Origin of the sequence: Vibrio vulnificus NBRC 15645 = ATCC 27562, from assembly GCF_002224265.1 — a bacterium.
GTDB lineage: Bacteria > Pseudomonadota > Gammaproteobacteria > Enterobacterales > Vibrionaceae > Vibrio > Vibrio vulnificus.
Genome location: NZ_CP012881.1, coordinates 1,555,370 through 1,670,712, shown reverse-complemented (window position 1 = coordinate 1,670,712; position 115,343 = coordinate 1,555,370). Strand labels below are relative to the sequence as shown.

The window sequence follows — 115,343 nt, the reverse complement described above, 5'->3', positions numbered from 1 at the left end:
CTCAATAGAAGCAAAAAGGCGCGAAATTATAGTCATAATTCGCGCCTAGTACAAGCCCAATTAAGGTGCTTTTTTAATCAAGTTTTTCAACCTGACCAAATTCAAGCTCTACCGGTGTCGCTCGACCAAAGATCGATACAGACACTTTCAGGCGGCTCTTCTCATAATCCACTTCTTCAACCGTGCCGTTAAAGTCCGCAAATGGACCTTCGTTGACACGAACCACTTCACCCACTTCGTACATAGTACGTGGACGAGGTGCTTCACTTGCTTTCTCTAGGCGATTAAGAATCGCATCCGCTTCTTTATCAGAAATCGGAGCTGGACGGTCAGAAGTACCACCAATGAAGCCCATGACACGCGGCACACTGCGAACGAGGTGCCATGATTCATCATTCATAATCATTTGAACAAGGACGTAACCAGGGAAGAACTTACGCTCAGACTTACGGCGTTGACCTGCACGCATTTCTACGACTTCTTCAGTCGGCACTAGAACTTCACCAAAATACTCTTCCATACCGTGCATTTTGATATGCTCACGAAGAGACTGAGCGACACGGCCTTCAAATCCAGAGAAGGCTTGAACCACATACCAGCGTTTTTTAGGAGCTTCACTCATGAATTAAAACCCTCTATACCCCAGTTGCGAAAGCAATTAGACGAACCATGATGCCGTCAATGCCCCACAGAACCAGAGCCATTACAATACTTACAGCCAAAACGATCAACGTTGTTTGCATAGTTTCTTGGCGAGTAGGCCAAACGACTTTGCGCACTTCCATACGTGATTCTTTGGCAAACACAATCGCTTCTTTACCTTTTGTTGTTGTTGCAGCCACACCAAGCGCAGCAGCAATAAGTACAACAACACCTGCAGCGCGAATCACCACAGAAAGTTCACCATACAGGTAATTACCCACAACAGCGGCAGCAAGCAGAACAAAAGTGGTTACCCACTTAAAGGTATCTGCTGCATTAGAGCTATCAGGAGTTTCAGCATTATTTGCTTTCATAAAACCAACCTGTCACAAGTCTTAATATAGACGACAATAACCCCGCTGTTGCAGGGCAAACTCCATATCGCTGCACACAGTTAGCGACAGCGTATTTATTCTGATTAAGCATCACTTCTCAATCAATTCTTCTTCACTCAAGATAACCCTGCACAATAAAGCAGCAAAAATTATATTGAGCGTAGAAAAAGGGCATCAAATGATGCCCTTTTTACTAGCTGTTCGTCAAATCTTATTCAAAGATTTTAGCAACAACACCAGCACCAACAGTACGGCCACCTTCACGGATCGCGAAACGTAGACCTTCGTCCATCGCGATTGGAGAGATTAGCTCAACAACCATTTGGATGTTGTCACCAGGCATTACCATTTCTACGCCTTCTGGTAGAGAGATATCACCAGTTACGTCAGTTGTACGGAAGTAGAACTGTGGACGGTAGCCTTTGAAGAATGGAGTGTGACGACCACCTTCATCTTTAGAAAGTACGTATACTTCTGATTCGAACTTAGTGTGTGGAGTGATTGAACCTGGCTTAGCAAGTACTTGGCCACGTTCTACTTCATCACGCTTAGTACCACGTAGTAGCGCACCAACGTTCTCACCCGCACGACCTTCGTCTAGAAGCTTACGGAACATCTCAACACCAGTACATGTAGTAGTTGTAGTATCTTTGATACCTACGATTGCTACTTCATCACCAACTTTCAGAATACCACGCTCGATACGGCCAGTTACTACTGTACCACGACCTTGGATTGAGAATACGTCTTCGATTGGCATTAGGAATGGTAGATCGATTGCACGCTCTGGCTCTGGGATGTAAGTATCTAGAGCTTCAGCTAGTTCGATGATTTTCGCTTCCCACTGCTCTTCGCCGTTTAGTGCGCCTAGTGCAGAACCTTGGATAACTGGTAGGTCATCACCTGGGAAATCGTATTCAGATAGAAGTTCACGAACTTCCATTTCTACTAGCTCTAGAAGCTCTTCATCATCAACCATGTCACATTTGTTCATGAATACGATGATGTAAGGGATACCAACCTGACGGCCTAGTAGGATGTGCTCACGAGTTTGTGGCATTGGGCCATCTGTCGCAGCAACAACTAGGATACCACCGTCCATCTGTGCAGCACCAGTGATCATGTTTTTAACATAGTCAGCGTGTCCAGGACAGTCTACGTGTGCGTAGTGGCGAGCTGGAGTGTCGTACTCTACGTGAGAAGTAGAGATTGTGATACCACGCTCACGCTCTTCTGGAGCGTTGTCGATTGATGCGAAGTCACGAGCAGCACCGCCGTAAACTTTTGCAAGAGTAGTACAGATAGCTGCAGTTAGAGTTGTTTTACCGTGGTCAACGTGGCCGATAGTACCAACGTTTACGTGCGGTTTTACACGTTCAAATTTTTCTTTAGACATGAATAGTCCCTCTAGGTACGGATTTAGGTGGCCCGAATTGACCACGCAACCAAAAAAGATAATTGGTAAATCTTATATCAAAAGGAAATAACTTTGAGAGCTGGTGCTGATAGGCAGACTCGAACTGCCGACCTCATCCTTACCAAGGATGCGCTCTACCACCTGAGCTATATCAGCACTCAAATTGTGAGTGGAGCGGGCAGCGGGAATCGAACCCGCATCATCAGCTTGGAAGGCTGAGGTAATAGCCATTATACGATGCCCGCAACACGTAACTCTGAGAGCTATTTCCTAAAGAATATGGTGGAGGGGGACGGATTCGAACCATCGAAGGCGGAGCCGGCAGATTTACAGTCTGCTCCCTTTGGCCACTCGGGAACCCCTCCAAATTTTTCAACCATTCTCACTACAATCACTATTAAGTGGGAGAGAATGGTGCCGACTACCGGAATCGAACTGGTGACCTACTGATTACAAGTCAGTTGCTCTACCTACTGAGCTAAGTCGGCATAAGTGGAGCGCATTCTAGTGAATCATTTCTTTGCTTGCAATAGCTTTTTTACAAAAAAATCTGATTTTTTGATAAAACAGAATCACCTGACGCAAAATCACACAATTCTCTCTTTTTTCAATGAGGATTCACTATTGTCATTTGCTTTCTGTTACTCATGATGTATTTTGCATTCTCTTTCACGATTCACATGGAAAGGAAGCGTTCATATGAGCCCATTTTTGTCATTTAGTCGCGCAACTTGGTCTGAATTACGTAATTCAGTGCCAATGACGTTGTCTGAAGAAGACTTAAAGGCATTGCAAGGGATCAATGAAAATCTCACCATGCAAGAAGCGGTGGAAGTGTATCTCCCTCTTTCTCGCTTATTGAATCTTTATGTGCAGGCGAGGCAGAGCCGCAATTCGGTGCTTCATCAGTTTTTGGATAATGATGAACACGCTCCTCCTTTCGTCATCGGTATCGCAGGCAGTGTGGCTGTAGGTAAGAGCACCACTGCTCGGGTCTTATGTGCTCTACTTTCTCGCTGGGAAAACCATCCCAAAGTCGAACTGGTCACCACTGATGGTTTTCTCTATCCAAAAAAGGAGCTGGATCAACGCGGCATCATGCATAAGAAAGGCTTTCCAGAATCTTATGATATGAAGAAGCTGGTGCAGTTTGTCTCCGATGTCAAAGCAGGTAAACCGGAGCTTGAGGTTCCTGTTTACTCGCATATTACTTACGACATTACGGAGGAAGTAAAGAAAGTGGATCGCCCCGATGTTTTGATCATCGAAGGGCTGAATGTACTGCAAAGTGGTATGGACTACCCACATGATCCTCATCGTGTTTTTGTTTCTGATTTCCTCGATTTCTCAATTTACGTTGATGCTGAAAGCAATACGATAGAACAATGGTATGTGGAGCGCTTTCTCAAGTTCCGTAAAGGCGCGTTTACTCAACCTGGCTCGTACTTTAGTCACTATACTCAACTTAGCGAGCAACAAGCCATCGAGAAAGCACAACAGATTTGGCGAGACATTAATGGCATTAATCTAACGGAAAACATTTTGCCAACCAAAGAGCGCGCTCATCTGATTCTGCGTAAGGGCCAAAATCACTTGGTCGAAGAGATTCTGCTACGTAAATAGAAACAACGACTCAGCATACCATTCAATTTCGTCTACTGATCGTTAGCTCGCAAAGAGATTTCACCACCAACAAATGTTTGAATCCCTTCCACGGTTTTTAGAATAACGCCGCCTTGGCTGTCAATGCCTTGAACTTCGCCATGAATTTCTCTGGGACCTATCAATAACTTAACTTGGCGACCTTTAAAGTTATCCAATCGATTCCAACGCTCGATGAAACCGTTTAAGCCGCATAGTTCATACTCAGAAAGGGCTTCTCGCCATTTCGCCATTAACGCTAAAGCCAGTTCTGTTCGATCTAGTCTCGCTCCAGATTCAATCTGGCTGAGCGCTGTCCACGGTTGATCAATAGAATGGCAATCTGCCTGCATTTGCATGTTTAGACCCATTCCAATCACCAAGTGAGCAGCGCCTCCTGCTTGACCAGTCATCTCGACCAAAATTCCCGCCAATTTCTTATCTTGGTAGTAAACATCATTAGGCCACTTCAATTTCACACCTTGAACGCCTAATGATTCCAACGCTTCAACCGCAGCAATCCCCACAACAAGGCTCAACCCCATCGCTGCTGCCATTCCAGCGTCCAGACGCCAGTACATCGACATATACAGGTTGGAGCCAAAAGGAGAAAACCACTGCCGCCCTCGTCGGCCTCGCCCTTGTGATTGATACTCAGCCAAACAAACATGGCCTGTTTGAAGGTTTTCAATACGTTCCAGTAGATACTGATTGGTTGAGTCAATCACGGGGATCAGTTCAACACTATTTGCATTTTGCTCAACCAGCTGATGCTCATCAAGCAGCGTCATAGGCTGAGCCAGTTGATAGCCTCGCCCTTGAATTCGATAAACATCAACTCCCCAATCCTGCAATGCGTTAATGTGCTTTGAGATCGCCGCTCGAGAAATACCAAGTTCATGACCCAACGTCTCTCCAGAATGAAACTGTCCATCGGCTAAGCGTTTTAATAAATGCAGTTTAACAACGTGCTCTTTTCTCATGACTCTACTCTTAGCTCACTTAAACAGGTCTCACCGACAGCACCGATAAAGCGAACTTCATGTTCAAGTGCAATCTGATATTTATCCCAAACCGCATCGCAAATAAGGCTGGCCAACTGGATGATATCTTGCGCGGTACATGACTGCGCATTAGTCAACACTAACGCTTGCTTCGGGTGAACTTGAGCACCACCAACTTGCACACCTTTAAAATCGCACTGGTCAATCAACCATCCAGCAGCTACTTTCATCTGTTCACCAGCAGGATACGCAACGATGTGAGGAAACTGAGCTTTTAGCTGCTGCCAATGGGCTTTATCGATAATGGGGTTTTTAAAAAAGCTGCCAGCGTTGCCGACCTGCTTTGGATCTGGCAATTTCTCTCTACGAACTTCACACACTTTGTGAAAGATACTGATTGGTGAAAGTTCATGCTCTGCAATGTCCTGCAACGGGCCGTAACTGTTATTCGCTTGCCACGTTTTAGGCAATTTTAACCCCACCGCAATCACTACGCATTGATTATAAAGGGCGTGCTTAAATACTGAGTCACGATAGCCAAATTGACACTCTTCAGCACTGAGGCGACGTTGAGAAAAATCGTCCAGCATCAAAATATCCACGTACTGGCACACATCTTTAAATTCAACCCCATAAGCACCAATATTCTGAATCGGTGCCGAGCCTGCACAACCAGGAATCAAGGCAAGGTTCTCTAAACCACCAATCCCTTGTTGAACAGACCATTCCACCAAGTTGGGCCAATCCTCTCCCCCCTGAGCATGGATATAGTAAAACGATTCGTCCTCACTTAACGTTTTACCAGAAAGACGATTCACCACCACGACACCGGAAAAAGGCTGGGTAAAGAGCACATTGCTACCACTACCAATAATGAGCTTGGGCAACTCAAAGAAATCTGGGTTGTCGTAAATTTCGATGAGCTCATCCACACTACCCGCTTCAACCAGATAATGGCTACATTGCTCAATGGCGAAAGTATGGTACGGCTTTAAAGAGATATTTTGCTTAATTTGCATAGCATCAACGTATTAACTTAAACTTTGCCCATTCTACAACACTTATCCTGCAGGCACAGTGCCATGACACATGCAATTCACTTTGAACTACTGGATCCCATCAAAGTTCCTATCATCAAAAAACTCTATAAGGTCCATTATCCGGGCACGAAGGTAAAAAAAGATGAGAACATTGTCGTCGCAATGCAAGATAAGCAGACCATTGGCGTTGTACGCTTTCGTCGGGTTGAAGAACATCAACTGATGACTGGTATGCTGGTCATACCCAGCCAACGAGAAAAAGGGATCGCACATTGCTTGCTCAAATACTGTGCGGAAAGACTCCTTGACGAAAAGGTCTTTTGCTTTGCTTATCGACACCTCGAACCTTTTTATGCGCAACATTCGTTCGTGACGATTTCGTCCGAGCAGTTGCCTAACTCTCTGAAACAAAAGTTTATACGCTATTCAGAAAGTGGCAAAGATCTCGTTCCTATGCAATATCAGGCACAAATCCGCTAAGAATTCGCGCTTTTCTGGTATTGGATTTAATAAATTTGGTAGAATCGGCAGCTTGCAATACTGCACATAACGAAGGTAATACACCCCATATGATGGCTAGCAGGAATCCTTTTGCACAGCTACCCAGCATTGCTGTGGATGCTGATGCTCTGGAAGTTCTTCATACAGCGAAAGACTTCAGGACTCGCTTGATAGATGCGATCGCAAAAGCGACCTCTCGTATCTGCCTAGTGGCTTTGTATCTCGAAGATGATGAGGCCGGGCGAGAAATACTGACAGCGCTATACGAAGCTAAGCAACGCAATCCGGGTTTAGATATCAGCGTATGCGTTGATTGGCACCGAGCACAACGTGGCTTGATTGGTGCAGAAAAATCTGAAGGTAATGCTGCGCTTTACAAAGCGTTTGCGAACAAATATCAACACAAAATTCCTGTTTACGGCATTCCAGTTCGCGGTAGGGAAGTCTTTGGTGTACTCCATCTAAAAGGCTTCATTGTCGACGACACGGTGATTTACAGCGGAGCGAGCCTCAACAACGTCTACCTTCAGTACAGTGAGCGTTATCGCTTTGATCGATACCACGTGATTCATAATGAATCCCTTGCCGACACTATGTTCAGTTTCGTCCAGAACGAAATGATCGCGCACCCTGCCGTGAATGATTTGGCAAAAGAAGAACGCCCTGAAACCAAAGAAATTAAGACCGCAATTCGTCAATTTCGCTCAGCGTTAGCTCGCGCCAAGTATCGCTTTGAATCTCACGAGGCTGCCGAACATCAATTTTCCATCACCCCGATGGTCGGTTTAGGAAAGAGTCGGAACTTCCTCAATCAAAACATCGCTAAGCTGATTGATGCGGCTCAAAGTGAAATATTCATTTGTACGCCTTACTTCAACTTTCCTAAAGATATCGCAAAGGGCGTGAAACGTGCGTTAAAACGTGGCGTAAAGGTGACGATTGTTGTAGGCGATAAGACCGCTAACGACTTTTACATCGCACCAGACAAAGAATTCAAAACGATTGGTGGTTTACCCTATTTATATGAGCTGAACCTACGCAAGTTTGCTAAAGCTTATGAAGCTCAAATAGCAGCAAGAAACCTTTCTATTCGGCTCTGGAAAGATGGCGATAACAGCTTCCACCTTAAAGGCATTTGGGTTGATAAACGCTACATGCTGCTGACAGGAAACAATCTCAATCCTAGAGCTTGGGCGTTAGATCTCGAAAACGGTTTGTTGATTAGAGATGACTTTGCGCAACTAACAGAACAGTTTGATTCTGAGGTCGACAACATTCTCCAGCACACTCAGTTAATTTGTACATACAAACAACTTGAGAAAGTCGAAGAATATCCGGCAGTGGTTCAGAAGTTAGTCCGCAAAATCACTCGCATTAAAGCCGATGGCGTACTAAAGAGAATTCTCTAGTATTGACGGCACATTAAAACATCACTTAAGCCCAACGACGTGTTGGGCTTTTTTATATGTGTAACTCTCCCGAATGACGGCAAGCTCCTGTGGTGTTTAATAGCCATCTAGCGAGGATAATACCAACCTAACTCTAATTGAGGCTGTTACTTCTTTGTAATAAATGACGCTATGGACAGTCTCAATAACCTTGATTTAAAAAAACTTGCTAGCCAACAAAAATCTATTCAAATGAAGATGCGATTGCTCGCATTGGCCCATTTTAAAGATGGTCACTCTCGAACCCAAATGGCTAAGTTCCTTAAGGTAAGCAGAGCCAGTGTGAATCAATGGGTACAAACATTCCTTGAAGAAGGGCTTGAAGGGCTACAAGAGAAACCAAGAACGGGTTGGCCAGCAAAACACGACAACTCGACTTTGGACTGAGCGTAGCTCAAGACCAAGAGTGGTAAAAAAGCAGCAGTTTGAATATGCGTATTTGTTTGGCTCAGTATGTCCCGCTAGAGGTATTGACGAGGCAATGGTCGTTCCTTAGGTTAACAAGAACATTATGGTTGAGCATCTGAAACAGCTCTCCGCGGTGACCGAAAAAGGTCGTCACGCAGTGGTCATTATGGATGGCGCAGGTTGGCATACCAATGACATTGCTGAGCCATTTGATAATGTCAGTATCATCAAGCTCCCACCCTATTCACCAGAGCTAAACCCGATAGAACAAGTGTAGAGTGGGTTAAGACAACACTATCTCGCCAATCCATCTTTTGCGGATTACGAAGACATTGTCTCCAAAGCATGTAGGGCTTGGAAGAGTTTTTTGGAATGTTCGGCCAGAGTCAGACAGATGTGCTCGAGAAGATGGATAGACCTGACAGTTAATTTTCCAGATTGGTATGACATGAGCAAGATGCATTCCCTTGAAAGAAAAATTCATCACGCTGAAAACGACAAAACCCAGTCCGAAGACTGGGTTTCTAAATAAGTGGCGGAGCGGACGGGACTCGAACCCGCGACCCCCGGCGTGACAGGCCGGTATTCTAACCAACTGAACTACCGCTCCGCACTGGTTAGACCTAAGTCTAAATTAAAAGCCTGGCGATGTTCTACTCTCACATGGGGAAACCCCACACTACCATCGACGCTATTTCGTTTCACTTCTGAGTTCGGAATGGGTTCAGGTGGGTCCAAAACGCTATGGTCGCCAAGCAAATTCTTAAAATTCGGAAAGCTGTCTGCGTTCTCTACACATTCAATTCGTTCTTGCTTTGAGTCCATCAAAACCCTTTGGGTGTTGTATGGTTAAGCCTCACGGGCAATTAGTACAGGTTAGCTCAACGCCTCACAGCGCTTACACACCCTGCCTATCAACGTTCTAGTCTCGAACAACCCTTTAGGATACTTAAAGTATCAGGGAAGACTCATCTCAGGGCTCGCTTCCCGCTTAGATGCTTTCAGCGGTTATCGATTCCGAACTTAGCTACCGGGCAATGCGTCTGGCGACACAACCCGAACACCAGAGGTTCGTCCACTCCGGTCCTCTCGTACTAGGAGCAGCCCCCTTCAATCTTCCAACGCCCACGGCAGATAGGGACCGAACTGTCTCACGACGTTCTAAACCCAGCTCGCGTACCACTTTAAATGGCGAACAGCCATACCCTTGGGACCGACTTCAGCCCCAGGATGTGATGAGCCGACATCGAGGTGCCAAACACCGCCGTCGATATGAACTCTTGGGCGGTATCAGCCTGTTATCCCCGGAGTACCTTTTATCCGTTGAGCGATGGCCCTTCCATTCAGAACCACCGGATCACTATGACCTGCTTTCGCACCTGCTCGAACCGTCATTCTCGCAGTTAAGCGGGCTTATGCCATTGCACTAACCTCACGATGTCCAACCGTGATTAGCCCACCTTCGTGCTCCTCCGTTACTCTTTGGGAGGAGACCGCCCCAGTCAAACTACCCACCAGGCACTGTCCGCAACCCCGATTAGGGGCCAACGTTAGAACATCAAACATACAAGGGTGGTATTTCAAGGACGGCTCCAACGCAACTGGCGTCACGTCTTCAAAGCCTCCCACCTATCCTACACATGTAGGTTCAATGTTCAGTGCCAAGCTGTAGTAAAGGTTCACGGGGTCTTTCCGTCTAGCCGCGGGTACACTGCATCTTCACAGCGATTTCAATTTCACTGAGTCTCGGGTGGAGACAGCGTGGCCATCATTACGCCATTCGTGCAGGTCGGAACTTACCCGACAAGGAATTTCGCTACCTTAGGACCGTTATAGTTACGGCCGCCGTTTACCGGGGCTTCGATCAAGAGCTTCGCTTACGCTAACCCCATCAATTAACCTTCCGGCACCGGGCAGGCGTCACACCGTATACGTCATCTTACGATTTTGCACAGTGCTGTGTTTTTAATAAACAGTTGCAGCCACCTGGTATCTGCGACTCTCGTCAGCTCCATCCGCAAGGGACTTCACCATCAAGAGCGTACCTTCTCCCGAAGTTACGGTACCATTTTGCCTAGTTCCTTCACCCGAGTTCTCTCAAGCGCCTTGGTATTCTCTACCCGACCACCTGTGTCGGTTTGGGTACGATTCCTTACAATCTGAAGCTTAGAGGCTTTTCCTGGAAGCATGGCATCAATGACTTCACTACCGTAGTAGCTCGACGTCGTGTCTCAGCCTTAAGAGTGTCCGGATTTACCTAAACACTCAGCCTACGCACTTGAACCTGGACAACCGTCGCCAGGCCCACCTAGCCTTCTCCGTCCCCCCATCGCAATTGTAAGAAGTACGGGAATATTAACCCGTTTCCCATCGACTACGCTTTTCAGCCTCGCCTTAGGGGTCGACTTACCCTGCCCCGATTAACGTTGGACAGGAACCCTTGGTCTTCCGGCGGGGAGGTTTTTCACCCCCCTTGTCGTTACTCATGTCAGCATTCGCACTTCTGATACCTCCAGCATGCTTTACAACACACCTTCAACGGCTTACAGAACGCTCCCCTACCCAATGTTCATAGAACATTGCCGCAGCTTCGGTTTACAACTTAGCCCCGTTACATCTTCCGCGCAGGCCGACTCGACTAGTGAGCTATTACGCTTTCTTTAAATGATGGCTGCTTCTAAGCCAACATCCTAGCTGTCTAAGCCTTCCCACATCGTTTCCCACTTAGCTGTAATTTGGGACCTTAGCTGGCGGTCTGGGTTGTTTCCCTCTCCACGACGGACGTTAGCACCCGCCGTGTGTCTCCCGGATAGTACTTACTGGTATTCGGAGTTTGCAAAGGGTTGGTAAGTCGGGATGACCCCCTAGCCTTAACAGTGCTCTACCCCCAGTAGTATTCGTCCGAGGCGCTACCTAAATAGCTTTCGGGGAGAACCAGCTATCTCCGAGTTTGATTGGCCTTTCACCCCTAGCCACAAGTCATCCGCTAATTTTTCAACATTAGTCGGTTCGGTCCTCCAGTTGATGTTACTCAACCTTCAACCTGCCCATGGCTAGATCACTCGGTTTCGGGTCTATATCCAGAGACTATGGCGCCCAGTTAAGACTCGGTTTCCCTACGGCTCCCCTAGATGGTTAACCTTGCCACTGAATATAAGTCGCTGACCCATTATACAAAAGGTACGCAGTCACACCACGAAGGTGCTCCTACTGCTTGTACGTACACGGTTTCAGGTTCTATTTCACTCCCCTCACAGGGTTCTTTTCGCCTTTCCCTCACGGTACTGGTTCACTATCGGTCAGTCAGGAGTATTTAGCCTTGGAGGATGGTCCCCCCATATTCAGACAGGATAACACGTGTCCCGCCCTACTCGATTTCACTGAACATGCATCGTCAACTACGGGACTATCACCCTGTATCGTCGGACTTTCCAGACCGTTCGTCTAACACATGTAAAGCTTAAGGGCTAATCCAATTTCGCTCGCCGCTACTTTCGGAATCTCGGTTGATTTCTTTTCCTCGGGGTACTTAGATGTTTCAGTTCTCCCGGTTCGCTTCATTGAGCTATGTATTCACTCAATGATACTGGCTTATGCCAGTGGGTTTCCCCATTCGGAAATCGTAGACTCAAGTGGCTGTTACTGCCTCATCTACGCTTATCGCAAGTTACTACGTCCTTCATCGCCTCTGACTGCCAAGGCATCCACCGTGTACGCTTAGTCACTTAACCATACAACCCCAAAGGGTCTTTGTTAAACAACCAAAGTTGCTATCTCATTATTTGAATGAGCGAGATAGCGTTGATTTTGCCGGACTCAATTTCGAATAGTCACTAAAAGTGACATTCCCAAGAACACTTGAATGTGTTTGTTGGTGTTTGTCTTAAAGACAAACATTGAGAACTTTACAAACAACAATAAATTGTTGTTTTGTCAGCTTTCCAAATTGTTAAAGAGCAGATTTTCTAATGAAAACCATTTTTAAAGATTCTTAAGGAAAAACCCTTAAAGATGGTGGAGCTATGCGGGATCGAACCGCAGACCTCCTGCGTGCAAGGCAGGCGCTCTCCCAGCTGAGCTATAACCCATCGTTGAGTGGTGGGTCTGAGTGGACTCGAACCACCGACCTTACGCTTATCAGGCGTACGCTCTAACCACCTGAGCTACAGACCCACTAGATGCTCTAATCTAAACCGTATCAATCTGTGTGAACACTCATCGCAATAATCATCGTATAAGGAGGTGATCCAGCGCCAGGTTCCCCTAGCGCTACCTTGTTACGACTTCACCCCAGTCATGAACCACAAAGTGGTGAGCGTCCTCCCGAAGGTTAAACTACCCACTTCTTTTGCAGCCCACTCCCATGGTGTGACGGGCGGTGTGTACAAGGCCCGGGAACGTATTCACCGTGGCATTCTGATCCACGATTACTAGCGATTCCGACTTCATGGAGTCGAGTTGCAGACTCCAATCCGGACTACGACGCACTTTTTGGGATTCGCTCACTTTCGCAAGTTGGCCGCCCTCTGTATGCGCCATTGTAGCACGTGTGTAGCCCTACTCGTAAGGGCCATGATGACTTGACGTCGTCCCCACCTTCCTCCGGTTTATCACCGGCAGTCTCCCTGGAGTTCCCGACATTACTCGCTGGCAAACAAGGATAAGGGTTGCGCTCGTTGCGGGACTTAACCCAACATTTCACAACACGAGCTGACGACAGCCATGCAGCACCTGTCTCAGAGTTCCCGAAGGCACTCCAGCGTCTCCGCTAGATTCTCTGGATGTCAAGAGTAGGTAAGGTTCTTCGCGTTGCATCGAATTAAACCACATGCTCCACCGCTTGTGCGGGCCCCCGTCAATTCATTTGAGTTTTAATCTTGCGACCGTACTCCCCAGGCGGTCTACTTAACGCGTTAGCTCCGAAAGCCACGGCTCAAGGCCACAACCTCCAAGTAGACATCGTTTACAGCGTGGACTACCAGGGTATCTAATCCTGTTTGCTCCCCACGCTTTCGCATCTGAGTGTCAGTATCTGTCCAGGGGCCGCCTTCGCCACCGGTATTCCTTCAGATCTCTACGCATTTCACCGCTACACCTGAAATTCTACCCCCCTCTACAGTACTCTAGTCTGCCAGTTTCAAATGCAGTTCCGAGGTTGAGCCCCGGGCTTTCACATCTGACTTAACAAACCACCTGCATGCGCTTTACGCCCAGTAATTCCGATTAACGCTCGCACCCTCCGTATTACCGCGGCTGCTGGCACGGAGTTAGCCGGTGCTTCTTCTGTCGCTAACGTCAAATGATAGTGCTATTAACACTACCACCTTCCTCACGACTGAAAGTGCTTTACAACCCGAAGGCCTTCTTCACACACGCGGCATGGCTGCATCAGGCTTGCGCCCATTGTGCAATATTCCCCACTGCTGCCTCCCGTAGGAGTCTGGACCGTGTCTCAGTTCCAGTGTGGCTGATCATCCTCTCAGACCAGCTAGGGATCGTCGCCTTGGTGAGCCCTTACCTCACCAACTAGCTAATCCCACCTGGGCATATCCTGACGCGAGAGGCCCGAAGGTCCCCCTCTTTGAGCCGAAGCTATCATGCGGTATTAGCCATCGTTTCCAATGGTTATCCCCCACATCAGGGCAATTTCCCAGGCATTACTCACCCGTCCGCCGCTCGCCACCCGAGAAACAAGTTTCTCTGTGCTGCCGCTCGACTTGCATGTGTTAGGCCTGCCGCCAGCGTTCAATCTGAGCCATGATCAAACTCTTCAATTAAAAGTTTTTTGAAGCTTTCGCTTCGGCTCAATGAATACTGAATAAATTGACTGTGCCGATACTTAGTATCGTTTTGGTCACTCAGTTCATTGATAAATCTTTTGGATTATCATCAACGAGTGCCCACACAGATTGATAGGTTTATATTGTTAAAGAGCTTTGCTTTCAGCGCCTTAGCACTTAAGCGAGGTGCGTATAATACGCGATTGACTCTGTAAGTCAACATAAAACTCTAAGCTTTTTGCTTAAAACTTTATGGTGACTCGTCTAATTAAAGACAAGTCGAATTAAAAGCCTGGCGATGTTCTACTCTCACATGGGGAAACCCCACACTACCATCGACGCTATTTCGTTTCACTTCTGAGTTCGGAATGGGTTCAGGTGGGTCCAAAACGCTATGGTCGCCAAGCAAATTCTTCAATTCTAAAATCTGCGAAATTCGGAAAGCTGTTTGCGTTCTCTACACATTCAATTCGTTCTTGCTTTGAGTCCATCAAAACCCTTTGGGTGTTGTATGGTTAAGCCTCACGGGCAATTAGTACAGGTTAGCTCAACGCCTCACAGCGCTTACACACCCTGCCTATCAACGTTCTAGTCTCGAACAACCCTTCAGGATACTTAAAGTATCAGGGAAGACTCATCTCAGGGCTCGCTTCCCGCTTAGATGCTTTCAGCGGTTATCGATTCCGAACTTAGCTACCGGGCAATGCGTCTGGCGACACAACCCGAACACCAGAGGTTCGTCCACTCCGGTCCTCTCGTACTAGGAGCAGCCCCCTTCAATCTTCCAACGCCCACGGCAGATAGGGACCGAACTGTCTCACGACGTTCTAAACCCAGCTCGCGTACCACTTTAAATGGCGAACAGCCATACCCTTGGGACCGACTTCAGCCCCAGGATGTGATGAGCCGACATCGAGGTGCCAAACACCGCCGTCGATATGAACTCTTGGGCGGTATCAGCCTGTTATCCCCGGAGTACCTTTTATCCGTTGAGCGATGGCCCTTCCATTCAGAACCACCGGATCACTATGACCTGCTTTCGCACCTGCTCGAACCGTCATTCTCGCAGTTAAGCGGGCTTATGCCATTGCACTAACCTCACGATGTCCAACCGTGATTAGCCCACCTTCGTGCTCCTCCGTTACTCTTTGGGAGGAGACCGCCCCAGTCAAACTACCCACCAGGCACTGTCCGCAACCCCGATTAGGGGCCAACGTTAGAACATCAAACATACAAGGGTGGTATTTCAAGGACGGCTCCAACGCAACTGGCGTCACGTCTTCAAAGCCTCCCACCTATCCTACACATGTAGGTTCAATGTTCAGTGCCAAGCTGTAGTAAAGGTTCACGGGGTCTTTCCGTCTAGCCGCGGGTACACTGCATCTTCACAGCGATTTCAATTTCACTGAGTCTCGGGTGGAGACAGCGTGGCCATCATTACGCCATTCGTGCAGGTCGGAACTTACCCGACAAGGAATTTCGCTACCTTAGGACCGTTATAGTTACGGCCGCCGTTTACCGGGGCTTCGATCAAGAGCTTCGCTTCGCTAACCCCATCAATTAACCTTCCGGCACCGGGCAGGCGTCACACCGTATACGTCATCTTACGATTTTGCACAGTGCTGTGTTTTTAATAAACAGTTGCAGCCACCTGGTATCTGCGACTCTCGTCAGCTCCATCCGCAAGGGACTTCACCATCAAGAGCGTACCTTCTCCCGAAGTTACGGTACCATTTTGCCTAGTTCCTTCACCCGAGTTCTCTCAAGCGCCTTGGTATTCTCTACCCGACCACCTGTGTCGGTTTGGGGTACGATTCCTTACAATCTGAAGCTTAGAGGCTTTTCCTGGAAGCATGGCATCAATGACTTCACTACCGTAGTAGCTCGACGTCGTGTCTCAGCCTTAAGAGTATCCGGATTTACCTAAACACTCAGCCTACGCACTTGAACCTGGACAACCGTCGCCAGGCCCACCTAGCCTTCTCCGTCCCCCCATCGCAATTGTAAGAAGTACGGGAATATTAACCCGTTTCCCATCGACTACGCTTTTCAGCCTCGCCTTAGGGGTCGACTTACCCTGCCCCGATTAACGTTGGACAGGAACCCTTGGTCTTCCGGCGGGGAGGTTTTTCACCCCCCTTGTCGTTACTCATGTCAGCATTCGCACTTCTGATACCTCCAGCATGCTTTACAACACACCTTCAACGGCTTACAGAACGCTCCCCTACCCAATGTTCAAAGAACATTGCCGCAGCTTCGGTTTACAACTTAGCCCCGTTACATCTTCCGCGCAGGCCGACTCGACTAGTGAGCTATTACGCTTTCTTTAAATGATGGCTGCTTCTAAGCCAACATCCTAGCTGTCTAAGCCTTCCCACATCGTTTCCCACTTAGCTGTAATTTGGGACCTTAGCTGGCGGTCTGGGTTGTTTCCCTCTCCACGACGGACGTTAGCACCCGCCGTGTGTCTCCCGGATAGTACTTACTGGTATTCGGAGTTTGCAAAGGGTTGGTAAGTCGGGATGACCCCCTAGCCTTAACAGTGCTCTACCCCCAGTAGTATTCGTCCGAGGCGCTACCTAAATAGCTTTCGGGGAGAACCAGCTATCTCCGAGTTTGATTGGCCTTTCACCCCTAGCCACAAGTCATCCGCTAATTTTTCAACATTAGTCGGTTCGGTCCTCCAGTTGATGTTACTCAACCTTCAACCTGCCCATGGCTAGATCACTCGGTTTCGGGTCTATATCCAGAGACTATGGCGCCCAGTTAAGACTCGGTTTCCCTACGGCTCCCCTAGATGGTTAACCTTGCCACTGAATATAAGTCGCTGACCCATTATACAAAAGGTACGCAGTCACACCACGAAGGTGCTCCTACTGCTTGTACGTACACGGTTTCAGGTTCTATTTCACTCCCCTCACAGGGGTTCTTTTCGCCTTTCCCTCACGGTACTGGTTCACTATCGGTCAGTCAGGAGTATTTAGCCTTGGAGGATGGTCCCCCCATATTCAGACAGGATAACACGTGTCCCGCCCTACTCGATTTCACTGAACATGCATCGTCAACTACGGGACTATCACCCTGTATCGTCGGACTTTCCAGACCGTTCGTCTAACACATGTAAAGCTTAAGGGCTAATCCAATTTCGCTCGCCGCTACTTTCGGAATCTCGGTTGATTTCTTTTCCTCGGGGTACTTAGATGTTTCAGTTCTCCCGGTTCGCTTCATTGAGCTATGTATTCACTCAATGATACTGGCTTATGCCAGTGGGTTTCCCCATTCGGAAATCGTAGACTCAAGTGGCTGTTACTGCCTCATCTACGCTTATCGCAAGTTACTACGTCCTTCATCGCCTCTGACTGCCAAGGCATCCACCGTGTACGCTTAGTCACTTAACCATACAACCCCAAAGGGTCTTTGTTAAACAACCAAAGTTGCTATCTCATTATTTGAATGAGCGAGATAGCGTTGATTTTGCCGGACTCAATTTCGAATAGTCACTTAACAGTGACATTCCCAAGAACACTTGAATGTGTTTGTTGGTGTTTGTCATAAAGACAAACATTGAGAACTTTACAAACAACAATAAATTGTTGTTTTGTCAGCTTTCCAAATTGTTAAAGAGCAAGATTTTCTAATGAAAACCATTTTTAAAGATTCTTAAGGAAAAACCCTTAAAGATGGTGGGCGATACCGGGTTCGAACCAGTGACCCCCTGCTTGTAAGGCAGGTGCTCTCCCAACTGAGCTAATCGCCCACATTATTTGTTTTCCCGTGGAAGGAAATGGTGGGTCGTGCAGGATTCGAACCTGCGACCAATTGATTAAAAGTCAACTGCTCTACCAACTGAGCTAACGACCCATGGTATCCCGTAGGGGAGTCGAACCCCTGTTACCGCCGTGAAAGGGCGGTGTCCTAGGCCTCTAGACGAACGGGACACTAAGATACTCTAAACTTTCTAAACCATATCAATCTGTGTGAACACTCATCGCAATAATCATCGTATAAGGAGGTGATCCAGCGCCAGGTTCCCCTAGCGCTACCTTGTTACGACTTCACCCCAGTCATGAACCACAAAGTGGTGAGCGTCCTCCGAAGGTTAAACTACCCACTTCTTTTGCAGCCCACTCCCATGGTGTGACGGGCGGTGTGTACAAGGCCCGGGAACGTATTCACCGTGGCATTCTGATCCACGATTACTAGCGATTCCGACTTCATGGAGTCGAGTTGCAGACTCCAATCCGGACTACGACGCACTTTTTGGGATTCGCTCACTTTCGCAAGTTGGCCGCCCTCTGTATGCGCCATTGTAGCACGTGTGTAGCCCTACTCGTAAGGGCCATGATGACTTGACGTCGTCCCCACCTTCCTCCGGTTTATCACCGGCAGTCTCCCTGGAGTTCCCGACATTACTCGCTGGCAAACAAGGATAAGGGTTGCGCTCGTTGCGGGACTTAACCCAACATTTCACAACACGAGCTGACGACAGCCATGCAGCACCTGTCTCAGAGTTCCCGAAGGCACTCCAGCGTCTCCGCTAGATTCTCTGGATGTCAAGAGTAGGTAAGGTTCTTCGCGTTGCATCGAATTAAACCACATGCTCCACCGCTTGTGCGGGCCCCCGTCAATTCATTTGAGTTTTAATCTTGCGACCGTACTCCCCAGGCGGTCTACTTAACGCGTTAGCTCCGAAAGCCACGGCTCAAGGCCACAACCTCCAAGTAGACATCGTTTACAGCGTGGACTACCAGGGTATCTAATCCTGTTTGCTCCCCACGCTTTCGCATCTGAGTGTCAGTATCTGTCCAGGGGGCCGCCTTCGCCACCGGTATTCCTTCAGATCTCTACGCATTTCACCGCTACACCTGAAATTCTACCCCCCTCTACAGTACTCTAGTCTGCCAGTTTCAAATGCAGTTCCGAGGTTGAGCCCCGGGCTTTCACATCTGACTTAACAAACCACCTGCATGCGCTTTACGCCCAGTAATTCCGATTAACGCTCGCACCCTCCGTATTACCGCGGCTGCTGGCACGGAGTTAGCCGGTGCTTCTTCTGTCGCTAACGTCAAATGATAGTGCTATTAACACTACCACCTTCCTCACGACTGAAAGTGCTTTACAACCCGAAGGCCTTCTTCACACACGCGGCATGGCTGCATCAGGCTTGCGCCCATTGTGCAATATTCCCCACTGCTGCCTCCCGTAGGAGTCTGGACCGTGTCTCAGTTCCAGTGTGGCTGATCATCCTCTCAGACCAGCTAGGGATCGTCGCCTTGGTGAGCCCTTACCTCACCAACTAGCTAATCCCACCTGGGCATATCCTGACGCGAGAGGCCCGAAGGTCCCCCTCTTTGAGCCGAAGCTATCATGCGGTATTAGCCATCGTTTCCAATGGTTATCCCCCACATCAGGGCAATTTCCCAGGCATTACTCACCCGTCCGCCGCTCGCCACCCGAGAAACAAGTTTCTCTGTGCTGCCGCTCGACTTGCATGTGTTAGGCCTGCCGCCAGCGTTCAATCTGAGCCATGATCAAACTCTTCAATTAAAAGTTTTTTGAAGCTTTCGCTTCAGCTCAATGAATACTGAATAAATTGACTGTGCCGATACTTAGTATCGTTTTGGTCACTCAGTTCATTGATAAATCTTTTGGATTATCATCAACGAGTGCCCACACAGATTGATAGGTTTAAATTTTTAAAGAGCTTCTAACTTTCTTAGTAGCTTTGCCACCGTCTCGTTAGGGGTGCGTATATTACAACGCTTTATTTGAGAGTCAAGCGTTTTTTCAAACTTTCTTTTATCTCCTTCCTGACTTACTTTGTGATGTTTGTCTCACTCCGTGTCAGTGAGGCGGCATTATAAGGAGTTCTTTCCAGTGCGCAATACTTTTTTTTGAATTTAATTTCGTTCGGTCAACAAAGCATCAAATTGGTCTTTTTTGCATATATTTTCAGCACATTTGACCCTCATCACACCATTACGTTGGAAAAAGACTAAGCATAAACTTAAGATTTGTGTGTCTATTTTGTTAATAGGCATTCATTTTTGTCTGTACCCTAATGTAGTAATCCAATATGACGTTTAAAAAAATTATTGCGAGTGCCGCTCTGGCCATTTTGGGTGGTTTCATTTTCTCGCAGCTCGATATTTCTCCAGCCATCAGTTTTGTTATTGGTGTTGTACTTACAACTTTGCTTATCTCTTTTTTTCCACACACGCCAACGCTTACTGTTACTAATAGTGATAGTGACTCTTCGCTTCCAACCAAAACACTTTATGTGGGCAACCTTCCCTATAAAGCGAACGAAACTCATGTTCGCGAACTGTTTGCACAACACGGCCAAGTTTATGGTGTACGTTTGATGAAAGATAAGCGTACGGGTAAAAGAAGAGGCTTTGGGTTTGTGGTGATGGCCAGTGGGGATGCTGAAAATGCTATCAATGCACTTAATGAAAAGGAGTATGCGCAACGTACGTTGAAAGTTCGCATTGCAAATGAAATGAAACACTCTATAGAGGATAAAGTTCTATAGCGTTAAAACCCATCGTTTGTAGTGACCCATTCAGCGCAGCTTCATCCCAAGGCTGCGCTGTGCTAAAGATGCGCCACGGTGTCTTGGTACTTTGTGGTGATAATTGATGGAGGAGGCTCTGCACGCGACGAGCAATCGCTTCTCCAGAATCAACCAAAATGATCTCATCACCCAGTACTTGCTGTATTTCTTCTTTTAGCAGTGGAAAATGGGTACATCCTAGTACCGCCACGTCCACTTTGTGTTTCATCGGTTTGAGTATCATTGCCAGCTCTTGCTGATCTACTTGACGCCCTCTTAGTTTCTCTTCGGCGATGTCCACCAAGCGAGTCGAACCAAGTAACTCGACTTCTTTCTCATGCGCGAAATCACGAATGAGATCGTGTGTGTATTGACGAGTCACCGTTGCTGGCGTTGCAATTAAACCCACCGCTCTATTCGCCAAAAGAGAAGCTGGTTTGATCGCAGGCACAACACCAACAACGGGAATAGGCAACTTCGCTCTTAAGGTGGGGAGCACAATGGTACTGGCGGTGTTGCAGGCAATAACAACAAGGTCTATCGCAAATTGCTGTGTCATTTTGACCACCAGCGCTTCCACTCTAGCCAGTAAGGTTTCTTGCGATAGTTCCCCATAGGGATAGGCTTGGTTATCAAACAAATAGTAGTAGTTCACTTCAGGCAGTCGTTTGTTGATTTCCTGAAAAACCGACAACCCGCCAACACCGGAATCAAAAATCAATACATTCGGCTGATTTGAACTTTCCACTCTGATAAACCTACTTAGAATAAAACGACCAAATCATACTCTCTCATGCTGATTTAGCAACGTTGCGTTATACCTTTGATAGGTAAATCGTCCATCGGTTTCTTGTACCGTCAACTGCAAACGTATTTCTCCCGCAAAACCCGGCGCTTTAACCACAAGGGTATGGAACTCCCCATCCTCGCCACAAGGGTCAACATCAGCCGGAAGCGACGCCAACAGCTCATGATTATACCAGCGCCCACACCAATCAGGCTTGAGTGTATTTCCATCCGTCGTAACGAGTATGGTTTTAATCCCTCGAGCAATAATTTCGTGGGCCAGATCGAGACTCGACTCCCCTAACAGCGGAAAAACACACTCCCATCCAGCAGGCTCAATATAGCTACGTCGGTAATCGGCAATACCGTTGCAAAACATATCACCAAAGGCGACGGCATCAAGCTCGATTGAAGAGGCTTGCAGTGCACGAACTATTGTTTGTTGATACACCTCGTTTGACGGAAAAACTTGGGGCAAAGCAATTTTAATCAGCGGCAAGTTGAGCAGTCGAGCCTGCATCTCAACCACTGCTAATGGGGTTGCCTGAAAAGGGACCTCATTATCTACGTATGTCGTATAAAGACCGACGACTTGATAGTCAGGGTTTTCCATTAACCTTAGTAAGGTCAACGTGGAATCTTTGCCACTTGACCAACTGATAACAACCTTCTTTTTCATCACGCCCTCTGAAAAATAAAACCGCCCGAAGGCGGCTTTGAACATTAGAAACGGTAATTGACCGTTGCAAACCAATTTCGGCCTTCACCTACGTAGTATTTGCCACCCGAGCTATGTGCGGTTTGATACTCTTTGTCGAACAGGTTGCCGACTCTGGCACCTAGCGTTAATGCTTCTGTGATCTTGTAGTTAGCACTTATATCCAACAGGGTATACGCATCCATCGTTTTGCCCGTGCTGTCTTTGCGATCACCCACGTAATTCGCAACGGCAGAAAGCCCAAAGCGATCCGCCGAATAGGTCGACACCCAACTGAAGTTTTCGCGCGCTCTGCGGATCAAAAGGCTATCGTCTGACTTATCTCGAGGATCTTTCCATTCTGCAGAAACACGATGTTCAATCACACCTGTCTCGAACAATGCTTCAATTTCAATGCCTTCAATTTTCGCATTATCAATATTCGAAGGGGTCCAAGCCCCTCCAGGCCCAGTAGGAGCCCAATCGATCATATCTTCAATTTCGTTTCTGTATGCTGAAACATCAATTTGCACAAAAGGCAAATAGCTGCGAATTCCTACTTCTGACGACTTTGAGGTTTCTGGCTTCAAATTTGGATTACCTGAACCTGGCCAATATAGATCGTTAAATGTTGGAGCTTTAAAACCTGTGCCCGTTGAAGCTATAAACTCAACATAATCAGATGGAGCAATGCCTAAGCCTAGATTCCAAGTGTTGTGTTTACCAAATGCGCTATCATCGTCAGAGCGAATACTTGCTTCAGCAGTAACGATGTTCTTAGAGAAATGAGCCGTAACATATGCGGCTTTATTGTCTTTTTCCGTTTTGCTGTAATTTGTGGCATTCGCGCCGCCTTGGCGTGCATTCTCTTGATCATAATCCACGCCAGCCGCTAACGTGAGTGCAGGCACAACAACCCAATGGTTCAGCCACGAGACTGAATTTCGGCTGGAGAAAAGCGCGGTTTTAGCAACCATACCGCTGGCGACACCATCCCACGATTCATTATCACTACGTGACACCATCAACTGAGAAGAATAGTTGTCTTTATGGAAATTTAATGAACCAGCAATGCTATAAAAATCAGTATTACTCTCATTCTTCACACCTGAAAACTGGTTTGAGTATTCAACATCTGAACTCAGCTGATAACCATTAAACTGAACAGACCAAGCGTCGTTGATCTCATGACGAAGTGAGCCAAACAAAGTTTGAGATTGATAACCGTGACTGTCATCACTTGGTGCAACTTCATTGACTCGATAGCCATCACTTTTCTCATCTGAAAAGACAAAAGAAGCCTGAGTTGAATCATTTAACTCTCCTGAAGATCGCCATGCCAATGATGAATGGTCATCATTGCCATAACCCAAGTTCGCGTCATGCTTAGTTTGGCGGTTTGCTGGGATAGTCTTGATATGAATGACACCACCAATAGCATCTGAACCATAAATTGCCGCTCGAGGCCCACGCACCACTTCAATCTGTTCAATAGCGAAAGCTGGGATTAAGCCTAACTCAGCACCACCGGCTGTTGCTGAGTTAATTTTGACGCCATCAACGAGCACTAAAGTGTGTTTTGATGAAGTACCACGTAAAAAGAGGCTGCTGATTTGCCCTTTACCACCTTGACTATTTACCTCCACACCGGGAAGTGTTTTCAAGATATCAAGAGCAGTGGTCACGTTCAGTTGCTCGATTTCAGCCTTCGTCACCACGCTAATCGACGCTAAAACGGAAGATTCAACTTGCTCAAAGCGGTTGGCTGTCACGACAACAGTGTCATCGGTTTGCACTTCTTGAGCGTGTAAATAAGAGATAGGGGTAAACAGCGATGCCATGGCGATCGCTAAAAGAGACTTTTGCATTTTGTAATCCTAAATCGCGTAAATCCTACCGAGCATGAAGATAAGGCTTCCAGTGTTTGCTCAGTTGCTGGCAGGTATTCGGACTCAAGAGCTGTTAACCTACTTGCCTGACTTCCCACACGATTCCATCGTGCAGTGTCTGATTAAGCTTTCGTTCTCTATTACCGCTGCGCGTCAGTTCCGGATTCACACCGGATTCCCTATTCAGCCATCTATACTTCTAGATAGCACCAGCTTGAAGCGCATACTATTAAGCGATTGATTATTTGTCCAGTTAGAATTCGCATAAGCTATATTTTTACACAGCAGTCTTTATCAATTTCCCCTTGGCACTGGACAATGAACAGGGATTGAATAAAATCTGCGCTCTTTATCTCTAAAGCACCCGAAAGGTATTAATTCATGGCGACTCTTGATGTAAACCCACAACGCTATCAGCAACAGTTAGCAGAAAAAGTGCAACGCTTAACCAATATGTTCGCACCTTATCAAGCCCCTGAGCTGGAAGTGTTTGAGTCTCCAGATCAGCACTACCGCATGCGCGCTGAGTTCCGCGTTTGGCATGAAGGGGAAGAGATGTACTACATCATGTTCAACCAAGAGACGCGTGAAAAATACCGTGTTGACCAGTTTCCGGCAGCAAGCCGCTTGATCAACGATCTCATGCCTTTATTGATTGATGCGATGAAAGACAATGAATCGCTGCGTCGTAAACTGTTCCAAGTCGATTTCCTTTCCACTCTAAGCGGCGAGATTCTGGTGTCTCTGCTTTACCATCGCCAATTGGACGATGCGTGGATTGAAAATGCCAAAGCCTTAAAACAGCGCCTGAATGACGAAGGTTTTAACCTCAACTTGATTGGTCGCGCACGTAAAATGAAGATCGTCCTGGACCGTGATTACGTGGTCGAAAAGCTCGACGTCAACGGCAAGCCTTACATCTACCAGCAAGTGGAAAATAGCTTTACTCAACCGAACGGCAAAGTCGCGGAGAAAATGTTGGAGTGGGCGGTCGATTGCACCCAAGAAAGCCAAGGCGATTTATTGGAGCTCTACTGTGGTAACGGCAATTTCTCCCTTGCGCTGGCGCAAAACTTTGAGCGCGTTCTGGCCACAGAATTGGCAAAACCGTCGGTGGAATCGGCGCAATACAATATTGCTGCGAACAAGATTGAGAATGTGCAAATCATCCGCATGTCAGCGGAAGAGTTTACCGAAGCCATGGAAGGGAAACGTGAATTCCGTCGTCTGAAAGACAATGGTATCGATCTCAAGAGCTATAACTGCAATACCATTTTTGTCGATCCACCACGCTCAGGCATGGATATCGACACTTGTAAAATGGTGCAAGGTTATGAGCGTATCCTGTACATTTCTTGTAACCCAGAGACATTAAAAGAGAACTTGGACATTCTGAGCGAAACACACCACATCACTCGCTTTGCTCTGTTCGATCAGTTCCCATACACCCACCACATGGAAGCGGGTGTCATGCTAGAGCGTAAAGCCTAAGCAGTATCAAACAAAAACGAGCCGTGAATGGCTCGTTTTTTTCGCTCTAAAATCGTACTAATCGGCACTTGGGCGGCGAATGTATCCCAACTTACTGCCAATCCACGCCAACAGCAGTAACACCACCATGATCGCGAAGAAGTTCGAGCCCGCTTCAGGATGCTGAGCTTTAATAAAGGCCGAGTGACCAAACGCCCCGACAAAAAAGCACGCCAGCCCAACCAAAGGAATCTCTTCCGACACGGGATGATTGAGATACTCACGGTAGAGTGCCTGCACAGCCAGCACTAAGGCAATAATAGGGAAAATGGAGAAAGAGACTTCGCTCATTGTCAGCCAAGAAAGGATAGCATCGCCACACATTCCCGTGATCAACGCCAATACCAGAGTCTTCCTTTCCGAACTGCGATTCACGTTATTTTCAGTATCATTAGACATTATTCTATCTCACCTTTTAATCGGTTACGTTCACGTTCCTTGCGATACCAGTACGCACCTTTGGCGACCATTCGCAACTGCATAATCAGACGCTCGGCCAGCTCATCACGCTCGCGTCGGTCTAAGTCTAAAGCTTCTGCACCGGAACTAAAGACCAGAATCACCGACGCTTCAGCCTGCGCCAACGCTTCTTCTCGGTTCATCCCTGTGCTAATTAAATACTCAGTGAGCTCTGCCGCGAAGTGCTGCATTTCGCGGACCACAGCGGCACGAAATTCAGCCGAGGTTCCAGAGCGTTCTCTTAACAATAGGCGAAATACGTTGGGGCTACTTTCGATAAACTCCATAAAGGTTTCCACCGAAGTGCGGATCACGCTGCCTTCTTTGACGATGCGCTGACGTGCTTGGCGCATCAATTGACGTAACAGCAAACCACCTTCATCCACCATGGTTAAACCTAACTCATCCATATCTTTAAAATGGCGATAGAACGAGGTAGGCGCAATGCCCGCTTCTCTGGCTACTTCTCGCAAGCTGAGATTGGAAAAACTGCGATCAGCACTCAATTGGCTAAATGCCGCGTCAATCAAAGAACGACGCGTTTTCTCTTTCTGCTGTGCGCGAATACCCATTGATTTCATTATGATGTTTGCTCTTATCTTAAATTGGCTTCCGGCCGTTACTATAGCGCGAATCATTGCTAGCGATAAGCGATGATGCGCCTTGGCGAGCACGTTACTACTGGCCAAGGCGGTTATGCAATCTTTTGTGCTCAATTTATCGACATTCGCCATGCCATTGATTGGTTTTCGTGAAATGTGCGTGATCACTTCCACTCTCTGCCGTGCCTGCTGTTTACCTGCTGGTATAATCAGTTAAAATCTCGCTAAAGCAATGTTAAGCAAATATAACAAGGAATGAAATCATGGCGCATGCGAATCACTTCGATGTGATTGTTATCGGGAGCGGCCCTGGCGGTGAAGGGGCAGCAATGGGTTTAACCAAAGCTGGCCTGAAAGTCGCAGTGGTGGAAAAAGAGAGCAGCGTTGGCGGCGGTTGTACTCACTGGGGCACCATTCCATCCAAAGCACTGCGCCATGCGGTTAGCCGTATTATTGAATTCAACAGCAACCCTCTGTTTTGCAAAAACAACTCCAGTTTACACGCCACGTTCTCAACCATTCTCGGCCACGCGAAATCCGTTATCGACAAGCAGACTCGCTTGCGCCAAGGCTTTTATGACCGCAATCAGTGCCAATTGATTTTCGGCACTGCCCGCTTTACCGATGCGCACACCATTAGCGTGACGCAAAACGACGGCACTGAAGAAGTGTATACAGCGGATAAGTTTGTGATTGCCACTGGCTCTCGCCCTTATCAACCAGCCGATGTCGACTTTAATCATGAGCGAATCTACGACAGCGATTCCATTCTCAGTCTCAAACACGACCCTCGCCACATCATCATCTATGGCGCGGGGGTGATTGGTTGTGAATACGCATCCATCTTCCGTGGTTTGGGGGTTAAAACCGACCTCATCAACACACGCGATCGCTTGCTGGCATTTTTGGACAACGAAGTGTCCGATGCGCTTTCCTACCACTTCTGGAACAGCGGCGTCGTGATCCGTAATGATGAAACCTATGAACGCATTGAAGGCACCGAAGATGGTGTGATTGTTCATCTTCAGTCGGGCAAGAAAATGAAAGCCGATTGCTTGCTCTACGCCAATGGTCGCACCGGGAACACCGACAAATTGAACCTGCCCGCGGTTGGGCTTCAAGGTGACTCTCGCGGCCAGCTGAAAGTTGATGGCAATTACCAAACCGAAGTGGAACACGTTTACGCAGTGGGCGATGTGATTGGTTACCCAAGTCTTGCCAGCGCGGCGTATGACCAAGGGCGCTTTGTGGCGCAAGCCATTACTAAGGGCAAAGCCGATGGCTATCTGATTGATGACATCCCAACGGGGATTTACACCATTCCAGAAATCAGCTCGGTTGGTAAAACAGAACAAGAATTAACCGCAGCGAAAGTGCCCTATGAAGTTGGCCGCTCTTCGTTCAAACATCTGGCTCGCGCGCAGATTGCCGGCAAAGACATCGGCAGCTTGAAGATTCTCTTCCATCGTGAAACCAAAGAAATTCTTGGCATTCACTGCTTTGGGGAACGCGCAGCGGAAATCATTCACATCGGCCAAGCGATCATGGAGCAAAAAGGTGAAGCCAATACCATCGAGTATTTCGTCAATACCACCTTCAACTACCCCACCATGGCCGAAGCGTATCGCGTTGCCGCACTCAATGGACTAAATCGTCTGTTCTAGTGTGAACTCCCCCGCTCCCCAAACAAAAACAGCAGGAAATTCCTGCTGTTTTTTTACCATTTCATATGGACCACGACGGGAGTAAGACGATGTTTCAGCATGGGAATTTTACTTAGCCAACGTTGCCATGTTTTCCAACGTGCACAAAAACGATCGAAGGGAGAAAACACTTTGACCCATTGGGCCCAAGGGAGCCACTGCAATACTTGTTCTGCCGGCGCCGCCATGGCATGCGCATAACGATCCGAGCCCAATTTCTGCCCCAGGCTGCTGTCGGTTAAGTCCCCTGCCAATACCATGCATACCTGCGCAGACACAAAACGTCGTCCTAGCAATTGCACAAAGTTAGCAACCTGCGCCAATGGGCAATCGAGCAGCGCCAACTCACACACGATCAATACCGGTGTCTTGTCGTTGATCGCCAGTTGCTCTAAGCAAGAGAGGTCATCGACACTGCCATGCTGCTGCTGGTAGCGTTCATTCTTGTGGAACAATCGCTGACGCCAGAGCAAGTTTTCAGTAACATCCAACTCAACCCAATGGCATCGACCATTATCAAGACGATAAAAGCGCGTATCGAGACCAGCACCAACGTTAATAATCCACCCTTCTGGGTGCTGCTGTAAAAACTGCGAGACTTGTTGATCGCACTGCTGCGCTAAGGTCGCGTGTAACAGCTGCTTTTGCGCCACATCACCAGATAAACACTCAGGCGCAAGCTTGCAACTTAAACAGGCTTTCGCGGCAATCGGGTCATAGATTAAGCCTCCGTCAACCAAGCTTTCTCGGCTACGAAGCCACAACGGCTGCAACAATCTTGCTGGTACCGGATATCCCTTTTCCGATGACTGTTTGATTGAAGACATCACGAGACCTTTCTCATCGTTCCATAAAAGAACTTAATGATAATAAATCTCAATTGCAATTTCAATCCATGCGGTGCACCCTCACTGACGCCTTACTGAGAAACGATCGTCAAATGAGGCCGAGACAAAACAAATAAGCTCCGTAGAAACGGAGCTTATTGAGCATTGCTTTGCACATGATTGGGCGTATTACATCCAATCCGTATTGCGGATAATGCCTACAGCAATGCCTTCAATGGTCAACTGCTGGCTAGTGAGATCCACTTCGATAGGCGCAAACTCTTCATTTTCTGCATGGAGCAGCACGGTTGAACCTTTACGTTCCAAACGTTTTACCGTCACATCATCTTCAACGCGCGCGACCACAACTTGCCCATTGCGCACGTCTTGTGTTTTGTGCACAGCCAACAAGTCACCATCCATAATGCCAATGTCTTTCATACTTTCGCCATGAACGCGCAAAAGAAAATCGGCTTGAGGTCGGAACATGCTCGGATCCACTTGGTAGTGCATTTCCACATGCTCTTGCGCCAAGATAGGCTCCCCTGCCGCAACTCGGCCAATCAGAGGTAAACCCGGCTCATCATTTGCCGCTTCCTCTTCGAGCAGAATACGGATCCCACGAGAGGCTCCTGGGACAATTTCGATCACCTGCTTACGAGCAAGCGCTTTTAAATGTTCTTCTGCCGCATTGGCAGAGCGAAAGCCCAGCTCACGCGCAATTTCCGCACGAGTGGGTGGCATTCCAGTCACTTCGATCTTGCTTTTAATCAGATCGAAAACTTGTTGTTGGCGTGGCGTTAACGGCTTCATAGGTCACCTGTCTTTTTATACAGTTAACTGTGAGTATATCCAGTAATTGTACAAATGGAAACCCAATTGATTGTTTTTTAATTTCTTCTCTCTTTTTGCTGAACATTTGTGTTTAAAACGCCGCGCTTGACTCGCTCGGTTCAACGCAATTTAAGGAAATTCGTCTAATCCATACTCAATTAAGTTAAAAGGTTTGACCAGTTCTGGTATCCTTGCCGCTTAAAAATTATCGCTCAGATTTATTCCTATTACTGGAATCATTCAGTAACAGAAATAAGTTTGGGTATGTTTGAATTCTATTGAGGCTGTGAACCTATATGTCTTCAGGACAATCATTTTCACATTCATTACTGAAGCTACCGCTGTCGGCGTTGGTAAAAGGCACTGCAATTCCTTCTAATCCAATCGACGATCACCATATCGATATTAATAAGCCGATTGTTTATGCCCTGCCGTTTCGCTCGGCCGTGGACTTATTAACGCTCCAAAAACATGCACTCGAGTTAGGATTACCCGATCCACTTTCTCCGCTTGAGATTCATGGCAAATCACTCAAACGTTATGTGTTTATCGCCTCTCGACCAACCTTGGTTCAAAGCGATAACGATGTGCCAAGTGACTCCATCGCACTCTTTTCTGAACTGCTGACACTGCACGCGGAAGACAGCGAACTGGATGTTCAGGTGATCCCTGCCACTGTATTGTGGGGGCGTAAACCGGGTAAAGAGGGCAACAATAAGCCTTACCTACAAGCGATGAATGGCCTGCAAAAAGCCAAAGCGGTGATCACCGCCGGCCGTGATTGCCTTGTGCGCTTTAGTCCTGTGGTATCACTGCGTTACATGGCGCAATCACACGGCACCGATAGCTCGATTGCCCACAAGTTGGCGCGCGTAGCACGCATTCACTTCTCGCGTCAAAAACTGGCGGCTTCTGGCCCGGACTTGCCTTCACGCCAAGTTCTGTTCGCTCGTTTGATGAAATCGCCAGCCATTGAGCAAGCGATTGAGGAAGAAGCAAAAAGCAAAAACATCTCGATGGAGAAAGCGCGTAAAGAAGCGCAAGACATCATGGATGAGATTGCAGCAGACTTCTCCTACTCCTTGGTGAAACAAGGCGATCGCTTGCTGGGATGGCTTTGGAACAAGCTCTATCAGGGGCTTAACATCAACAACGCCGCGACGGTGCGTCGTCTAGCGCAAGATGGTCATGAGATTGTGTATGTGCCTTGCCATCGCAGCCACATGGACTACCTATTACTCTCTTACGTGCTTTATCACGAAGGGATGGTGCCGCCGCATATTGCCGCGGGCATAAACCTCAACTTCTTCCCTGCGGGTCCGATTTTCCGCCGCGGTGGGGCGTTCTTTATTCGTCGTAGCTTCAAAGGCAATCGTCTTTATTCGACCATTTTCCGCGAATATTTGGCAGAGCTCTTTGCCAAAGGTTACTCGGTAGAATACTTCTCAGAAGGTGGCCGCTCGCGCACGGGTCGTTTACTGCCAGCCAAAACTGGCATGTTGGCAATGACCATTCAAGCGATGCTGCGTGGGCTAAATCGCCCAGTCACCTTAGTGCCCGTTTACATTGGCTACGAGCACGTGATGGAAGTAGCAACCTACGCCAAAGAGTTGCGTGGTAAACGTAAAGAGAAAGAAAACGCGGGTCTTGTGCTGCGCACGCTGCGCAAACTGCGTAACTTTGGCTTGGGTTATGTCAACTTTGGTGAGCCTATTCCGCTCAACCAATACCTCAACGAGCATGCCCCTGAGTGGACCAAAGACATCGACCCAATGGGTGCAAGCCGACCTCAATGGATCAATCCAGTGGTGAACCAGTTGGCGAACAAGATGATGACGCACATTAACGACGCTGCGGCCGCGAACGCGTTGACCTTGTGTGCCACCGCATTACTTGCCTCACGTCAGCGTGCGCTTTCTAAAGATTCCCTGATTCATCAGATTGAGTGCTATTTACAGCTCTTGAAGAACGTACCGTACTCAAAGACTTATACTGTGCCTTCCGAAAGCGCGGAAACTCTGGTGGAACACGCGATTTCATTGGATAAGTTTGTCATCGAAACCGACACCATGGGCGACATCATTTCGCTCGATCGTAATCAGTCGATCTTGATGACCTACTACCGCAACAACATCATTCACTTGTTCGCGCTGCCATCGCTGATTGCACAGATGATCATTCGCCAGGAAAATCTAACCGTGAGCCAAATCCAGCAACAAGTGGCGGAGATTTACCCATTCCTGAAAGCGGAACTGTTCTTGAGCCACAAAGAAGAAGATCTCGATGAACTGGTTGTGAAAGTGCTAAATGAGTTGGTATCGCAGGATCTGATCAGCCTGAAAGATGATAAGGTTGCGAAAAATCAAGCGAATACCTTAACGCTTGTCTTGCTCGGTCGAACCATCTCTGAAACGCTTCAGCGCTACTCGATTGCCTTCAACCTGCTGGTCTCCAATCCTGAATTGGCGAAAGCGGATTTGGAACAAAAGAGCCAAGATATCGCTCAACGTTTGACTCGCTTACATGGCATCAATGCGCCGGAGTACTTCGACAAAGGTGTGTTCGCCTCTCTGTTTAGCACGTTAAAACAGCAAGGCTACCTTGATAGTGACGGCAACTGCGACAGCGAGAAAACCGCACAGTTTGCCACTTTGCTCTACGCCTTGCTCTACCCGGAAGTGAAGCTCACGATTGAAGAGAGTGTCTTCCAGCTCAAATCGGCGTAAGCCAGCATCGAATAAAACAAAGGCATCCAGTGGATGCCTTTGTTTTTCTTTTTCTGTGCAACGAGTGCTAAGTGAACTCAGCGCGGTTTACCAAAACGCGACAAATAACCCGAGCGCCAGCACCATCCCGACATAGTTATTATTGAGAAACGCTTGGAAACACAACTCTCGCTGACGATGACGGATCAAATGCTGCTGATATACAAACAGCGCACCAGCGGCCAGCACACTCCAATAAAAACTTTGCCCCAATTGGTAATGCAAGCCAAGCCAAACCAGCATCACTAGCGTTAGCAATTGCAACATGCCGATGATTAACTTGTCGTGACGGCCAAACAAAATCGCCGTCGATTTAACACCAATGTGGATGTCATCATCGCGATCGACCATCGCATATTGGGTATCGTACGCAATGGTCCACAACGCATTAATCGCAAACACAAACCACACCACCCAAGGCAACTCATTGGCCTGCGCGGCCCACGCCATCGGGATTGCCCAGCTAAACGCCAAGCCAAGAAACAATTGCGGCAGATGGGTATAGCGCTTCATAAAAGGGTAAATGAACGCCAACACGATACCGGCAAATGAGAGCTGGATGGTGAGTGGGTTCATGGTCAATACCAACAAAAACGAGCTGATCCCTAACAGCAAAAACAGAATGATCGCTTCTTTCGCCGTCACGCGACCTGAAGGCAGAGGTCGCTGCTGAGTGCGCTTAACATGACCATCCACTTTACGATCGGCAAAGTCATTGATCACGCAACCAGCACTGCGCATCAACACCACGCCCAACACAAAAACCAGCAAAACATGCCAATCGGGCGTCCCTTCCGCAGCAATGATCAACGCCCACAAGGTTGGCCAAAGCAACAGTAACGTGCCAATTGGTCGGTCCATCCTCATCAGTTGCCAATACGCCTTGGCCTTTTCTACTGACATTTACACACTCTCCCTGGAGTAAATCGGTGCATCAGGTAAAAACAGTTCTGCCACTAACATCGGTTTGTGGTTCATCCATAAACGAGAACGTCTGGCGAGTAAACGCCCTTGCGGCGTTTCAATCCAAGCCACTTGCAATGCATCACGTTCAACTTGCTCTGCACTAAACACGGTGAGACCCAAAGGAATATCACCCAGCGTGGCTAAGTCGTAGGGCTGATCAGCTAAGGTGGTTTCAGGGATCAACGTTCTTCCCAGCACCCACGGTGTTTGATCACCGGATAGCACCACCTCTCGGATCAAGCAAATCTCAGGGGATAATCCCTGAGTCTCTTGCATTGTTAATTGGCCTACACCACTTTTTTCATTGCGCATCAACTCAACGGTCAGATGTTGGCAATGACGCGCTAAACGGCGAGACAAGGAGCCTTGCTCCAGTAACCAGTGCTTAGCAAAGTCACTAGAAAAGTGAAAATCTTCAGGATTTTGCCATTTTGCTTCTGTTAACAAAGCAAGATAGAGCGAGTTTGGCTGATTCATACTAGTATTCAATTAGTAGCTTTTAGTCGCGTTGTGCGTACAATAAAGCGTCACTTTACGGTAATGAGCCACCGTAAAGATTGTAATAACTTATAGTGACATTTGGACCGCCTATTGTAACAAGACAAAAGCGTTTCGAGTATCGTGATCAGAAGAAAGAAAAGTCAGAAATATGTACAAACGTTATATAGCCCAAATAATTATCGCCTTCAGCTTGCTCTTTTCTTTACCTTTGCATGCGGAAGAAGAACAGACTGGCCCTCAACTTGCGTATTTCACCCTTGAGCCAGACCTCACCACCAACTTTTATACCAAAGGCAAGAAACTGGGTTACATCCAAGTGCGCATCGACATCATGGTCATGAGCAATGCGGATTTGGCGTTGGTCGAACACCATCAGCCGCTGATCAGAGACGCAGTAGTCGAATTGCTCGGTCAGCAAAGTGAAGACACGGTGAAATCACTGGCTGGGCGTGAAGATTTGCGTAAGCATTTGGTCGAAAAACTCAATGAGATCTTATTGCCAGAAACGGGCAAAACCGTCATTGCTGACCTGCTGTTTACCAAATACCTCTATCAGTAGCATGTTCAGCTCGGCTGATTCTGTTGACGTTATAAAGCAAAAAGCGGCCTAGGCCGCTTTTTGATGTTTTTGCTTGGTGGAATCGAGATAGGCCAGCCCCATCCCAGACAACAAACCCACGAGATGGGCAGTATTGGCAATCGCCATAAAAGGTTGAACGTAACCAAGAATGAGCCATACCAGCATAAAAGCGACCACGGGCCTAGGGACCGACAAGCCGAGATGAGGCACGCGATAACCTAAAATCCAAGCGTAACCGAGCAAGGCATAAACCACGCCAGATAAGCCACCAAAATTGGCCCCTTCAACCCAAAACTGACCAGCGCCAGAGAGTGCGGCCGAAATGACAAAGATTTGCAGTAGTTTACCGCTACCCAATCTCTGTTCAATGTCGCCACCAAACTGCCACCACCACAGTAAGTTAAACACAATGTGGGTCACAGAGAAGTGCAGCAGAGCGTGGCTCACCCAACGCCATAGTTGCCATTGTTGCGCGGCTTCCGCAGGAAAATGCATCGCACTTAAAAGCGGGCTTTCCCAGCCCAACATCATGAACACGTAAACCGCCACACAGGCGACCATCACCGCCATGGTGACAGGACCTGCTTTTGCTTTCACCATCGCCAGTAAACTGGGACTTCGGTAACTGAACTGAGTCTTGCGCGTTTCTGCCATGTCCCAAGATGCAGCGCTGTATTTACTGTCACCAGGATTCACCAAAAACTGTTTGAGCTCTGCTTCGGTTTCAACCCAATGCTGATCGTCCATCAGCCATAAGGCAAACTGCCCTTCACCCTCAGGCATCATTCGCAAATCAATTTGTCGAGACGCCATGTAGTCGATAAAAGCCTGCGCCATCCTTGGATTATTCAACACAATAAGACGCTGCATAGAGAAACCTCAGTTAGACGAAAAATCTGACCTCATTCTTCCACATCAAAGGCCGTTAGGCAAAAACCCTTCTCTTCTAACGGGATCAGCTTGCTTCAACGGGCAAACTGGCGCGATGCCAAGCTTCAAAACCACCATCAACACTGTACACCTCTTCAAAACCTTGATTGACTAGGTACTGAGCCGCCCCTTGACTGCTGATGCCGTGGTAACACATCACCAAAACAGGCTGTTCAAACTCCACCTGCTGCATGAAGTTTACGATCGAATCATTGGTTAGATGAAAGGCCGACTGGGCATGAGCCACAGCAAAAGATTGCGGGTCACGAATATCCACCAAACGTGCTTCTCCACGGCTGATGAGCGCGTGCGCGCCTTGTACATCAATATGCTTGAACTGTTCCATATACTTTCTCATTTTCGTTATTTTGTTCTGCTGGGATTGTAACCTATCCAGAGCCAAACTTAGACACACAGTTCTTCTGGTCTTTGAATGACGTCTATTTCTTCATCACTTGTGGATAAATCTGTGGATTGCGTTGATAAAGTGTCTGCGTGAAAATTGATCCACTACATGTAGTAAGGATCTTGATCTTTCTGTGTGTAGTTTTATAACTATCCCCAAAAGAAATTCCCCTTCAAGCCCTGATTTCATCCAGCTTTCGAACAGTTGATAAATAATTACTTCACAGAGTTATTCACAGGCTAAGCATCATTTCGTGATCATTTTCGTAACTCGATTTCGATCAAAAATACTCACCATGATGTTGTCACAGGCAACAAAAAAGCCGAGATCATTGATCTCGGCTTTTGCTGATTCTAAGTGGTTTGGTAAGAGAACTAAATCTCGCCAACAGCCATCTTCAGTTTCTTCATCGCGTTCTTTTCAAGCTGACGGATTCGCTCCGCAGAAACACCATACATTTCCGCGAGATCTTGCAGCGTGGCTTTATCATCGTCCAACCAACGTGAGCGAACAATATGTTGGCTACGCTCATCAAGGCTAGCCAATGCCATCGCAAGACGGTTATTGGTGTGAGCTTCCCAGTTTTGCGCTTCTAGGTTATCCGCCACATCTGAAGATTTGTCTTCCAGATAAAGGACTGGAGCGGTTGATACCGAGGTAGAATCGTCTTCCTCATTCGGCAAATCAAAGGTCGAATCGACCGCCGCCAAACGCGATTCCATTTCTCGCACTTCTGCCGGTTCTACACCCAACTCACGAGCCACGGTTTCGACTTCACCGTTGTTAAACCAACCAAGACGTTTTTTCGACTTACGTAGATTGAAGAATAACTTACGCTGCGCTTTGGTGGTCGCGATCTTCACAATACGCCAATTACGTAGTACGTATTCGTGAATTTCCGCTTTGATCCAGTGAACCGCGAAAGAAACCAGCCTCACCCCAACTTCTGGGTTGAAACGTTTTACCGCCTTCATGAGACCAATATTGCCTTCTTGCACTAAGTCAGCCATTGGCAAACCATAGCCAGAATAACCGCGGGCAACGTGAACAACGAATCTCAGGTGAGAGAGAATCAGCCCTTTTGCCGCTTCAATTTCGCCTTTGTAGTGTAGACGTTCAGCTAGATCACGTTCTTCGTCTGCGGTCAGCATTGGGTAGCTGTTCACCGAGCGAATGTAGCCATCAAGGCTATCTTGCGTTACTAGTGCCATCGGATACGCTTGAGTTGTCATTCAATTCCTCATCAATCTCTGATCTGGAGTTATACATTGCAAATTAGCGCCATTATCTTGAACTGAAGATGAATCAGTTTCAAGCAGGGTTAGCAATTATCCATAAACAAATCGTCTATACAAGTCAATCAAATTTGATTCTTTGCGACGATTGCCTACTATAAGACCCGCATCACTTAAACAGGTTCAATTTCTTTTAAATGGCGCTGCGCCGATACTTTTGCCGCCACGCAACCTAAGAAGGTCCCTGTCATCACAAGCAACAAGGATTCATCCCAGCTTAGGCCAATAAGACGAAATTGGCTGTCATATAAAGCCGCGAGATCCGCAACGGCGCCATTCAACAACACTGTAATCAACGCGGTAAAACACCACGCCGATACCGCGCCAAGTAAACCAAACCACATTCCTGAATATAAGTAGGGGCGCAGAATAAAGTTGTCTGTCGCACCAATGAGTTTCATGGTTTGAATTTCTTCTTTATTGGCGAGCACATTAAAGCGCAAGGTGTTGCCAACGATTAAAAATACAGCACCCAACATTAACAGTGTCAAGGTCATGACAATAATTGTCGCGACCGTTTTTATTGCATCTAGCCGTGTTAACCAATCTTCGTCTAGACGCACATCCGTAATGTCTTCTTCTTGGCGCAGTTGTTGCGCCAACGCTTTGATGGCGTTGTTCTCTTCCACCGCAGGGGTGATCACCAAGACACCTGGCAGGGCATAATCTTCCAGTAAGCTTAACGCTTGGTCAAAACCGGAATATTGGCTGAGATGCTCCAAGCCTTGCTGCGGAGAAATGTACTCCACCAATTCAACATCTTGCTGCGTTTCCAATTCATCTTTGAGCACCATGACTCGAGCTTCTGGTACGCCTTCACGCAAGTAGGCGCTCACTTGTGCAGGTGACGTGACATGCGACGTGGCAACGGCAATGTTTTTACCAAGCAAATACAAACAGGCAGGCATGGCTAATGCCATGGAGATGACCGCTAAGGTCAGAATATTCCCCAGCGGGCGATGCCAGATCGCTTTGAAGGAAGCTTTGGCTTGTTTGATATGAATCGAAACAAAACCGTCTGTCTTAGGGCGATTCGAGGTCGATTTGCTCGCTGGCTTTTTAAGGCGTTTATTCGCGGCCATAATCTTCTACCTCACTGAGAAAACCTTGGTTAAGTTCGAAATGACGATACTGAGGACGAGAGTTGACCAAGTTGATGTCGTGTGTCGCCAATAAAATAGTCACGCCAGCACGATTGAACTCTTCAAACAAACGCAGCACTCGGTTGGACAACTCAGGGTCCAGGTTGCCTGTTGGTTCATCGGCCAACAATAAGGTTGGGCGATTAACCACGGCGCGAGCGATGCCGACACGTTGCTGTTCACCACCAGACAGCTGGCTAGGCAAACAGCGGGCTTTATCAAGCAGCCCGGTTTTGTCGAGAGCCGCCGAGACTCGGCGTTTTATCTCATTCTCTGAGATGGATTCAATGCGCATCGGCAGTGCCACATTGTCGTAAACACTGCGATCCATCAGTAAGCGGTGATCTTGGAAAACAATGCCGATATTGCGACGCAAAAATGGCACGTCTTTATTCGGAATGCGTGTGATGTCATGGCCATTGAAGCTAATGCGCCCATCAGTAGGCCGCTCAATGGCACAGATCAATTTCAGCAAGGTACTTTTACCGGCACCTGAGTGTCCACCTAAAAATGCCATTTCGCCACGACGTAAATGAAAGTCGACTTTTTGCAGGGCCTGACGGCCGCCACGATAGGCTTTACTTACCTGCTGAAATCGGATCACCGGTTATTCCTCTCTAATGCTTACTCTTCTCGACTAAATAGCGCGTCGATAAATTCTTGGGTTTCAAACGGGCGGAGATCCTCAATCCCTTCCCCCACACCGATGTAACGAATAGGAATGTTAAACTGATCGGCAATAGCAAAGATCACGCCGCCTTTCGCTGTGCCATCCAGTTTGGTCAAGGTGATCCCGGTGATCGGCGCGACATCGCTAAACAGTTTCGCTTGGCTAATGGCGTTTTGACCAGTGCCTGCATCCAAGGTCAACATGATTTCATGCGGCGCGGAGTCGTCGATTTTCTTCATCACTCGAACAATTTTGCGCAGCTCTTCCATCAAGTTGCTCTTGTTTTGCAAGCGACCCGCAGTATCGGCGATCACCACATCAACGCCACGCGCTTTGGCGGCTTCAATCGCATCATAAATCACCGATGCACTGTCTGCGCCAGTATGCTGTGCAATCACTGGGACATTGTTACGCTCGCCCCACACTTGCAACTGCTCAACAGCCGCTGCACGGAAAGTATCGCCCGCCGCCAACATCACTTTCTTACCTTGATTTTGGAACTGTTTCGCCAACTTACCAATGGTAGTGGTTTTACCCACGCCATTTACCCCAACCATCAGGATAACGTAAGGGGTTTTGCTGCTGTCCACTTGCAATGGTTGCTCAACCTTAGTGAGGATCTCCGCCATCTCTTCTTTGAGCAAACCATACAGAGCCTCACCATCTTTTAAGTCACGGCGAGACGCTTTTTCTGTTAAGTTTTCGATGATTTTCAACGTGGTATCCATACCCACATCCGCAACGAGTAGCTGTTCTTCCAGCTCTTCAAACAGCTCATCATCGATTTTCTTGCCTTTAAATAGGCCAAAGAAACCAGCGCCGATATTGGCTTTCGTACGACTCAAGCTGCGTTTTAGGCGCGCAAAAAAGCTTTCTGTTGGTTTTTCTTGTTCTTGCACACGCGGCGCTTCAACCACCACCGGTGTCACTTCAACGGGCTCTTCAGCTTCTGATTCGCTGATTGGCTCTACCGCAACCTCTTCAACCACTTCTTGGCTGACAATCGGTTCAACGCTCTCTACGGTTTTTTCGTCAGACTCGCTGATCACCTCTTCTGATTGTGCAGGCTCTGGTTGTTTTACTTGGTCATCGTCACCAAAGCCAAGCCACGATAATAATCCGCGCTTTTTCTTTTCCGTCATCGGGAGATATCCTGGTTTCTTATACTGGGTTGAATCTTTGCTGGTACACAGACAAAGACACAATCGCGACTGGTATACGCATGTGATCCGTTTTTCTCAGCGGAATAATGGTACACTTTGTCACTATCAAATTCTGGGCAATATCCAGGCTTTAGGCCTGGGCGATTGGCTATAGTAACACTTTATTAGCGGTCAAAAAATCTATGGTAAGACGTCGCCAGCAAAACACATCACAAAATAAGCCAACAACTGGCTGTGTACGCATCATTAGTGGCCTTTGGCGAGGGCGAAAGCTGCCCGTGCATGACGCCGAAGGCTTACGCCCGACCACCGATCGAGTCAAAGAAACGCTGTTTAACTGGCTCGCACAGGATATCCCTCACGCTCGCTGTTTGGATCTGTTTGCCGGCTCTGGCGGCTTAGGTTTTGAAGCGGCATCACGTCAGGCAGAGCAAGTCACCATGTTGGAGTTAAACCCCAAGGCGTTTGCGCAATTGCAACAAAATGTCACAGCGCTAAAGGCCAATAACATCAAAGTGATTCAAGGCGATGCACTGCAATTCCTTAAGCAGCAAGGCACGCCGCATCACGTGGTGTTTATTGATCCACCATTTCGCCAAGGACTCCTCGCCGAAGCCGTGACTTTGCTGGAGCAAAATGGCTGGCTGGCAGAGGACGCCATGATTTATATTGAGACAGAAAAAGAGTTACAGGTTGAAGCGCTGCCAGCTTCTTGGCATTTGCATCGAGAAAAAACCGCTGGGCAGGTCAGCTATCGCCTCTATGAACGCCAATAGTTAGCAAAGGATCTTGGAATGAAAGCACTGTTATTTTTAGCGAAAGCCGCCATCTCATTTGTGTGGTTAATCCTGTTGGTTAATATTGTGTCACCATTTCCAGGTAACGCCGCCATCGTGCTCTATATCATGACGGCATTTTTGTTCATCATGCATGGACTGCAAATGCTGATCTTCGTCGGCGCCTTTGGTGACAAAATTACCATGACGCGCTGGGAAAAGAATTCCATCCTGATATTTGGTATTTTTGCCCTGCTCGATATTCGACGCAAATATATGATGTGATTCTTTCCCGTCAGAAATAACAATGCCGCTCCCAAGAGCGGCATTGTTTTATCCCATCATTCAGGTTAGCTGACCATCCTCATTTAACTCACAACGCCCATATAACTTTTAACGCCATTGAGGAACATCTGGGTCGAAATCATCACAAGCAACAATCCCATCAAACGTTCAACCGCCTTTAAGCCGCGCTCACCCAGAATACGGTGGAAAAAGCTATAGAACATTAAAATGATGAAGGTCGCAAACCACGCGATCAGCACGGCAATCGACAAATCAGTTAAGTTATTTGGATGCTGTGAAGAAAGCAGCAGCAACGCTGCGATCACAGAAGGCCCAGCAATCATAGGTATCGCCATTGGCACAATAAAGGGCTCTTCACCGGCCGCCAAACCGGTAATGCTGCCTGCACTGGGGAAGATCATCTTAATTGCGATAATAAACAAGATAATGCCACCCGAGATACTGAGCGTTTCCGGTTCCACCTGAAGGAACTTCATAATGCTCTGCCCCGCAAATAGGAATAACATCAAAATGAGGAGGGCAAACAGTAACTCACGAATCAATACCTTGCGACGTCGCTTAGCATCAATGTGCTTCAAGATAGATAAAACAATGGGAAGATTCCCCAACGGGTCCATGATAAGGAACAGCATGGTGGCTGCAGCAAGAATGTCCATAGGTGCTCTCAAAATACAACAATGGCGAGAGTATATACCAAATGGCGTTGGGAGGCAGAGTCGGGCGAGCCCTGGCATAAAATGAGCTCGTTACTAGGGAGAGAAGCGAGCAACCAAACGACTCGCTCCTAAAGGAATGCGTCTTTAGTGATTGCAGATTCGCGCCAGATTCACACAGAATTTTCCTTGCTGCTCACTGATTTTTTCTCGTTCCAACAAAAAGCTCAGCAGTGAGTCCAAGTCGAGCCCTTGCAACTTGCACGTATGAAAACGGGTTTCGCCACCGAAATGCGCGAGCAATTCTGCACGGTCCATCGGCTGTTCTTTAAGGAGATGAAGAAGATTGTGAGCATGGATATCATTCATGGATTAAGCGTCCTGTAACACGTCAAGTGACCCCCAGCTTAACCTTTTATAAAAATCGTGTTTTGACCTAAAACAGCTCAATAGATGATAGAAGCCACGATCAAAGCATGTGCGACAAAATAACTGCCCGACACCCAAACATAGGCACGCTTCATCGGTTTTCGATAGCCGTGAATCGCATACGCCAGAGCAGAATAAATCATGACTAACGTTCCAGCAAAACCGATCGCATTGGAGAAGTTGCTTGCTTGGAGCCACACTTCTCCAGCAGCCCAAGCCAACTGCACCAGCATAATGCCCATAATCACGACGGGAAAAACCAAGGAATCCAATTGAGGAAGGAGTAAGAAAAACGCCACGATACTCGCTGCCAACAGTAAGGCAAGGAGCCACCAAACGATGTCACCATTGAGCTGTAACCAGAAAGATTTGCTGTAACAAAGCTGCGCGAGGAGAAAACCTGAAAAATAGAGCGTTTTTTTTGATTTCAAAGAATGGAGCGTGTCGGCAAAAATCGACACTAACAAGCCTGCGGCAATCCAATGGCTGTGCGCAGAATCTGGCCCTTGGGTCAGCACCAAGATCAATAACAACACCAGAGTGAACACTTTAAAAAACAGTGACTGAAATGGACTCGCTTGACGAGCACCCAAAACGGATGTCATTCCAGATAAGCCTATCGCTAGCCAACTCCACATCTGTATTACCCTTCTCTTTGTTACGCGGCTAGTCTAGGTAGCAAGAGGATTATGTAAAGCAGTAAAAGGCGAAAGTTGGATCTTGATTGCGAATCACTGCTTATTGTGAAGCAAGCCAGAGCTTAGAGCAAAACTGCAAGTTTACAGTATCTACTCACAGCAACGCGTTTTAAATTCAGAGCTTCTCGATAAAAAGCGTGACAAAACACAGAAAGCAAACGTTAAACCAACTCAAAGCAAAATAAATCGGACATTATCAGAGGATAATGAATAACAACAGAGTGAAAAAACAAAATAAAAAAGCAGATTAAAACATTATAAATAAAAACAAAATCAAATAGTTAAACCACAAAAGAAAAGAAAAGCCGAACTCAATCTGGTACAACCAGAATAGACCACTAATCACATCATTGTTTTCTCATCCAATGATAAATCCCCTACATAGCCTCTATTGACTTTCTCAAATTTCAAACAAGACCATCAAAAAACATGACTATTAAGCCAAAACAGCACCAAGAACCACCAACACCAGACAAAGAGCACTAAACACTATTTGAGCAATATCACACTAATAAAAAACCAATATAAAACATCAAGTTAAAACGCAAACCATAAGAAAAACACAAATAAGAGCATAAAGAAAGCAGTCAAAAAACACTGTTTTATTGCTACATCGTGGTCAATTATTCATAGTTAAGTTATTTTTTTAAAGAGATTTAAAAAGATCTATTGATCAAGCCTTAAAATCGATGCTATATTGCACACATAGAGTTCATCAACCGTTTATGGAGGTAGTGTTGTGATGTCTTCTTCTCAAAAGCAAGGACTGGTAATGATCGCAGTTATCGTTGGTTTAATGACACTACCAATGATGTACTAAGTTTCAGAATCTAAATAAAAAACGGGATGCTTTCGCATCCCGTTTTTTATTGTCTTTCATACACAGATTAGACATGGCAAGACCAAACGTTCAGTTCACATCTCACTGCGTGCTCCGTGGATTGCCTCAGTGCATTTTTCTCCAGTCGGCCATTATTTTAAATGTTGGCTAAGTACATCCCAGTTCGCGTAGTAAAAAGCCATCGCCCCCAATGTCATGGACAGCATCAGTAAAATCGCCACACGCCAGATAAATCGGCCACTTCTTGGTGTCAGTTCTTTTTCACACTCATCACATGCCGCCAAAAAACTCTGTTTGTCGTCCAACTGATAATGATCTTCATGCACGACTTTATTGCGTATCGTCGCAATAAAACGGAGCTTACCAATCACGTCATGTGGCAGGCGTTCTTCACAGCTCGTCACAAGCTGATGCAACCCTTTACCTTCAGCATGATATTGAGTGCGCAACAAAGTCTCTAATCTGCGGGTACGAGTGACCACTTGTTCGATTTCTGACATCGTGCCCTCCTTTCGTTCGAGTGTTTGTTTCATTCTATTCTTCTACAGTTTGATTCACATTTCGAGCCAAGTTATCCGCATAGGCTCAAAATTGTGCTCTCATACGCATATAGAATGTGATATGCGCCGAAAATTTTATCGTCTCTTATCTCTAGATCACGATTCGCTACTGGCAACCCCTTGTTTGGCAACTAGGTTCTGTAAAATGAGACACTCATTCAGATTGGAGGTCATCATGCCTATTTCCTTTGTTTTTGCCGTACTCGCATTGATTGCTATTGGTGGCTGGCTCTTCGTTCGTTTCTATCGTATTCATATTCAAGGCAATAACGCCCCAGAACAAAAAGTACAGGTCACTGTGCTTGATAAACAGGTCATCGCTATTGCCGACGCGCAACCTGGCGAAGACGATCAAGAGTATTGGATCTACGTACAACGTGGCACACTCGGACCCAAACGCGAGTTTCAGGTCGGTGTGCACTATTTCCACGCTCTTAACCCCGGCGATAAAGGGGAACTCACCTACAAGGGCGACAAGTTTCTTCACTTTGCCCTGAAGCGCTAAGGCAACAACCAACGTGTCTTAGCGGAGAGCGAAAATAGATAACTCAACGCTAAGGCACCCGCCCCACTCAGCACGACCCATAACGGGATCACCCACGCAGGATGACCCTGATACCAGCCCAACTCTTTCATTGGCCATAGAAAAATAGGATGCAATAAATAGATGCCTAAACTGTGGCGGCTGATCAACGCCACCCACTTTTGCCATTGAGCCGACAACCGCTCGCCCACAGAGCGACACAGCACAAACACCATCGACGCGGCCAATACCACATTAATGGTTTTATACGACAGCCAACGCCCGACGGTGTATTCCCCTGCAGCAAGGCTATTACTCACCACCATAGTCACCGTGACAGCCAATGCCATTCCCCCCAGAAGCACCGCCTCAACGACCACTGAGCGTTGATTCGGGACTTTGCTAAAGAGCAGGTAGCCAAGAGGAAGGTAGCCACTGTACAGCCATAGCTCGTAGCTCCAAGGGCCATCGATGCCCGCCAGATACAACACAGTGGTGAACAACCACAACGCGGTAAAAAGATAGAGGATGTCCTGACGTTGCTGGCGAACAAGCCACTGGAACATCGGAATCACAAAATAGAGCGGAATAAAATAATAGAAGAAACCAAGATGGTAGTAGGTGGCATGCTCTGGGCTGCTGCTGAGCACTTCTGTCACTTTGCTGCTATCAAAACCGCTCGCACTCAAACCAGAGAGGAGCGCATAGAACAACGACCAAAAGAGAAAAGGGATCAGCACCTTACCTAAACGACGACGAGCATAATAAGGCAGATCAAATGGCCGAGTGTCACTGAGCATCAGGGCGCCAGTGATAAGAATAAAAACCGGTACCGCCCAACGAGAAATGCCATTGATGCCAACGGCCGTCACCCATTGATCAAAAGGAATCTCCCCTAACTCATGACGATAAGGCGCAAGCACATGAATGGCGATCACGGCCACCGCCGCGACACATCGTAGCAAATCAAAAAACTGAACTCTTTCGCGCATTCTCTATCCTCTTGCTTTTCATGGTTTTGACTATAGCAATAAAAAAAGCTGACACATGAAATCATGCGTCAGCTTTTGGTTAGAATTCACACACTGCGATCAAGCGGTTTTCGCTGCAAAGCGAGGGAGCTTGATTGAAATTAACGTCGTCAAAGCCAAGAAGAAGCATGAGACCCACAAGCAAGCAGCCAAACCGAGTTCTTGATAGATCCACCCCGACAATAGTGTGCCGATCAAACGTCCCATGGCATTAGCCATATAGTAAAAACCCACATCCAATGAGACGCCATCGCCTTTGGCATAACTGACAATCAGATACGAGTGAAGGGAAGAGTTAATCGCAAACACCGCCCCAAATAGCAACAGGCCAATCACGATCACTTGCTGAGGATGCCACGCTTGTTGCACCGCATAGGCAATGGCTCCTGTCAGCAATGCCAATAGCGCGACCCAGTAAAAAGCACTACGACCATCAGGCACCCGACCTTGCGCCTTCCCTGTAATGCGCGGCGCGATACCTTGCACAACGCCATACCCCATTACCCATAAGGCAAGAAAGCCACCAACCCAAAGGTGATCCCAACCAAACACACTACCAAGATAAACGGGCAGTGCCACCACAAACCAGACATCTCGCGCACCAAAGAGAAAAAGGCGAGCAGCGGAGAGAATGTTGACAGGCGCCGATTTGGAGAAAATCTCATTAAACTTCGGCTTGTTTTTCGCTTTGCCCATTTCCGACTCTAGGCTAACCAAACTGCCAATCAACACTAAGGTAAGTCCCCCCGCCATGGCGAGTACTGCGTATTGAAAACCGAAAACGGCCAATAAGAGACCACCGAGGAAAAAGCCCGCCCCTTTTAAGGCATTCTTCGACCCCGTCAGAATGGCTACCCACTTGAACAATGCGCCTTGCTGCTCGTCCGGCACTAAGGTTTTGATGGCGCTTTTGGCACTCATCTTATTCAAATCTTTGGCAATGCCAGAGAGTGCTTGCGCGGCCATCACCCAAGGAATCGTCAGCCAAGCGGCGGGGACAGCCAACATCAGCAACGCGATGATTTGCATGGCCAAGCCGATGTTCATGGTCTTATTGAGACCGAGCCTTGCCCCCAACCATCCACCAATCAAGTTGGTCACCACGCCAAAAAACTCGTAAAACAAAAACAGCGAGGCAATCGCCAGCGCCGAGTAACCAAGGTCGTGGAAATAGAGCACCACCAGCATGCGCAGTGCCCCATCGGTTAAGGTAAAGTTCCAATAGTTAAACGTGACCAGCATGTATTGGCGGACACTTTTGCTCAGTTGAGCGATCATTATTAGCCCTCTGTGTACAGGTTAACAGGCTTTTGGATCATGATGATCCAAAAGCCCTAATGGCTGCTCACTGTGCGTTTGCCACAGATTCGATGTAGCTCAACTGCACCTCTCGCGTGAAGGCGCCGGGCCTCAAGGCTTGTACTTCACGAATAATGTCGCCCAATGCCCAACCTTGCTCTAGCAGCAAATGGGCGGCGAACAATCCGGTGCGACCAGAGCCACCCATGCAGTGCAGCGCCACTTTGCCACCATCACGAAGAATGGCTTGCAGCTCTGGACTGGCTTGCTGCCAATGCGCGGCAAAGGTCTCATCTGGCGCGCAGTCATCTTCGATTTCGATTTGATACCAACGCATGCCGAGCTCGACGACCAACGGGCCAAGCTCTGCGACTTCTTTACTCGCCAGTTCCGCATCGCCCAGCGCCGTGACAACGGCTTGTACGCCGCTGTCCGCCAACTGTTGCAATGACGAGTGTAAATCGACCCCTTTGGTGCCAGGGCAAGGCGTTAAGACCAATGCGCCAGACGGTAGGTCCAATTGCCAAACCGGGTGGTTGATGATTGACGTTTCCATTATGCCGCTCCTACTTTACGCACCAGCTCTGCGGTACGGGTCGCGTAGCCCATTTCGTTATCATACCAAGCGTAAATCTTCACCATGCGCGTGCCCACCACCATGGTAGAAAGGGCATCGACGATGGTTGAGCGTTGATCGCCGCGATAATCAATCGACACCAATGGGCGCTCTTCAAAACCAAGAATGCCGTTTAACTCCCCTTGCGAGGCTGCTTTGAGTAATGCGTTGACCTCCTCAGCCGTGGTATCACGCTTCACATCAAAAATAATATCGGTCAGTGAAGCATTCGCTAGAGGAACGCGCACCGCGTGACCGTTAATGCGATCTTTCAGCTCTGGGAAAATTTCCACAATCGCCGTGGCACTGCCTGTGGTCGTCGGGATCAAGCTCATGCCGCAGGCACGGGCACGACGCAGATCTTTGTGCGGCGCATCAAGAATGGTTTGCGTGTTGGTGAGATCATGAATGGTGGTAAACGATGCTTGTTCGATACCGAGTTTCTCGTGAATCACTTTCACCACTGGTGCAATGCAGTTGGTGGTGCACGAGGCTGCGGTCACAATGCGATGCTGCTCTGGGTTAAAGATCTCGTCGTTCACGCCCACTACAATATTGGCAATGCCCCCTTCTTTCACTGGAGCGCTGACCACCACGCGTTTCACGCCTTGCTCGAGGTATTGATTAAGGAAGCTGCTTTTGCGATGCACACCTGTCGCCTCAATCACCACATCACAGCCCGACCAATCCACCGCACTGATTTCACGCTGTTGAGTGGTTTCAATCACGTGGCCATTGATGTGCAATTGCTGACCTTGCACCGTCACCTCGTGGTGCCAGCGGCCCTGCACTGAATCGAACTCCAACAAATGGCCCAATGTGGTGGCATCCCCCGCCACATCATTAATTAAAACAAACTCCAACTCTGGCCAATCAAAGGCCGCGCGCATTGCCAAGCGGCCAATACGGCCAAATCCGTTAATTCCCACTTTGATCGTCATGGTCTATTCCCTAATAATTCAATTTCAATTTAACAGCACGCCACACGATCTTGTTGATGCAGACGCGCAATATCTTGTTGATAAACTTGCTTTAAACAGTTGGAAGCAATCAGGTCATCGACCATTTTTTTCATCCAACCCGGCAACTGATCGGAGAGACGATAGAAGACCCATTGACCCTGTCTTTCATCCACCAATAGCCCGCTGGCTCGCAGCTGTGCCAAATGACGAGAGACTTTCGGCTGACTTTCTTGCAGCGCATACGTCAACTCGCCAACACAAATTTTTCCTTCTCGTGCCACCAGCATCAGGCAACGAACGCGAGTTTCATCAGAAAGCAGTTTAAAAAACTGGTGTGGTAGCATGTTTATATTCTCATATATGGATATGCGTATATATTGAGAAAAAACAAAGCCGACGTCAACGCGTCGGCTCAGTTGTCATCAAAAATTCATATTGCGTGGTGTCAGTTTAGATCAGAGCAAACTCCTGCGACCAACGCTGCGCTTCGACCAATTCGTAACGCACCTCTTCTATCGACAAGCCCAGTTGTTCACACCACTGCTCAATGCCACGCCAGTCTGCCTGTTCGAAACACTCCTCGAGTGCAATCAATGCCCCATAAGCGCCGCCACGACACAGTAATGCCTGTTTCGCAATTTCGCTCAATGGCAGGTGGTTGACCAAAGACTCCACCGACAGATCCATCATCGCATCGAGAATCGACAGCAAACCGATCATAAAGCCTTGTTCGTTATGCTTACTGAAAGGGTGACGACGAGACATCAGCTCACAAAATTGCGCGCGTTGTAGCGAGAGGTTATACAACTCACGTGGCTTGTTGGTAGAGACATAAGACGCCACCACCAGAGAGACGAACATTTTCAGTTTGTCTTGCCCAAGGTAAATCAGTGCTTGGCGAAACGAACTGATGGTGACTTCAAGACGGGTCGACTGAGTATTGACGAAACGCAACAGTTTGTAAGATAACGCCACATCTTGCGAAATGATCTGCTCAATGCGGCCAAAATCTGGCTCGCTCTTGCACACTTCACGAAACAACTCCAACGCCACAGTCTGCTCAGGGCTGACATAACGCGTTTGCACCACTTCTGGCTTACTAAAAAAGTAGCCTTGAAAGAATTTAAATCCCGCCTCTTTCGCTAGTTCAAACTCTTCCGCCGTTTCCACTTTTTCTGCCAAGAAATGGTATTTCACGCGCCGTGCCAAGTGCTCTTTGACCAACTCACACGCCTTCTCCATCCCCAAATCCATCACATCCAATTTCACGATGTGCACATAGGGCAAAAAACGATGCCATTCCGGGGTCAAGGTGAAGTCATCCAGCGCGATAACATAGCCTTCGCGATACAAATCACGAATCGCGTCAAGCAGCTCATCCGTTGGCTGACACGTTTCCAGCACCTCAATCACCACTTTGTTTTTCGGCAGACTGAGTGGCAAACGGCGAATCAAGGTTTGATACGGAAAGTTGATAAAACAGCGTGAAGAGGCGATGGCCGGATTGGTGCCTACGGACAGAAAGTTTTCCACAATCAAGCGATAGGTCGCACGGTTTGATTCGATGTGTACCGGATAGGCGTTGCTCTCTCCGTCACGAAACAAAAGTTCATAACCTAAGGTATGTTTCTTCCGATTAAAGATCGGCTGCCGTGCGACGTATGTGGTATTCATTTAGTGCTTTATTCTTATGCTCAGTGACTAACCAGTGAATTTATCACTGGTAGTTATGATTTTGCAGCTGCTAATAATGCCCCACAACCCATAAACATTGAACCAAATACTTTGTTTATTTTGCCCATCACTTTCTCTGAACGGATAAAACGCCCCAATTGAGACGCCAAGGTGGTGTAGCCAAGCATAACAAACGCATCAATCACCACGGTGGTCATGCCTAACACCGCCAACTGGGTCACCTGATCTTGGCTTGGATCGATAAATTGCGGAAACAGCGCCACCAAAAAGACGATCGATTTGGGATTGGTCAGGTTAATCAACACCGCTTTACGCAATAGCGCAGTGCTGGAAATGGCATGCTGTTGCGAGGCCGTCGCAAGGCTTGACGTATCACGCCATTTTTGAATGCCCAGCCAAACCAAATACACCGCCCCCACCCACTTAATCACTGTGAATGCCGTCGCCGATTGTGCCACCAAAGCACCAATGCCCGCCCCAACCAGAACAATGTGGACCGCCAAACCGATTTGCAGCCCCACAATGGAAGCCAGCGATTTTCGCGTGCCATAACTGAGGCCATTGCTGATCGAGTTCACCGTACCAGAGCCCGGTGCCAAACTGAAAACGATTGCGGTCACAACATACGCCAACCAAACATGGGTATCCATTTGCATTTCCCCGATAATTCTCTGATCATTGACAACAGAAACGCATGATCAGGTATTTATTTAATGGTTAATAACAGCTCACCTCTCTCTTATACGCAAGAGGCTTTATTTGAGCAAGCAATAGGTGGTCCGATCGCTGCCCTATGGCAGCAGCGACAAGAGGGTTTCCTAAAAACGCGCGATAAGATGCAGTTGTATTGGTGTAAGCTGACCAACCCGCAACACAAAAAGGCGGTGCTGGTAGTGAATGGCAGAATCGAATCTGCTTGGAAGTACCAAGAACTTCTGTTTGATCTCTACCGTCAAGGCTATGACGTCTACAGCTACGATCATCGAGGCCAAGGTTTATCAGATCGCCTGGTGAAAGACTCTGATATTGGTCACGTCTACGAGTTTGATGATTACATTCTCGACATGGAAGCCGTGATTGCGCACTTTAATTTCTCCGCTTATCAGCAGCGACACATTGTTTCTCATTCGATGGGCGGTGCTGTGGCCACGCGCTACTTACAAACCCACCCACAACATGGTTTTGATAAGTTGGTGCTCAGTGCACCGATGTTTGGTATTGATCTCCCTTGGTATTTGAGCCCAGTGGCCATGGCGGTTAGCCAAATTCTCACCGCCGTGTACCCAACGCCTACTTATGCGCCGGGACACAAAAGCTATTATGAGAAGCCCTTTGAAGATAATCCGCTCAGCCAGAGCCAAGCGCGTTATCAATGGTTTAGACAGCTGTATCGCGACAAGCCCGAGCTGCAAGTCGGTGGCCCGAGCACCCGTTGGGTGTGGCAAGGCTTAATGGCAGCCAAACAGTGCATTTTGCTGACGCGCCAACTCACCATTCCGGTATTGCTGTTGCAGGCGGGGGGCGATCGCATCGTCAGTAATCAAGCACAGTCGCAGTTTTTCAAAAAGCTGCACAAAACCAATAAGCAAAGTGAGTTGGTGGTAATTGAGGGAGCGCAACACGAGTTGTTGTTTGAGAAAGACCACTTCCGTAATCAAGCACTCAGCGCGATGTTCCGCTTTTTGCAGAAAGAGGAAAGCAAGCAAGCTTAATTTACCCTCTTTTTCTCTCCGCTTTTCACATACACTAGCGACCATCCCCCTAGTGAGCAGCGTCTAGACAGACATCCAAGCTGGATAGACGTTGTGTCACTTTCTACCGACTCAGACAATGGCCTGTGTCGATAACGTTTCCTGTTTCCTGAACATATCCGACTGACATAAGAGGGCCGTATGACTGCGAGCTTGCCAAACAAAGAGATCACCAAAATCGTTGCTTCCGATCTGGATGGCACGCTGCTGGCACCGAATCACCAACTCAGCGAATTCTCTAAACAGACGCTCAAAGCGCTGCATGAGCAAGGTTACACCTTTATTTTCGCCACTGGCCGTCACCATGTCGATGTGGCCGGCATTCGCGCTCAAGTGGGCATTCCCGCCTACATGATCACCTCAAACGGTGCTCGTGTTCATGACCAGCATGACCAACTGATGTACAGCAAAAATGTTCCGGCTGAGCTTGTGCAACCTGTGATTGATATTGTCAAACAAGACCCTGAGATCTTCGTTCATCTTTATCAAAACGAAGAGTGGCGCCTCAACCGTGAAGACGAAGTGATGCGCAAGTTCCATGAAGAGACGGGCTTTACCTATAAGGTTTACGATATCGACAACGCACCAACTGACGGCATCGCAAAAATCTTCTTCACCCATCCAGGGCAAGATCACGAGCATCTGGTTGGCTTTGAAAACCAGTTACGTGAAGCCTTTGGCGATCAACTCAATATTGCCTTCTCAACGCCTTGGTGTTTGGAAGTGATGGCCGCGGAAGTGTCAAAAGGGGACGCGCTGAAAGCGGTCGCAGAATCACTGGGCCTGACACTGGAAAACTGTGTGGCCTTTGGCGACGGGATGAACGACGTGGAAATGTTGTCGATGGCGGGCAAAGGGTTGGTGATGGAAACCTCTCACGAAAAAGTGAAGAAAGCCCTACCAGACAACGAAATCATTGGCAGCAATGCCGACGATGCCGTGGCGCACTATCTGCAAAAACATCTGCTGTAAATACGGCACAATCAATGACTACGGGGCAGCGTCACGCTGCCCGTTTTATTTTTACCTGCGACTCATTTGCGACAACCTTGCTGCACATCGGCAAGACTAACGGCGGCTCGGCAGTTTTTCTTTGGTTAAAATGGCCTGCCATTCTTGTTCCGTCACTGGCATCACCGACAAGCGATTACCCTTTTTCACCAATGGCATGTTTTCCAACTCGGGCATGGCTTTCAACACCGCCAAAGGGATCACCCGTTCGGTTTTGCGCACAAACTCCACATCGACCATTATCCAACGCGGGTTTTCTGGCGTTGACTTCACGTCGAAATAGTCGCTGTTCAAATCAAACTGAAAATGATCGGGGTAGGCTTCACGAACCACTTTCGCGATCCCTGCCACGCCAACCTGCTTGCACGAGGAGTGGTAAATCATCACCCAATCGCCCTCTTTAACCTCATCACGCAGCATATTTCTTGCCTGATAATTTCGCACTCCCTCCCAACATGAAACCTTTTGTACGCGTAAAGTGTCGATAGAAAAGGTGTCCGGTTCAGTTTTAAACAACCAATATGCCATAATGCGGTCCAAGCAGATTTAGAGATGGAGAAAGATATAACATGAAGGCGTTTAAAAACCCAGTCGCCCTATCGACACTGTTGCTGTTACAAGCGTGCTCAACCAGCGCCCCCGTCGCCACTCAATCTGCTCCTCCACTGCCAACGGCCAATCTCAGCCAACCCGAGTCGGTGATCGCACAGAGTTTTATGCTGTCAGGCAGTTTAGTCGTCGGCCATGAAGCGCAATACATCACACCTTGCGGCAGTACGCAGCAATATTGGCTACAGCTGAGCGCTCAGCAGCGTCAGCAATTGATGGCGCTGACCAGCCTGCCCTATCAGTCTATGTATGGCGAAGTGATTGGCCACTTAAAAACCACCGGTGATGAAGGTTTTGCTTCGGAATACGATGCGTTGTTTGTGGTGGAACAACTCAATTTAGTCGATGCCAGCAACCCAACCCGCTGCGAGCAAGCCGCTCGTCCAACGCAAGCATTCGGCAATGAACCCAACTGGCGTATTGATTTTGCCGCCAATCAGCTGACCATCAAACAACTGAGCAAACAAGATCAAACGCGTGAGATTAGCCGCAGCCAGCTCAGCCCGCGTAAACGCGAGTATCAGTTTGATGGCGGCCAATTACTCCTCAGTGAAAATTTGTGTAAGGACACCATGAGCAACAGCCTTTACGGCTGGAAAGCAACGTTTGACTGGCAAGATACCCAGTTATCGGGCTGTGCCACCACCTCGAACATCGATGCCACGCTCGGTTGGCGTGGTTTGTACACGGCGACCTCAACCCAATCTTCCGGTTTTAGCGTGCACATGCAGCTCAACGCAGACCACAGTGCTGAAACGCGTTATCTCTATGCCAATGAAGCGCGTCCTCTGGTGGAAAAAGGCTACTGGCAGCAACTCAATCCCAATCAGATCCAAGTGGTGATGACGCACCATCAGGGGCAAAAATTAGTCACCGAACGCATTTTCACCCGTACGGGTTCACAGCTAAAAGCGGAAAAGGAAAAAGTCGGCAAGGTGGTCTATCCGATTGCTCAAGGCGGGCTGATTTTGTATCCCGCCGCCGCAGGTGAAATGATGAGTGATGCCCCCGTCACCACTCAAACCGCCATTCCTACGGATACCCGTAACGTGGCCTCCAGCGCGGAGTTTCGTCGCGATGTTGATCAGGCAATACGTGAGTATTTTCGTCTGCACAAAACCGATCCAAGCAATAACCAATACCGCTGGCTAACGTACGATCTCAATGGGGATGGCAAAGAAGAACTGCTGGCACAGTTAGACTGGTGCGGCTCGGGTGGCTGTACCCTGCTGATTTTTGAAAATCACCAAGAGACTTGGCGCTTCAATAGCCGCATTACCTTGGTGAACACACCGATTTACCTCGGCAATCAACGCAACCACGGCTGGCAAGATCTTATCTTCAACGTCCGTGGCGGCGGCGCCAAAGCTCAGTCACACCTGATGCAATATGATGGTATTAGCTATCCACTCAATCCGAGTGTTGCGCCTGTCGCGCTTGGTGAGCAGATCAGTCAGGTAGAACTGTTCTCCGATGGCATCAGCCCAGTACGCGAAGGAGTGAAACTGTGAAGCCACAAGCCTGCCCTCAGTGTGGGCTGCGTTATCAATGCCTGTGTGACCAGTTTCCGTCACTTCAAAGTGAGGTCGCACTGGTGCTATTGATGCACCCAAATGAGGTCGAGCGAGAAACCAATACCGGCAAACTACTGCATTGGTGCCGTTTGCCCGTGCGCCAGTTCGTTTGGCAGCGCACTGCGCCTGCGCAAGCGTTATTGGATCTGCTCAGCGATGCGCAGTTTATGCCTGTGGTGCTCTATCCCAGTGAACAGAGTATTACCCTTACTCAAGTAGAGGAACGCGCCCAGCAAACCCAGCGCCAGCCGCTGTTTATCATTCTTGATGCCACATGGCAGGAAGCACGAAAGATGCTCAATAAAAGCGAGTGGCTAAAAGCACTGCCACAGCTCGCTTTACACAGCGACAGCGCGTCGAACTATCAATTAAGACGTAATCAGCAACAAGGCAATCTGTGCACCTTAGAGATTGCGGCAGAGTTAATAAAGCAACTCGGTGAAGCACACAACGCCACGTCAATGACCGAACTGCTGCGCGATTATTTGGCGGCGTTTCATGCCGATCGCAGTGGCCATGCGCTAAAAAGCGTGCCTTAACAACACAGAGGTTAGCCCAGATGCCTCATCTAGGGCTCACCCCCTCAGAATAAGCGACTTGGCAGGCCGAGATAATAGCCCTGCAAGTAATCGACCCCCATGTCTTGAGCGATTTCACACACCTGCTGATTGTGGACAAACTCTGCCACGGTTTTCGCTTCCAGCACCTGACACAAGCGCACCAGCTGACTGGCGATCTTGCGCTGTTTGCTGTCTTGGTCGATGTTGCGGATCAAACTGCCATCGAGTTTGATGATGTCTGGCTCAAGCTTAATAATTTCGTCGATGTTGGAATAACCCGAACCAAAGTCGTCAACAATAATGCGCGCCCCCAACTGACGGAAATGACTGCACACTTCAATCATGCGGCCATAATCTTTGATCTGCTCCGACTCCAACACCTCCAAACCGATACGTCTGGGGTCATTGAGCTGACGAATCGCCGTTTCCAATAGCAGCATGGTTTTATCGCTCATCAGATCTTGCGGGGAGAGGTTAATCGAAAACATCCCGCTTCTGTCTCGCATATAGTTCAAGGTGCTTTGAATCATATGGCGGCTCAAACGAGTATAGAGGTGGGTGTCGGCAATAATCGGCAAAAACTGCCCTGGCAAAATAATGCGTCCGTCGTTTTCGACGATTCGCACCAAACATTCTTGTGAGTAGGGGGTGGTGCCGTCGGCGTGAAACAGAGGCTGCGCATAAGTGACGATATTTTGCTGCAAAATCGCCCGACTGACGCAACTGAGCCAAGCCAGTTGCTCTTTGCGTCGCTCGTCACTCACTTGAATGTCTTTGGCGTTGCAAATATGGGTATTGCTGCGCACCCCAGCGCGCCGCGCCTCAATCGCTTTGAGCAGCAGTTCATCACCACTGGCTTGCGGGAAATCTCGCCGGCTGGCTAAGCCTCCACACAATGAAATCGACAGGTAATCCACTTGTTCCAAGCCCGAGGGTTCGAAGTTGGTCTGCTCAATCACATCGGCAAAACGGGTAAACTGCTGCTTGATGGTCTCACCACAAATTTCAGCGCGAAAGACAAATGCCCACTCGCCAACACCAATGCTGTACAACTGCATATCCGCCTGTTTGCCCAAGCGCCGTCTGAGACGAGTTAAGAAGCTCACCGACAACATTCGCAACAGCTCATCACCGACTTGATAACCATACTTTTCATTGATGTGGCTGAAGTTGAGCAGCTTTAAGGTCAACAAATGTTCATCATCGCGAATAGCCGACAAATACTCTTTCAGGGCGATGCGATTTTGTAATCCAGTGCGACTGTCACGGCGATAACTTTCTTGCAGTTTCAGCGTTTGCCGCTCCAGTTGATACTCCATATGGGACTGCACCTGATCGAGATCGGCAATCGCATTACGAATCAAACAAAACAGCGGTGAAATCGTACTATCAATCTCATCCGCTGGCAGTTTGAGCTCAGCTACTTCATCACTTTCGCGCATTGCAAGGTAAGTTAAGCTGTGGTGTAACAGTTCTTGTTTGACACCATCATGATAAAGCTCGCCCATGCAATAGCTACCATGACTGATCGCGATCTGATGAAAAGGCGCCACTTCTTGGCAACCATCGATAAAGTCGAGTCGAGACGCACAGTTGTAGATAAACACCGTTTCCGGTTGATGCAGCGCCAGCTCCACCACACCATGTTTGAGCTGCTCTAGGGTTAACGAAGGGTGGTTGTAGCAAAAACGCACCTGATCGCCGATAGACCAGGTTTTATCGAAAGAGATACTGCCATCATGGTGGATCTCACGTACCGCACACACCTCTTTGTGTTTGCCTCGCTCTCGGTAGAGCGGAAAATTGAGCAGATGGCTCGCCGAGAGTTCATGGCCATCGGCCAAATAACGTTTGTAAACCTCGTAGGCTGACTTGTTGCCAAGAGAAATGAGACGCGGCCCTTCGGCGGCCGTAACGGCATGGTACATGCCAACAGGGTTCCACTCTGAGTACGCGCTGGTCCATACTTTAAGCTGTTCACTGTGCAAAGCCACGGCCACCACCGCTTGCGTGTAGAGCTGGTCTTGGTGCAGAACCCAACATCCGTCAGCAGCACTTTGTGCTAAACCGCCGCATACTGGCGTTGCGATACCATCATTGAACGCGCCGTAAAGCGGGTAATCTTGCCGCTCCACTTGCACAGAAAAGCTGATCACCGCTCGGCTGGTAGGGGTTAATTGCAATGCTTGGCGTAAATCGTAACCATCCAGGTCTGCGGATCCCGAATAGGACACCACTGCCGAGGTCAGTGTGGTGTGACAAAATTCCGCAATCACCACCAAACAACCGCCAGTTAAAATTTCACCGCCATAAATGGTGTGCTGCGTACTGTGGCCAATGATGTCCACATTCGGCAAGTGCGCCAGCAGATGCCGAGCATATCCCTGTGTGATAGAGGCCGTCTGAGTGGAGAAAATCTGCACCAAATAGGTATTGTGCGCGTCCCAGCGATAATCGCTGGTCATCGCTTGCAACTGCGTAAGATCCTCGACCCAGAACGAGAAAGTCTGCATATCCGTATCAACCCCGACATCAAATGGGCGCAAACCCTGCGTGTTCCAATTGTGAGAATTCTAATTTATGATGCTTTTTCCAGCAAAACCAGCGTTATGCAGGGAAGATTGATAGGATTGAGAGCGGGCTTACAAAAGTAGGAGTAACTGACTTAATTCATTGATTTCTAAATTAGGAAGAGTTTTGGCTTTAGCTTGCTGACGCAGGTTGATCTGCTTTGGATTGATCCAGCACGACATAAAACCATGCAAGTTGGCGCCGTGCACATCCGAGAGCAAATGGTCGCCAACATGGAGAATGCGCTGCGCTGGCAACTGCAAGATCTGCTCCGCACGCTGAAACAGATCACCGGCCGGTTTCGCCACCCCGTCAGGGCCAGCTTTTAAGACAGCTTGAAAGTAGCCTTGCAAACCGATCGCCGCGACATCCACGTTACCATTGGTGATCGCCACTAAAGGCAGTTTGTCCGCCAATAATCTCATGACACGATGCGTTTCGGATGGCACCACCAACTGGCTGCGCCAATACAACGCCACCGCAACCCCCTCATCCGCCGCTTGCTGCGCCGCCGCCGCATCGTACCCAAGACGTAAAAACGCCTCGGTCAGTTGCTGATGACGCAGTTGTGTCACATCACTGCGCAATTGCGGAGAGCTTGCCGCCACGTCACGCTTTAATTGAGACCAATCTCTGTGACTCATCACTTGCGTCGCAGGATGCTGCGTGGCGAGCCACGCCAGCACCTCGCGCTCCAAGCGTTCAATCACCGGACGGTTATCATATAAAGTATCGTCTAAGTCGAAGGTCATTGCCGCGATTGGCTGCAGGGGGCGGTAATGTTTCATTCATCTTCCTCTTTGCGTTGAGAAGATTTTTTACGCGCCCTTGGGTGCGCTTGATCATACACATCGGCCAAGTGTTGGAAATCGAGGTGCGTATAGATTTGCGTGGTCGAAATGTTTTCGTGGCCTAGTAATTCTTGCACAGCACGCAGGTTATTGCTCGATTCGAGAATGTGCGTGGCAAATGAGTGACGCAGTTTGTGCGGTGTAATATGGCTCGCCACGGCCTGCTTTTGACCCCATTCCGCCATGCGCTTTTGCACACTGCGATGGGAAATACGCGTGCCAAGCTTCGAGACAAACAACGCCGGTTCACTTGGGTCCGCCAAACCACTACGCACTTTTAACCATTTGCCGACCCACTCGACCGCCATACCTGCAAACGGCACTTTGCGTTCTTTATTGCCTTTACCGATCACGCGAATTTCACCACTGCGCAAATGCACATCACGGACATCGATATCGACCAGTTCAGCCAAGCGCAATCCCGCACCGTACATCAGTTCCATGATGGCGCGATCACGGATGGCCAACGGGTCATCCTCGTTCACTTCAAGCAGTTGATTCACTTCATCAACATCGAGGTTTTTGGGCAGAGGGCGTTTTTTGCGCGGAGCCGAAACCCCTTTGGCTGGATTGGCCGTGAGGATGCCACGCAGAATCAAAAAGTCGAAGAAGCTGCGCAGCGAAGAGAGGCGCGTCGCGATGCTGCTCGCCTTCATCCCCTCGCGCATCCCTTTGCCCGCCAGTTGGCGCACCCAACCTGCGTCGACTTGCGGCCACGCTTTCAGCCCCATACTGTGCAAGTGTTCCGCCATGGTTTCCAGTTGCTGCTTGTAGTTGCGCTGGGTGTGCAGGCTTAAGCCCTTTTCCGCACGCAAGTACTCATAGAACTGATCAAGCGGCTTTCTCAGGCCACTAGGCAGTGGTGTGTTTGACGCTGTCGTCATGCTGCAATTGCCAAGCAAGGGTTTGAGCTAAATGGGCCACCACTAACGAGAGGTGACGAAGGAACAAGGTATCCATCTCCGGTTGGAAATGGCCCCCATCGGCACTGGAGAACGCCAGCAAACCAAGGGGATGTTGCTTCACCAGCGGCAAGACCACGTAAGAGCCCATTTCTGGTACGGGCAAATCACCAAACAGCGCTTCGCGATCGGCGTTGCGCAGACGCCCTAAATACGCCGATTTACCATTGAGATGGTTGGTGGCAAAACGCTGGTAGTTTTCCATGCTCAGTTGGTGCTTCGCTTCACATTGGTTCAATAGACGCACATAAGCCACCAAACCGAGTTCATGCGCTTTGAACTCTATCGCCTTCACCACTTGCTGGAAATCACGACAACGCAGGATTTGCTCTTGCAGGTCCATGAACTCATAAAAGGTGCGATCGTTGTTCGCCGCCAAAGACATCAAGGTCGTGATCTCTTCTTCCAATGCTTCAATACGTTGGCGTTGACGGTTCAGTTGAATGTGGACAAGCGATACTGTCCCTTGCTCCGGGTGCGGAAAGTTCAAACGGTCGACCAACTCCGGACGATGTACAAAAAAATCACGGTGGTCTTGAAGATACGCCGCCACGACTTCGGTGGTCAGCGCATCGGCTTCAGGGTAAGACAAAACATTTCCTCAACGATAACTCATGCAAGGTGATGAAAACTCATCACCTGCGGTGGCTAGAATCCGTGGGTTCTAGCAAGACAGCTGACCATCAAACACATGGGTCGCAGGTCCCGTCATATAAAGTGGCGTACCAGGCCCCTTCCAGTGAATGTGCAAATCGCCACCCGGCAAACTCACGGTGACGTTTTCATCCAACAAGCCTTGCAAGATGCCGACCGCCACCGCGCCACACGCGCCGCTGCCACAAGCTTGCGTTTCACCCGCACCACGCTCATACACGCGCAGGCGAATCTGTTCACGGTTGACCACTTGCATAAATCCGGCATTGACGCGCTCAGGGAAACGCTCATGCGATTCAAGCAATGGCCCTAACGTCTCCACTTCTGCGGTATCAACGTCATCCACCACTGTCACGACATGTGGATTGCCCATGCTCACCGCACCGCAAAACAGCGTTTTTTCGCCAACACGCATAATGTAGGTTTTCTCTTTTTGCTTGGCGCGGAAAGGGATTTTGTTCGGTTCAAACTCTGGCACACCCATGTTAACGGTGATTTCATCGTCTTCTTCCACATCAAGAATCATTTTGCCTTTCTTGGTGCTGACACTGATGCTGTATTTATTGGTCAGCCCTTTCATGCGAACAAAGCGGGCAAAACAGCGCGCGCCATTGCCACACTGTTCCACTTCACTGCCATCGGCATTGAAAATACGATAGTGGAAATCCGTCTCAGGATCGTAAGGTGCTTCCACCACCAGCAGTTGGTCAAAACCAACGCCAGTGTGGCGATCCGCCAAACGGCGGATCAGCTCTTGGGAGAAGTAAACGTTTTGAGTAATGCAGTCGACCACCATAAAGTCGTTACCCAAACCGTGCATTTTAGAAAAATGGAAATGCATAAAAAGCTCGTTACTCCGGAAGGATGTTTTCTAGTTCCCACAAGCTACGCAGTTCTTCGCGCTGACGAACTAAATGGTGTTTTTTGCCATCCACCATCACTTCGGCTGCTCGTGCGCGCGTGTTGTAGTTGGACGACATAACAAAGCCATAAGCGCCCGCACTGCGAACCGCTAGCAAATCGTTCTCTGCCAACACCAGTGAACGGTCTTTACCGAGGAAGTCTCCCGTTTCACAAATTGGCCCCACGAGATCATACGTCACCGCTTCGCCTTGGCGAGGCTGAACGGGCACAATGTCTTGCCACGCTTGGTACAGCGCAGGGCGCATCAAATCGTTCATCGCTGCATCAATGATGGCGAAATTTTTGTGTTCGGTGTGCTTGAGAAATTCTACTTTGGTCAGCAATACGCCTGCGTTCGCAGCAATCGCACGTCCTGGTTCAAAAATCAGTTCCAAATCTTGGTGATTTTCTAAACGACCCAACAGCGCTTTGGCGTATTCAGAAGGCTGAGGTGGCAATTCGTTGCGGTAGACCACGCCAAGGCCACCACCCACATCAAGATGGCGAATGTTGATGCCTTGTTCTTTTAGGTTATCGATCAAAGCCAGTAGGCGATCGGTCGCATCGATAAACGGGTCAATCGCAGTAAGCTGCGAGCCGATATGGCAGTCGATACCTTGGACGTTAAGGTTTTCTAAGCTCTGAGCAAATTGATACACCGCCGGCGCGCGATCAAACGCAATACCAAACTTGTTGTCACGCAAACCAGTCGAGATATAAGGATGGGTCTTGGCGTCCACATCGGGATTAATGCGCAGTGAGATTGGCGCTTTCACACCTAACTCTCCCGCAACGCGGTTCAAACGCTCAAGTTCAGGTTCCGATTCGACGTTAAAGCACTTGATGTTGAGTTCAAGCGCACGGCGCATTTCCGCTTCGGTTTTGCCCACACCAGAGAACACCACTTTACGTGGATCACCGCCAGCGGCCAACACACGTTCCAATTCGCCACCGGATACGATGTCAAAGCCAGAGCCCAATCGCGCTAAGGTATTCAGAACACCCAGGTTAGAGTTGGCTTTCACCGCATAACAAACAAGATGAGGATGCCCTTCTACCGAGCGATCAAACGCATGCCAATGGCGCTCAAGCGTCGCACGCGAATACACATACAGAGGTGTGCCGTACTGCTCAGCCAGACTGGTTAAGGAAACCTCTTCCGCCCAAAGCTGACCATCGTCCTGATAATTGAAATAATCCAAAATTCACTTCCCTTATAATATGGTCGACTGCTAAATCAGTTGCGATGCCTACTGTGGTTGCTCAGATTGTTGAGCGTCATCTGGAATGTACAAAGCGCCCGATTGACCACATCCGGCCAACAGCGCTACCGACAAGGTTAACAGCACAGTAAGTATTTTTTTCATTTTGCATATCGTGATTATTGATTCAATGCCCCCTATAATCGCACCACACTCAGGAAAAGCAATAGGATAGATAGGATGAACAATACTGAATTTCATCAACTAGTGGATAACGAGCTGCAACTCATTGAAGAAGCGATTGATGAATCAGGCGCAGACATCGATTACGAGACCACGGGCAACGTGATGACGTTAGAATTTGATGACCGCAGCCAAATCATCATCAATCGCCAAGAGCCGATGCAAGAAATTTGGTTAGCCTCGAAATCCGGCGGTTTCCACTTCCAATACAAAGCGGGGCAGTGGATTTGCTCCAAGACTGGCGTTGAGTTTGCACACATGGTCAAACAAGAGTGTGAAAAGCACGCGGGTGAATCGATCGATTGGGCTTAAAAGGTCATCATCACGCCACCAGCGCATAAACACGAAGAGCACCTGTCGGTGCTCTTCGTGTTTTGCTCATTCCATCAGTTTGTGACTAGGCAGTTAAACGTTGACTGCTTTGGACATCTTCGTTTGAGTACAGGCATCGTTACGATAAGGAATAATGTATGACTCCTGCCCTTCCTCTTGCGGATGAATGATTTGATAATACTGAGGCAAGTTGAAGTTAATGCATTTCGAGGCAACATGCTTGTCGTCTTTCACCGCGGTGTAGAAGCTGTTCACACTGGCGATCATCTCATCTTTAGAGCCGCTAAACTGGTGATACACTTCCACTTGGTTAGCTTCATCCAACACATAAATGTTGAAGCCTTTTTCCGTATCTTCAAAGAAAAACTGAATCAAGCCTTCGCTGGCAAAACCATCCACCACGGGCGGTAGATGATAGTCGTCCTCACGATCCAGCATCAGCAGCGGTGAGCCCTTGAGTTTGTTCGTCGAGATGCTGCGGTAAAAATCGACCGAGTTTTCTAACCTCTGCACCGACACGCCACGACGTTCAAAGAACAAACCGTAAGTCTGAGCTGCCAAGCGAATCGCTTTAAAACGGCGACGCTTTTCTTGCTCCACCGGCTTCAGGCGCAAATCAATGCACTCAGCCAACAGTTGATACACCATATTGCGCATCACGCCACGTAAGTTCTTGCTGTAGCAGAACACATCCACCGACTCTGGCGGAATCGCGTCTTGGTGCATTTTGCCCAACACGGTTTTCAGTGCATCCAACATCGCGGTTTCACCACGGAAATGCAGAGTCCGCACTTCATGCCAAGAGTTGCGATAAACCAGATCAACGCTGCCAATCAAACATTTCTGTTCCGTCCCAAAACTGAAAATGTCGGCGTTCTTGAGATCGACTTTTAATGAGCGTCCAGACAGCTCAGCAGTGGGATCGTTTTCAAAGTTGATGAACATCGCCAATTGGCTGATTTCACATGGGCTGGCTAACGCTTGCATGGTCGGACGGCGTTTACGCAGCGAGAAGGTATTACGCAGATCACTGACCATTTGATAGAACTTGTCGATGTCCAGTTGCGCTTCTTTGACCACGGCATGCAAGCGAGTGGATTCGGTGATCAAACCGTTGAAGAAGGCCCACGCCACCAACTTACTTAAGTATTCATGATGCTCAAGATAAGGTTGACCCAAAATACGGTGCGCAATCAGCGGTTGTTTATACAGATACCAGCCGGACTTATTGATGCGCCCTTCGCGCACTTCAATAAAACTCAAATCGGGTTCGTGCAAATCTGGCGAAATTTGTGGGTTGAGCAGCGTCACCTTACCCGGCAACACTTCAAACGCTGCATAAAGCTTACGTGCAAGAATACTGATGTCCTGCGGGCTGATCGCTGAGGTAATGTCATTACGACGAGCAAACTGAATCAGGTTACGGTAACTCTGCATCAAGGCATCAAGCAAGGCATGATGCACCACTTTAACCTGTTCCACTTTCCAGTTACGTCGGTTGTCTAACTCAACAATCACTGCCTGCGACCATTGCCATTGGCTGGTCAACTCACGCAACGCTTCGCGACGCCACGCCACGGAACCAACACCCGGTTCACGCGATAGTTTTTCATGGGTTTTGAGATAGAAGCAGCGACGCACCAAATCCAAACGTGTGTGGTCATTAATGCGTTCGAGATAACGAGTCACTTTCTCCAGCATCAGATAGTACGCATCCATCCCATAGAGATCTGGCTCATGAGCAAAGAAACGGCGCTTACTGTCGATACTCAGCAGTTGCGTGTGTGGGTATTCCCACGAATACGCTTCGAGCAAAATCGCCTTCAATACCGACTTGTATGGTGAGTCGATACTCTTGTAGAGCTGCCACAAGTTCGAACCAAAGTACTCTTCAGCAGGGATGCGACTCAGTTGACCAAAATCGATCCACTCATGGCAATTGATGTGGCCACCATTGCACAGCTCAGCCACGTATTGCTCGTAGCACTCTTCCATCTCAGGCGGCACGATTTGCCACAACAAGCGCTGCCCAGCAAGACGTACCGCTGAACGATAAAACTCATCCAGTAGCAACATATGCTGTGACGAACCACAGTTGTCACCCGTCATCTCTTCCGAGCGGTTGCTGCGGAACCGATCTTCATCCATCAAGAAAAAGTTGGCTTCTACGCCATGCATCTGCGCCCAATCGGTGATCAGTAAGCATTTATTGGCGAGGCTCTCTCTTTCGTCATGGCCCATTTGTGTAGGAATGCAGACCCAAATATCGAGATCACTGGAGGTACTTTGGCCAATGGACGAGGTACTGCCCATGGTATAGAGACCAAGAATTTGCGCATGCGGCGCGCGAGGTAAGGACTGACCTAGGGTTAACTCCGTGTCATCAACAAACTGCTGTTGAATATCATTGAGCTTGAGCCCATGCACCCCAAAGGGAACATCAGCGTCAAAATAGCCGGGGATAGCTGGGTGATTAAAGTGCAGTAAAACCGGGATGAGGTGAAATACTTGCTGACTTTGCAAATCCATAAGCGCCAGCGCACGCTCGATGCGTTGCCGGTTGAGGGTATCTAATCGCTGGATTAATTTTTCGGTATAAGCCTGCAAGGGATATCCTTGGTTTCAATATTGAGACACGTCTGCATAAGTTTTGAGCCATCCTGGCTAAAAAACGTGATCAATTTAACACTTCCATCCATGTTGGTAAAGACAAATGCGCTGCATTCTTCACCACAACAAATCGCATTGGTGATAGGCAGAACACGGCCTCAAACTCGGCGGCTAAGTGTCGCTTGTAATCTTTATAACTAATAATAGTCCATCCGCCAAATGAGAATCCAATCACACTATTTCAGTCTCACGTACCATTTCGTTAACCCTAGCATCAGTTACACCAACTAACAGTAAGACTTTAGCAGTGAGAGTGGTAGGATTAGCCCAAATCAGAACGTTCAAGATATTGGGAAGACAATGACACACTCAACGCCAATCCGAATCGCAACACGCAAAAGCCCCCTCGCTCTATGGCAAGCCTACTACGTAAAAGATGCGCTACAGAAAGCCCATCCGGGCTTGGAAGTCGAGCTGGTGACCATGGTAACCAAAGGCGATGTGATTCTTGATACCCCTCTTGCCAAAGTGGGTGGCAAAGGCCTTTTTGTCAAAGAGCTCGAAGTGGCGATGCTGGAAGGGCGTGCTGACCTCGCGGTTCACTCGATGAAAGACGTGCCAGTGGATTTCCCAGAAGGTTTGGGGTTGGTGACGATTTGTGAGCGTGAAGATCCTCGCGATGCCTTTGTCTCAAACACCTACCATCATGTTGATGAACTGCCTCAAGGTGCGGTTGTTGGCACTTGCAGCTTGCGTCGTCAATGTCAATTGAAAGCCTACCGCCCAGATTTGGTCATTAAAGAACTGCGCGGCAACGTCGGCACTCGTTTAAGCAAACTCGATGCGGGTGAATACGACGCGATCATTCTCGCAGCCGCTGGCTTGAAACGTCTTGAGCTAGAAGAGCGCATCCGCAGCTTTATTGAGCCAGAACAATCGCTCCCAGCCGTTGGCCAAGGTGCCGTGGGCATTGAATGTCGTACTAACGATGAGCGTATTCTCAAGCTTCTCGAGCCACTAAACCACGCCGATACAGCCGATCGCGTCAAATGCGAACGCGCCATGAACCTCACCTTAGAAGGCGGCTGCCAAGTGCCAATCGGTAGCTATGCGCTGCTTGAGGGTGACGAGATCTGGCTACGTGCTTTGGTGGGTGAACCTGACGGCAGCGAAATCGTCCGTGGCGAAATTCGTGGCCCTCGCGCTCAAGCCGAGCAGTTGGGTGTGCAATTGGCCAATCAACTGCTGAATGAAGGCGCAAGAGAAATCCTCACCAAACTCTACCAAGACCACGAATGATATGGCGGTACTGGTAACAAGGCCAGCCGAGCAAGGCCAAGCGCTTTGCCAACTGCTTCAACAAGCTGGAGTCCCTGCACTCCAGCACCCTCTTATTGATATTGTTGCGAATAGTTCACTCAGCACCCTCGCCAACGACCTGATGCAAAGCGATGTGATCATCGCGGTGAGTCAACATGCGGTGCAATGCGCCGAACACATCCTCAATGCACAGCAACAAAACTGGCCGCAAAACGCGCTTTACCTTGCCGTTGGTCAAAAAACCGCACACTATTTGAGCAAAGTTACCCACCAAGACGTAAACTACCCGACGGTCAGTGATAGCGAGCACCTCCTACAACTCCCAGAGTTCAATCGGATAGCCGGAAAACGCGTACTGATTCTGCGCGGCAACGGCGGACGAGAACTGATACACCAAGCATTGAGCCAACGAGGAGCTGACGTCCGGTATTGTGAGACCTACCAGAGAGAATTGATCCCCTTTGATGCGGTAAGCTCTCTCACCTTATGGCGCGATCAGGGCGTCGACACTCTGATTGTCACCAGTGCAGAACAACTCGACTACCTTCACGCTCAAATGAGTGATGAGGGTAAATTTTGGTTATATCAACAACGCTTGCTGGTTCCCAGCGAACGTATTGCTGCCATTGCGACCCAACTTGGCTTTACGCGGGTCTGTAATGTTGGAAGTGCCTCGAATCAAGATTTACTGGCTGCTCTCCAGCCTAAGTAACACAGGACAAACTCATGACAAGTAAAAAAAATAACGAGCCAAATAAGCCTGAAGAAACAACTTCTGATCCAGTAACCACTGAAGTCTCCACTCCCGAGACTTCCTCAGTCGAAACGAATGCGTCCGTTTCACAACCTGAGCCAACAGTGGCACCCCAAACGCCACCTGCGACAACCAAGGATGAGCAGAAAAAACCAAGTCAAAAACTCAGTATCCTTGCCATCATCATTGCCTTGTTGGGCACTGGTGGTGTGGCGTTCCAGCTTCAACAGCAAAACAGCCAATATCAGGCACAAATCGCTGCGCTGCAAAATCAGTTGCAACAAACGCAAAGTGCGATGAGCAATGAGCTCAACCAAGTGAAACAAGAGACCGTCGCCAAAGCGACCGAAGTCACTCACAAAGCAGAAGTGGTGCTAGCTCAGCAGCAGAAAAGCATCGAAAGCCTTCAGCTCGCGATGGCAGACATAAAAGGCCGTCGCCCGAACGATTGGTTATTGGCAGAAGCCGACTACCTCGTCAAACTGGCGGGGCGAAAACTGTTCCTTGAGCATGACGTAGTGAGCGCCACCAGCTTGATGGAAAGTGCCGACCAACGCATCGCAGCACTCAACGATCCAAGCCTCGTGCCTCTGCGCAAAGCGATGGCCAAAGACATTACCGATCTGAAAACCATCCCGCTGATTGACCGCGATGGCTTAGTGCTGCGTTTGACCGCTCTGCAACAACAGGTCGACCAACTGCCATTGGCAAACGCCATACTGCCGGAAGCGAAAACCGTCGAGAAACAACAAGTCTCTGACGACATCAACAACTGGCAAAACAACTTAATGGCGTCACTCAAAGCCTTCTCAGAGAACTTTATTACCTTCCGTACTCGCGATGGCAACGTCATTCCATTGTTGTCCCCAGAGCAGCATTTCTATCTAAAAGAGAACATCAAAGCGAAAATCGAAACCGCCATCAAAGCGGTCTATCAAGAACAAGGGGAAGTTTACACCACCTCACTCACCACGGCAGAAGCGTGGTCGAAAGCGTTCTTTAACCAAGATAACAACACGGTGAAAGAGTTTACTCAGTCGTTGAAACAGCTCAGCGAGCAAAAAATTCAGGTGCAATACCCTGTAAAACTGCAAACGCAAAATCAATTGGCGGATGTGATTCGTGAACGTCTACGCCGTGAAGTCACTAGCATGACCAGCACGGAGGCGCAGCAATGATTCGTCTGATTTTTCTCTTTGTCGTGCTTGGTGCCGGGCTGTTTGTCGGTACCCAGTTTTCTGGCCAGCAGGGTTATGTGCTGATCTCGATTGCCAACACCACGATTGAAATGAGTGTCACCACCTTGGTGATTTTCATTGTAGCGGCTTTGGCCGGTTTGTTTGGCTTAGAATACCTAGTTAAAAAAGTTCTCTATACCGGTTTCACCACGTGGAACTGGTTTAGCGTACGTAAAATGCGCCGCTCTCGTCGTTACACCAACGAAGGCATCATCAAGTTGCTGGAAGGCGATTGGAAAGGCGCAGAGAAGAAAGTGACACGCTGGGCAAGCCATCATGACATGCCACTGCTTTGTTACTTAGTGGCCTCAGAAGCAGCGGATGGCCAAGGAGACAAAGCCAAGCGCGATCACTACTTAGCATTGGCCGCAGAGCAAGAAAACGCCTACTTGGCGGTAGAGCTAACCCGCTCAAAGCAGTTGGTACGAGAGGGTGAGTTTGCTCAAGCGTTTGATAGTTTGCAGTCTCTCAAAGGTCGCTACCCCAATAATCCGATTGTGCTGAACTTGCTCAAAACCACTTACCTAGAGCTCAAGTTATGGCAACCTCTGATTGACCTCTTGCCAACACTCAACAAGCAAGCGTTGATCTCCCCGGAAGACGCCGAACAGATGCACCAACGAGCTCAGTGCGGTTTACTGGCCGACGTTGCTGGGCAGCAAGGCAGTGAGGGATTAATCAAACACTGGAATACACTGCCACGCAAAGTCAAACAAGACCCACATTTGGTGGCCTGCTTTGCCAAACAGTTGATTAGCCGTAAAGCTGACCACGAAGCACTCACCGTGATCAAAGAAGCACTGAAAAAATCGCCATCGCCAGAGCTGTATGCCCTTCTACCACAACTCAACTTAGGTGATGTTCACCCAGTGGTCGTGATGCTAGAGCAGAACGTGAAAAATGACAGCCAAAATGCCGAAGCGCACAGCGCACTGGCGCAGTTGTATTTCCGAGAAGGCAAATGGCCGCAAGCACAGTCGCACTTTGAAACAGCATTGAAAGTACGCTCAAGCGTTTCCGACTACGCTTTCTTAGCCGATGCGCTTGAGAAGCAAAACCTCAATAAGGCGGCACACGAAGTGTCGCGTAAAGCGTTGACGCTGATACAAAGTCACTAATGGAAGAAACAACCTGTAAAAACAGAGGGACGGTTCAACCGTCCCTCTGTTTTTTTTATTGGTGTTTCCTTGAGCTTACACCCACTGCCCCGCGACAAAGCCGCTCGACCAGCACCACTGGAAATTGTAGCCGCCAAGCCAACCTGTCACATCCATCACTTCACCAATAAAGTACAGCCCTGGAACGGTTTTGCACTCCATAGTTTTTGAGGACAGGTAATCGGTGTCCACACCGCCCAACGTAACTTCCGCAGTGCGGTAGCCTTCGGTGCCGTTGGGCGCAATTTTCCACTGCTGCAGATGCTCGACAACGTCTTGTAGCTCTTTGGCATTGAATTGCTTAAGTGGCTTATCCGTTAACTCTTTACGCTCAATAAGCACTTCAACTAAGCGTTTTGGCAGCACTTTCGCTAGGGTATTTTTCAAAGTCTGATTTGGGTGTTTTTCCAAATTGCGTTGCAGCAGCTCCAGCACATCCACCTCAGGCACCAGATTAATGCTCACCGCTTGACCTGCCTTCCAGTAAGACGAAATTTGCAGTACTGAAGGGCCAGATAAACCGCGATGGGTAAACAGCAGCGCTTCTTTAAACAACGTACCGTCTTCTGCTGTGATCTCCGCCGGAATGGCAATTCCCGAGAGCTCTGCAAAGTCTTCTTTATCTTGCTTGTGCAGCGTAAATGGCACTAAACCTGCGGTGGTCGGTACCACCGGAATACCAAACTGCTCAGCGATTTTATAGCCATAAGGGGTCGCACCCAGTTTTGGCATCGATAAGCCCCCCGTTGCGACAACGAGAGATTGGCATTCAAATACCTCTGAACCAGCACGCAGAACAAAGCCTTGCTCTGTTTTCTCAATCTCGGTGAGCTGCACTTGATAACGCTGAGCGATATTCGGTTGGTCGCACTCACTCAGCAACATATTGACGATATCTTTGGCAGAATCGAGACAGAACAACTGGCCATGATCACGCTCCTCAAACTCGATGCCATACTTGTAGATCATCGAAATGAAGTCCCAGTTGCTGTACTGAGATAAGGCGGACTTGACGAAGTGAGGGTTACGGCACAAGTAGTTTTTTGCCGAGACATCATGGTTGGTGAAATTACAACGGCCACCACCGGAGATGAGAATTTTGCGTCCTGGCTTTTTCGCGTGGTCAAGCACCAACACTTTGCGGCCACGACGGCCCGCCTCGGCCGCACACATCAACCCCGCTGCACCGGCACCTATTACCACCACATCAAACTTGTTACTCATGCTGGAAAATCTCTCTGACAATAAAAAAGGATGTGCAGTTGGCACATCCTTACTTTTTCGCCGCTATTCTAACGGCAAAGTGGGTTATTTTCCAAGCACTGGCTACAGAAGAAATGCAGCCAACAAAGTCACACCGGTCAAGCTTACACTCAGAACGAATAACTCTCTTACCCGATCGCATTTCCCAGTAAAAACTTCATCGTGATGATGGTGATACTCTTTGCTTTTCAGATAGTGGTAGAGTCGCACCTGTTTGGTGACATTGCCATGAGTGGTAAAAAATCCATTACCATCCACTTGTTGATATAACAGTGGATGCGCTTCACGCATAATGTAAATCAGTGAACGAAGAGCTGTGAGATAACGAGCGAGGTTAACCCCCGTCACCACCATAAGCGCAAACAGGATAATATCTCCATTAATCATCTTTTCCTCCCTACATCTTCATCAATGCTCAAGAGAAAAAGACGACCAACGTCTTTCTAACCCGCTAGCGGAAACTGGCTGTTCCGTTAAGCAGCTGGAGCATCCATGATTGAAGATGAACCTTCTTTCGCCATTTGTGCCAGATCTTTATCGATGAAGAACAAAGCTTTACCATCTTCACCAACAAGTTCAATTTTGTCCAAAATCCCTTTGAACAATTTTTCTTCTTCGTGCTGCTCTGCGACATACCACTGCAGGAAGTTAAACGTTGAATAATCCTGGCTAGTAAACGCGCCATGAGCGAGCTTATTAATCTGCTGAGTGATCATTTGTTCATGTTCATATGTTTCGCGGAACACTTCACCCAAGCTTGCAAAATCATGTTTTGGTGCTGCAATCGCGCCTAGAATCGGTAATGCACCCGTCTCGCTGACGTAAGTGAACAGGCGTTGCATGTGTTGCATCTCTTCCACAGCGTGCACTCTTAAAAACTGTGCTGCGCCATCAAATCCTTTATCTTCACACCAAGCACTCATCTGTAAGTATAGATTGGATGAGAAAAATTCCAGATTAATTTGCGCATTCAATTGTTCGACCATAGTCTGAGACAGCATGAGGACTCCTGATTGTTTGTATCCGTTTTGAGCTACTATACCACGAAAATTTCGATAACTCTTTGTTACATGGAATTGGATCTGAGATCCCTTTGGCAAAAAACTATTCACCTAAGTGCTATGTTTTAACTATACCCACGAGGGAAAATGATAAAGGAGAGCACACCATGAGTTATCAACACATATTAGTCGCTGTTGATCTTTCTGACGACAGCAAGCTATTGATCGATAAAGCCGTTTCTTTAGCAAAAGCTTTAGAAGCGAAAGTATCCTTTATCCATATCGATGTGAATTATGCCGAGCTGTACACCGGCCTTATCGACATCAACATGGCCGAAGCACAGCATCAGGCGATGGAAGCGTCTCGCACTCAATTAGGCAATCTCGCGGATTACGCCAACTACCCGATCACTCATACCTTGGTCGGCAGCGGCGATTTAAGCAATGAACTGTGTGACACCATTGGTGAGTACCAAGTGGATTTGCTCGTGTGCGGCCATCACCAAGATTTTTGGAGTAAACTGCTCTCTTCGACTCGTCAACTGATCAACTGCTCTCCGGTTGATATGTTGGTTGTACCACTTAAAGAGTGATTTTGCTTTTGCCCTTCTCGGCAAATCGGTAGACTGCGGACATTTGTTATTTACTCGTTATCACTATGTTTTATCTCTCCGCAGTCACCCTGTTATGGGCATTTTCATTTAGCTTGATTGGCGTTTACCTCGCCGGTCAGGTGGATTCTTGGTTTTCGGTGCTGATGCGCGTGGCACTCGCCAGCGTCGTGTTTGTTCCTTTCCTCAAATTCAAAGGGGTCAGCAAGCGTCTTATCGGTAAATTAATGGTGGTCGGCGGCTTCCAGCTCGGCTTGATGTACTGCTTCTATTACCAATCGTTTCTGCTGCTGTCTGTCCCTGAAGTGTTGCTGTTCACCGTCTTTACGCCGATCTACGTCACGCTGATCTACGATTTGCTGCACGGGCGTTTCTCTCCTTGGTATTTGGTGACGGCCATCATCGCCGTATTAGGCGCCGTCTTTATCAAGTTTGCCACCATCAATCCGAACTTCTTGCTGGGCTTTTTGGTGGTGCAAGGGGCCAACCTCTGTTTTGCCATTGGCCAAGTGGGCTACAAATACATCATGGAGAAAGAGCAACTTGAATTGCCACAACACACGGTATTTGGCTACTTCTACCTTGGCGCGCTGTGTGTGGCCTTGGTAGCGTTTGCTTTAATGGGTAATCCGAGCAAGCTGCCTACCACCGAACTGCAATGGGGCATTTTGATTTACTTAGGCCTGATTGCATCTGGCTTGGGCTATTTTGCCTGGAACAAAGGGGCAACGTTGGTGAATGCTGGAGCCTTGGCGGTAATGAACAACGCTTTGGTGCCTGCTGGGCTTATCGTCAACATCGTGATTTGGAATCGCGATGTCGATTTGCTGCGCCTAACATTGGGCGGCGGGGTCATTCTGTTTTCGCTGTGGCTGAATGAAACCTGGGTCAAAGCCAAAGTTGAGCGCGACTTTGCTCGCAAAGCATCACAAGCCTAGCCCTTGTCTCACATAGCGACCCGTTTCAATGACCCACATGCACTCAGCCCACCATTCGGTGGGCTGAGTCATTATTCTTACTTAAGCACGCTTAATGCACTTGCTCTGCACTGCCTTGCAATACTTGTTTATGGCTTAAAACTCGTAAAATGCCGTTGTATTTGTTGAGTTTTCCTTCCAACTTCTCACGCTTTTGCAGCTGTTTGACTTTCTTCTTGGCTAACTTCGCCAGTTTCTTATGGTATTTGCGCTGTTTTTTCAGCGCCTTTTTGGCTTGCTTAAGTTGTTTTTTACCCAGTGATGGCAAATTAATGTCAAACGCACTCACCGACTCCGCCATCAGCAATGTTTGTGGACGTTGATTCTCCGCTATCGACGTTTGCTCGGGCAACGTGGCAACCTTCACCGCCAAGGGTTTGGTTTTTGATTTTAGGCTTGGAATGGCTTGTGGCTTACACAGCGAACTTTTCGATGAAGACGCACGCGCACAAGAGCGACAAAGGTATTTGGGCGCCGCAACCAACTGGTGAATTTCACCCAATTGACTGGCGATCTCTCTTCTATCCATCTTACAAAAGCGTTTTGTCATGCGACGACTCCAACACAAACATGCCTGCACATTACCGATAATTTGAATAATAATAATTCTTAGTTAGATATACAGCGAGTACGGCAAATTGGCAAGCGCAGAAATGTGAGTCTTTCTGCGCAATAGAAAAGAAAGGAAGAGATCGAAGGAAAAACGCTTAACTCATCGACGCGTTGACATAGACGTCAAAACGGTTCTTTTTGGTCTCAATCGCCATGCTGGGTTTAACGCCATCGAGCCACTCGGCATAGTCAGGGCGCTTCACCACCACACGCTTAGTCGCCAATGCTAACGCAGGCGTGAGCAGCGCATCGGCATCGGTATCTGCCCCAACCAAAGATTGAAACACGCGCATCTCTTTTTTCACTAAGGCGGTTTTCTTTTTGTTTTCAGGATGCGGGTACATGGGGTCCAGATAGACCACATCGGGACGAACAAATTCGGCATCGCTGGCTAACGCCGCGAGCGCATCGTGGCTTGACGCGTGCAGCAGTGACATACGCTCACTCACCCAAGCACCGATTTCATCATCTTGTTTGGCTCTGGTTAAGCCATCGTCGAGCAAAGCGGCCACAACGGGGTTGCGCTCCACCATCTGCACCTTGCACCCAAGCGAGGCTAAGACAAACGCATCACGCCCAAGCCCTGCCGTGCCATCCAAAACCGTCGGTGTTGCCCCTTTGTTGAGCCCCGCTGCTTTGGCAATCGCCTGACCTTTGCCACCACCAAACTTGCGTCGATGTGCAACCGCACCGCCTGCTAAATCAACATAAATCGCCCCAAGCTTAGGTTCATCAAGCTTACGCAACTCCAAACGCTCGAACGTCAGCACAAGAGCGAAATGGCTGTGTGCGTCGTGGGTCAGTTGCCATTTGCTGGCAATAGCGTCGAGATAAGGCTGTAAAGCCGCATCTTCACAAATCAGTTGTAGTTGCACAGGGTGCTCCGAAAAATCGTCATGGATGAGGAACTGGCTGGCGAGTTTACCGCAAGCAAGGCTGGAACTGTAGTGATTCCATCGGCCCTATGCTGGGCGATGCATTCAATCAAGACCCACTTCGCGATGTAAACTCGTCCTGCCATTGTGCCACCAGCTCTGCCAATGGCGTTGGATAACCAATCACGTAACCTTGGGCGTAATCCACACCAAGTTCTGTCAGTAACACAACAATTTCATTGTTTTCGACAAACTCAGCCACCGTTTGCTTGCCCATTTGCTGCGCCAGTTCATTGATGGCTCGCACCATGATGTGATCGCTCTCATTGCGATGCATGTCCTGCACAAAAATGCCGTCGATTTTCACTACATCGACAGGCAATTGCTTAAGATAGCCAAACGATGACAGCCCAGAACCAAAATCATCCAGCGCAATCAAGCAGCCCAGCGCTTTCACTTGAGCGAAGAAGTCCATCGCCAAGCTGATGTTTTTCATCGCTGCGGTTTCGGTGATTTCCAGACAGATTTTATGGCAAGGAATCACGCTGTTGGCCAATCGGTCAAGCAAAAACGCCATAAACTCTGGATTGCCCATCGAGTGTCCGGAAAGGTTTATCGAACATCGACCAAGCTGGTGCAGCGCATCTGGGCGCGCCTCAAGCCAGTCGAGGGTTTTGGTGACTACTTGTTCATCAATCAGGTGGGCAATGTTGTAGCGCTCGGATGCCGGCATAAAGATCGCAGGCGAGAGATACTCCCCCTGTTTATCACGAATGCGCGTTAGGATTTCAAAGTGCATTTTGTCGCACTCTTTGCTGAGTGGAATAATGCGTTGAGCGAAGAGTTCTAGACGGTCGTTAGCAAGCGCATCATGGACTAGGTTTACACTCTCCATCTCCTGCTGACGGCGTTGTAACTCTTCGCTGTCCAAGCTAAACAATTTGAAGCGATTACGCCCCTGCTCTTTGGCCGCATGACAGGCAGTGTCTGCCTGCGCATGCACCATTTGTGGCGATTCGGCCGTATGGTCAATCATACGAATGCCGATCGAGCAGGTTAGGTTTATCTGCACTTTTTCCCAGATGAAAGGCTGGCTGCTCAAGGTGGCAATGATGGTTTTCGCCACACCGATGGCGGTGTGTTCATTGCTGTCTTTGAGTAAGACAGCAAACTCATCGCCCCCTAATCGCGCCAAAATCGCGGTATGCGGCAACACCTCTTCCAACATGCTGGCGCAAAATTGAATTGCCCCATCCCCCGCGTCATGCCCTGCGGTATCGTTGAGCACTTTAAGCTGATCCAAATCGATATAGAGCATCGCATGCACACGGCGATGGCTTTCCACCTCGCGCAGCGCGCGTTTGAGTTCAATATCAAATTGGTTACGATTAAAGGTATCGGTCAACAAATCGTATTTGGCTTGGTATTCCAACTGACGAGCCAGCTGTTTGTTGTGGGAGATGTCTTCGCCAACAATCAAAATTTGTCCTGACTCGGTCAATGGACGAATGTTTTCGCGTATCCACACCGCACTGCCGTCTTGGTGACGATACTCAATCTCTCGACGCCAAACCCCTTGCAGCGCTGGTGTTGGTTGCAGCAGCATTTGCCTTGGGGTCATGGCTTGAGTATCACAATAGAACTCTTGCAGCAGATGGCCGAGCATTTCTAAGGGTTGATAGCCCAGTAGCTGCTGAGCAAAACGGTTTACCTGCTGAATGCGATTGTTTTTATCCAGCGTCACCATCATCACGGGCTGCTGCTCATAGTAATTGCGTAAGTTGGACTCACGTTTGTAGAGCTTCTCTTCCATTAACTTTCGTGAAGTGATGTCTCGCGCTTCAAACAAGTATTCTCCTCGCTGCTCACCCACGCTATGCAGTGGTTTGAGAGACACTTCAAGCATCATCGCGCCGAGATTACGACTCCAAATCTCCGCTTCAAAGGTGCTCAGTTGCGCTTCCGTCGCAGAAAAATAGTCAGCCAAACGAGAGGCAGATGCGTCTTCCCAATGTTGGTGTTGCCATAAAGGGCGATCTAGCGGAACCCCTTGGAAAAACAGCAGATCTTGCAGCTGAGCATTGCTGGAAACCAAGCAGCCGTTTCGATCTAAAATACCGATGTATTGCAAACTCTGGTCGAAAATTGACTCGAGCATCGATTGACTCTCACGCGCCAACGTCTCGCTCTGTTGAATGCGGCGCAAGTAATAAACTAACAGCACAATCACCAGCACCAACATCACAAATACCGCGCTGTAGAGGCGGATCTCTTGCGCGTAACGCACCGAAAATGGCTCGGGTTTATTGACCAACACGGAAGCGGGTTCACCTTCCACCCCTAACTTCCAGCGCGCCACGGCTTGATAATCCAGTTTGATATCAGGCTCCACCACCTTCACTTTCGGTAAGGGTGCGGCGGGTGAGTCCAGCACTTGGTTCAACACTTTACCCGTAGCAAAACCTTGCTTGTAGCCACTTTGAATCACACCGCCGACCGCGCCATGACCAAGACCAAGATCGTGCACCATGTAGATAGGTGCTCTGCTGACGAGATTAAGCTCCTGCCAATCGTCATCATCACTCAAAGTACCATCGGCATCGCGGTAATAAGCCCAAAACAGCACCGCGCTGTTTAAGTCGAGCATTTGCACTCGCTCAATCAGTTCGGCCACCGTATTCGGCACTAAATGTTGCACTTTTTGCTGATACTCAGGATAGCGGGACAAAAACTTGTCCACCTGCGCGCGCAACGCGACCCCCGTAATCGAATGGTCCGTTACCACAAAAATTTGCTGCGCTTGGGGCTGCAAACGCTCAATCAGCGACACGTTCGACAGCAGATCAATATCTTCAATCACGCCAGTGGCATTCAAACCCGCATGCATTTCTGGCGTGTAATTATTAATGCCACCAAAAATCACCGGTGTGCCCGACAGTGGCTCCGCCAAACGCTGCATCAACTGCAGTGCTACGTTATCGCTCACCACAATGGCGTCAAAGCGCTCTTGTTCAACTTTGGTTTTGTAGAGAAAGTAAAGCTGATTGAGAAAGCTGGCGCTTTGATTACGCTTGGTATCGAGGTACAGCACACGCAGAGCCATGTCGCGCTCACCGAGTGTTTGTGCAAGGCCAAGTTGGAAGGAGTCAGTCCAAAAGAAACCTTGGTGGTAAGAGTGCACCACTAAAATATTTTTCTCATGGGCACTTGCCCAAAAGCTGCATAGCATTATCAACATGGAAAAACAAAATCGCACTTGCTCACCTTCCTCTAACCCGATCTATGAGCAAAAAACCTTGATTGTGAAAGATAAGCTGCCCTTGTTAGTATTATACCCATATGCTGATTAGAAAAGGGACAAACAATGCATTCTGCCAATGCCAAGATTGATGATTTGGATCGCGCTATATTGAAAACGCTGATGGCGGACGCGAAAACGCCTTATGCAGAGATGGCTAAGCAGTTCAACGTCAGCCCGGCCACCATTCACGTGCGCATCGAAAAGATGAAAGCGGCGGAGATCATTGAAGGTACCGAAGTGGTGGTCAACACCAAAAAACTCGGCTACGACGTGTGCTGTTTTATCGGCATCAACCTCAATGCAGCGCGCGACTATCATTCCGCGCTGGAAAAACTCAACGCATTAGATGAAGTAGTGGAAGCGTATTACACCACGGGCGCGTACAACATCTTCGTCAAACTGATGTGTAAGTCGATTGAAGAGCTGCAATTTGTGCTGATCGACAAACTGCAAGCGATCGACGAAGTACAATCGACCGAAACGCTGATTTCGCTGCAAAACCCGATCAATCGCAACGTCAATCCTTAGCTCGCAACAAACTTAGCGCACCGCAAAAACAAGGCCAGCCGTTGGGCTGACCTTGTGATGCTTCGTTTACTTAATCGAGTTAAGCCGCAATACCGGAATGGCGCAGCAAAGCATCGATTTGTGGTTCACGGCCACGGAAGCGTTTGAATAGCTCCATTGGCTCTTCGCTGCCGCCCATCTCAAGAATATGGTTGAGGAAGCTCTGACCGGTCTCGGCGTTAAAAATGCCTTCTTCCTCAAAACGCGAGAACGCGTCAGAAGAGAGCACTTCTGCCCATAGGTAGCTGTAGTAACCCGCACAGTAACCGCCCGCAAAGATGTGGCCAAAGCTGTGTGAGAAACGCGCCCACTCGACCGCAGGAAGTACCGCAACTTTCTGCTTCACTTGCGCCAAGGTTTCGAGCACACGCGGGCCAATCTCAGGGTCAAACTCGGTGTGCAGCGTGAAGTCAAACAGACCAAACTCAAGCTGGCGCAAAATGCCCATTGCCGATTGGAAGTTCTTCGCCGCCAACATTTTCTCTAGCATCGCTTTTGGCAGTGGCTCACCCGTTTCGTAATGGCCAGAGATAAACGCCAACGCGTCTTCTTCCCAACACCAGTTTTCCAGGAACTGACTTGGCAGTTCCACCGCATCCCAAGGCACACCATTGATGCCAGACACCGCACCCGTGGTGACTTGAGTCAGCATATGGTGAATACCGTGGCCGAACTCGTGGAACAAGGTGACCACTTCATCGTGCGTAAACAGCGCTGGTTTGTCGCCGATTGGGCGGTTGAAGTTACACGTTAGGTACGCCACTGGGGTTTGCAGCTCGCCTTGTGCATTAATACGGCGCACGCGGCATTCATCCATCCAAGCGCCGCCACGTTTGTGTTCACGCGCATAGAGATCAAGGTAGAAGCTGCCACGCAGCGCGCCCTGCGCATCGAAAATATCGAAGAAGCGCACTGAGTTGTGCCAAACGTCAATGCCTTCGCGCTCTTTCACGCTCATGCCAAACACACGTTTGAGCACTTCAAACAAACCGCTGACGGCTTTCGACTCAGGGAAGTACGGACGCAGTTCTTCATCCGAAATTTGGAACAGGTGCTGCTTTTGTTTTTCGCTGTAGTAAGCGATATCCCACACATTGAGTTCAGACACGCCAAACTCTTGCTCAGCAAACTGACGCAGCTCTGCCACTTCACGCTCACCTTGTGGCTTGGCTTTGGTGGCTAGATCATTGAGGAAGCCCAGCACTTGCGCTGGGTTTTCCGCCATTTTGGTCGCCAACGACTTTTCGCTGTAGGTGTTAAAGCCAAGCATGCGAGCAATTTCATGACGCAGTTTCAACTGCTCGTTGATGATCTCGGTGTTGTCCCACTTACCGGCGTTTGGACCGCGATCCGACGCGCGAGTCACGTACGCTTCGTACACTTCACGGCGCAGGGCTTGGTTGTCACAGTAAGTCATCACTGGCAGGTAAGACGGCACGTCAAGCGTGATCAAATAACCGTCGAGCTCTTTGGCTTCAGCGGCGGCTTTCGCGGCCGCCAACGCCGATTCCGGCATGCCTGCTAACTCTTTCTCATCGGTAATGTGCTTGGTCCAGCCCATGGTGGCGTCTAGCGTGTTGTTGGAAAACTTCGAGCTCAACTCTGACATACGCTTGCTGATTTCGCCGTAGCGCTTTTGCTCATCCGCAGGCAGGCCAATGCCCGATAGCTCAAAATCACGCAAAGCATCGGTAATGGTTTTCTGTTGTGCAATGGTCAGCTTGGCAAACGCTTCGCTGGCTTTGATCGCTTTGTACGCCTCAAACAGACCTTTGTGCTGGCCCACCCAAGTGCCGTATTCCGACAACATTGGCAGGCAACTTTCATACGCGTCGCGCAGCTCGTCGCTGTTGACGACAGAGTTCATGTGACTCACAGGTGACCAAATACGGCTGAGACGATCATCCACTTCCTCGATCGGCGCAATCACCGTTTCCCAGCTAGGGGTATTGTTGCCTTCAAGCACCTGCTCAATCTTGGCACGGCAATCGGCTATCGCCTGTTCCACCGCAGGAAACACATGCTCTGGCTTGATTTGAGAAAACGGAGGCAAGTCCGTAAAAGTAAGGAGTGGATTAGACATATAAATTCCTTTTGTTTGACTCTTCAGTATCGTGGCCAACTGTCCATCGATGGCTCGCTTATTCACAATAATAATACGCGATTTTCCTCGACTGTCGCCAATTGGTCTTACATTTTGATACTAAATGAGGGTTAAAGGTTCACATTTCAATACGAATAGACGATTAACTTTTTTGTGACTCAGAGAGAATCCTGAACATCAGCGTCAGTTGGGTATATAATCGCCCTATTAATCCCTGACCACACTCTACTCAGAGTGTTACGAGAGTGAATTTTGCTGAGTTATCGTCATAGCTTTCATGCCGGCAACCATGCCGACGTGGTAAAACACATTGTTCAGAGTCTGATTCTGGACTCGCTAAAACAAAAAGACAAACCCTTCGTCTACCACGACACCCATTCTGGTGTTGGCCGCTACGATTTGACCCACGAATGGTCAGAAAAAACGGGCGAGTACAAACAAGGCGTGGCGCGTATTTGGGATCGCAGCGATCTGCCTGCCGACATCGCCAGCTATATCGATTCGATCAAAGCCCTCAACAATGGCGATAAGCTGCGTTACTACCCTGGCTCACCACGCGTCGCCCGTGCTCAATTGCGCGATCAAGACCGCATGGTTCTGACGGAGCTCCACCCAAGTGATTACCCACTCTTGGAACAAGAGTTTCACCGTGATCGCCAAGTCAGTATCTACAAGGAAGATGGCTTTCAACGCCTCAAAGCCAGCTTGCCACCGCAAGAACGCCGTGGTCTAGTGCTGATTGACCCTCCTTACGAGTTGGCCAAAGAGTACCGTGATGTGGTGCAAGCGATTTACCAAAGCCACAAACGCTGGGCAACTGGCATCTACGCGATTTGGTATCCCGTGGTCAACCGCTGCGATATCGATGACATGTTAGAAGGGCTGGAAGGATTGGGCATTCGCAAGATTCTGCAAATTGAGTTGGGTGTCTCACCGGATACCAATGAGCGTGGCATGACCGCTTCAGGCATGATTGTGATTAACCCACCTTGGAAACTAGAAAGCCAGATGCAAGAAATTTTGCCTTTCCTTAAGGAAGCAATTGCGCCGGCAACCGGTCATTGGAAGGTAGAGTGGATCGTGCCTGAGTAATCGTCCCAGAATAAAATAGAGACGCAGCACCCAAAGAATTTCCGGACGACAGATTGAGTTCAACCAATCTGTCCTCCATATAAAAATGAAATGATTGAAAAATACGCAGGGAGCACGCGAGTAAATCGCCCCTGCCAGACAGGAGAAAGTAATGGCAACGCATTTTGACTATATCTGTATCGGCGGCGGCAGTGGCGGCATCGCTTCAGCAAACCGTGCGGCGATGTATGGCGCGAAAGTGGCGCTGATCGAAGCAAAAGATCTCGGCGGCACGTGTGTGAACGTTGGTTGTGTACCGAAAAAAGTGATGTGGCATGGCGCGCAGATCGCTGAAGCGATGAGCCTCTACGCTCCTGACTACGGCTTTGATGTGGAAGTGAAAGGCTTCGATTGGAGCAAACTGGTTGAGAGCCGCCAAGCGTACATTGGCCGCATCCACCAATCTTACGATCGCGTGCTAGGCAACAACAAAGTCAACGTGATTAAAGGCTTCGCTAAGTTTGTCGATGAGAAAACCGTGGAAGTAAACGGTGAGCACTACACCGCCGATCACATCCTGATCGCTGTGGGTGGCCGCCCGACCATTCCAAACATCCCAGGCGCGGAATACGGCATCGATTCAAACGGCTTCTTCGACCTTGCTGAGCAACCAAAACGTGTTGCTGTCGTCGGCGCCGGTTACATTGCGGTGGAAATCGCTGGCGTGCTCAACGCGCTTGGCACAGAAACCCATCTGTTCTGTCGTAAAGAGTCGCCACTGCGCAGCTTTGATCCAATGATCATCGACACCTTGGTGGAAGTGATGGCGGCAGAAGGCCCAACACTACACACCCACTCGGTACCAAAAGAAGTGGTCAAAGAAGCCGATGGCAGCCTAACGCTTCATCTAGAAAACGGTGAAAGCCAAAACGTTGATCAGCTTATCTGGGCAATCGGTCGTCACCCAGCGACTGACGCCATCAACCTGAGCGCAACCGGCGTAGCAACCAACGAGCGCGGCTACATCAAAGTCGATGAGTTCCAAGCCACCAACGTTGCTGGTATCTACTGTGTTGGCGACATTATGGAAGGCGGTATCGAGCTTACACCCGTTGCGGTGAAAGCGGGTCGTCAGCTTTCTGAGCGTCTGTTCAACAACAAGCCTAACGCGAAGATGGACTATGACTTGGTCCCAACGGTAGTGTTCAGCCACCCACCTATCGGCACCATTGGTCTTTCTGAGCCAGAAGCAATCGCGAAATATGGCAAAGAGAACGTGAAAGTGTACACCTCAGGCTTTACTGCGATGTACACCGCGGTGACTCAACACCGTCAGCCATGCAAAATGAAGCTCGTATGTGCGGGTGAAGATGAGAAAGTGGTTGGTCTGCACGGCATCGGTTTCGCCGTGGACGAAATGATTCAAGGTTTCGGTGTCGCGATGAAGATGGGCGCAACCAAAGCCGATTTCGACTCAGTTGTGGCTATCCATCCAACCGGCTCTGAAGAGTTCGTCACGATGCGTTGATCGCATCATCGAATAAAGCGAGAAATAACAAAAGGGTCATCAATCGATGACCCTTTTTTGTATTTATAACACTGTAATATAACCTTGATGTTTATGCCGCTTGGCATGAGGAAACGCCATTTTCATTTTGCCTTGTGCAACTAAAGGCGATAATTGCTTTTCTCTAATGTTCTGAGGAGTACGATCTACTAACTTAGCAATAATACTAAGTGGTATAAAGTGGCCTCGACACAGCTCTAAAACAACGCTATCCATCACTTCATTGGGTAATCGTTTTTTATCTCTTGCTGGTTGGGCAATTGCACTGAGATTATTTTGCAATGATGGACTAAGGCGTTCAAAGTCATCTATATAAGGATGCGGCAGCTTGTCAGAGATAAAACGCCCTTCCCCATCTCGATCAAGTTGAGCGGATACCTGCTTATCCGTGATCAAGCCTTCACTATCCGTGATCATTTTCCCACTATCCGTGATGCTGCGCTCTATTGATAACGGATTAGAGGCAAAAACTTCGTCAGGAGAAGGCAGTTTAACGCCAGGCAATGTATAAGATTTACCCCTTTTTTCTCCATGAGAGGTTAAAAATCCGCTCCCGACAAGTTTAGGTAACGCTAACGTAACATCTCTAGAATGCTGACTCGTAAGCTGGCAAGCTCTTTCATGGTCAACCCACCCCTCAGCTGCTGCTGTAATGACAATACTACGCTCCAAATCGCTCAGAGTATCTATCTTTTCCCCAAACTTTTTATGCAGTAAGTCAGCAGTTTCCTCAGAAACTAAATTGACTATAGATAGCTCAAGTAAAGTTTGTTCAGGCTCTGCTTTCTCATGAAGTCTAGGCACTCGCCAATTGGCCCACTTCCAACCGCTATATATTTTGGGTATTCCTGAACCAGACCTCTCACCGGCTCCAATTAGAAGAAACATTTGATGCATTAGACGATTTCTACAATCACTCTCATAACCTTTGATTGCTTGTTCTGGAGGAATACGCATAAGGCCAGGGTTACGGAAACCAAATAAGTCAGGCCTCTTAACAACTAAAATGGACAAACGACCAGTGTAATCAGCATGAACTAGCGTATTAACTAAAGCTTCACGTAGCGCTGTATGTACCTGAGTTTCATCTTGTCTGATACCATCTTTTAGCTCAAATGGCACTTTTAAATCTTCTGTGAGCTTTCTATATGTACGACGATAGAAATCAAATACGTTACCAGACCAAGTTCCATCAGGGCAGATTCGATCAACCCATCGCCTCTCAGTTTTCGCTTCAGGTCTTTCTTGATAGTCAACAAAATAATTCGGAGCTGCATCTTGGATGGCCTCCCAAGTTCCGAACATCAAAATACCAGCCAATGTCATTCCCTCAGAGCCAGACTGCCTGTCTTTTCTCCATCCTCCAACACTGCGAAGAAACTCAAAGTTATCTAACTCCAAAGCTGGATGTCCGGGCTTAGATACGGACAACAATCGTCGATATGCCTGCAAGCTGTCCAAGTTGATATCCGACATATCGTAATTTTGTAACACTCGATTATCACGACTATCTTCAATTTGTTCCGCGAGCATACGTCTGACTTGCTCTTCAGAACATCGGCAGTCTCCCTCATACAAACGTATGTACGTCTCTGTCATCGGTTGATTGTTTAGAAAGATCGGTTTTTGCTCTCGTCGTGCTGCTGGTATTTCTACAACAAGAAGAGAATGTCCATCAACTTCCATATCTTTAACATTATGATCACTGAGTAAGTTAACGTTAACTTTCTTCTTATTATTGGCGATATCAAAAAGTTGCTTTTTTACAACTTCTACGTTCTGTATACCAACAACATCAAACTGCCCTCTTTTTTCCCTAACTCCCAGTACAACATACCCACCACGACTGTTAGCCATAGCACTATATGTGGGCCAAAAGTCATCAGGAAGCTTTCCACCACCATCTTTTCCCTGAGCAAGCTTAAACTCAAGCTCAGAAGATTCCGAAAGCGTTTTTATATCAATTAGATCATTTATAGGTAGCATTTTCTGAAAGCCTCTTGATAGTTCTATGCTAGCGCCATGACAAACGTTAACTTAAACCATACTCCGTATCGTGTATATGTGATCGCTACGTCTTTGATTGCACTATATTATAATTTTGCGCAATTTGGTCTTAAATCGCAAAAATGCCCTGTCTGGATAAAAAAAGAGCCATCAATGACTTGATGACCCTTTTCTGTTCACGTTTTATAACGTTCGGGGGTATTTCGGAGCTGTTTACGTGTTTTACTTCACCGCGCGAACCAGTTCCGCAATGCCGTCCCAATCGCCGCTGTCCATCATGGCGGTTGGAACCATCCAAGTGCCACCACACGCGACAACCGATTTCAGCGCGAGGTAATCTTCCACGTTAGATGGGCTCACACCGCCTGTTGGCATGAATTCCACGGGGTAAACCGCCGTCAGTGCTTTAAGCATGTTGACGCCGCCTGATGGCTCAGCGGGGAAGAACTTCAGGGTACGTAGACCCATTTCCATCGCTTGTTCCACAAGGCTTGGGTTGTTCACACCCGGTACAATGGTCACGCCGCGTTGCTGACAGTATTTCACTGTGGTTGGGTTAAAGCCTGGGCTGACAATGAAATCCACACCTGCTTCGATGGCGATGTCCACTTGCTCTGTGGTTAATACCGTGCCCGCACCAATCAACAAATCAGGGTAGGCTTCGCGCATGATGCGAATGGATTCCGCCGCCGCTTCCGTGCGGAATGTCACTTCCGCACAGGGTAAACCGTTTTCTACCAACACTTTTGCCAATGGCAAGGCGTGTGCTACATCGTTGATAGCGATAACTGGGACGATTTTGATCTCTCTTAATCGTTGTTCAAGTGTTGTCATAGATAACCTCTAAAGAATAAAGCTCAATACAGCGACGATAAGGAAAGCAATACCACCAAGCAAGGTTTCCATTACCGTCCAAGTTTTCAGCGTGGTTTTCTCATCCATCTCAAGCAGACGAGAGACTAGCCAGAAACCAGAATCGTTAAAGTGAGAAAGTACCGTTGCACCGCCCGCAATAGCAATCACGATAAAACAGAGGTCTAACTCACTCAAACCTGTGGTTGCCGCCACAACCGGGGCAATCAGCGCAGCGGTGGTCGTCAGTGCCACGGTGGCAGAACCTTGCGCCACACGCAAACAAGTTGAAATCACAAACGCCGCCACAATCACTGGCATGCCTGTGTCAGTTAATACATCAGCCAAAGCATTACCAATGCCGCTGGCACGCAATACGCCACCAAACATGCCACCCGCACCGGTGACAAGGATAACGCCACAGATTGGTGCCAGTGAGTCGCCACACAATTTTTCAAGTTTAGCCATGCCGTAATCTTTGGCAAACACTGCCAAACACACGATCAAGGTAATAAGAAGCGCGACAGGCGTTTTACCTAGCATGCGAAGGAATTCCACCAACGGTGTTTTACCATCAATCACCCCCGCCACTGCCAGCGTGTTTAAGCCGGTATCCAAGCAGATCAGTAATACGGGCAGAACTAAGATGGTCATTACCGTGGCAAATTTTGGCAATTTGCTTTCATCGACAATCGCATCGCTGTTAAAAAATGCTTTAGAAAGTGGAATGTCGAATTTCTTACCTGCGTACAAACCAAATAGGTACGCGCCAAGATACCAAGTTGGAATCGCAACTAGGATACCCACAACCAGCAGCAAACCGATGTTGGCACCTAAAAATTCCGCCGCCGCCACTGGGCCTGGATGTGGAGGAACAAAGGCGTGCATCACCGCAAACGCACCCGCAGACGGTAAGGCGTATTTGATTGGCGATCCACCAAAGCGTTTTGCCACGCTAAAGATGATGGGCATCATCACCACTAGGCCTGCATCAAAAAAGATAGGGAAACCAAACAGCAGTGACGCAATACCCAATGCGAACGGGGCGCGATCTTTACCAAAGCGACCAATCAGCGTGTCGGCCAGCACTTTGGCCCCGCCAGTCACTTCCAAAATTTTACCAATCATGGCACCAAGGCCAACCAACAACGCGACAGAAGCGAGCGTGCCGCCAAAGCCACCCATCATGGTGGGCACCACTTTGTCCGAGGTCACGCCTGTGGCAATTGCGGTACCTAAACTGACAATGGTCAGTGAGGCAAAGGCATGCACTTTGAGTTTGATGATCAGCACTAACAACGCGGCAATCGCCAACGCAGCTATGGTTAAAAGATAAGTAGGATCAGGGGTGTGGGCTAATTGCTCCATAAGTTCACCTTTCGAATTATTGTTTGTGTTGTGGTTCACATTTATTTACGTTACCGGTAACATGTTACCGATAACATGAATAAGATAAACCCATATTTCAAAGTGAATTTCAAATTTGAGATCACGCGCAAGTTTAGTTATGAGGACAAGTTATGGCGGGTAGTAGTGTCATTGTGATGGGTGTCTGCGCAAGCGGAAAGACCACAATTGGTGAGCTGTTGGCAGAAAAACTGGGGCGTAAATTCATTGATGGTGACGATCTCCATCCACGCGCTAACATTCAGAAAATGGCCTCTGGCCAGCCACTGAACGATGACGACCGCAAGCCGTGGCTGGAGCGCATTCGTGATGCGGCGTATAGCCTTGAAAGCAAAAATGAGCACGGCATTATCGTCTGCTCTGCGCTGAAAAAGAGCTACCGCGATCAAATCCGCGACGGCAACAACAATGTCACCTTCTTGTTCCTCGATGGCGACAAGTCACTCATTCTTGAGCGCATGCGCCAGCGTCAAGGCCACTTCATGAAAGAGAACATGGTCAATAGCCAGTTTGAAACACTTGAACGCCCCGATGGCGAGCCTCGCACTCTATTGGTGAGCATTGATACCACTATCGAAGACGTTGTCGCCAACGCGGCCGAGTTAATTCTAGAGCAAGATGAGGCACAAGCATGACCCATCCCGTTATTTTAGAGGTCACTCAGCGCTTGGTGGAACGCAGCCAAGCAACACGTGCGGCGTTTGTTTCACGCACCGAAGAGCAAGCCAAAGCGGGCAAAGGACGTGTTGGTTTATCGTGTGGTAACTTAGCGCACGCGGTGGCGGCATCTTGTTCGGCAGAAAAGAAAAACATCCTCGATTTTACTCATTCCAATGTGGCGCTGATCAGCGCCTACAACGACATGCTCAGCGCCCACCAGCCTTACCTGCACTACCCAGAGCAAATTAAGCGCGCACTGGCAGAGTATGGTCATACCGCGCAGGTCGCCGGTTGTGTGCCTGCGATGTGCGATGGCGTAACCCAAGGTCAAGCGGGCATGGATATGTCGCTGTTTTCTCGTGATCTGATTGCGCAATCCACTGCCCTCTCTTTGAGCCATAATGTGTTTGATGCCACCTTGCTACTCGGTATTTGCGACAAAATCGCTCCGGGGCAACTGATGGGCGCACTCGCTTACGCGCACTTGCCTACCGCATTTGTGCCAGCGGGTCTCATGGCAACGGGCATCAGCAATGAAGAAAAAGTCGATGTTCGCCAAAAATACGCGGCGGGCGAAGTGGGTAAAGACGCGCTGCTCGATATGGAGTGTCGCGCCTATCACTCCGTCGGCACCTGTACCTTCTACGGCACCGCCAACACCAACCAACTGGTGTTTGAGGCGATGGGATTGATGTTACCCGGCTCGGCGTTTATCCATCCAAACTCAGAGCTCCGACACGCGCTGACTGAACACGCGGCGATCAAAATTGCCGCCATGACCGCCGGCTCGGCCCACTTCCGCTCACTGGCTGAAGTGGTCACTGAAAAGAGCCTGATCAACGGCATCATCGCCCTACTTGCTTCCGGTGGCAGTACCAACCACACCATTCACATGTTGGCCGTGGCGCGCGCTGCGGGTATTGAGCTTACTTGGCAGGACATCAGTGATCTTTCTGACGTGGTACCACTGCTAGCACGCGTATACCCGAACGGCCCCGCTGACATGAACGCCTTCCAACAAGCGGGTGGCGTGCCTGCGCTGCTGCATCGACTCAATGAGTCGGCTCTGTTGCATCGTGACGTCAAGCCAGTATTTGGCGAGTTCGACGACCAAATGAGCCTACCAAACCTCGTCGACGGTAAGCTTGTTTGGATACCATGTGAGGGTACGTTCGATAGCCATGTTATCGCCGACAAATGCTGCGTTTTCCAGTCCACAGGCGGCACAAAAGTGCTGAGTGGCAATTTGGGCAAAGCGGTGGTGAAAGTTTCTGCGGTGAAAGAAGAGCAACGCGTGATTGAAGCACCAGCACTGGTGTTTCAGTGCCAGCATGAGGTGGAAGCGGCGTATCAACGTGGTGAGCTCAACCGAGATTGCATTGTGGTGGTGACGCACAATGGCCCAGCCGCCAATGGCATGCCAGAGCTGCACAAGTTGATGCCGATTCTCGGCAATGTGCAAAAGGCGGGCTTTAAAGTGGCGCTGGTGACCGATGGCCGTTTGTCTGGCGCTTCAGGTAAAATCCCATCGGCCATTCATGTCTCTCCAGAGGCGATTCGTGGCGGTGCGATTGGCTTAGTGCGTAATGGTGATGTGATTCGTGTCGATTGCCAGACAGGTGAGTTAAACAACCTCAGCGACACCACTGGTCGCTGCGTGCTTGAAATCGATACCGAGGCAAGCCAGCAAACTTGGGGACGCAATCTGTTCAGCACCCTTCGCCAATCGGTTTCTAGCGCCGAACACGGTGCCAGCTTTATTGTTTGATCAACAAGGGCGCGTTTATCGCGCCCTTGGTTTTCATCACATCAACCCAGTCCGTTACACACTCTCGCCGGCGGTAATGCGGTAGCCCATATCCACCACAGTCTGTTCTAACGTTTCACCGCGCAAACGGGCCAGCAACAACTCGGCACTTTTCTCACCAATTTGAAAACGTGGCGTATCGACACTGGTCAATTTCGGACGAATCGTCTGGCCGATATCCAAGGCGTTGTAGCCAACAATGGCCAGTTGCTTCGGCACCTCAATACCGCGCTGCTGCGCGCACAGCAAAGTACCGATGGCGATGTCATCGTTGGTACAAAAAACCCCATCCATCTCTGGATATGTCGCTAAGGCGCGCTCTAACAGCTCATCCGCCAACGAGAAACTGGAGTGTTCACCCGTCAGCACGTGTTTCGGCTCTAAGCCAGCTTCACGCATGGCGCGATCATAGCCTTGCATACGCAGTTTGGTACGCGTATCCAAGCGTGCACCAAAATACACAATGGTGCGCTTACCCGAAGCCAACATGCGTTTAACCACGCTGTAAGAAGCATCTTCGTGGTCTAACCCCACCGCCATATCGATTGGCTGCGCTGGCAGTTCCATGGTTTCGACCACGGGAATGCCTGCGTTTTTGATCATCTGCATTGTGCGCTCGGTGTGGTGGCTTTCCGTTAGAATCAAACCATCCACCTGATACGAGAGCAGCGACGCGATTTTGCGCTCCTCTTCAAGCTCATCGTAGCTAAAGTGTGCCAAGAGGGTTTCATAACCATGTGCTTTGGTGACGGTTTCAATGCCCTGAACAAAGGAAGCAAAAATTTGGTTGGACAAAGAAGGCAGTAGGATCCCAATGGCTCGGCTAGAGGATTTAGACAACATCGCTGGGGCACGGTTCTCGATGTACCCCATCTGTTCAATCGCAGTGGCGATTTTCTCGCGGGTCTTTTCCGCCACCGAATCGGGATTACGCATGTAGCGTGATACCGTCATCTTGGTCACGCCGACTTGATCCGCCACATCCTGCAAAGTGGTGCGCGGTTTCTTATTGTGTTGAGCCATAAAAATATTTTTGTCATTAATGTTACTTGTAACATTATGACCAATCCGATCCTCACACACAACCAAGGTGCTACGCTAAAAACCCACCAATGTGATCTTCCCCTGCGCCATCTCCCCTAACTGGCAGGAGAAATCGAGGCGTTTATCGGCGGGTTTACTAAACAACACCTTCAACTTATCAAACGCTTCCGGCACAAAACTGACGCTTTTTAGCCGCAAACTTTTGCGCGTTAAGCTGTCCAAAAATGCCAAAGAGGATTTATCCAACACCATTTGGCAGGTATCCAATATTGTTTTGCTGACCATTTTTTTATGAATGGCATGACTCAACTGTTCGGGGGTGATGCTCATATTGGCACTGGCCAACACGCACACGGCGTAAATATCCAGCACCGCCACCGCGCGTGGTTTTTGCGTTTCGCCATCTTCATAAATGGCAATCATGCAAGGGATTTTGCTTTCATCAAACTGCTGCTGCCGAATATTGGCTAAGCAGATCTCCCCATGCACCACTTTTTGTAGCAACTTCTCGAGCTGGCTTAATTTCGGCAGCGCGAGCTCTTTTTGCACTTCCACCAGCTCATCAAAGGCTTTTTCACTCTCTTCCGCCCCTTGTACCAGTGGCAATAGCTTGCGATGCAGCGCGTCATCGTCGAACGGTTTACTCAACACAAAACTGGCCCCCGCCGCTTTTGCTTGGGCGATCTGCTCGTCATCGTCGACGGTGGTGATCATCGCGATTTTCACCTCAGGAAAACGGGTGGCAACGGTTTGCACCAGCTCCAAGCCACTCATGTCTGGCATGTGCCAATCCGTCAACACAATATCCGGACGCCAATGCTCCACTTTCTCTAACGCCGCAAGGGCGCAATTGGTTTTTTCAATCGATAAGCGACGATAGCCAAACCCAAGCAAGGCTTTGCGTACAATTTCTAGCGTCGCTTTACTGTCATCGACAATCAGTATTTTCACTCTATTTGCGCGTCCAATTTCGAGAAGTGTTTAAATTATAGGCACAATTCGTCGCAGCTTCTAAACTTATCAATACGCCATTAAACGAGGTAAGCACGCGATGTCGCTCGAGTTCTTCGACCAATCTTGGGATAAAGAGTTGTTGCTGATGTTAGGCATCAATCTTGGCTTGATGATTTTATTGGTGTGGTTTGTGTTGCTGTGGCTGATGCTGCGAGAGTTTCGCAAAGCGATTCACCCCAAAGAGGCAAACGCAGAGAGCCTTGCCGCCTCCCCAACGACAGTGGCGATGTGTGAAGAATCGGTCAATCACGCCCTTCACTACAGCAATGAAAATCGCGACACGCTCAATGCCTTGATTCAAATTCAACAGGCACTTGAAAAGCAAGTCGCCGAGATTCGCGCCACAAGCCAAAACCCCAGTGAACACGATCTCGCCTCCATTGAGGCTCTCAACCAAAAACTGAGTAAATCCCAACAGTTGATTCGTAAGCTCAGGGGCGATCTCGACAAAAGCGTGCGTGGCCTGCGCAAAGCCAAAGCCAAGCTACTAGAACAAAATGATACCGTTGATGGATTGCGCAAACAGAAAGAGGATATTGAGAAACAGTTTGAGCAACTGGAGCGGGAGTACATCATGATCAGCGAAAGCGGTGGCTTTCAAGACGTTGAACAAGGCTTTCAAAAAGAGAAGGATCAACTGCTCGCCACCATTGAGAATTACAAACAGCAGTTGGCCAATCAGGCTTCTACCAGCACGAGTAGCGCCGCCAGTGATGAGCTCAAACAGAAGCTACTTGCGATGCAAAAACAGCTGATGCACGTGAACAAAGAGAAGGCGTTTATTGAGCAGAAATATTTGGAACTGACACAAAAAATGGAAAACGGAGAACAATGAAATTCGCCACCGACAAACTGTTGAATTTTATTTTTCCCGACAAAATTCATAAACCCATTTCAATGAATTCTTATCTGTAAGAAAAGTCTCACATATAATACAGAATTCTTATAAACTAGCCGCTAATAAAAATATAAGAAATCGTTATCGTCGTGCAGTTAGGTTCCAGTGCCACGCAAGTGTTTTATCACTTGCTGGATCTCAATGAAGAAGAAAAACAACAAGCGCTCCAACAACTCGAACAAGACGCCCCTGATGTCTATCGAGCGTTGACACCGTTAATCCAGCCTCATGAACATGAGCCTTTCACCGCCTTGCTTGGCTTTCACGCCAATCATGCCACCGAGATTCCGCTCGACCTTTCCAACCAGTTGATCGACAAATATCAGCTCACTCACGAGTTAGGACGAGGAGGCATGGGCGTGGTGTACGCTGCTTATCGCGCCGATGAAACGTTTGAACAGCAATTGGCCATCAAGTTTATCCAGCCCTCTTTGACTCAAGTGTTGGGAAAAAAAGCGTTGTTTGACGAAGCGCAGTTACTGGCTCGCCTTAACCACCCTTGTATTGCCAAAGTGTTTGATGGCGGAGTGCATCAAGATTCGGTTTACATTGTCATGGAAAAGGTGGAAGGCCTCACGCTGGATGCCTTTTTGCAACAACATCACCTTGATACGCGCGCCAAGCTCACGCTCTTTCGCTACCTCTGCCAAGCGATTGAACACGCGCACCACAATCAGGTGCTGCATGCTGACATCAAGCCGGAAAACATCCTCATTGATCAAGATATCAGACCCAAGTTGCTCGATTTTAACCTAACGCAAAAAGTCAGCACTCAGGCCAATCAATCAGGGCAAGTGGGATTGGTGGCCTTTAGCGAGCATTATGCCAGCCCAGAGCAAAAATCGGGTGGCTACTTAACTCAGCAAAGCGATCTCTACTCGCTCGGGAAAATCCTGCACCTGCTTTTCCCGCAGGTAGGCAAACACTCCGACCTACGCTTCATCCTCGACAAAGCGACCCAAGCAAAAGCAGAACAGCGCTACCAAAGTGTCAGCGAGTTACGAGCTGACATCGAGAACATGTTGGCATGCCGACCGATTTCACTCAAACAACACATTCCGCTCTACACCACCAAACGGCTGATACAAAGAAGGCCAGTTCCCAGCTTATTGCTGACCTTACTGGTGATGAGCGGCATGCTGTTCACCAGCACCTTGATGACCAAAAATCGCCAGCTACAACAAGAAAAGCTGATTGCAGAAAACATGATGTACGAAGTGACCAGCTTGATGTTCCACACCAAAGGCAATGAGATGGCAAACCTGTCGGTGAATTCGATGTTGGAAATCACGCGTCGGCGAATTCTCTCCAATCCCGACATACCCAAGCACATCAAGCAGAAAATGTTGTTGGCCATGATCACGCCAACACCAGAGAAACACGCTGTCGAGGCAAACTGCCAAGCAAACTGCCGCCAACCTGAATCAAAATGGTAAGAGATCATGAAGCCACTATTTTTTGCCACTGCCTTGCTAAGTTGCCTCTCCTTGAGCGCGCAATCGGCCACGCCCAAAACGGGTTACTTTATTGACTCTCCCGTTACGGGCTTGTATTACAAAACCAGTTCGAATCTCTCAGGCACCACTCACAAAGGCGCTTTTCAATACCACCCAGGGGATGTGGTGAGTTTTTTCCTCGGCAGTGACGACAGTGGCTACTTGCTCACAACGCTTTCAGGCCAAGAGGTGATTACCCCAACATTGGCGACCACCAAACCAAGCCGTAGTATCAATATGACGCGCTTGCTGCTGTCACTCGACAGCACCCCAGAAAATCGGGATGAAATCATTCTGCTCAATCGCATCATCTCCGACCCTAAATTCCAGCAACAGTTGCAAGGCATCGATCTCAATTTTCTCGATACCACCGCCAGCCAACTGAACGTGGATTTGGTTTCCATCAAAGAAGCAGCAGAACACTTAAATCAGAGCCAACGCTATATTGAGCAGCACTTTACCTCCGATGAAGTGATTTTCTCACCGCTGAATATGCGCCTACGAAACATCATCATCAAAAAGACCGATTGGCAGGGCCGTGCTTGTGCACTCGATTTACGTATGCTCGATAAACCGAACCACCGCACCCCGGTCGGGGCGATGAGTTTTGAAGTGACCCAGGAGCACGTAATACAATACCCCAGCGCGGGCGATTACTTCAACGGCTGTTACCTCAACCGACAGCACGCCTATCGAGAAAAAACCGTTGAACCACTGAGCTATTTTGAGCAATGGGAAGGGGTTGTGGGCTGTGCGAGCCAAGGTTGCACACGTCACGATCTCAATGGTTTCTCACTGGAAGATTTCGACGACGAAGGCGACTGGAAATACCGTTCAGTCGCGATGAATTTTGACCCTCACACCGAGCTACTGATGGGCAAAATGCAAGGATTGGGCAAGAAGGCCGAAGTCACTCACAGTAACAAATCGGAATCGATTTGGTTTATCTATCCTGAAAACAAAGGGCAACACATCGCCTTTGAAGGAATTTGGAAAGAGACTGAATACCAGGGCAATGCCTTAGCTCAGCGCTGCCTAAGAATTGCCAATGGGCAGGTTTGGCTTGGGCCAAGCGAACAAACTCAGTGTCCAATTGACAAGAAACACTACATCCAAAACGTGACCCAGCAATACCAAGATATGTGGTGGTTACGTAATGCCTCGGGTCATGCCCAACTCGAACAGATGAATCTGATGGTGCGCTGGTTTCCGCAACCTTACCCAGCGCAATACACCACCTGGGAGTACCTTCCAGCCGGCAAGCATTGGGATCAGGGCATCTTGTATCGCTATCAACAGCAAGTCTCACCTCAGCGTGATGGCTCTGATCGCATTGATACTTACACCATTTCTGAATTCGTAAAACAGCAAGGAGAGCCGTCATGAGTGCGCAATCGACTTCTCTTACCCATATCATTCAACAGTGGCAAGCCGGTGACAAAGAAGCCGAAAGCCAGCTGTATCAATTTGCCTACCTGCAACTGCGCAAAATCGCCCAACAAGAGCGGGAACGGAACGCCGAGAAGTATGGTCTTGAAAACGAAGTGTTGGCAGACAGCGTGAACAGCACCACCGCTTTGATCCACGATGCGTACCTAAAGCTTTCCACCAGCGACATGAGTGAAATCAGCGGCAAGCGCGACTTTTTCCTTATGGCAGCCAAAGTGATGCGCCAAATTTTGATCGACAATGCACGTTCACTGCAGGCGCAAAAACGCCAGCAAGTGACACAGCTACCGAGTGAACAACAGGAAAAGTTTGAGCAGTTGATCATCATGGACAAAGCACTGGACAACTTCAGTGTTCGCTACCCACGCCAATCGAATGCGCTCAAGCTGAAATATTTAATGGGGATGAAAAACCAAGAGATCAGCGAGTTACTCGAATGCAGTGCCAGCTTGATTGAAAAAGACCTCAAATTCTCACGCAGTTGGCTGCAATCGAGAATGGCGTAAATCGACCCATGACACATCGTAAACCTTTACTCTTCGCCACGACAGTAACGCTTGTTACTGGGATGTGGTTTTGGCTCTCTTCAAGCCAAGCCACCTCGAGTGTGCTGGCTGAGACAGAAACCCGTGTCGCAGCACCACATGCCAAAGCCATTTCGGTTGAAAGCAAAGCACCAAACGCAGCAACGCCAACCCAAAACACAAACTCAGATCCTCAAGTGGTGTTTGCCCAAGCATTGGAGGATCTGGCTCCACCAGCGCCCACTGCAGACGTAGAAGCGTTAGCAAAAACACCACAGCCTGACGTTGAAAATGACACGCTAGAAGCCACCACCTATACCCAGGTGATAACCAGCGAACCCGCTAACTTTGACGGCAGTGGAACAAACAGTAAACCTAGGATCAACGCCGAAGTGGCGCGACAAATCCAGAGTCAGGTTTTCGGCTGGGAGCTCGATCAAGGCGCGCCCATTCACTATTCCCTCAACATTGATCAACTGTTTGTGGATGCCGATGACGACTTTCTCACCCTCACTGTGCGCATCAATGTGCCGGGGCTCAAAGTTCGCAATCTGGGTGCCGTGCAGATCTTAGGCACCGTAACCAAAGCCGCAGCGCAACCCCAGTTGATGATCGCTGCGCGCGATGACCACCACGGTAGTGATGACCAAGCGTGGGTAAAAGCCTATTTTGATCTACCAGCGATTGGCGAAACGGGTACGCAGTTTACTCACCCACTGATTGGTCAAACCTTCTATCGCTTAGAAACCACCCAAACCTTTGCGGGCGTTCGTTATCCCTATGAGGTGATTTACTGCCAAGCGTGGAAGTTAATCAATCATCAGGTCTATTTCGCCGCTGCGCGCAATCGTCGCCAATGCCCCGATGACGAAGAGCTCAAGTTGATTGGCGAGTTTGAGCAGCAAGACGAAAAGCTGATTCTCACCAGCAGCCAGTCCGCCTTTGATGCCAAACAAACCTGGATGACTCGCCAAAGCTACCCATCCAACCTCACGGAAGGATTGGTAAACCATCTCACCACGGTGCATGACGGCAACCAGTACGAAACCTACACCATGCTCACTGACAAAGCCGCGATGGAAGCGAGGCTCAACGTGGAAACGGGTCGAACGCTTTATGAGATGGTCTTTTTTGACTACCTCTTTATCGACGCTGAGCAAAATTACCTTCCTGCCGAGGTCGGTAACTACATCTACGAGCGTCAAGCTGCGGACCCCACGGTGTATCAACGCTTTGACTCCGACCTCAACATTCATCGCATCAGTGGCAGTTTTGATTGCTCCACCTTACTGCCCTACTTCGAACTCTCCGTCATTGCTGGTCGGGGCGATTACGAAGATGTCATCTCCTACAGCCACAACGAAGATGGCGTCTCCTCGGTCGCCTGTTTTGTCTTTCCATCAGGACCAAACAAGCGCTCTTTGGCCATCAATCATGACTACCGAGATGACAACGATCTGCAACAAGGCGAGATTTACAGCTACATCCTGCGCCCAAAACCTCAGTTCGCACACCTGTTGGAGGAGTTGAAAATCAATCTGATTTACCACCACCCACAACTGTAAAATTAAGCGCCAATAAACGGGATTAGAAGTTCCACAACGCTTGTAATCCCGTATTGAGTGTCCAAGTTTGCGCTTCTGGCAACCAAGCTTGACCTTGCTTCTCCACACCACTTGCTGTGGTATAGCTCACTCGCTGTGGATCAGACTCGAAGCGTTTCTCGTACCCGAGCATCACAAACCACCCTAAATGCAAACCTGGCATGATCTGATAGCTAAGGGTTGCTTCCGCATTGGTTCTAAAGCCGAAATCGTTAAATTGAATGTCTTCAAAGCGTGAGTTTTCAGTGACACTCCAAATCGGCACACCGAAAACCCAACGGCCACTAACACGCCAATCGCTCTCCCCATACAGATGGCCAGAATCGTAGGCTAAGCCAGCATCCAGGAAAATATCCGTCGATTTCTCTTCCCACGTATTGCCTTCGCGAAACACATCATTGAGGTAACCATTGTGGTTTTTCAGGCCATAGCGTTTGTAGGTTTGATAGCTCAATGACGTCCCTGCCAACACACGCCAGTTATCTTGCAGTTTGTAGTGCAGCAAAATGTTGGTTGCCGCTTTCAGATATTCAAACTGGTTGGTTTGAATCAGCGTACCGCTTTTATGCCACTCTTCGGTGGCACTGATCGGTGAAAATGTCGCTAACGCATCAATGGAAAAATCAAAGCGCGCGTTAATGTGGTACAGCCCGCCCGTGTTCAATACGGGGCTCACCACACTGGCATCGGAGTCTAAACCGGGAAACAACTCTTCATACACCACATTTTCTAAGCCAAGGGTAAAGTAAGAGTAACCATATTTGCTCTTATCAAGGGTCGTTTGCGCCTCAGCCGCTGAAGAGCCCAAACACGCACCAATCATGATTAACCTAGCCCACTGTTTCATCTGTTTCTCCTGAAATTTTTGGCCCAGATGTTAACCCTCACGATCCATTTGCCAACCCCGTTACTGATAAAAAAATTAAAATAAATTTTACGGTTTTTTCGCTGTTTTCCGTGCCTTGAAACTCCCACTCTAACCGGATAAAAAGTCCCGAAATTCCCCCTTCTTTCGCATGATTTATAAAAAGATGAAAGAAGACTCTAACGATGTGCGTTATTCAATTTAGTCAGAATAAAAAAGCAAAGGATTCTTAGATGAAAAAGGTTAGTTTACTAGCAGCGTCAGTGGCGATCGCCCTCACCGGTTGTGGCGGTTCAGACAGTGGTTCAGGTTCAAACGACAACGTCGCTCCAGGCGGCGTTATCGTGACAGGCTTTGACGGTTACTTTAATCAAGCCGTGGTGTTTCTTGATAAGAACAACAATGGCAAGCTCGATATCGGCAGCGATACGATTTTCGGTCTCACAGATAAAGAAGGCCGTCGAACGATCCCTTCCGATACGCAAGGTGTACTGGCACTTCAAACGCTCACTCCGGGCGGCACCGTTCAAACTGCACTGGCCAACCACGCGCCTGAAACTTATGCGGGCAAGTACACTATCGATATGGATCATCCAACTCAAGCGATGGCGCATGAGGTGGTATTTCGCGCCCCATCCAAATCGACGGTTATCTCACCTCTCAGTGATCTAGTTGCCATTGAGATGGCTTCGGGTGCTAGTGAAGAAGAAGCGATCCTCAAAGTAAGCACGGCACTCGGTGGCACACCAGAGCAGCCCATCAAACTGCTGAGTAACTTCATCGATGGTGCAGACAAAAATGTTAGCTTGCACAAAACAGCGCAAATCCTGACCGAGTCAAAAGCCGCTAACCCTGGCAGCTATGAAAAAAAAGCAACACAGTTTGCCGAACAAGCTGGCAAAATTGTCGGTGATTTGACAGAAGAGCAAGTCAAAGAGGTCAATTACAAACCTGTTATTAAAGATACAGCACCAAATGAAGACACACTGGTACCAACAGAAGTTATCAACAATAAGTTAACCGTTAGTGAGTCTGCGCAATCTCGCGTTCAACACAGCCTAAATGCACTAACTATCGTGCAAGATGAGCATTTTACAACAGCGCACATTTCTATCGCTAATCTCTTCGATGACCCAGATCAGGCCTCTCTAGCCGTGATAACAAGTGGTGAATCAACATTTGATGAAGCAGGTTTAATCGCAACGTTTTCTGGTTCTGACTTGGTGCTTTCAGCAAATACAGCAGGCATCATCAAAGCTGGCGTATTCACGATTATTCTGCAATCGCAAGATAAGGCAGCAGATGGTAGCCAAGTTGGTTCTCCAGTGAGCACAAAGTTCACACTGAAAGTAGATTCAGCAAACCTAGCTCCAATCGTGGATAAAGAAGTAGAAGCACGAATCCAACGAGAAATCGACGGTTGGCAACTTCAAGAAGGCGAGCTGTTCTCACAAACCATCAGCCTAACCCCTCTTTTCACCGACACAGACGGTGAGATCAAATCTACCAAAGTTGGTCTAGGTGGTGTTGTTGATGGCTTATCATCAAACACAGATCTCGATAACCTCATAGTAACCATATCTGGTACACCAAAAATGGAATGGAACCAGAAAGGGAAAATTACTCTTCAAGTGACAGACGATAAGAATGCAGAATCAGAAACGGTGACTTTCTTGATGCCTGAAGTGAAAGCCGGAGTGATGCCTCCACCAGAGGCTCACCCACTGGAAGGAAAAACTTGGTATCGCCTCGAGCATGGTAGTGGCACACCTGAGGAAAAACTCCCTTACAGTCGTATCTGGTGTGACACACTGCACTTTGAAAACGGAAAAGTTTCAGGTAACTACCGCACCATGAGCAACTTAACCCAATGTGGCGAGTTAGCGGAAAACTCTTGGTCCAATGGCACATATAGAGTTCAAGGAAATCAAGTCATTGCCAAATTTGGTGATGACCCCGATGCAACGCTGACAATTACAGACGCTGATGACATTGCCCCTGGGGCAAAAATCCTGTTCTGGACTTCCAATGAAGGAACCGAGCGTTATACCTTGTTTAGCAATAAGTCAGACGCAGAAGCACGCATTCAAATCCGATCGGATGATGGACCAGAACAGCGCTTTTTCAATATGCCGCTTCCAACAGAGGTTGATGGTGTCGAAGCGCTCGGCATGGTCTCTCTATCGCTGCGGAGAAACAATAATCCAGATGATGAAGGGGCAATGGATGCAAACTTAACGTTGGAGTTCCCGGATCAAAACTTTACTTGTAAAGATGCAGAAGAGTTTTATGAGAACTTTATTATCACAGGTCCAGGGCTGGTCACGGAAACCACCGATTACAACACGGGGATCATTCACAAATCTTACGGTGTTTATTCGGGGAACGAATGGGGAACGTCTCTAGAATGCTATGACAAAACAGACGACAATGGTATCGATCACGCTGGTATTGATTTCGACTTGCCTGAACTAACCATTGGTGGTGTGTATAGCTTTATCGGCAAAGTAAAAGCCCAACAAGGCGAATACATTGAAGCCGTGAAGTTCAATATGACTTGGACAGGTGCTGGCAACAACGAATAATTGTTACCATTGAAAAACACCAAGCCCCGCATCGCGGGGCTTATTTGTTTTGGGTGTCATCCAACTACTTCACACACAGCACATTCAACAGCGAAGAGCCTTTTACCTGCGTCACACGGCCATCGGTAAAGAAGCCTTTTTTTCCTCTTCCCCAATAGGGTAACTGCACTGGCCACTGCTGGTTTTCCATCACTTTGGAGTCCAGCAGGGTAAAAAATTCCTCTTCGGTTAACAAACGCATGTGCAGATCGCTGCACACTACTTCCGCACTGCGGTAATCCAAGCGATTCCATGCTTGGTTGTGTTCCATATAAAACTGGTGCTCATCATCCATCAAGTAAGGCACTGCATAAGTACGACCTTTTAACTCGGCACTTTTACGAATGTCGATGGATGAAGAGTCGTCGTTACTGCGCTTAGCTGGCGTTGTGGCCAAGGTCGCCTGCGCAGGGGCCGGCATGGGCTTGTTGGCAGCAACCGGTACTTTCGGTTGCGTTTTTGGGGCGGTGGGCTTGGTTATCGCTTTCTGTTCTTTGCTTGCCGCGACCGGTTTTGCCACAGAATGTGGCTTAACGACTCGAATAAAGGCTTCTCGGTAATCGCCCAGTTTTTTGACCTGTTTAAGATCTTTACTGGCTTGAGCAAAAGATTGATACGGGCCAATTAAGCAACGATAGGCTTTGTTTTCAGGTTTCATCCACACATCGGTGGTGATCTGCTTGTAAAGCGGTTTGGCGTCAGCCAGTGGCATTGGCTGATTTAAGATGCCACATTGAATCCAAAAGAAATCCTCTTTGCCGCTTTTGGGCGCTTTTTTACCCCAAACACCATCGCCAATCGGGCAGGCTTTGTCTAACATGGGTAATTCGTTGGTGCTTGCCTGTGTGGCTTCACATAGAAAGCCTTCCGCCGCTGCAGGAGTAGCAACACCAAAAAAGCACAATGCCGCCATCAGCCACAATCGTTGAGGTTTGAAGATCGGCAAAAGGGCCGATTTGCTTTGTTCCATAACTTCACTCTACCCGTTTCATCAATGAATTGTTCAGTGACGCTCAGACTGCTGCCTACAACACGTTGTAAGGCCAAAAATTTGCCGCGTACTGGTGAATAAAAAATGACAAGCAAAAAAAGAGCCGTAATTGGCTTACGACTCTTAGTTTAGGTAGTTTTCCGATTATAAATCAATCAGCTCAGATCACCCTTTGTAGATTTTTGGGTTAAATACGTCACGTAACCAGTCACCCAATAGGTTGATCACTAACACCAGCGTCACCAGCACAATGCCAGGGAAGGCGGTGATCCACCAAGCGCCGGAGAAGATATAGTTAAAACCAATGCTGATCAATGCGCCCAGTGACGGTTGGTCAACGGGCAAACCCAGCCCTAAGAACGAGAGCGCCGCTTCCGACATGATCGCGTTAGCGACTTGCACGGTTGAAATAACCAAAATCGGTGACAAACAGTTCGGCAGAATATGACGGAACATGATGCGCGGTGCTTTAAAGCCCATCACTCGCGCAGCTTCCACGTACTCTTTCTTCTTCTCCGCCAATACCGAGGCGCGGATCGTACGTGCGTATTGTGGCCATTCCGCCACACCGATGATCACCACCAGCATCACCACCGCATATTGGCTGTAGAAATCGCTGCCGAAACTGGCTTTGAAAATCGCCGAGACAATAATTGCCACCATCATGGTCGAGAAGGAGAGCTGAACATCCGCAAAACGCATCAAGAAGTTGTCAATACGACCACCAAAGTAACCCGCCGACAGACCAATCACGATACCCAAAAACAGCTGTAGCGCTACCGCCATAAAGCCGATGGTTAACGATAAACGCGAACCGTATAAGATGGTGGAAAGAATATCGCGCCCTTGCTCATCGGTGCCCAGTACGAAGTTTTCATCACCGCCTTCCATCCAAGATGGCGGTAGTTCCGCATCCATGATGTCAATCGAAGAGAGATCATAGGGGTTACTCGGCGCAATTAATGGTGCGGCAATCGCCAACAACAAAAACAGCATGAACACCGCAAAACTACTCATCGCCACTTTGTCGCGTTTAAAATAGTAAAGAAAATCCGATTCTTTAAAGCGTTCCCATGCAGAAGGAGCTTTATTCGTTTGTTCCATGATTATGCTCCTTTGCCTGTTAAATCTACGGTCGGGTTGATTAAGCCATACAGCAGGTCAACGATGGTGTTGGTCACCACGAAAATCAGTCCGACAAAAATGACGTAAGCGGTGATCAGTGGGGTATCCACACGGTTGATCGCCTCAAGGAAAAGGAAACCCGTACCCGGCCATTGGAACACGGTTTCAGTCAAAATGGTGTACGCCACCATGGTACCAATCTGCACGCCACCAACGGTTAACACTGGCAGCATGGTATTTTTGAGCGCATGTTGGTAATAAATTTTGTTCAGCGCGAGGCCTTTCGCCTTGGCAAATTTGATGTACTCCGAACTCAGTACTTCCAGCATTTCTGAACGCACCAGACGAATAAACAGTGGCAACATGATTGAAGCTAGCGCAATACATGGCAGCACGAGGTGCTTTAAACCATCAAGAGTAAAAAAGCCCGATTCCCACCCGAGTAGGTTATACGTTTCCCCTCGCCCATAGGATGGCAGCCATTGCAGCTCAATCGAGAAGACGTACATCAGCATGATCGCGGTTAAGAAAACGGGGATCGAAATACCAATACTACTGCCTGCCATGACCACTTTAGTAAAGAAACTCTTCGGATGAATCGCGGAATAAACCCCAAGCGGGATCGAAAAGACGATGATTAATACGGTCGCGCCAAACACCAACTCTAGGGTGGCAACGAGTTTATCAAGAATCACATCCACCGCAGGACGTTTGAAAAAGTATGAAGTGCCTAAATCGCCCTGCAATGCAGCGCCGATAAAGCGAGTGTATTTGGTGATAAAGGGATCGTTTAGACCAAGTTCATCTCGCAGCGCTTGGCGCTCTGCTTCTGAAACTGACTGGCCCACTAGCTCACGCAACGGGTCGCCTAGGTTATCCTGAATGGCAAACGCCACTAAACTGATCACAAACATCACTATCAGTGCCTGAAACAGGCGCTTGACCAGAAACGAAAACATTCCTTGCCCCTTTTGCTATCCATGACTATGCCCGCTTGCTATCACGGCCATATAAACTTCAGTCTGAAAACGGCGCTCAACCCGACTGAAACAAAGTTGAGCGCCTAAAATCACTCATCCCACCCAACGCTTGAGTGGGAGAAAGCGAGTCTTACTCTTTAACGACCAAGTCACCAAAGTATGGGAAGTCCATCGCGTTGACGATTGGTTTGATATCCAGCGTAGATTTCGCGCCCCACGCTAGGTTTTGCCAGTGTAGAGGAACGAATGCTGCTTCGTTGTACAGCGTGGTTTCTACTTTCTGTAGCATCGCGGCACGTTTAGCAGGATCGGTTTCTACGTTCGATGCTTCTACCAACTTGTCCACTTCTGGGTTTGAGTAGTGACCACAGTTGTACTGACCACGACCTGTTTCTTCGTTGCGCGTCATGGTGAGGAACTCAGAGAAGTTCGCAGAATCTTCTGTGTCTGAGTGCCAGCCGATCATCAACATGTCTGCCGCACACTTATCAAACTCAGGCCAATATTGCGCTTTCGGCATGGTCTTTAGATCGACTTTGATACCGATTTTCGATAGCATTGCAGACGCCGCTTGAGCCACTTTCGCATCGTTAACGTAACGGTTGTTCGGTGCGATCATCGTCAGCGTAAAGCCTTTCTCGTAGCCCGCTTCCTTCATCAGCTCTTTGGCTTTTTTCAGATCAAAACGAGGAACCAGTTCCGCGTTATAGCCCGCGTAGCCTTCAGGGCCTTGTTGGCCAGCCGCTGTCGCAAAACCTTTCATGATTTTATCAACAATGCCTTCATTGTTGATGGCATGAACGATCGCTTGACGAACACGCACATCTTTCAGCGCTTCATGACTATTTTGGTTCATTTGGAAAGTGATGATGCGCGTACCAGGCAGCGTCACAAGATCGATGCCTTTCGCATCTTTCACACGTTGGTGATCGTTTGGCGCCACTGGCGCAATCATGTCAACACCACCAGAAAGGAGCGCAGCCACACGAGTCGCGTCTTCTTTGATTGGCACAAGCGTCAGCTTATTCACGTTACCTTTTGACTCTTTGTCCCAGTAATCTTTAAAGCGCTCAAATTCTACTTTCACGCCTTGCTCACGAGAAGTGACGATGAACGGGCCAGTACCAGAAACATTGGTCGAAGCAAATGAGTTACCGTGCTTCACCACTTCCGCTTTGTCTTTGCCATCAGCTGTCGTACCAGAGTAGAACTTGCTGTCCATCGGGAAGATGTAAGTAGCAGTTTGTAGCACCAATGGGTAAGCCCCTTTGGACACCAACTCAACGGTGTAATCGTCCACTTTGACCATTTTTTCATACGGTTCAAAGATCGCTTTAAAGTCTGGAGACTCTTTCAGACGATCGAATGTCCACACGACATCATCTGCCGTCAGTTCGTTACCGGAATGGAACTTCACCCCTTTACGTAGCTGGAAGCGGTAAGTGGTGTCATTGACACGTTCCCATTTTTCAGCCAAGCGAGGTTCAAAATCCAATTTCTGGGTATAACGAACTAGTGGATCAAACACCATGTGCGACATTTGTAGCGTACCACCAGACAACTGCTCATGCGGGTCAAGTGACACTGGATCTGCATCATAAGCAACTTTGATGTCTGCCGCAGCAGCACTCAGGCTTAGGCCTGCAGCCATTAAAGCCACGGTCAGTTTGCTTTTCATGGTTTTCATTGCATAACTCCTTATGCGGGAATCCGAATCCCTAGTTGTTGTATTTGCGTCTGTTATTGTGCCAAGCAAGCTTGGTTATGCCGTTTTCACCTCTTCCCTCAAACCAGTGAACTCTGGCATCAAGGAAATCAGGTGCTTACTGTATTCATGCTGTGGAGAGCGGAACAGTTGCTCAGTCGGTGCGACTTCGAGCAGGGTTCCCATCTGCATCACTCCCACTCGGTCACACATTTGGCGGATAACCGGAAGGTCATGACTGATAAACAGCATGGTTAAGTTCAGTTCGCTTTGTAGATCTTTGAGCAAATTCAGAATCTGTGCTTGAACCGAGACATCCAGTGCCGAGGTGGGCTCATCACAAATTAAAAGACGTGGACGAGTCGCCAATGCGCGCGCAATCGAAATACGCTGACGCTGGCCACCCGAAAATTCATGTGGATATTTCACCCCAGCCATTCGCCCTAAGCCAACGTGCTCCAAGAGATCGTTCACGATTTGGCGCGTTTCCGCTTCACTGTTAGTCAACTTATGGAAACGAATGGGCTCCGCGATGATGTCAAATATCTTCATACGCGGGTTCATGGAAGTGTATGGATTTTGGAATACCATCTGCATTTGGCGACGCAAAGGACGGCGCGCTTTTTCTGAGGTCAATGCGGTAAGGTCAATACCTTCAAACGTCACCTTACCTGAGTTAGGCGCATACAGCCCGGCAATGACTCGTGCAATAGTGGATTTACCCGACCCCGATTCCCCCACCAAGCCAAAGGTTTCCCCTTCATGCACTTGGAAGCTAACGTTATTTGATGCCTGCACATACTCACGACGGCTCTCAAACAGCGAGTCCTTAGTGACGAAACGCAAGTTAACGTTTTCCACATTAAGCAGTGGTCCGGTGTATTTTCTCTGATCTTCACTTTGACCCAGCCAGTGATTCTTAATATCAAGAGGCTGCAGTTCACTCGCCTCTTCGATGTAGCTGACCAATGGGAAGCGATCAAGCTTCCTATCCGAACGTGGTACCGCTGAAATCAAGCTGCGCGTATAAGGATGATCTGGATTGCCCAACACTTTGGCCGTTGGACCAAACTCAACCAAGTCACCTCGGTACATAACAGCAACACGATCAGTCACGTTCGATACTACGCCCATGTCGTGCGTTACCAACATGCAACCCACGTTATGCTTAATACATAACTCGCGGATCAGGTTGAGGATTTGGTCTTGAATCGACACATCGAGTGCCGTGGTTGGTTCATCAGCAATGATCAAATCCGGCTCGCCCGCTAGGGCAATCGCAATGACTACACGCTGACGCATACCGCCAGAAAACTGGTGAGGATACTGCTTTAAGCGGTTTTCTGGTTGAGGAATACCCACCTGCTTCATTAATGACAATGCACGCGTGTAAGCCTCTTCGTCAGAGACATTCATATTAGCGTGAATGGTTTCTTTTAACTGCTGTTCCACAGTAAAGAGAGGATTAAGCGAGGTCATGGGATCTTGGAAGATAAAACCAATTTTAGAGCCACGCACTTTGCGCATTGCTTCTGGAGAAAGGCCTGAAATTTTTTCACCATCAAGGAACACATCACCGCTGGCAATACGACCAGGAGGGCTCAACAAATCGCTCACCGCATTACCTACGGTTGACTTGCCCGCACCCGACTCACCGACGACGCCAACAATTTCGCCTCGTTCAATATTAAACGACAACGATTTCACCGCCGCATGAACACCATGCCGCGACGGATACTCGATACGAAGATTTTTCACTTCTAATAGTGACATTTCAGACCTCTACTGCCTTGTCTGTGGTGCTGAATAATCAAACACAATCATCATTCAACAAACCAATGAATCCCTTCTGATTGCAGAATATTACTCTAAAAATCAGGTCGGAACACAATTTGGCAAAAAACACACAAAAAAGCAACAATTAAAGTTTAACGGCCAGCAATCGGTTAATTTCAAGGCAAAAATATCGAATAAATATTCGTTAATAGATATTTAACAAAAATCAGAACAACATTTTTTGTGTGCCAGTTGGCATTTTTGCTAGAAAGTGTCGCCAAAAAAGGCCAATTATTCCTCACAATCTTCCGTGAGATTTTTCTATGTGAATATTAACAAATACAAAACAACACTTTATTCCATTTAGAAAAACCAGTTAATACGCTTAGTGTGTAACTAATCATTAAGCATAAAATGCTAAATATGGAATTCTAGACATTGGATATCCGCTGTGTTTTTCCTCCACAGCACCAGGAACTCACTGGTGTTTGAAAATCAGAGAGTTAAATGCCAAGAAACTAAAATATAGACAGAAAAAAACCACGCGTTATGAGAAAGAGGAGATTTCCTCTCAGATTGAGAGGTTCATCAGCAACTCCGCTTAGAAAGCCTTAAAAGTCTCTCATCAGAGACAAAAGGGAGCGCATCGGCATACCCAGTAAGGCTCGTGGGTTGAGGCAAGAAAATGAGAACCGTAGAGAGAAGGTAGAGAGAAGAAGATCGCACAGACGTTTAGTCCACGATACCAAAACAACGAAAGCCTGCGACAAAAGCAGACTTTCTACAGTGGGCGGTGAAGAGGAGCTCGACTGGACTTCCAGACCCCAACCCAGTATGCACACAAAATCATCAGCATCTAATACAAGATGTAAAAAAGCCCCACTATTGCTAGTGAGGCTTTAGAATGTGGTCGGTGAAGAGGGATTCGAACCCCCGACCCTCTGGTCCCAAACCAGATGCGCTACCAAGCTGCGCTATTCACCGAAATTTTATTCTTTAAAGAAAGAATGGGGTGGCTAACGGGATTCGAACCCGCGACAACCGGAATCACAATCCGGGACTCTACCAACTGAGCTATAGCCACCATCAGATTGTCATGTTTACCGCTTATTTAAGCCATAAACCTGAGCCTCGCCTTAAGCAAAACCCAAATAATAGTGGTCGGTGAAGAGGGATTCGAACCCCCGACCCTCTGGTCCCAAACCAGATGCGCTACCAAGCTGCGCTATTCACCGACAAATGTTTCATTCTTAGAAAAGAATGGGGTGGCTAACGGGATTCGAACCCGCGACAACCGGAATCACAATCCGGGACTCTACCAACTGAGCTATAGCCACCATTGTTTTTTCACCGATATATCCTCCAGGCATCCAAATGGCGCGCCCGAAAGGATTCGAACCTTCGACCTTTGGCTCCGGAGGCCAACGCTCTATCCAGCTGAGCTACGGGCGCATGCCCTATCGGCGGAGTGGAATAATACGTAGTTCACACTATGGCGTCTAGTGTTTTTTTTAGTTTTTTTTCCGTTTGGTCTCTTTTTCGTCAGTTATCTGGCTACAAATGTAAATAACAGATGTGATTCAGCCCCTGTAGCTGATAACTTGTTGTTTATTGCAACAAGTTAACGGGATATAATCACCCATTATTTACATTGATTTAACAGTGATAATTTACCGTTAAATCAAAACAGCACTCTAACTATATAAATGTTTGGTAAGCCAGCTGACTTACCTTGGGAATGTAAAGTGAGTTTAATGGATATGTCTCGACGAATGATTAGCGTTTTATTCGCTGCTTTAACCTTTTCTACGGCAGCTATGGCTACCAGTACTGACCACGATGCAATTGCAGAGCGCATCAAGCCAGTAGGTGATGTTTATCTAGCAGGTAGTGAGCCAGTCAAAGCTGAACCAACCGGACCGCGTGATGGCGCAACAGTTTACGGCACTTTTTGTATTGCTTGTCACTCGTCTGGGGTAAATGGCGCACCAAAATCTGGCAATGCAGCTGATTGGGCACCGCGTATTGCACAAGGTCATGATGTGTTGAACAAGCACGCGATTGAGGGCTTTAATGCTATGCCTCCTCGCGGTACGTGTATGGATTGTTCCGATGACGAAATCATTGCCGCTATTGATCACATGATCAAAGGTCTATAAAGCAAAGTTTCCTAAAGCAGAAGGGCTTGGTTTTCCAAGCCCTTTTCTTATTTGTCTACCGCTTACTTCTTGTTGAACATGGCACGTAAGTTGGCAATGTGCGCTTGGCCTTTGGCCATTCTTTCTTCCTGTGTCACTGGCTTTTTGGTTTGTTCCCATTCCACATCATCGAAAGGCAATTCATCGAGAAAACGGCTTTGGCTGGGTTTGATCAGTTCCCCATATTGACGACGCTCTTTACACATCACGAAAGTTAACTCTCGCTGCGCGCGCGTAATGCCGACGTACATTAAGCGGCGTTCTTCTTCGACGTTATCTTCATCGATACTGGTTTGGTGCGGCAATATCCCTTCTTCAGTCCCGATCAGGTACACATATGGAAATTCCAGACCTTTAGACGCATGCAGTGTCATCAGTTGTACGGCATCACTGTCTTCATCTTCTTCACCACGTTCCATCATGTCACGCAGTGTCAAACGTTGAACCACTTCTTTCAACGTTTTCTCTTCTTGATCGTTATTGTCACCTTCTAAATCGGCGACAATCCAAGAGTAGAGATCAGAGACGTTTTTCATGCGCATTTCTGCGGCTTTCGGGCTGGCAGATGTTTCGTACAGCCAATCCTCATAATGAATATCTCGCACCAACGAGCGCACCGCTTCGACTGTGTCCCCTCGCTCCGCTTGATCGGCAATCGCCACCAGCCAATGAGTAAAGCGACGCAAATTGTCGAGACCACGTCCGGTCAAATGCTGCTCAAGGCCAAGTTCAAAGCTGGCTTCAAATAAACTTTTGCCACGCATATTGGCATAGCTGCCTAACTTCTCCAGCGTCACAGGGCCAATTTCACGCTTGGGTGTGTTGACGATGCGCAAAAATGCGTTGTCATCATCAGGATTCACCAACACTCGCAAATACGCCATGATGTCTTTGATCTCCGCGCGCGCAAAGAAAGACGTACCACCAGACAGTCGATAAGGAACGCGGTTTTGCATCAGCGACTTTTCGATGAGGCGCGATTGATGGTTACCACGATAGAGGATGGCGTAGTCACGATAGTCGGTGCGATTGAGAAACTTGTGGGCAATGATTTCCCCCGTGACGCGCTCCGCCTCATGCTCATCATTATTGGCCAACAGCACTTTGAGCTTTTCTCCATCGGGAATTTCCGAGAAGAGCGACTTTTCATACACGTGTGGGTTATTGGCAATCAAGATGTTCGCCGCACGCAAAATACGGCTGGTCGAACGGTAGTTTTGCTCCAATTTAATCAGGCGTAAGTTGGGGTAATCTTGCCCCAACAACACTAAGTTTTGCGGTTTTGCACCACGCCAAGAGTAAATCGATTGGTCATCATCCCCAACCACGGTTAATCGTCCGCGCTCACCCACCAGCAATTTCACCAGTTCGTATTGACTGGTGTTGGTGTCTTGATACTCATCGACCAGAAGATAACGGATACGGTTTTGCCAGTATTGACGCACCTCATCCTGGCCACGAAGGAGTAATACGGGCAGCAAGATAAGATCATCAAAGTCGAGCGCGTTGTACGCTTTCATCTGCTTTTGATACATCTCAAAACAGAAGGCAAACAACTGCTGCTGTTCACCTTGCGCACGTGCCACGGCCTGCTCTGGTGAGAGCATGTCGTTTTTCCAGTTTGAGATGGTGCTCATTAACTGACGTAGCAGATCTTTATCGCCATCAAGCTGTTTTTCAGTCAGCTCTTTAAGCAGTGCAAGCTGATCCTGATCGTCAAACAACGAAAAGCCCGACTTCAAACCCAAATGACGATACTCTCGCTTGATGATGTTCAAACCAAGCGTGTGAAAGGTTGACACCATCAGGCCTTTTGATTCCCCCTTCCCCAGTGTTTGTCCCACACGTTCTTTCATCTCACGTGCGGCTTTATTGGTGAAGGTGACCGCCGCAATATTACGCGCTTTGTAGCCACACTGTTGCACCAAATAGGCAATCTTATTGGTGATCACGCGTGTTTTTCCTGAACCCGCACCCGCAAGCACGAGGCAGGGACCTGATACGTATTTCACGGCTTCGTCTTGTCTTGGATTCAGTTTCATAGCGCTTATCTGTGGTCAAAAATCGAGGCCCATATAATAGTCGTCGAGTGATGAGATTGCCATTGCCTCATTGACAAGATTTTTACTCAATAGCACACATAGCACTTGCCAATATGGCTATTGTTTCCGCTATAATGAATGAACGTTCATTCACTGGTGGATAACCCATGTCATCTGAAGAGCAGAACGACAAGCAACAACAAATCCTTGCTGCGGCAGAGAAGTTGATTGCGGAGTCCGGTTTTCAGGGGCTATCGATGAGTAAATTAGCCAAAGAAGCGGGCGTCGCAGCAGGTACGATTTATCGTTATTTTGACGATAAAGAACACCTGCTGGATGAGCTCAGGCTACGTATTACTCAACGAGTTGCCACGGCGATTCAAGCCAACGTAACCCGTGATATGCCTTTGAAACAACAATATCGCACCATGTGGCTAAACACATGGAATTTAGCGGCTTCAAACTTGTCTACTTTGAGCAACCGTATTCAGTACGAATCACTACCTTGCTCGAATAGCCACAAAACCCGCGAGCTAGAAAAGAAAATGTTTCACCAAGTTGCTTTAATGTTCGATATGGGCAAGGAGCAAGGGGTGTTCAAAACGCTGGATAACGAAATTTTGTTTGGTCTAAGTTTGGAGACCAGCGTCAGGCTAGCGAAAAAACACGCATTAGGCTTTTACCAACTGGATGATAAGGCGCTTGAAGCTGCCATCGAAGCCAGCTGGGATGCAATCATTAATCACTAATTGGAGTTCTTAATCGAATGAAAAAGTGGACCTTTTTTATGTTACTTATCGCCATTCTGCTATTCGGCAGTGTGATAGGTTTCAACCTCTTCAAACAAAAGAAAATTGCCGAATACCTGGCAAATCGTCCTGAGCCAGAGTTCCCAGTAACGGTCACAGAAGTGAAACCGGTCGACTGGGTGCCTGTGATTGAAGCGATCGGTTTTATCGAACCCAACCAAGGTGTGACGATTGCCAATGAAACCAGCGGTGTCATTAAACAGATCCGCTTTGAATCAGGCACACAAGTGAAAGAAGGCCAACCGCTT

Annotated in this window: 95 protein-coding genes, 14 tRNA genes, 6 rRNA genes, 1 pseudogene and 1 riboswitch (1 of these 117 cut by a window edge); of the genes and pseudogenes, 37 read left to right on the top strand and 79 right to left on the bottom strand. The window is 48.4% G+C overall.

The window, feature by feature from the left end; all coding sequences use genetic code 11:
* Positions 1–73 precede the first annotated feature (73 nt).
* The 7 genes from nusG to AOT11_RS07745 form a co-directional block, all read right to left on the bottom strand.
* The gene (gene nusG, locus AOT11_RS07775) at positions 74–622 is read right to left on the bottom strand and encodes a transcription termination/antitermination protein NusG (protein ID WP_011079196.1); all 549 of its coding nucleotides are present in this window, start codon (positions 620–622) and stop codon (positions 74–76) included.
* 13 nt (positions 623–635) lie between these two features.
* Positions 636–1,016, bottom strand: coding sequence for a preprotein translocase subunit SecE (gene secE, locus AOT11_RS07770; RefSeq protein ID WP_011079195.1), 381 nt, complete (start codon positions 1,014–1,016; stop codon positions 636–638).
* Between the two features lie 232 nt (positions 1,017–1,248).
* A complete protein-coding gene (tuf, locus tag AOT11_RS07765) occupies positions 1,249–2,433 on the bottom strand; it encodes an elongation factor Tu (RefSeq protein WP_011079194.1) in 1,185 nt (394 codons plus the stop codon).
* 101 nt (positions 2,434–2,534) lie between these two features.
* Positions 2,535–2,610: transfer RNA gene (locus tag AOT11_RS07760), tRNA-Thr, on the bottom strand.
* Between the two features lie 14 nt (positions 2,611–2,624).
* Positions 2,625–2,699, bottom strand: a tRNA-Gly gene (locus AOT11_RS07755).
* Positions 2,700–2,734: 35 nt separating this feature from the next.
* Positions 2,735–2,819 (bottom strand) — tRNA-Tyr (locus AOT11_RS07750).
* Between the two features lie 47 nt (positions 2,820–2,866).
* A tRNA-Thr gene (locus AOT11_RS07745) sits at positions 2,867–2,942 on the bottom strand.
* 211 nt (positions 2,943–3,153) lie between these two features.
* Here AOT11_RS07745 and coaA point away from each other — a divergent pair.
* The gene (gene coaA, locus AOT11_RS07740) at positions 3,154–4,077 is read left to right on the top strand and encodes a type I pantothenate kinase (protein WP_017420264.1); all 924 of its coding nucleotides are present in this window, start codon (positions 3,154–3,156) and stop codon (positions 4,075–4,077) included.
* 32 nt (positions 4,078–4,109) lie between these two features.
* Here the strand turns inward: coaA and birA are convergent, their stop codons facing one another.
* A complete protein-coding gene (gene birA, locus AOT11_RS07735) occupies positions 4,110–5,078 on the bottom strand; it encodes a bifunctional biotin--[acetyl-CoA-carboxylase] ligase/biotin operon repressor BirA (protein ID WP_017420263.1) in 969 nt (322 codons plus the stop codon).
* The gene (gene murB, locus AOT11_RS07730) at positions 5,075–6,118 is read right to left on the bottom strand and encodes a UDP-N-acetylmuramate dehydrogenase (RefSeq protein ID WP_017420262.1); all 1,044 of its coding nucleotides are present in this window, start codon (positions 6,116–6,118) and stop codon (positions 5,075–5,077) included. Before murB ends, birA begins: the two co-directional genes overlap by 4 nt.
* A 63-nt stretch (positions 6,119–6,181) precedes the next feature.
* Between murB and AOT11_RS07725 the strand changes: the two genes are divergently transcribed.
* The 3 genes and pseudogenes from AOT11_RS07725 to AOT11_RS07715 form a co-directional block, all read left to right on the top strand.
* The gene (locus tag AOT11_RS07725) at positions 6,182–6,619 is read left to right on the top strand and encodes a GNAT family N-acetyltransferase (protein ID WP_038964805.1); all 438 of its coding nucleotides are present in this window, start codon (positions 6,182–6,184) and stop codon (positions 6,617–6,619) included.
* 89 nt (positions 6,620–6,708) lie between these two features.
* Positions 6,709–8,049 carry a CDP-diacylglycerol--serine O-phosphatidyltransferase gene (gene pssA / locus AOT11_RS07720; RefSeq protein ID WP_017420260.1) on the top strand — a complete coding sequence of 447 codons (1,341 nt, stop codon included), beginning with the start codon at positions 6,709–6,711 and terminating at the stop codon, positions 8,047–8,049.
* Positions 8,050–8,220: 171 nt separating this feature from the next.
* A pseudogene (locus AOT11_RS07715) lies at positions 8,221–8,920 on the top strand (IS630 family transposase); the annotation flags it as partial.
* A 109-nt stretch (positions 8,921–9,029) separates the two neighbouring features.
* Here AOT11_RS07715 and AOT11_RS07710 read toward each other — a convergent pair.
* The 11 genes from AOT11_RS07710 to AOT11_RS07655 form a co-directional block, all read right to left on the bottom strand.
* A tRNA-Asp gene (locus AOT11_RS07710) sits at positions 9,030–9,106 on the bottom strand.
* A gap of 30 nt (positions 9,107–9,136) precedes the next feature.
* Positions 9,137–9,252 (bottom strand): 5S ribosomal RNA (rrf, locus tag AOT11_RS07705).
* 89 nt (positions 9,253–9,341) lie between these two features.
* Positions 9,342–12,227: ribosomal RNA gene (locus AOT11_RS07700) — 23S ribosomal RNA — on the bottom strand.
* A 365-nt stretch (positions 12,228–12,592) separates the two neighbouring features.
* Positions 12,593–12,669, bottom strand: a tRNA-Ile gene (locus tag AOT11_RS07690).
* 62 nt (positions 12,670–12,731) lie between these two features.
* Positions 12,732–14,273, bottom strand: a 16S ribosomal RNA gene (locus AOT11_RS07685).
* 293 nt (positions 14,274–14,566) lie between these two features.
* A 5S ribosomal RNA gene (gene rrf / locus AOT11_RS07680) occupies positions 14,567–14,682 on the bottom strand.
* 105 nt (positions 14,683–14,787) lie between these two features.
* Positions 14,788–17,674: ribosomal RNA gene (locus AOT11_RS07675) — 23S ribosomal RNA — on the bottom strand.
* A 283-nt stretch (positions 17,675–17,957) separates the two neighbouring features.
* Positions 17,958–18,033, bottom strand: a tRNA-Val gene (locus AOT11_RS07670).
* Between the two features lie 28 nt (positions 18,034–18,061).
* Positions 18,062–18,137: transfer RNA gene (locus tag AOT11_RS07665), tRNA-Lys, on the bottom strand.
* Between the two features lies 1 nt (position 18,138).
* Positions 18,139–18,214, bottom strand: a tRNA-Glu gene (locus tag AOT11_RS07660).
* 67 nt (positions 18,215–18,281) lie between these two features.
* Positions 18,282–19,823: ribosomal RNA gene (locus AOT11_RS07655) — 16S ribosomal RNA — on the bottom strand.
* The 16S, 23S and 5S rRNA genes sit together here with 5 tRNA genes alongside, the layout of an rRNA operon.
* A 529-nt stretch (positions 19,824–20,352) precedes the next feature.
* On the opposite strand from AOT11_RS07655, the gene AOT11_RS07650 reads away from it, so the two are divergent.
* Positions 20,353–20,811: an RNA recognition motif domain-containing protein gene (locus AOT11_RS07650; RefSeq protein WP_017420370.1), complete on the top strand. Its 459-nt coding sequence runs from the start codon at positions 20,353–20,355 to the stop codon at positions 20,809–20,811.
* Here AOT11_RS07650 and murI read toward each other — a convergent pair.
* Genes murI through AOT11_RS07635 form a run of 3 tightly spaced genes read right to left on the bottom strand, consistent with a single transcriptional unit; the run spans position 20,789 to position 24,183 of the window.
* A complete protein-coding gene (gene murI / locus AOT11_RS07645) occupies positions 20,789–21,580 on the bottom strand; it encodes a glutamate racemase (protein ID WP_017420371.1) in 792 nt (263 codons plus the stop codon). The genes AOT11_RS07650 and murI overlap by 23 nt on opposite strands.
* Before the next feature lie 33 nt (positions 21,581–21,613).
* Positions 21,614–22,297 carry a Dph6-related ATP pyrophosphatase gene (locus AOT11_RS07640; protein WP_026050302.1) on the bottom strand — a complete coding sequence of 228 codons (684 nt, stop codon included), beginning with the start codon at positions 22,295–22,297 and terminating at the stop codon, positions 21,614–21,616.
* A gap of 44 nt (positions 22,298–22,341) precedes the next feature.
* Entirely contained in the window at positions 22,342–24,183 is a 1,842-nt protein-coding gene (locus tag AOT11_RS07635) for a TonB-dependent receptor domain-containing protein (RefSeq protein WP_017420373.1), read from the bottom strand.
* Between the two features lie 52 nt (positions 24,184–24,235).
* Positions 24,236–24,431, bottom strand: a riboswitch (cobalamin riboswitch).
* A 154-nt stretch (positions 24,432–24,585) separates the two neighbouring features.
* On the opposite strand from AOT11_RS07635, the gene trmA reads away from it, so the two are divergent.
* The gene (gene trmA, locus AOT11_RS07630; RefSeq protein WP_017420374.1) at positions 24,586–25,695 is read left to right on the top strand and encodes a tRNA (uridine(54)-C5)-methyltransferase TrmA; all 1,110 of its coding nucleotides are present in this window, start codon (positions 24,586–24,588) and stop codon (positions 25,693–25,695) included.
* A 57-nt stretch (positions 25,696–25,752) separates the two neighbouring features.
* On the opposite strand, the gene AOT11_RS07625 is transcribed toward trmA, so the two are convergent.
* Both AOT11_RS07625 and fabR read right to left on the bottom strand, forming a co-directional pair.
* Complete coding sequence (locus AOT11_RS07625; protein WP_011149135.1) at positions 25,753–26,133, bottom strand: YijD family membrane protein; 381 nt, start codon at positions 26,131–26,133, stop codon at positions 25,753–25,755.
* A complete protein-coding gene (gene fabR / locus AOT11_RS07620; RefSeq protein WP_026050301.1) occupies positions 26,133–26,774 on the bottom strand; it encodes an HTH-type transcriptional repressor FabR in 642 nt (213 codons plus the stop codon). Before fabR ends, AOT11_RS07625 begins: the two co-directional genes overlap by 1 nt.
* 284 nt (positions 26,775–27,058) lie before the next feature.
* On the opposite strand from fabR, the gene sthA reads away from it, so the two are divergent.
* Complete coding sequence (gene sthA, locus AOT11_RS07615; RefSeq protein ID WP_011079178.1) at positions 27,059–28,459, top strand: Si-specific NAD(P)(+) transhydrogenase; 1,401 nt, start codon at positions 27,059–27,061, stop codon at positions 28,457–28,459.
* A 53-nt stretch (positions 28,460–28,512) separates the two neighbouring features.
* Here sthA and AOT11_RS07610 read toward each other — a convergent pair whose 3' ends face one another.
* Together AOT11_RS07610 and lexA are read right to left on the bottom strand one after the other, a co-directional pair.
* Positions 28,513–29,325 carry a class I SAM-dependent methyltransferase gene (locus tag AOT11_RS07610; protein WP_026050300.1) on the bottom strand — a complete coding sequence of 271 codons (813 nt, stop codon included), beginning with the start codon at positions 29,323–29,325 and terminating at the stop codon, positions 28,513–28,515.
* 189 nt (positions 29,326–29,514) lie between these two features.
* Positions 29,515–30,138, bottom strand: a complete 624-nt coding sequence (gene lexA / locus AOT11_RS07605) for a transcriptional repressor LexA (RefSeq protein WP_011079176.1) — start codon at positions 30,136–30,138, stop codon at positions 29,515–29,517.
* 317 nt (positions 30,139–30,455) lie between these two features.
* Here lexA and plsB point away from each other — a divergent pair, with 317 nt between their 5' ends.
* Entirely contained in the window at positions 30,456–32,885 is a 2,430-nt protein-coding gene (plsB, locus tag AOT11_RS07595; RefSeq protein WP_017420377.1) for a glycerol-3-phosphate 1-O-acyltransferase PlsB, read from the top strand.
* Positions 32,886–32,972: 87 nt separating this feature from the next.
* On the opposite strand, the gene ubiA is transcribed toward plsB, so the two are convergent.
* Together ubiA and AOT11_RS07585 are read right to left on the bottom strand one after the other, a co-directional pair.
* Positions 32,973–33,827 (bottom strand): 4-hydroxybenzoate octaprenyltransferase, encoded by an 855-nt coding sequence (gene ubiA / locus AOT11_RS07590; RefSeq protein ID WP_017420378.1) that lies wholly within the window; start codon positions 33,825–33,827, stop codon positions 32,973–32,975.
* Positions 33,828–34,367 carry a chorismate lyase gene (locus AOT11_RS07585; RefSeq protein WP_026050299.1) on the bottom strand — a complete coding sequence of 180 codons (540 nt, stop codon included), beginning with the start codon at positions 34,365–34,367 and terminating at the stop codon, positions 33,828–33,830.
* Between the two features lie 172 nt (positions 34,368–34,539).
* Between AOT11_RS07585 and AOT11_RS07580 the strand changes: the two genes are divergently transcribed.
* Positions 34,540–34,950, top strand: coding sequence for a flagellar basal body-associated protein FliL (locus AOT11_RS07580; protein WP_011079172.1), 411 nt, complete (start codon positions 34,540–34,542; stop codon positions 34,948–34,950).
* Positions 34,951–34,998: 48 nt separating this feature from the next.
* Here AOT11_RS07580 and glpG read toward each other — a convergent pair whose 3' ends face one another.
* The 6 genes from glpG to ftsY all read right to left on the bottom strand — a co-directional run bounded on the left by glpG (position 34,999) and on the right by ftsY (position 40,556).
* Positions 34,999–35,841, bottom strand: a complete 843-nt coding sequence (gene glpG, locus AOT11_RS07575; protein ID WP_017420380.1) for a rhomboid family intramembrane serine protease GlpG — start codon at positions 35,839–35,841, stop codon at positions 34,999–35,001.
* Positions 35,842–35,926: 85 nt separating this feature from the next.
* The gene (glpE, locus tag AOT11_RS07570) at positions 35,927–36,247 is read right to left on the bottom strand and encodes a thiosulfate sulfurtransferase GlpE (protein ID WP_011079170.1); all 321 of its coding nucleotides are present in this window, start codon (positions 36,245–36,247) and stop codon (positions 35,927–35,929) included.
* Between the two features lie 434 nt (positions 36,248–36,681).
* Complete coding sequence (gene rpoH, locus AOT11_RS07565) at positions 36,682–37,539, bottom strand: RNA polymerase sigma factor RpoH (RefSeq protein WP_017420381.1); 858 nt, start codon at positions 37,537–37,539, stop codon at positions 36,682–36,684.
* 176 nt (positions 37,540–37,715) lie between these two features.
* Positions 37,716–38,684 (bottom strand): permease-like cell division protein FtsX, encoded by a 969-nt coding sequence (gene ftsX, locus AOT11_RS07560; RefSeq protein WP_011079168.1) that lies wholly within the window; start codon positions 38,682–38,684, stop codon positions 37,716–37,718.
* Positions 38,671–39,348, bottom strand: a complete 678-nt coding sequence (ftsE, locus tag AOT11_RS07555) for a cell division ATP-binding protein FtsE (RefSeq protein ID WP_011079167.1) — start codon at positions 39,346–39,348, stop codon at positions 38,671–38,673. Before ftsE ends, ftsX begins: the two co-directional genes overlap by 14 nt.
* Before the next feature lie 20 nt (positions 39,349–39,368).
* On the bottom strand, positions 39,369–40,556 hold the full coding sequence (gene ftsY, locus AOT11_RS07550) for a signal recognition particle-docking protein FtsY (protein WP_026050298.1): 1,188 nt from the start codon (positions 40,554–40,556) through the stop codon (positions 39,369–39,371).
* 203 nt (positions 40,557–40,759) lie between these two features.
* On the opposite strand from ftsY, the gene rsmD reads away from it, so the two are divergent.
* Both rsmD and AOT11_RS07540 read left to right on the top strand, forming a co-directional pair.
* Positions 40,760–41,353, top strand: coding sequence for a 16S rRNA (guanine(966)-N(2))-methyltransferase RsmD (gene rsmD / locus AOT11_RS07545; RefSeq protein ID WP_017420382.1), 594 nt, complete (start codon positions 40,760–40,762; stop codon positions 41,351–41,353).
* An 18-nt stretch (positions 41,354–41,371) separates the two neighbouring features.
* Complete coding sequence (locus AOT11_RS07540) at positions 41,372–41,638, top strand: DUF1145 domain-containing protein (RefSeq protein ID WP_017420383.1); 267 nt, start codon at positions 41,372–41,374, stop codon at positions 41,636–41,638.
* Between the two features lie 83 nt (positions 41,639–41,721).
* Here AOT11_RS07540 and AOT11_RS07535 read toward each other — a convergent pair whose 3' ends face one another.
* The 4 genes from AOT11_RS07535 to AOT11_RS07515 all read right to left on the bottom strand — a co-directional run bounded on the left by AOT11_RS07535 (position 41,722) and on the right by AOT11_RS07515 (position 44,780).
* A complete protein-coding gene (locus AOT11_RS07535) occupies positions 41,722–42,315 on the bottom strand; it encodes a YhgN family NAAT transporter (RefSeq protein ID WP_026050297.1) in 594 nt (197 codons plus the stop codon).
* A 144-nt stretch (positions 42,316–42,459) separates the two neighbouring features.
* The gene (locus tag AOT11_RS07530; RefSeq protein WP_017420385.1) at positions 42,460–42,681 is read right to left on the bottom strand and encodes a YecH family metal-binding protein; all 222 of its coding nucleotides are present in this window, start codon (positions 42,679–42,681) and stop codon (positions 42,460–42,462) included.
* A 77-nt stretch (positions 42,682–42,758) separates the two neighbouring features.
* Positions 42,759–43,379, bottom strand: coding sequence for a lysoplasmalogenase (locus AOT11_RS07525; RefSeq protein WP_017420386.1), 621 nt, complete (start codon positions 43,377–43,379; stop codon positions 42,759–42,761).
* A gap of 1,032 nt (positions 43,380–44,411) precedes the next feature.
* Positions 44,412–44,780 carry a hypothetical protein gene (locus AOT11_RS07515; protein ID WP_026050296.1) on the bottom strand — a complete coding sequence of 123 codons (369 nt, stop codon included), beginning with the start codon at positions 44,778–44,780 and terminating at the stop codon, positions 44,412–44,414.
* Positions 44,781–45,015: 235 nt separating this feature from the next.
* Here AOT11_RS07515 and AOT11_RS07510 point away from each other — a divergent pair, with 235 nt between their 5' ends.
* Positions 45,016–45,345, top strand: a complete 330-nt coding sequence (locus AOT11_RS07510; protein WP_017420388.1) for a DUF2500 domain-containing protein — start codon at positions 45,016–45,018, stop codon at positions 45,343–45,345.
* Here the strand turns inward: AOT11_RS07510 and AOT11_RS07505 are convergent.
* The 7 genes from AOT11_RS07505 to rhtB form a co-directional block, all read right to left on the bottom strand.
* Positions 45,342–46,355 carry an acyltransferase gene (locus AOT11_RS07505; protein ID WP_017420389.1) on the bottom strand — a complete coding sequence of 338 codons (1,014 nt, stop codon included), beginning with the start codon at positions 46,353–46,355 and terminating at the stop codon, positions 45,342–45,344. The genes AOT11_RS07510 and AOT11_RS07505 overlap by 4 nt on opposite strands.
* Before the next feature lie 99 nt (positions 46,356–46,454).
* Positions 46,455–47,672: an organoarsenical effux MFS transporter ArsJ gene (arsJ, locus tag AOT11_RS07500; RefSeq protein ID WP_017420390.1), complete on the bottom strand. Its 1,218-nt coding sequence runs from the start codon at positions 47,670–47,672 to the stop codon at positions 46,455–46,457.
* A gap of 67 nt (positions 47,673–47,739) precedes the next feature.
* Entirely contained in the window at positions 47,740–48,234 is a 495-nt protein-coding gene (locus AOT11_RS07495) for a phosphatase domain-containing putative toxin (protein WP_026050295.1), read from the bottom strand.
* A 14-nt stretch (positions 48,235–48,248) separates the two neighbouring features.
* Positions 48,249–49,250: an ArsJ-associated glyceraldehyde-3-phosphate dehydrogenase gene (locus AOT11_RS07490; protein ID WP_017420392.1), complete on the bottom strand. Its 1,002-nt coding sequence runs from the start codon at positions 49,248–49,250 to the stop codon at positions 48,249–48,251.
* Positions 49,251–49,279: 29 nt separating this feature from the next.
* Positions 49,280–49,615, bottom strand: coding sequence for a metalloregulator ArsR/SmtB family transcription factor (locus AOT11_RS07485; protein WP_017420393.1), 336 nt, complete (start codon positions 49,613–49,615; stop codon positions 49,280–49,282).
* Positions 49,616–49,721: 106 nt separating this feature from the next.
* Entirely contained in the window at positions 49,722–50,945 is a 1,224-nt protein-coding gene (locus AOT11_RS07480; protein ID WP_017420394.1) for an EAL and HDOD domain-containing protein, read from the bottom strand.
* A 53-nt stretch (positions 50,946–50,998) separates the two neighbouring features.
* Positions 50,999–51,616 carry a homoserine/homoserine lactone efflux protein gene (rhtB, locus tag AOT11_RS07475; RefSeq protein WP_026050294.1) on the bottom strand — a complete coding sequence of 206 codons (618 nt, stop codon included), beginning with the start codon at positions 51,614–51,616 and terminating at the stop codon, positions 50,999–51,001.
* Positions 51,617–51,679: 63 nt separating this feature from the next.
* Between rhtB and AOT11_RS07470 the strand changes: the two genes are divergently transcribed.
* Positions 51,680–52,678, top strand: a complete 999-nt coding sequence (locus AOT11_RS07470; RefSeq protein ID WP_017420396.1) for an alpha/beta fold hydrolase — start codon at positions 51,680–51,682, stop codon at positions 52,676–52,678.
* Positions 52,679–52,858: 180 nt separating this feature from the next.
* Complete coding sequence (locus AOT11_RS07465) at positions 52,859–53,689, top strand: Cof-type HAD-IIB family hydrolase (RefSeq protein WP_017420397.1); 831 nt, start codon at positions 52,859–52,861, stop codon at positions 53,687–53,689.
* 96 nt (positions 53,690–53,785) lie between these two features.
* Here AOT11_RS07465 and AOT11_RS07460 read toward each other — a convergent pair whose 3' ends face one another.
* Complete coding sequence (locus AOT11_RS07460; RefSeq protein WP_026050293.1) at positions 53,786–54,256, bottom strand: EVE domain-containing protein; 471 nt, start codon at positions 54,254–54,256, stop codon at positions 53,786–53,788.
* Positions 54,257–54,297: 41 nt separating this feature from the next.
* On the opposite strand from AOT11_RS07460, the gene AOT11_RS07455 reads away from it, so the two are divergent.
* Both AOT11_RS07455 and AOT11_RS07450 read left to right on the top strand, forming a co-directional pair.
* Positions 54,298–55,848 (top strand): COG3650 family protein, encoded by a 1,551-nt coding sequence (locus AOT11_RS07455; RefSeq protein WP_017420399.1) that lies wholly within the window; start codon positions 54,298–54,300, stop codon positions 55,846–55,848.
* Entirely contained in the window at positions 55,845–56,450 is a 606-nt protein-coding gene (locus AOT11_RS07450; RefSeq protein ID WP_017420400.1) for a tRNA-uridine aminocarboxypropyltransferase, read from the top strand. Before AOT11_RS07455 ends, AOT11_RS07450 begins: the two co-directional genes overlap by 4 nt.
* A 44-nt stretch (positions 56,451–56,494) precedes the next feature.
* Here the strand turns inward: AOT11_RS07450 and AOT11_RS07445 are convergent, their stop codons facing one another.
* The 7 genes from AOT11_RS07445 to lptM form a co-directional block, all read right to left on the bottom strand.
* Positions 56,495–58,984 (bottom strand): bifunctional diguanylate cyclase/phosphodiesterase, encoded by a 2,490-nt coding sequence (locus AOT11_RS07445; protein ID WP_026050292.1) that lies wholly within the window; start codon positions 58,982–58,984, stop codon positions 56,495–56,497.
* Between the two features lie 129 nt (positions 58,985–59,113).
* Positions 59,114–59,830, bottom strand: a complete 717-nt coding sequence (gene yigB / locus AOT11_RS07440; RefSeq protein WP_017420402.1) for a 5-amino-6-(5-phospho-D-ribitylamino)uracil phosphatase YigB — start codon at positions 59,828–59,830, stop codon at positions 59,114–59,116.
* The gene (gene xerC, locus AOT11_RS07435) at positions 59,827–60,777 is read right to left on the bottom strand and encodes a tyrosine recombinase XerC (RefSeq protein ID WP_026050291.1); all 951 of its coding nucleotides are present in this window, start codon (positions 60,775–60,777) and stop codon (positions 59,827–59,829) included. The genes yigB and xerC overlap by 4 nt, the downstream gene beginning before the upstream one ends.
* On the bottom strand, positions 60,746–61,447 hold the full coding sequence (locus tag AOT11_RS07430) for a DUF484 family protein (protein ID WP_017420404.1): 702 nt from the start codon (positions 61,445–61,447) through the stop codon (positions 60,746–60,748). Before AOT11_RS07430 ends, xerC begins: the two co-directional genes overlap by 32 nt.
* A 72-nt stretch (positions 61,448–61,519) precedes the next feature.
* Positions 61,520–62,350, bottom strand: coding sequence for a diaminopimelate epimerase (gene dapF / locus AOT11_RS07425; protein WP_017420405.1), 831 nt, complete (start codon positions 62,348–62,350; stop codon positions 61,520–61,522).
* A 10-nt stretch (positions 62,351–62,360) separates the two neighbouring features.
* Complete coding sequence (lysA, locus tag AOT11_RS07420; protein ID WP_017420406.1) at positions 62,361–63,614, bottom strand: diaminopimelate decarboxylase; 1,254 nt, start codon at positions 63,612–63,614, stop codon at positions 62,361–62,363.
* 48 nt (positions 63,615–63,662) lie between these two features.
* A complete protein-coding gene (gene lptM, locus AOT11_RS24240) occupies positions 63,663–63,779 on the bottom strand; it encodes an LPS translocon maturation chaperone LptM (protein WP_407829908.1) in 117 nt (38 codons plus the stop codon).
* A gap of 75 nt (positions 63,780–63,854) precedes the next feature.
* Here lptM and cyaY point away from each other — a divergent pair, with 75 nt between their 5' ends.
* Entirely contained in the window at positions 63,855–64,169 is a 315-nt protein-coding gene (cyaY, locus tag AOT11_RS07410) for an iron donor protein CyaY (protein WP_011079140.1), read from the top strand.
* A gap of 93 nt (positions 64,170–64,262) precedes the next feature.
* On the opposite strand, the gene AOT11_RS07405 is transcribed toward cyaY, so the two are convergent.
* On the bottom strand, positions 64,263–66,797 hold the full coding sequence (locus AOT11_RS07405) for a class I adenylate cyclase (RefSeq protein WP_017420408.1): 2,535 nt from the start codon (positions 66,795–66,797) through the stop codon (positions 64,263–64,265).
* Between the two features lie 363 nt (positions 66,798–67,160).
* Here AOT11_RS07405 and hemC point away from each other — a divergent pair, with 363 nt between their 5' ends.
* Genes hemC through AOT11_RS07385 form a run of 4 tightly spaced genes read left to right on the top strand, consistent with a single transcriptional unit; the run spans position 67,161 to position 71,230 of the window.
* A complete protein-coding gene (gene hemC, locus AOT11_RS07400) occupies positions 67,161–68,099 on the top strand; it encodes a hydroxymethylbilane synthase (RefSeq protein ID WP_017420409.1) in 939 nt (312 codons plus the stop codon).
* A gap of 1 nt (position 68,100) precedes the next feature.
* Entirely contained in the window at positions 68,101–68,832 is a 732-nt protein-coding gene (locus AOT11_RS07395; RefSeq protein ID WP_017420410.1) for a uroporphyrinogen-III synthase, read from the top strand.
* A 14-nt stretch (positions 68,833–68,846) separates the two neighbouring features.
* Positions 68,847–70,052, top strand: a complete 1,206-nt coding sequence (locus tag AOT11_RS07390; RefSeq protein ID WP_017420411.1) for a uroporphyrinogen-III C-methyltransferase — start codon at positions 68,847–68,849, stop codon at positions 70,050–70,052.
* Positions 70,049–71,230: a heme biosynthesis protein HemY gene (locus AOT11_RS07385; RefSeq protein WP_017420412.1), complete on the top strand. Its 1,182-nt coding sequence runs from the start codon at positions 70,049–70,051 to the stop codon at positions 71,228–71,230. The genes AOT11_RS07390 and AOT11_RS07385 overlap by 4 nt, the downstream gene beginning before the upstream one ends.
* A 75-nt stretch (positions 71,231–71,305) precedes the next feature.
* Here the strand turns inward: AOT11_RS07385 and AOT11_RS07380 are convergent, their stop codons facing one another.
* The 3 genes from AOT11_RS07380 to ftnA all read right to left on the bottom strand — a co-directional run bounded on the left by AOT11_RS07380 (position 71,306) and on the right by ftnA (position 73,533).
* The gene (locus AOT11_RS07380) at positions 71,306–72,493 is read right to left on the bottom strand and encodes a BaiN/RdsA family NAD(P)/FAD-dependent oxidoreductase (RefSeq protein WP_026050290.1); all 1,188 of its coding nucleotides are present in this window, start codon (positions 72,491–72,493) and stop codon (positions 71,306–71,308) included.
* A 102-nt stretch (positions 72,494–72,595) separates the two neighbouring features.
* Positions 72,596–72,919, bottom strand: a complete 324-nt coding sequence (gene uspB, locus AOT11_RS07375; RefSeq protein WP_011079133.1) for a universal stress protein UspB — start codon at positions 72,917–72,919, stop codon at positions 72,596–72,598.
* 86 nt (positions 72,920–73,005) lie between these two features.
* Positions 73,006–73,533, bottom strand: coding sequence for a non-heme ferritin (ftnA, locus tag AOT11_RS07370; RefSeq protein WP_017420414.1), 528 nt, complete (start codon positions 73,531–73,533; stop codon positions 73,006–73,008).
* A 167-nt stretch (positions 73,534–73,700) separates the two neighbouring features.
* On the opposite strand from ftnA, the gene uspA reads away from it, so the two are divergent.
* Both uspA and AOT11_RS07360 read left to right on the top strand, forming a co-directional pair.
* Positions 73,701–74,126, top strand: a complete 426-nt coding sequence (gene uspA, locus AOT11_RS07365; protein WP_026050289.1) for a universal stress protein UspA — start codon at positions 73,701–73,703, stop codon at positions 74,124–74,126.
* Positions 74,127–74,191: 65 nt separating this feature from the next.
* Positions 74,192–75,082 carry a carboxylate/amino acid/amine transporter gene (locus AOT11_RS07360; protein WP_013570918.1) on the top strand — a complete coding sequence of 297 codons (891 nt, stop codon included), beginning with the start codon at positions 74,192–74,194 and terminating at the stop codon, positions 75,080–75,082.
* Between the two features lie 91 nt (positions 75,083–75,173).
* Here the strand turns inward: AOT11_RS07360 and AOT11_RS07355 are convergent, their stop codons facing one another.
* The 3 genes from AOT11_RS07355 to AOT11_RS07345 form a co-directional block, all read right to left on the bottom strand.
* A complete protein-coding gene (locus AOT11_RS07355) occupies positions 75,174–75,671 on the bottom strand; it encodes a hypothetical protein (RefSeq protein ID WP_017420416.1) in 498 nt (165 codons plus the stop codon).
* A 157-nt stretch (positions 75,672–75,828) separates the two neighbouring features.
* Positions 75,829–76,608 carry a class I SAM-dependent methyltransferase gene (locus tag AOT11_RS07350; RefSeq protein ID WP_017420417.1) on the bottom strand — a complete coding sequence of 260 codons (780 nt, stop codon included), beginning with the start codon at positions 76,606–76,608 and terminating at the stop codon, positions 75,829–75,831.
* Positions 76,609–76,717: 109 nt separating this feature from the next.
* Positions 76,718–79,846 carry an EAL domain-containing protein gene (locus tag AOT11_RS07345; protein ID WP_172840599.1) on the bottom strand — a complete coding sequence of 1,043 codons (3,129 nt, stop codon included), beginning with the start codon at positions 79,844–79,846 and terminating at the stop codon, positions 76,718–76,720.
* Between the two features lie 126 nt (positions 79,847–79,972).
* Between AOT11_RS07345 and asnC the strand changes: the two genes are divergently transcribed.
* Entirely contained in the window at positions 79,973–80,437 is a 465-nt protein-coding gene (gene asnC, locus AOT11_RS07340) for a transcriptional regulator AsnC (RefSeq protein ID WP_011079126.1), read from the top strand.
* 79 nt (positions 80,438–80,516) lie between these two features.
* On the opposite strand, the gene prlC is transcribed toward asnC, so the two are convergent.
* Positions 80,517–82,559, bottom strand: a complete 2,043-nt coding sequence (gene prlC, locus AOT11_RS07335; RefSeq protein ID WP_026050288.1) for an oligopeptidase A — start codon at positions 82,557–82,559, stop codon at positions 80,517–80,519.
* A gap of 273 nt (positions 82,560–82,832) precedes the next feature.
* On the opposite strand from prlC, the gene AOT11_RS07330 reads away from it, so the two are divergent.
* Both AOT11_RS07330 and gorA read left to right on the top strand, forming a co-directional pair.
* Positions 82,833–83,672 carry a 23S rRNA (adenine(2030)-N(6))-methyltransferase RlmJ gene (locus AOT11_RS07330; RefSeq protein WP_017420420.1) on the top strand — a complete coding sequence of 280 codons (840 nt, stop codon included), beginning with the start codon at positions 82,833–82,835 and terminating at the stop codon, positions 83,670–83,672.
* A 151-nt stretch (positions 83,673–83,823) separates the two neighbouring features.
* Positions 83,824–85,179 carry a glutathione-disulfide reductase gene (gene gorA / locus AOT11_RS07325; protein WP_017420421.1) on the top strand — a complete coding sequence of 452 codons (1,356 nt, stop codon included), beginning with the start codon at positions 83,824–83,826 and terminating at the stop codon, positions 85,177–85,179.
* Positions 85,180–85,242: 63 nt separating this feature from the next.
* Here gorA and AOT11_RS07320 read toward each other — a convergent pair whose 3' ends face one another.
* The 3 genes from AOT11_RS07320 to AOT11_RS07310 all read right to left on the bottom strand — a co-directional run bounded on the left by AOT11_RS07320 (position 85,243) and on the right by AOT11_RS07310 (position 89,445).
* Positions 85,243–87,204, bottom strand: coding sequence for an RNA-binding domain-containing protein (locus tag AOT11_RS07320; protein WP_017420422.1), 1,962 nt, complete (start codon positions 87,202–87,204; stop codon positions 85,243–85,245).
* A gap of 243 nt (positions 87,205–87,447) precedes the next feature.
* The gene (locus tag AOT11_RS07315) at positions 87,448–88,059 is read right to left on the bottom strand and encodes a bifunctional 4-hydroxy-2-oxoglutarate aldolase/2-dehydro-3-deoxy-phosphogluconate aldolase (protein WP_017420423.1); all 612 of its coding nucleotides are present in this window, start codon (positions 88,057–88,059) and stop codon (positions 87,448–87,450) included.
* A gap of 9 nt (positions 88,060–88,068) precedes the next feature.
* A complete protein-coding gene (locus AOT11_RS07310) occupies positions 88,069–89,445 on the bottom strand; it encodes a GntP family permease (protein ID WP_026050287.1) in 1,377 nt (458 codons plus the stop codon).
* A 152-nt stretch (positions 89,446–89,597) separates the two neighbouring features.
* Between AOT11_RS07310 and AOT11_RS07305 the strand changes: the two genes are divergently transcribed.
* Together AOT11_RS07305 and edd are read left to right on the top strand one after the other, a co-directional pair.
* Positions 89,598–90,119 (top strand): gluconokinase, encoded by a 522-nt coding sequence (locus tag AOT11_RS07305; RefSeq protein WP_017420425.1) that lies wholly within the window; start codon positions 89,598–89,600, stop codon positions 90,117–90,119.
* Positions 90,116–91,912: a phosphogluconate dehydratase gene (gene edd, locus AOT11_RS07300; RefSeq protein ID WP_017420426.1), complete on the top strand. Its 1,797-nt coding sequence runs from the start codon at positions 90,116–90,118 to the stop codon at positions 91,910–91,912. The genes AOT11_RS07305 and edd overlap by 4 nt, the downstream gene beginning before the upstream one ends.
* Positions 91,913–91,966: 54 nt before the next feature.
* Here the strand turns inward: edd and AOT11_RS07295 are convergent, their stop codons facing one another.
* Both AOT11_RS07295 and AOT11_RS07290 read right to left on the bottom strand, forming a co-directional pair.
* Entirely contained in the window at positions 91,967–92,974 is a 1,008-nt protein-coding gene (locus tag AOT11_RS07295) for a substrate-binding domain-containing protein (protein WP_026050286.1), read from the bottom strand.
* Between the two features lie 75 nt (positions 92,975–93,049).
* The gene (locus AOT11_RS07290; RefSeq protein WP_017420428.1) at positions 93,050–93,946 is read right to left on the bottom strand and encodes a response regulator; all 897 of its coding nucleotides are present in this window, start codon (positions 93,944–93,946) and stop codon (positions 93,050–93,052) included.
* Between the two features lie 100 nt (positions 93,947–94,046).
* On the opposite strand from AOT11_RS07290, the gene AOT11_RS07285 reads away from it, so the two are divergent.
* The 5 genes from AOT11_RS07285 (at position 94,047) to AOT11_RS07265 (ending at position 99,941) form a co-directional block, all read left to right on the top strand.
* Complete coding sequence (locus tag AOT11_RS07285; RefSeq protein WP_017420429.1) at positions 94,047–94,844, top strand: chromosome segregation ATPase; 798 nt, start codon at positions 94,047–94,049, stop codon at positions 94,842–94,844.
* A 152-nt stretch (positions 94,845–94,996) separates the two neighbouring features.
* Positions 94,997–96,343, top strand: coding sequence for a serine/threonine protein kinase (locus AOT11_RS07280; RefSeq protein WP_017420430.1), 1,347 nt, complete (start codon positions 94,997–94,999; stop codon positions 96,341–96,343).
* Positions 96,344–96,349: 6 nt separating this feature from the next.
* A complete protein-coding gene (locus tag AOT11_RS07275) occupies positions 96,350–97,789 on the top strand; it encodes a hypothetical protein (protein WP_017420431.1) in 1,440 nt (479 codons plus the stop codon).
* Positions 97,786–98,358: a sigma-70 family RNA polymerase sigma factor gene (locus AOT11_RS07270; protein WP_017420432.1), complete on the top strand. Its 573-nt coding sequence runs from the start codon at positions 97,786–97,788 to the stop codon at positions 98,356–98,358. The genes AOT11_RS07275 and AOT11_RS07270 overlap by 4 nt, the downstream gene beginning before the upstream one ends.
* 8 nt (positions 98,359–98,366) lie before the next feature.
* Positions 98,367–99,941: a hypothetical protein gene (locus AOT11_RS07265; protein WP_017420433.1), complete on the top strand. Its 1,575-nt coding sequence runs from the start codon at positions 98,367–98,369 to the stop codon at positions 99,939–99,941.
* 22 nt (positions 99,942–99,963) lie between these two features.
* Here the strand turns inward: AOT11_RS07265 and AOT11_RS07260 are convergent, their stop codons facing one another.
* Positions 99,964–100,827 carry a hypothetical protein gene (locus AOT11_RS07260; protein WP_017420434.1) on the bottom strand — a complete coding sequence of 288 codons (864 nt, stop codon included), beginning with the start codon at positions 100,825–100,827 and terminating at the stop codon, positions 99,964–99,966.
* A gap of 251 nt (positions 100,828–101,078) precedes the next feature.
* Here AOT11_RS07260 and AOT11_RS07255 point away from each other — a divergent pair, with 251 nt between their 5' ends.
* Complete coding sequence (locus tag AOT11_RS07255; RefSeq protein ID WP_017420435.1) at positions 101,079–103,430, top strand: hypothetical protein; 2,352 nt, start codon at positions 101,079–101,081, stop codon at positions 103,428–103,430.
* Positions 103,431–103,494: 64 nt separating this feature from the next.
* On the opposite strand, the gene AOT11_RS07250 is transcribed toward AOT11_RS07255, so the two are convergent.
* The 10 genes from AOT11_RS07250 to AOT11_RS07205 form a co-directional block, all read right to left on the bottom strand.
* On the bottom strand, positions 103,495–104,439 hold the full coding sequence (locus AOT11_RS07250; RefSeq protein ID WP_017420436.1) for an SPOR domain-containing protein: 945 nt from the start codon (positions 104,437–104,439) through the stop codon (positions 103,495–103,497).
* Positions 104,440–104,625: 186 nt separating this feature from the next.
* Positions 104,626–105,564 (bottom strand): ABC transporter permease, encoded by a 939-nt coding sequence (locus tag AOT11_RS07245; RefSeq protein ID WP_017420437.1) that lies wholly within the window; start codon positions 105,562–105,564, stop codon positions 104,626–104,628.
* Between the two features lie 2 nt (positions 105,565–105,566).
* Positions 105,567–106,544: an ABC transporter permease gene (locus AOT11_RS07240; RefSeq protein ID WP_017420438.1), complete on the bottom strand. Its 978-nt coding sequence runs from the start codon at positions 106,542–106,544 to the stop codon at positions 105,567–105,569.
* Positions 106,545–106,695: 151 nt separating this feature from the next.
* A complete protein-coding gene (locus tag AOT11_RS07235) occupies positions 106,696–108,252 on the bottom strand; it encodes an ABC transporter substrate-binding protein (protein WP_017420439.1) in 1,557 nt (518 codons plus the stop codon).
* Between the two features lie 75 nt (positions 108,253–108,327).
* Positions 108,328–110,043: a dipeptide ABC transporter ATP-binding protein gene (locus AOT11_RS07230; RefSeq protein WP_017420440.1), complete on the bottom strand. Its 1,716-nt coding sequence runs from the start codon at positions 110,041–110,043 to the stop codon at positions 108,328–108,330.
* Positions 110,044–110,953: 910 nt separating this feature from the next.
* Positions 110,954–111,030 (bottom strand) — tRNA-Pro (locus AOT11_RS07225).
* A 24-nt stretch (positions 111,031–111,054) separates the two neighbouring features.
* A tRNA-His gene (locus AOT11_RS07220) sits at positions 111,055–111,130 on the bottom strand.
* Between the two features lie 74 nt (positions 111,131–111,204).
* Positions 111,205–111,281, bottom strand: a tRNA-Pro gene (locus tag AOT11_RS07215).
* A 26-nt stretch (positions 111,282–111,307) separates the two neighbouring features.
* Positions 111,308–111,383, bottom strand: a tRNA-His gene (locus tag AOT11_RS07210).
* Positions 111,384–111,421: 38 nt separating this feature from the next.
* A tRNA-Arg gene (locus AOT11_RS07205) sits at positions 111,422–111,498 on the bottom strand.
* A 302-nt stretch (positions 111,499–111,800) separates the two neighbouring features.
* On the opposite strand from AOT11_RS07205, the gene AOT11_RS07200 reads away from it, so the two are divergent.
* The gene (locus tag AOT11_RS07200) at positions 111,801–112,205 is read left to right on the top strand and encodes a c-type cytochrome (protein WP_026050285.1); all 405 of its coding nucleotides are present in this window, start codon (positions 111,801–111,803) and stop codon (positions 112,203–112,205) included.
* Positions 112,206–112,267: 62 nt separating this feature from the next.
* Here AOT11_RS07200 and rep read toward each other — a convergent pair whose 3' ends face one another.
* Entirely contained in the window at positions 112,268–114,286 is a 2,019-nt protein-coding gene (gene rep, locus AOT11_RS07195) for a DNA helicase Rep (protein ID WP_017420442.1), read from the bottom strand.
* 167 nt (positions 114,287–114,453) lie between these two features.
* On the opposite strand from rep, the gene AOT11_RS07190 reads away from it, so the two are divergent.
* Positions 114,454–115,035 carry a TetR/AcrR family transcriptional regulator gene (locus AOT11_RS07190; protein WP_017420443.1) on the top strand — a complete coding sequence of 194 codons (582 nt, stop codon included), beginning with the start codon at positions 114,454–114,456 and terminating at the stop codon, positions 115,033–115,035.
* Between the two features lie 17 nt (positions 115,036–115,052).
* Positions 115,053–115,343, top strand: partial view of an efflux RND transporter periplasmic adaptor subunit gene (locus tag AOT11_RS07185; RefSeq protein ID WP_089529795.1) — the start only. Its footprint extends 816 nt past the window's final position; the window shows 291 of its 1,107 coding nt (coding positions 1–291); it begins with the start codon at positions 115,053–115,055; its stop codon lies beyond the right edge, outside the window.

What these genes read in the sequence shown, in the direction of transcription:
- nusG (WP_011079196.1), bottom strand. Translation starts at nt 622, where the DNA reads ATGAGTGAAGCTCCTAAAAAACGCTGGTATGTGGTTCAAGCCTTCTCT.
- secE (WP_011079195.1), bottom strand. Translation starts at nt 1,016, where the DNA reads ATGAAAGCAAATAATGCTGAAACTCCTGATAGCTCTAATGCAGCAGAT.
- tuf (WP_011079194.1), bottom strand. Translation starts at nt 2,433, where the DNA reads ATGTCTAAAGAAAAATTTGAACGTGTAAAACCGCACGTAAACGTTGGT.
- coaA (WP_017420264.1), top strand. Translation starts at nt 3,154, where the DNA reads ATGAGCCCATTTTTGTCATTTAGTCGCGCAACTTGGTCTGAATTACGT.
- birA (WP_017420263.1), bottom strand. Translation starts at nt 5,078, where the DNA reads ATGAGAAAAGAGCACGTTGTTAAACTGCATTTATTAAAACGCTTAGCC.
- murB (WP_017420262.1), bottom strand. Translation starts at nt 6,118, where the DNA reads ATGCAAATTAAGCAAAATATCTCTTTAAAGCCGTACCATACTTTCGCC.
- AOT11_RS07725 (WP_038964805.1), top strand. Translation starts at nt 6,182, where the DNA reads ATGACACATGCAATTCACTTTGAACTACTGGATCCCATCAAAGTTCCT.
- pssA (WP_017420260.1), top strand. Translation starts at nt 6,709, where the DNA reads ATGATGGCTAGCAGGAATCCTTTTGCACAGCTACCCAGCATTGCTGTG.
- AOT11_RS07650 (WP_017420370.1), top strand. Translation starts at nt 20,353, where the DNA reads ATGACGTTTAAAAAAATTATTGCGAGTGCCGCTCTGGCCATTTTGGGT.
- AOT11_RS07640 (WP_026050302.1), bottom strand. Translation starts at nt 22,297, where the DNA reads ATGAAAAAGAAGGTTGTTATCAGTTGGTCAAGTGGCAAAGATTCCACG.
- AOT11_RS07635 (WP_017420373.1), bottom strand. Translation starts at nt 24,183, where the DNA reads ATGCAAAAGTCTCTTTTAGCGATCGCCATGGCATCGCTGTTTACCCCT.
- trmA (WP_017420374.1), top strand. Translation starts at nt 24,586, where the DNA reads ATGGCGACTCTTGATGTAAACCCACAACGCTATCAGCAACAGTTAGCA.
- AOT11_RS07625 (WP_011149135.1), bottom strand. Translation starts at nt 26,133, where the DNA reads ATGTCTAATGATACTGAAAATAACGTGAATCGCAGTTCGGAAAGGAAG.
- fabR (WP_026050301.1), bottom strand. Translation starts at nt 26,774, where the DNA reads ATGAAATCAATGGGTATTCGCGCACAGCAGAAAGAGAAAACGCGTCGT.
- sthA (WP_011079178.1), top strand. Translation starts at nt 27,059, where the DNA reads ATGGCGCATGCGAATCACTTCGATGTGATTGTTATCGGGAGCGGCCCT.
- AOT11_RS07610 (WP_026050300.1), bottom strand. Translation starts at nt 29,325, where the DNA reads ATGTCTTCAATCAAACAGTCATCGGAAAAGGGATATCCGGTACCAGCA.
- lexA (WP_011079176.1), bottom strand. Translation starts at nt 30,138, where the DNA reads ATGAAGCCGTTAACGCCACGCCAACAACAAGTTTTCGATCTGATTAAA.
- plsB (WP_017420377.1), top strand. Translation starts at nt 30,456, where the DNA reads ATGTCTTCAGGACAATCATTTTCACATTCATTACTGAAGCTACCGCTG.
- ubiA (WP_017420378.1), bottom strand. Translation starts at nt 33,827, where the DNA reads ATGTCAGTAGAAAAGGCCAAGGCGTATTGGCAACTGATGAGGATGGAC.
- AOT11_RS07585 (WP_026050299.1), bottom strand. Translation starts at nt 34,367, where the DNA reads ATGAATCAGCCAAACTCGCTCTATCTTGCTTTGTTAACAGAAGCAAAA.
- AOT11_RS07580 (WP_011079172.1), top strand. Translation starts at nt 34,540, where the DNA reads ATGTACAAACGTTATATAGCCCAAATAATTATCGCCTTCAGCTTGCTC.
- glpG (WP_017420380.1), bottom strand. Translation starts at nt 35,841, where the DNA reads ATGCAGCGTCTTATTGTGTTGAATAATCCAAGGATGGCGCAGGCTTTT.
- glpE (WP_011079170.1), bottom strand. Translation starts at nt 36,247, where the DNA reads ATGGAACAGTTCAAGCATATTGATGTACAAGGCGCGCACGCGCTCATC.
- rpoH (WP_017420381.1), bottom strand. Translation starts at nt 37,539, where the DNA reads ATGACAACTCAAGCGTATCCGATGGCACTAGTAACGCAAGATAGCCTT.
- ftsX (WP_011079168.1), bottom strand. Translation starts at nt 38,684, where the DNA reads ATGGCCGCGAATAAACGCCTTAAAAAGCCAGCGAGCAAATCGACCTCG.
- ftsY (WP_026050298.1), bottom strand. Translation starts at nt 40,556, where the DNA reads ATGACGGAAAAGAAAAAGCGCGGATTATTATCGTGGCTTGGCTTTGGT.
- rsmD (WP_017420382.1), top strand. Translation starts at nt 40,760, where the DNA reads ATGGTAAGACGTCGCCAGCAAAACACATCACAAAATAAGCCAACAACT.
- AOT11_RS07540 (WP_017420383.1), top strand. Translation starts at nt 41,372, where the DNA reads ATGAAAGCACTGTTATTTTTAGCGAAAGCCGCCATCTCATTTGTGTGG.
- AOT11_RS07535 (WP_026050297.1), bottom strand. Translation starts at nt 42,315, where the DNA reads ATGGACATTCTTGCTGCAGCCACCATGCTGTTCCTTATCATGGACCCG.
- AOT11_RS07530 (WP_017420385.1), bottom strand. Translation starts at nt 42,681, where the DNA reads ATGAATGATATCCATGCTCACAATCTTCTTCATCTCCTTAAAGAACAG.
- AOT11_RS07525 (WP_017420386.1), bottom strand. Translation starts at nt 43,379, where the DNA reads ATGTGGAGTTGGCTAGCGATAGGCTTATCTGGAATGACATCCGTTTTG.
- AOT11_RS07515 (WP_026050296.1), bottom strand. Translation starts at nt 44,780, where the DNA reads ATGTCAGAAATCGAACAAGTGGTCACTCGTACCCGCAGATTAGAGACT.
- AOT11_RS07510 (WP_017420388.1), top strand. Translation starts at nt 45,016, where the DNA reads ATGCCTATTTCCTTTGTTTTTGCCGTACTCGCATTGATTGCTATTGGT.
- AOT11_RS07505 (WP_017420389.1), bottom strand. Translation starts at nt 46,355, where the DNA reads ATGCGCGAAAGAGTTCAGTTTTTTGATTTGCTACGATGTGTCGCGGCG.
- arsJ (WP_017420390.1), bottom strand. Translation starts at nt 47,672, where the DNA reads ATGATCGCTCAACTGAGCAAAAGTGTCCGCCAATACATGCTGGTCACG.
- AOT11_RS07490 (WP_017420392.1), bottom strand. Translation starts at nt 49,250, where the DNA reads ATGACGATCAAAGTGGGAATTAACGGATTTGGCCGTATTGGCCGCTTG.
- AOT11_RS07485 (WP_017420393.1), bottom strand. Translation starts at nt 49,615, where the DNA reads ATGCTACCACACCAGTTTTTTAAACTGCTTTCTGATGAAACTCGCGTT.
- AOT11_RS07480 (WP_017420394.1), bottom strand. Translation starts at nt 50,945, where the DNA reads ATGAATACCACATACGTCGCACGGCAGCCGATCTTTAATCGGAAGAAA.
- rhtB (WP_026050294.1), bottom strand. Translation starts at nt 51,616, where the DNA reads ATGGATACCCATGTTTGGTTGGCGTATGTTGTGACCGCAATCGTTTTC.
- AOT11_RS07470 (WP_017420396.1), top strand. Translation starts at nt 51,680, where the DNA reads ATGGTTAATAACAGCTCACCTCTCTCTTATACGCAAGAGGCTTTATTT.
- AOT11_RS07465 (WP_017420397.1), top strand. Translation starts at nt 52,859, where the DNA reads ATGACTGCGAGCTTGCCAAACAAAGAGATCACCAAAATCGTTGCTTCC.
- AOT11_RS07460 (WP_026050293.1), bottom strand. Translation starts at nt 54,256, where the DNA reads ATGGCATATTGGTTGTTTAAAACTGAACCGGACACCTTTTCTATCGAC.
- AOT11_RS07455 (WP_017420399.1), top strand. Translation starts at nt 54,298, where the DNA reads ATGAAGGCGTTTAAAAACCCAGTCGCCCTATCGACACTGTTGCTGTTA.
- AOT11_RS07445 (WP_026050292.1), bottom strand. Translation starts at nt 58,984, where the DNA reads ATGCAGACTTTCTCGTTCTGGGTCGAGGATCTTACGCAGTTGCAAGCG.
- yigB (WP_017420402.1), bottom strand. Translation starts at nt 59,830, where the DNA reads ATGAAACATTACCGCCCCCTGCAGCCAATCGCGGCAATGACCTTCGAC.
- xerC (WP_026050291.1), bottom strand. Translation starts at nt 60,777, where the DNA reads ATGACGACAGCGTCAAACACACCACTGCCTAGTGGCCTGAGAAAGCCG.
- dapF (WP_017420405.1), bottom strand. Translation starts at nt 62,350, where the DNA reads ATGCATTTCCATTTTTCTAAAATGCACGGTTTGGGTAACGACTTTATG.
- lptM (WP_407829908.1), bottom strand. Translation starts at nt 63,779, where the DNA reads ATGAAAAAAATACTTACTGTGCTGTTAACCTTGTCGGTAGCGCTGTTG.
- cyaY (WP_011079140.1), top strand. Translation starts at nt 63,855, where the DNA reads ATGAACAATACTGAATTTCATCAACTAGTGGATAACGAGCTGCAACTC.
- hemC (WP_017420409.1), top strand. Translation starts at nt 67,161, where the DNA reads ATGACACACTCAACGCCAATCCGAATCGCAACACGCAAAAGCCCCCTC.
- AOT11_RS07395 (WP_017420410.1), top strand. Translation starts at nt 68,101, where the DNA reads ATGGCGGTACTGGTAACAAGGCCAGCCGAGCAAGGCCAAGCGCTTTGC.
- AOT11_RS07390 (WP_017420411.1), top strand. Translation starts at nt 68,847, where the DNA reads ATGACAAGTAAAAAAAATAACGAGCCAAATAAGCCTGAAGAAACAACT.
- AOT11_RS07385 (WP_017420412.1), top strand. Translation starts at nt 70,049, where the DNA reads ATGATTCGTCTGATTTTTCTCTTTGTCGTGCTTGGTGCCGGGCTGTTT.
- AOT11_RS07380 (WP_026050290.1), bottom strand. Translation starts at nt 72,493, where the DNA reads ATGAGTAACAAGTTTGATGTGGTGGTAATAGGTGCCGGTGCAGCGGGG.
- uspB (WP_011079133.1), bottom strand. Translation starts at nt 72,919, where the DNA reads ATGATTAATGGAGATATTATCCTGTTTGCGCTTATGGTGGTGACGGGG.
- ftnA (WP_017420414.1), bottom strand. Translation starts at nt 73,533, where the DNA reads ATGCTGTCTCAGACTATGGTCGAACAATTGAATGCGCAAATTAATCTG.
- uspA (WP_026050289.1), top strand. Translation starts at nt 73,701, where the DNA reads ATGAGTTATCAACACATATTAGTCGCTGTTGATCTTTCTGACGACAGC.
- AOT11_RS07360 (WP_013570918.1), top strand. Translation starts at nt 74,192, where the DNA reads ATGTTTTATCTCTCCGCAGTCACCCTGTTATGGGCATTTTCATTTAGC.
- AOT11_RS07355 (WP_017420416.1), bottom strand. Translation starts at nt 75,671, where the DNA reads ATGACAAAACGCTTTTGTAAGATGGATAGAAGAGAGATCGCCAGTCAA.
- AOT11_RS07345 (WP_172840599.1), bottom strand. Translation starts at nt 79,846, where the DNA reads ATGTTGATAATGCTATGCAGCTTTTGGGCAAGTGCCCATGAGAAAAAT.
- asnC (WP_011079126.1), top strand. Translation starts at nt 79,973, where the DNA reads ATGCATTCTGCCAATGCCAAGATTGATGATTTGGATCGCGCTATATTG.
- prlC (WP_026050288.1), bottom strand. Translation starts at nt 82,559, where the DNA reads ATGTCTAATCCACTCCTTACTTTTACGGACTTGCCTCCGTTTTCTCAA.
- gorA (WP_017420421.1), top strand. Translation starts at nt 83,824, where the DNA reads ATGGCAACGCATTTTGACTATATCTGTATCGGCGGCGGCAGTGGCGGC.
- AOT11_RS07320 (WP_017420422.1), bottom strand. Translation starts at nt 87,204, where the DNA reads ATGCTACCTATAAATGATCTAATTGATATAAAAACGCTTTCGGAATCT.
- AOT11_RS07315 (WP_017420423.1), bottom strand. Translation starts at nt 88,059, where the DNA reads ATGACAACACTTGAACAACGATTAAGAGAGATCAAAATCGTCCCAGTT.
- AOT11_RS07310 (WP_026050287.1), bottom strand. Translation starts at nt 89,445, where the DNA reads ATGGAGCAATTAGCCCACACCCCTGATCCTACTTATCTTTTAACCATA.
- AOT11_RS07305 (WP_017420425.1), top strand. Translation starts at nt 89,598, where the DNA reads ATGGCGGGTAGTAGTGTCATTGTGATGGGTGTCTGCGCAAGCGGAAAG.
- edd (WP_017420426.1), top strand. Translation starts at nt 90,116, where the DNA reads ATGACCCATCCCGTTATTTTAGAGGTCACTCAGCGCTTGGTGGAACGC.
- AOT11_RS07295 (WP_026050286.1), bottom strand. Translation starts at nt 92,974, where the DNA reads ATGGCTCAACACAATAAGAAACCGCGCACCACTTTGCAGGATGTGGCG.
- AOT11_RS07285 (WP_017420429.1), top strand. Translation starts at nt 94,047, where the DNA reads ATGTCGCTCGAGTTCTTCGACCAATCTTGGGATAAAGAGTTGTTGCTG.
- AOT11_RS07275 (WP_017420431.1), top strand. Translation starts at nt 96,350, where the DNA reads ATGAAGCCACTATTTTTTGCCACTGCCTTGCTAAGTTGCCTCTCCTTG.
- AOT11_RS07270 (WP_017420432.1), top strand. Translation starts at nt 97,786, where the DNA reads ATGAGTGCGCAATCGACTTCTCTTACCCATATCATTCAACAGTGGCAA.
- AOT11_RS07265 (WP_017420433.1), top strand. Translation starts at nt 98,367, where the DNA reads ATGACACATCGTAAACCTTTACTCTTCGCCACGACAGTAACGCTTGTT.
- AOT11_RS07260 (WP_017420434.1), bottom strand. Translation starts at nt 100,827, where the DNA reads ATGAAACAGTGGGCTAGGTTAATCATGATTGGTGCGTGTTTGGGCTCT.
- AOT11_RS07255 (WP_017420435.1), top strand. Translation starts at nt 101,079, where the DNA reads ATGAAAAAGGTTAGTTTACTAGCAGCGTCAGTGGCGATCGCCCTCACC.
- AOT11_RS07250 (WP_017420436.1), bottom strand. Translation starts at nt 104,439, where the DNA reads ATGGAACAAAGCAAATCGGCCCTTTTGCCGATCTTCAAACCTCAACGA.
- AOT11_RS07245 (WP_017420437.1), bottom strand. Translation starts at nt 105,564, where the DNA reads ATGGAACAAACGAATAAAGCTCCTTCTGCATGGGAACGCTTTAAAGAA.
- AOT11_RS07240 (WP_017420438.1), bottom strand. Translation starts at nt 106,544, where the DNA reads ATGTTTTCGTTTCTGGTCAAGCGCCTGTTTCAGGCACTGATAGTGATG.
- AOT11_RS07235 (WP_017420439.1), bottom strand. Translation starts at nt 108,252, where the DNA reads ATGAAAACCATGAAAAGCAAACTGACCGTGGCTTTAATGGCTGCAGGC.
- AOT11_RS07230 (WP_017420440.1), bottom strand. Translation starts at nt 110,043, where the DNA reads ATGTCACTATTAGAAGTGAAAAATCTTCGTATCGAGTATCCGTCGCGG.
- AOT11_RS07200 (WP_026050285.1), top strand. Translation starts at nt 111,801, where the DNA reads ATGGATATGTCTCGACGAATGATTAGCGTTTTATTCGCTGCTTTAACC.
- rep (WP_017420442.1), bottom strand. Translation starts at nt 114,286, where the DNA reads ATGAAACTGAATCCAAGACAAGACGAAGCCGTGAAATACGTATCAGGT.
- AOT11_RS07190 (WP_017420443.1), top strand. Translation starts at nt 114,454, where the DNA reads ATGTCATCTGAAGAGCAGAACGACAAGCAACAACAAATCCTTGCTGCG.